The sequence below is a fragment of the Paenibacillus sp. GM1FR genome, assembly GCF_002803315.1.
Lineage (GTDB): Bacteria > Bacillota > Bacilli > Paenibacillales > Paenibacillaceae > Paenibacillus > Paenibacillus amylolyticus.
This window is the reverse complement of sequence record NZ_MKZL01000033.1, coordinates 1-115,343: the sequence shown is the minus strand read 5'-3', so window position 1 is coordinate 115,343 and position 115,343 is coordinate 1. Positions and strand designations below refer to the sequence as shown.

Here is a 115,343-nt window from a genome sequence, read left to right as displayed (position 1 = left end):
TCAACGTGCCCGCTGCTGCATCATATTTGAACGAAGTAATGGAAGAATCCACTTCATTGATAACATAAGCGAATTCACCATTCGGATGGAATGCCAAGTGACGTGGGCCTGCTCCCGGATGTGTTTTGGTTTCACTGTGCAGCACAAGTTCATTTTTGTCTGCATCAATAGAATAGATCGCGATGTTATCTGCGCCGAGATCCTGTACCATCATGTATTTACCATCCGGGCTGAAGAATGCGGAGTGCACATGTGGCTTGTCCTGACGTTCAGGATGCGCACCTTGTCCTTCATGTTTCTTCTCGTCCAAGAGCGCTCCCACTTCACCGTTATCCGTCAAGGCTTGCAGACCTACCAGACCACCGTGGTAGCTGGAGAGAATCAAGTATTTACCGGAAGGGTCACGCTGGATATGACATGGTGGAGCTGAAATGGAATTATTCCGGTTCAGCAACGTTAATTTTCCTGTAGAAGGATCAATGCTCAGAGCTACAGCTTCAGACATTTTATTGCCTTCAGCTGACGCTGTTTCACCAATCGCATACAGTTTGTTTCCTTCAGCATCCACGTTGACAAACGTTGGGTTTTTCACTCCCGCGATGCCGTCAAGCTTGGACAAGCTGCCTGTATCCTCATTCAATTCATATGCATAAATGCCCTCATTTTCCGCTTCGGCGTAAGAGCCGGCAAGTACGAGCAAGCGTTTTGATTCACTCATTACAGTTTCCTCCTCTATGTGTATGTAATCTTGTTGCACCTCTTCTATAATAAATCTGCCATATCAAAATAGCAATCCGCTGTCGCTGCCCATCAGGGAAATCCTTAGTTAAACAAGGCGATTACTACACATCATCATACTGAAATCCATTCATATGAGATGCATCTTCTGCTATGATAAGATAGGTTTTTCATCCAGAAGGGACTGAATTGCATTGCTTCACTCATTTTTACTCACCTTATACCATGTGTTCTTGCCGATATCACTTCCCGTGATCGGAGGTATTCTGTTAAAACGCTTCAAGAATTGGGATACCCGGTCGCTCTCGACCTTTTCCCTTTATATTTTGAGCCCTGCTCTCATCTTCAATACATTGCTGCATGCAGAGATTACCTGGACGGACGTCACCAGCACGTTCTGGTTCTCTATTATTAATCTGATTGCTCTGTGGGCCCTCGCCGAGCTATTAAGCCGGGTTTTCCGTCTGGGTGCAAGCGAAAAAGCGGGTCTCACCCTCGTCTCCACGTTTACAAACTGCGTGAATTACGGGCTCCCGCTTGTACTGCTTGCCTTTGGTCAGCTTGGACTGGACAAGGCTTCGGTCTACGTCATTGGACAGATGATCATTGTTAATACGGTAGGTATCTTTTTTGCCGCGCGATCCGAATTCACGGTGAAAGATGCGATCCTGTCCGTTTTCCGCATGCCATCCATCTATGCTGCTGGCATCGCCATTGTGCTGCGTGCGTCCAATCTGAGCCTGCCTGAAGCGCTGGATGGAGGGATCTCCATGCTGGCTGCGGGTTACTCTCCTATCGTTCTCGCCATTCTGGGAGCACAGATGCTCAGACCCAAAGGTGCAACGGTACCTTGGTTGCCCAATGTACGCCGAGCTTTCTGGACCGGACTTGTAGTCCGTCTCGCAGCTGCGCCAATCCTGTCCTGGCTGATACTGACCGCGCTTCAGGTCGAAGGTACGTTGTTCAGTGTACTGCTGATCCTCGCATCGATGCCGACCGCAGTGAACGCTGTTATTTTGGCTGAACAGTTCAATGCTTCTCCGCAGTTTGTATCCCGCTGCATTCTGTGGACCACCGCTGCATCCATGTTGATGCTGCCCATTATGATTGTGATGGCTTCCTGATTAATACCGGAGGTGATACCGAAGCGATATCCGCTTGTCGGCGTTTCTCCAGCCGGCGTTCATAACGCCGGTTGAGCGCTCTGACGTAGAAGAATTTTACGACAAAGTACGAAATCACACCCAGAATGACACCAAATACGGACATGCCTGCCAGAATATCCAGTCCACCAAGCAACAATTCACTCACGGCCGACCAGTTCCCGCGAAACAGCTCCATGAATGCACTCTCATGTACCGGTCCCTGTCCCATGCTGTGCGCAGGCAAAATCCATGAGCCAATTTGTTTCGCGAGCGGCATCAGGATAATAGGTAAAAACGTAAGTTTCCCGATCACATTACCAACAATGGCTGCTGGCACCGAACCCCCAGACAGTCGCACAATCGGATAAAATACGAGATATATCAGGGAAGCCGTCGAGATCACGATCAGTTCCAGTCCAAACCCTATGGCAAATCCGGTAGATACTTTATGGGCACCTCCGGGAGCACGTAACAATTTGAGAAAATTCAGCTTCATAACACGTGTTAAACGTACCCAGCGGTTAGTCTTGCGCTTCTGTGTGTTCATACCGAATTACTCCTTATTTTACACAAATGACAACTTGAATCGTCTACTCTTCAGTATATCACACCGCGTTAGCACCTGTAGTAACAATGACCGGTTGTGTCTCCATCTGGATATTACCTGCCACCGCTCGGGAGATCATACAGGAGGATTCAGCCTTATGCGCCAGGCGCTCAGCCTTGGTCAGATCCGCTTCCGAAGCATCTTGGCTGAGTACAATCCGGGGTCTATGTACGATCCGTTCGTACGTAAATACGTTATTTGTAACATCTACCGTTGCTTCCGATTCAAGCGTTAATTCATCCGGCGTAATATCCGAACGCTCCAGCATCGCTGCCAGCGTGATCAGGTAACAGGTGGAGGCTGCACCCAGCAGCATCTCGTCCGGGTTAGTTCCCGTACCGGGTCCGCCCATCTCCTGCGGAATCGATATGACCGTTTTTAATCCACCTGCATCGATTGTTCCCTCACTGTTACGCCCACCATTCCATACCGCTTTCAGATGAAAAGGATGTTTCATGACATTCATTCCTTTCTTGTTTACACACGTATACACGTAATATTCTGCTCGATCAATGCGCTAACGTGCTCTTCATCTACACCCTGATCTGTAATCACTTTTCCCACACTGCTCATCTCAGCAACTCTGGTAAACGCCTGTATGTTAAATTTGCTGGAATCTGCAAGTAAAATGACCTCATCCGCAATATGGATCATCTTCTGCTTCACCAAGGCCTGTAATTCATTGGATTCACTGATGCCTTTGGTCAGATGCACTCCTTTGCAAGACAGGAATACTTTATCCACATGATAGGCATCAAGCGAACGTTCGGCCAGCGGTCCTACAAAAGACAGTGACTTCGAAGCCAATTGCCCACCTGTGGCAATCACACGAATCTGCTCCTTGTTACTCAGCTCTGCGGCGACCTTAATCGAGTTGGTTAATACCGTCAGTGGAATGTTCGGCAATCCTGCCGCCATGTACCACGCCGTTGTACTTGCATCCAGGGCGATCCGGTCGCCGAATTCCACCATTTTCACCGCTTCGCTTGCAATTCTGCGCTTCTCTTCTGCATGGGCTACAGCCCGTTCCGGATACGGAATCTCCGACTGTAACTCATCCTTGTATTTTACGCTGACCGCCCCGCCATGGGACCGTCTGAGCCTGCCCGCCTGTTCGAGCTTGTCCAGATCACGACGAATCGTCTCTTCCGTCACCCCGCAGCGCTCACTAAGTTCGGTCACACGCATGCTGCCTTGCGTATCCACCCATTCCACTATTTTCTCATACCGTTCAGCTACGAGCATATTCCTTCACTCCAAACCGTTGATTATCCAGTTGATCCTGTTCATCCATCATACCACAGAGCGATGACAAGGAGAATTTGGACCATGTGCAAAAAGAGGGAGCTTTCGCCCCCTCCATTCCAGTTCTGAAGTGTATCTTATTTATCTTCTGCCATAGGGAACCAGCCCGGTGTGTGGATGATTGCATTCCACAACCCGTCAGGGATAACCAGACGTTCCTGATCGGATTTGGTCAGAATCGTCTCGATATCTTCTTCACGTCCGCTCTCGATTTTCTCAACCCAATCCGGTTCGATAATCAGTTCACGTCCAATGGCTAGCAGAGGTACTCCCGTTTGGAGCGCCTCAGCGGCCTGATCAGCCGTATGAATTGAACCTACGCCGATAACAGGCAATTTGCCGTTCACACGATCCAGGATGAATTCCATTCTAGAACGTGTATCTGCTTCGCCACGTCTTGGCTTGGACCAGAACTCGTTCACAGAGACATGAAGGTAATCCAGATTTTTATCTTTCAGCGCATCCACTAGTAGGTACGTATCTTCCATTGTGAGTCCCGGTGTTTCCGGTTCTTCCGGAGAGAAACGGTAACCAATGATGAACGGCAGTTTGGTATGTTCGGCAACCACTTTCTGAATCTCATCTACTACAGCAAGTGGGAATGTCAGACGTTTCTCTACACTTCCGCCCCAACGATCTTCACGTCGGTTTGAATGCGGGGAGAAGAATTGCTGGATCAGATAACCATTAGCACCGTGAATCTCAACACCATCAAAGCCGGCTTCGATTGCACGACGTGTCGCTTCACCAAAGTCTTTGATAATCGAAGTAATCTCGGCATCCGTCAATTCTCTTGGTTCAGGAGATCCTGGACGCTCACTTGCAACCGCACTAGGAGCAACCACTTGACCCGCAGGTACAGCTTGTTCAGGCGTCAGACGGCCCGCATGGAAAATTTGCAATACAGCTACGGAGCCCTGTTGTTTCATGGTATCAGCCAGTTTTTTCAGACCAGGAATGAAGCGGTCGTCATATACGCCAAATTGAGCCGGGAAACCAATGCCTGTCTCTGTTACATGCCCTACAGCCGTAATTGACATGCCCGCACCACCGGTGCGACGTGCATAATAAGCAAGTTCAGCGTCGGATATCGTACCATCAGCATTCGAGGACATATGAGTCATGGGAGCGAGCACGATACGGTTTTTCAGTGTAATGCCAGTCGGTAGTGAAACTTGTTCAAACATCTGGTTAAACTTTGGATTCATTCGTGGTTCCCTCCTGATTATAAATATCTCTTTTAATAGATATATGAATATATGCGTTCGCTTACTGTAATGATTATAGTTACGTTTCACTGCAATTGCAACTTTTCATTTTCAGAAAGGAAAAAAAGAGCAGAGTGTCTCCAGACTCTCAGCCCTCTTCATTTTCTTCACATCTTCCAAAGGATACTCAGAAACTCCGAACGTAAGCCAGCTTCTGATCCATCTCTTCCACGCATTCGTAACAGTCGTGTTCATCGTTGGCGACCATTGGTGTTACCGGATACAGATTCATCTCTGTACTGTTATACGATTTCAGTAGCGGTAACAACTGAGTCACTCGTGTATTGGCAGGATCAAGCCAGGTGTTGATCTCTTCTTCGGAAAGGATCGCTGGCATTTTACTGCCAAACTCACGTGTAACCATGTTTGCGCCTGTCATAAGCATCGTGCAGGTACGTAGCGGCTCTTTCCGTGTATCTCTCCACACCTCATATAACCCAGCAATACCGAACAGGCCACGATCCGGCATAACAACACGAACCGCATAACTTTTTTTGCCCTCTTGCCGCCAGTAATATAATCCATTGCAGGGAATAACGCAGCGCTTGGTCTCTACCAGTTTGTAATAGGAAGGATTCTCATGCACTGTCATGAGATTTGCGTTAACGGCATCACGCCCCCAGAATGGAATGAACCCCCACCGGAACTCATCCAGTACACGCTCACCATCCTGATGCAAAATAATCGGCGTATGCTGGGTTGGGCTGATATTGTATCGGTTTTTGTAATAATACATCACTCGCTGAATCTTGAAATGATCTCTGACATCGTCCAAATCGGCTGCCAATGAAAAACGGTTGCACATGTTCAAGCACTACCTTTCCCTATGAGAAGTTGAACGTATTGTTTGTAATTTTAGGGAAATTATTCATGAACATTGAACAGGAAATGACTTATTTTGACACCATTAGGGTCGGATCAAGATATATTTCATGTTTTTCACGACAAAAACAACGACCTCGGACTCATTTCAACTCCAATATTACTTGTTACTATAATAGAGAATAAAATACATTTATTGGAGGTTTTAAGTATGAAAAGGAAGTTTTTGATGAGCATCATGTTGTTCTCAGCGATTGCGATGTTTGGCAGTACCATCTATGCGGCAACCTTTCTAACCTACGGTTACCCCAGCACCACCATTCCCATTCGTACGTATAATTACGCCTCCGCATGGCAGACTCCCATGGACACTTCCCTTACCAACTGGAACAATGCAGGTGCCAAAGTTAAATTCACCAAAACAAGTAACTCCCCAAACACCATCACCGCAGGAAACTTCAATAATACAGCATATGGTGTCAACTACGCCTCCGTCTCCGGCAGTCAAGTTGTAAGCTTCCGCATCGAACTCAATGCATCCACGATCACCCCTGACGCAACCAACTTATCCAACTTCATTCAAAGCGTATTTGTCCACGAACTCGGACACTCCATCTGGCTCGGTGACAACCCGACAACAAGCAGTCCTTCCATTATGTCTTACTCCCGTAACCGCAATTCCATGACCCAACCTCAAACTTTTGATATCAATAACGTAAAATCCAAGTACTAATCCGCTACGAACTTATCCCAAAAATCCAAGGAGGATTCCTGTCCATGAACAAAAATCGAGTATTAACGCTGCTTCTCTCTTCCATTTTCATTTTATCTGCTGTTGGATGTTCTTCTGTTACACCTACCGCGTCCCCATCCGCTACACCCATGACCATTATAGCTTCTGAAGATTACCCGAGTTATGCCAGCATTGGCGACCTGTCCGCGAGAGCAAATACCATTGTGAAAGGCAGTGTTGTTGAGACTCGTGTGGAAGCTTTAAACGATATCGTACAAGTTACCGGTGCTGCCAATGAAAACGAGTTAAACCCTGCGTCCGATCCGGGCGGAGAGCCAGCTTCTTTTGACAAAATCTATACGATCCACACGATTCAGGTCGCTGAATCCTATAAAGGCGGTTACACTGCCGGGGAAAAACTTGAAGTGAAGCAACTTGGCGGACAACTAGGCAACACCGAGATTATTAATGATGACAACCTCAAGCTGATTCCTACCAAAGACTATGTTCTCTTCCTGGAAACGTATGAAGACACCCCTGCCAGCCTGCTCAACTCCGTTCAGAGTCTCTACGTGATCAAACCTGCCGCCAAGTCGAACCAGCCGGGTCAGCAACAATCACAGTCAGAAGTCATTGTGAGTGCAAACCCCGAGAATGACCTTACACTCCAGCTGGAGGATCTGCAAGAAATTCAGAACGAACAAAAGAGCGAATAAACTCTTATACGGTAATCACACTGTTATTTCATCTCCGTACAGGCAGCTAATCCCCTCTACTGTTCAGTCCTACATAAGAAAATGAAAACCGTGCTGCTCAGCAAACTGGGCGGCACGGTTTTTTGAAGTTCCTTATTTAGATGGTGTATTAAGTCCAATAATCCATTCAGCCAGATCCTGTGTCTGTTTCAACAAGGCAATAGGGTCACGGAACCAGGATTGTTCTTCCGTCCATATGTACACTTTTCCATTTTTGATAGCAGGCAATGAACCCCAGATCGGATCTGCCTGAAGGTCTTTCAACTGAGACTTGCTGGTCAGCACAATGTAATCTCCAGCGTATTTGGAGAGCAGTTCTATGGAGAATTCATGATAGGCGCCCTGCATCAACTCGGATGGAATGTTCTTTGGTGCTTGCAAACCAAGCAATTCGTAGATGTTACGCCCTCCCCGGCCCGACTGATTGCCAAAAATGAAGACTTGGCGATCATATTCCTGCATAACGGAGAATGTAGCATCAGCTGGAACAACACTCTGCACCTCCTGCTTGATTTTGGCAATCTCCTCATCAAAATCAGCCAGCCACTTCTCTGCTTCCGCTTCTTTGCCAAGGACTTTACCGAAATAGTTCACTTCGTCCTTGAGTGTCGGAAAAGTGATGGATGCGATCGAAACGGTCGGAGCAATCTTGCTATATTTCTCATAAGCCGCCTTGTCCGGATTCAATGTAATAATAAGATCAGGTTCCAGCTCCATCAATTGTTCAACGGAATCCCCTATCGTTTCAAGACCATCCATGTGACCTTCCAGATAAGGACTGTTCATCAGAAATTGGCCTCCACCAATCGGTTTGACACCAAGAGCAAGCACCGTTCCCAGATAATCTATGGCAGCAACTCGCTCGGGATGTGCAGGAATCTCTACCTCACCAAAGGTCGTATTTACCATTTGGGTTTCCACGACTGCCGGTTGTTCGGGTTCAGCCGCAACTTCGGATGTTTCTGCCCCCTGCTGGGCTGTTCCACAAGCACTCAATGTGAGTACAAGCGCAAGCGACATAATCGCTGATTTAAAATGGTTAAACATGTTGATTTCCTCATCTCCCTTATATTGATAATGATTATCATCATCAATTAAAGGATAACGTTCATCCCCTCCTGTTACAATGGATTCATTTGTTGCATTTAATGTACTTTTTGAAACTGATTTCGAGTTTTCCTGCTGCTTCAACCGATATTGCCCCGGTGTGATACCGATCTCTTTTTTGAATATACGATTGAAATAAAACGGATCCATATAACCCACATACGCAGCAATCTCCTGTAATGAAGCTTCTGTGGACGCAAGCAGACTCCTTGCCTCACCCATTCGTAACCGAATCACATATTCTGTCGGTGTACATCCCATCTGTTCCTTGAATTTGCGTGATAAATATTGCGGACTGTAACTCAAGGACTGGGCAAGCAAATCAAGTGAGATGGATTCCCGGTAATGAGCTTTGATATATCGCAAAACCTGATCGGTAAGCGAAGGCTGTTGAAATTCGTTAGACATGCGACTCCGCTGTAACAAGACAAGCTGTACCAGTTGAAAAAAATACACTTTGACCTGAATTTTGCCCACTCGCTCCTGCCCTGACCAACATTCATGTATATTCCGCACAAGCTCACGCAGCTCAAGTGTATGATCCGGCACTGTCGCCCAAGACTCTTCAAACGGATTACGCTGGTTCAACATCATTCGGTACTCCACAAGCACATTGGAGGGCAAGGTTGATTTGTACAAAATCAGATGTACCTCCATAACCCCTGTCGCTTCAAGTGTTAGGCGTCTTCCTTTTCCCCCATGCAGCAACAAGAACTGGTTTGTAGTCCATACCTCTTCATTCAGCCAGACCTGACCCCTGCCTTGAACATACACAAATGCACTGGTAGGTAACACATAATTGCGTATGAACTCGTGTGTTGCGAGTGATATAAGACGCACATCAAGCACGCGAACCTGAACCTGATCCCACAGCTTGATGTCATTCTGAATTCCCATATAAACTCCCTCTCCTAAGCGATCAAACACACACAATACCTTGGCATTGTGACTAAAAACCTACCTATAATTGATAATGATTATCAATTATAACAATGATGGAACCATCTTTGAAGCCTACCTCCGTTTTTTGTTAGATGCCGCAAAATAAAAAACGGTCGAAATCCCTCATAGAGAGATCTCAACCATTCTAAAATTATGGCCTTATTATGTTTTGATAAAGTCAGCTGCCCTTCTCTACTCGACAAAAGACAGTAAATACCCGTATCTTTCTTCCTCCATCTTGTCTAACGGAATAAAACGGATCGATGCACTGTTAATGCAGTAACGTTTGCCACCACGATCTTCGGGACCATCATCGAACACATGCCCGAGGTGGATGTCACCTGCCCGGCTTCGTACCTCCGTGCGTTCCATCCCAAAGCTCGTATCCGTTGTATAGGTAACAACCTCAGGTACAATCGGCTTTGTAAAACTCGGCCACCCGCAACCGGAATCATACTTATCTCGACTGGTGAATAACGGCTCTCCCGTTGCAATATCCACATACAGACCGGGCTCCTCATTATCCCAGTATTCGTTACTGAACGCATGCTCCGTATCATTGTTTACCGTGACCGCATACTGTTCGTCTGTTAATCGTTCCTTTAATTGTTCATCTGTTGGACGTGGATATTGAGCCGGATCAACTCCAATCTCCAGGTCATCCAGGACAGTCATATCAATGTGACAATATCCGCTCGGATTTTTTTCCAAATAATCCTGATGGTACTCCTCCGCCAAATAATAATTCTGCAGAGGCATTACTTCCGTTACGATGGGTTGGTCATATTTTTCTTGCTCTGCCTCTACAGCCTGCCCGATGATTTTGGCATCTTCAGGCAACGTATAATATATTCCAGTCCGATACTGAATGCCACGATCATTGCCCTGCTTATTCAAGCTGGTAGGATCAATAACTCGAAAATAAGATTCAAGCAATTTCTGCAAAGATACTTGCTGCGGATCATATTTTACATGAACAGTCTCCGCAAACCCCTGGTCCCCGCGTATAACATCCTCATAGGTTGGATTCTTTCCTTCACCGTTGGCATAACCGGAAGTCACATCCTGAACCCCTGGAATACGAGCCATATATGCCTCCACACCCCAGAAGCAGCCTCCTGCCAAGTACAGGTTACTCAGGTTTTCCTCAGAGACACTCGATGCCTTGACAGGTTGAGTGGATATCGAAGATGAAGCTGAATGGCTCTCACCCCTGTTTCCACAAGCAGACACAACTATCGCTATAACAAGGAGGCACAGGCCCAGCAGCGTCCTTTTCATGACACTTCCTCCCTTCTCACAAAATCTCTTGTAATGACTCCATGATCTGTTCATTGGATGCATGCCCTGGCTGCGATTTCGTTAAAATACCATCAGAGCCAATATAAAAGGAACTAGGATATGCTCTTACGCCAAATTTCTTGGCCCATACACCTTTCTCATCCAAAAGAACAGTTATGTTATCATACGGCTGTTGGTCAAACCATTCGGTAAACGCTTGGGAGGATTTCTCTCCTTTGTAGTCTGGCGTCACAATCGTAATGACTTGAAAATCATTGTTTTGACCAGCCAGACTGTTCAGGTCTTCCAAACCCGCAAGGCAGATGGAACACCAGGAAGCCCAGTATTTCACATACACTTTCTTGCCTTGAACATCAGAAAGTCCAACCGTGTTTCCTTTCAGATCAAGCAATGAAAATTCAGGAGCCGTCTCGCCCTTGTTCATCATGGTTGACGAACTCATATCGGATGTTGATGCTGGGGCTGATGATGACCCCGTTTGTTTTGATTCAGTTAGCTGTGGTCCACATCCGCTCAAGATCAACAGGACTCCGGCGAATACGATTACAGATACCATCCATTTTCGTGCCATCTTCATACCAAATTCCTCCAATGATTATTGAAACCAGGTCACCAAGTTGTTTAGTCGGTCTGTCATTAACAATAGTCCCATGATAATAAGAATACAGCCGGAAGTTATTTTGATGACACCCATGTACCTGTATAAACGACGTATCCGCTTCATAACATATTCCGAAAAAACGGACAGAATCAGAAAAGGAATCGCTAACCCAAGGGTATACAGGAACATGAGAAACCCGCCATACAGTGGAGACCCTTCTCCTGCGGCGATACCAAGAATGGCCGCCAGCACAGGCCCGATACAAGGCGTCCAGCCAAAACTAAACGTCAGACCCAGCAGGAACGCTCCGACATACCCTCCTCGTCTGGCATGATCGTTTGACAGCTTTCTCTCCCGTTCCAGCCAGGATAGTCGGATCAACCCGGTTTGATAAATCCCAAAAAGCACTACGATGGCTCCGCAGATCGCAATAAACACAGGACTTGAGATCAAATTACCAACGATGCCAGAACCAAAACCGAGTAAAACAAATACCAGGGACAGCCCAAGAACAAATAAAAATGTCCGCAAAACAAGTATGGACCGCAACCGAACCGAATTGGTGTCAGGCTGCTGCTGATTCGTACCGTTGACCATGCTTCCGGATAGATAAGACACATATACCGGGATCAGCGGCAGAATACATGGCGCAAAAAACGATAACAATCCTGCACCAAAAACCCCGAAAAGAAAAACCAAATCACTGGTCAAGTCATTCACCACCTGAATAAATACTACGTTTGATTAACCAAGGTTAACGACTGACGTAGATCGGAAGCGTGAACCAGAAGCAGCTTCCTTCTCCTTTTGTACTCTGAACCCCGATCTCTCCACCATGGAGTTCCACAATCGATTGAGCGATGGCAAGGCCAAGCCCAGCCCCCCCATTACTCTTGCTGCGTGATTTGTCAATTCGATAAAAACGTTCAAATATACGCGAAGTCTCCTCCGCTTCAATGCCTTCCCCTTCATCCGTAACTGAAATTCGTATAAACGGCCCCTTTTCTTCGGCAGCCAGAATGATTTTTCCTTCAACAGGAGAGTATTGAATGGCATTTTGCAGCAAATTGGAAAGGACCCGCTTCATTTGTGCAGGCATCATGACCGCGGCTGGTAATTTATCGGGCAAATCGATTTCAACGTTCAGCGTTTTCTCGGCGAGGTGAAACGAAAAACTCTCCAATGTACTGAGCAGCAACTCATCGACGTGACAAGGCTGAGGGTCAAATACCTCCCCTTGCGCTTCCAGGCTGGATAATTCAAACAAGTCTTGAATAAGCCCTCCCAAACGCTTCGTCTCAAGTCGTATCGTGTTCAGGTAACGTTGAAAGGTTTCTTTATCCTTAATGACATCATCCTCCAACGCTTCGACGAATGACTGAATGGATGCCAAGGGAGTCCGTAAATCATGGGATACATTGGCGATCAACTCTCGTCTCGCGGTTTCTGAGTGATGCAGATGATCAAAGCTTTCCTTCAGCTTGGAACTCATTTCATTAAATTGCTGTGCCAGGAGCTTAAATTCCTGCGTACCGATGAGAGGGACTTCCGTATGGAAATCCCCTTCGGCAATTCGTATTGTCTGCTGTGTAATTCGCGCAATTGATTTCTCTAATGGCTTAGTCAGCAAATATTGAAGAATAAACGAAAGCAAGCCTACCCCTGCCGTTATAGCCGATAACCAATACAATTGTTCGATCGTAAGCAGCATTTTGGAATAACTGATGAACAAACAAATTAATAATACGCCAATGCCCGTGAGACTGGACAACACCAAGTATGTGCGAAGTTTCATGAACTACCACCCGCAAACTTGTAGCCTATGCCCCAAACTGTTTTAATATATTTTGGATCAGAAGGATTCTCTTCGATCTTCTCTCGTAATCTCCGAACATGTACAGTCACCGTTGTTGTATCTCCCTCATAGCTAAAATCCCAAATCTTGCTTAACATCTGGTTACGGGAGAACACCTGACCCGGGTGACTTGCCAGCAAATACAACATCTCAAACTCTGTAACGGTCAATTCAATTACCTTCCCGCTGATATGCACTTCACGCTTGGTAAAATCAATGGTAAGCCCTTCATAATTGATCGTATATTCAGATGTTGTAACAGGTGATGCCTGCGCAATTCGCATTCTCCGCAGGATTGCCTTTACTCGTAAGACGAGTTCTCTCGGACTGAATGGTTTGGTCAGATAATCATCCGCCCCCATCGTCAGTCCCATCAGACGGTCCTGTTCCTCACCCCGGGCCGTCAGCATTACAATGGGCACATCCTCAGTTTGCCGAATCTCGTTGCATACTTCCCAACCATTCTTATGTGGCATCATCAGGTCGAGCACAATCAAGCTTGGCGTTTGGCTCTGCCACAGCTCAATAGCCTCCAAACCGTCCTTGGCCGTCACGACAAGATAACCTTCCCGTTCCAGATACCTGCGACAAACGTCCGTAATATTTGTATCATCATCAGCAACAAGTACACATTCATTCAAACGAACCCACCCCATATTCCAGAAAATACATTTGAGCCAATCATATCATATGGTGATGGCGATGCTTAGCCCTTAAATTACTTCATTCCCATGGCGGGCATCATGTATTGTTTAATTACAGACTCAGCCGCATACGAATTCCCTTCAAGGATGACAGGCATCGATTTCAAGTTAACTTGCATACCGTCTACCATGATTTTTTTCGATCCAATCCACAATTTAATCGTTTTTCCCGCAGGCATCATCGTTTCTTCCATCATTTTGTCATCTTCCATCTTCATGTCGTCTTCCATCTTCATGTCGTCTTCCATCATGGTGTCGTCTTTCATCATCTTGTCGTCCATTTTGCCCATATACATCAGAGTTACAGATCTATCCTTGCTGTCCCACATAATGCTGTAATCATACATTTTCGCCGCCTGTCTCAATTGAACAAGCTCCATGCCATCCTTTTTAATCGTTTTCATATCTGCAGCACTTGCCAATCCAGAAAAGGCCATAGACATCATCAATACCGCTGCTACCATCACTTTTTTGCTCTTATTTGTTTTCATCATTCTTATCACTCTCCATTCGTTTATTACTTACATGGATTACAATAAGCAAGACAGCTTACGATTCTCTAAGCGAAGTATTACGAAACCATTACGATATATAAATGGGGTCAGGTTTCAATAAAAAACGGTTGAAATCTCTCTTCCGAGAGACTCCAACCGTTTCTTCTAGGTCAAACGAATAAAATCAATCATGGATCGAACCTCGATCGGTCCCGGATTTGATATCACATCATTAGACTGCAATCCCTCTCTGGAAGTGAACTGCACCTTCACCGGAATGCCAGGAATCAAGTCGAAGAAGTTATCTGAGAAGACACCCTCCACATCCGAAGATAGCCATACCTGTTTAGCAATCACGTCACTTTCCAGTACCAGATGAACGCCGTTCTCATCCGCTCCTCCGCTTACATTGATGTTTGCAGGCTGCAGAGCAAGGTCTTTGGACGGTACAAAATAGTGTTCCTGTACGATATTCGCAGCACCTTCCTGTTTCAGATCCAGGCGCAGCAGCGTGTTAGCTGTATCATGACCTTCAAGCCATTCGACGTTACGTAATGACAGCACTCGATCACCTGTATTAGGTGCCAAGGTCACGTCATGTGTTTCATCACGATGCACCGTTCCATCGAACCCGAGCAAACGAATCTGTAACTGCCCTTTAACAGGTTGTAATTGATCCGAGATGATATATATATCTGTTGTATCTTCTTTTGTTCCATCTACCGATACCAACACATCGCTGAAGCTGCGTTTCGCATAATATTGCAATGCTTTCCAACGACCAAGGTAGTCCATACCTGCCCATGAAGCCACCGGCCAGCAGTCATTCATTTGCCAGTAAAGTGTGCCCATGCAGAATGGTTTGCGGCGACGGTGCGCTTCAATGGCTGTCTTCATTGCTTCCGCCTGAAGCACCTGGCTCATATACAGGAACGATGGGAAGTCCTTCGATTCATGCATGTACATATCCATGTACTGTTTGATCAGACGATTACCTGCCCCATTCTTTTGATGAGCCAGCATGACTTCCGACTCCAGAGCCAGATCTTCTTCTTCCGCGTAAGTGCGTACTGACTTGTACTCCGGGAAAGACTGGAATCCGTATTCACTCATGAAACGACCCACATGCACGTTGTAGTTCTCGAATGGTTCTACATTGTGCCACACGCCCCAGTAGTGGATATCCCCTTCAGCTGTGGATGGGTGCGCATGCTGCGTCTCATCCCCTGTCAGTGATACCAGTGGTGAGGAAGGCCAGTAATCCACACCTGGCGCATACGCTTCAACGACTTCTGGCAGCAAATCATGGAAGATAGCTTCGTAATCGGCCCAGATGCTTTCACGCTGCTCGGCAGTAAATTCCTTTTTCCAACCCCAGCCACCATTCTCAACATAGTGAGCCCAAGCCGAATCAATCTCGTTATTCCCACACCAGAGTGCAATACTTGGATGGTTGCGCAGACGTTTCACATTATCAATCGCCTCATGTCTCACACTGTTCAGGAACGCTTCATCTCCTGGATACATGCTGCATGCAAACATGAAGTCTTGCCATACCAGGATTCCGTATTCATCACACAGTTCGTAGAACACATCCTGCTCATAGATTCCGCCACCCCACACGCGTAGCATATTCATATTAGACTCGGCTGCGGATACGATCTCATGACGATAACGTTCATGAGTAATTTCAGTGATGAAGCTATCATTTGGAATGTGATTGGCCCCTTTGGCAAAGACCGCAACACCATTTAGTTCAAAGTAAAAGGATGCTCCTGCTTCATCTTTGTCACGTACCAGCCGAATGGAACGAAGCCCCGTCTTCACTGTAGATTCAGCCACAGCTCGCTCACCTTGAAGCACTTCGGTAAGGAAGGTGTACATATGCGGATCACCAAGCCCACGGCTCCACCACAGTTTCGGTTCATCAATGGAGACTGGAATCTCCACAGTCTGAGTTCCGGGTTGTAGTGATACGGATCTTTCCCATCTCTGTCCATCTGCGCCGATACGAATAATCGTATCTAGCGCTTGTGATGTCTCGACTTCCACAACAGCTGTTAATGAAGCTGAGGTAGCGCTTACTTCATTTTGCTGGATATACACATCATTGATTCGTACCTGTGTCCAACCTTCAAGACGTGCTTCACGCCAGATCCCACTGGTTACAAAACGCGGACCCCAGTCCCAACCATAGTGATACGGGGCTTTACGTGCAAAAATACTTACTCTCTTGTCGCCAAGTCCGCCAACATCGGACTGATCATTCGATGCAGGTAATGCATATCCGAGCTTCTCCAGCTTCGGCAGATCTTCCTGAATTGGTGACCGAAAACGTATTCGGAGAATGTTACCGTTTCCCTTCAATACAGACTTTACATCTGCCTTCCATACTCGGAACATATTATCTGCTGATAACACATGCACCTCATTCACATACACATCCGCATATGTATCCAGACCATCAAACACCAGTTCCAGATGTTCCTGCGAGAACAACGCATCGGCAACGTCAAATTCCGTCTGATATTCCCAATCTATCTTATCAATCCACTGTACTTCCTTCTCGTTTGTTCCATAAAAAGGATCTGGAATCTTGCCCAGCTTCAGCAAATCTGTATGCACACAGCCGGGCACCTGAGCCGGCATCCACTCTTGATCTTCGCAAGCCTTGAACGTCCAATTCTGAAAAACATGTGATTGTATTGTGCTCATGACAGCCTCCATTGTTGTTAGAGTTGGTAAATATTATTTTGTTAGGTTTTGTTATTATAAAAACAAATAACTTACAAAACAAAATTAACACGATATGCTTCTTATAGTCAATCTGTTTTGTGATTTAATTTGTTAAATAGTTTCTGCATAACAAAAAGACATGAAGCTCTAACCTCTCCATGTCTTTCACCTCATTTCATTTACATGTATGATCATTGTTAAAATGAGCCCGTCAATTCATATCCCATTACAGTATACTGGCGTTATATTCATCACGAATAATTAATTCCGAATAGATCAGCTTGCGTTCATAAGGTTCATCCAGGTGTTTGATCCGCCACAATAGCTGGTCTACTGCTCTCGTTCCCAGATTCTCTTTGTTAATATGTACCGAAGCAAGAATGGGTTCATCCGTCTGCGTATTGTCAAATCCGGTTACGGCACAACGTTCGGGCACCTGAATGCCTCGACTTTGGAGTGCCTGAATGACAATGACAGCTGTATGGTCATTTGCACACACGATAACTTCAGGGATATCCTCCAGCTCCATTTCAGCAATGGATCTCCGGATCTGATCATACTCTGGTCCCAGCAAGCCGTCTTGCTGTTCCCCCTCCAACTGTTTCTCTTCCAGCACCATACGATATCCAAGCCAGCGTTCTCTAAAACTTGCTGCATCGGGCAGTTGCCCGGCAAACTGGAACCTTCTATACCCTTTACCAACGAGCATGAGAACCAGTTCTTTCATACATTTCATATTGTCCGTAAAAACCGAGTCTGCGTATATGGCAGGGTCTTCATGATCCACCATGACAAGCGGAATACGCAGTCTGTAAATCTCCAGCAATACCGATGTCGAAATGGTGCCCACGGTAATGACTCCGCTGATTGCTTCGGGATTAAGGACCGAGAACATCCGATCTGAAGAGGGTTCTGTCAGTGTTAAAATATCCATCCCCTTCTCATTCAACCTCTCAGAAATGCCATCAAACACAGGCCCCCAGTATAAGGAAGCTCGATTCTGAGAACGAATGTTGGGGAACAAAATCAATATGGTGCCTTGTCGCTCCGCTTCTGGCTTCATCTCCGTTGATATCTGTGTCTCCCCCGGATAACGCTTAGGCTCAGTTCTGAAATACCCGAGCTGCCCCGCTGTTCTGACAATCATCTCGCGTGTATGCTCACTCACACCAGGCTTGCCCGTCAGCGCACGGGAGACTGCGAATTTGGATACCCCCGCAGCATCCGCAATTTGCTGCATCGTTACTCTTTTGGCCATCCTACTCACCCGTTTTTCCTAATTTTCCATTCAGTGTAGCATAAAAAACAAAAATCAACAAAACAAGGTTATGTTATTCTGTTTTTGTTAGGTAGTAGTTTATCTGTTTCACAAGGTGTGCGACATAACCAAAAAAGGCCCTCTCCCCACCTTCCATAGAAGATGACGAAAGGACCCTTTGTCCGCCAATTATACGCCTGGTGCTCCCTGATCGCCGAGTTCCGACTGTAAAACCGGGCGTTTTCTGCGCCAGAAGATAGGCTGTGGAAGTTTGATCTCTGTGATCAGAACACCAACCAACATCAAAGCTGCTCCCGCATACCCTTGCAACGTTAGCGATTCCCCTTGAAAGGTAAATGCAAAGGCTGCTGCAAACAGTGGTTCGAGTGAAAAAATCAGACTTGTTCTTGTGGGAGAGGCATGGCGCTGCGCGAGTGTCTGCAGAATGTACCCCAAGCCGCTACACAAAACACCTAAGCCAAGAATGGCTGCCCAGGATTCAGCCGTATCGGGCATACGTGGCGTTTCCAGCATAAATGTAGCTGCAATTCCCCACATCGCTGCAACACCCAATTGAACTGTCCCCAATGTTAACGGATCATGCTTCGGTGTGAACTTGCCAGCAATCATTATATAGATGGCATACACAAGTGCTGCTAGTATGCAGAGAATATCTCCCGTGTGCAGACTAAGCTGATGCTGAAGCGTCAGCAAGCCAAGCCCGGTAACGGCAACCAGGATACTGAGTGTCAATCGTTTATCCGGCATACGACGATGCTGGATCGTCGTCAGGATCGGTACAAAAATAACGGCCAAACTTATTAGGAATCCCGCTTGGGATGTCGTGGTTCGTTGCACACCATAGGTGATGAATACAAATGCAGCGAATAAAGCTGTCCCCATAATAGCGCCTGCCACAAGTGTTCTGCGATCCATGTTAAACAACCGCCGATGAAAAAGAAGTCCTGCCGCAATAAAGGCAATTCCAAAACGAAATGCGACCAGATTCAATTCTTGCATGGACTCTAGACCCGATTTCATAAACAGATAGGAAGATCCCCATATAACCGTTGCGAGCAGCATCTGTATGTCCGCTCTTCTTGTTGTCTGACCTTGACTAACCTGTACACCATTCATCTTGCTTCAACCTTCATTCTATGTATTCTGATCTGTGTGATCGTGCGTCAAACTAACTCGCCTTGGCAAGTATAAACCATCTCTTTGCATTATTAAAATGAATATTTATAATGGATTATATGAAATAAACTCATGTATTTAAAATGGGAAGGAACGGAACCATTCATGTCACTGATCAAATACGAAATATTGAATACCGTTGTGGAATATGGCAGTCTCACCAAAGCGGCAGAAGCGTTGAACATCACCCAATCCGCAGTCAGCCATGCCATCGCCAGTCTGGAGACAGAATGTGGTTTTTCCCTGCTCCATCGCAGCCGCTCGGGTGTGCGGGTTACCGCTGAAGGGGAACGCATTCTGGGATACACACGTGAGATTCTGCGCTGGACGGAACTGATGAACCAGGAAGTCTCCCTCATTCGCGGCGCTGAGATTGGTACGGTGCGTATTGGTACCTTCGCAAGTGTCTCCACACAATGGTTGCCGGGCATCCTGAAACAATTTCGCCTGCGCCATCCCGGAATTGAGATTAAGCTGTGGGAAGGCGATTATGCTGAGATTGAGGGCTGGCTAGCTGGAGGTGCCATCGATCTCGGATTTCTGTCCCTCGGCGATTCATCACCTTTTGAGACGATCCCATTACAAAAAGACAGGATGATGTGCATCCTGCCTCTGGATCATCCTCTCGCCTCAGAGGAGTCTGTTTCGTTTGATGTTTTACTGGAACAACCCTTTATTCTGCCCAAGTGGGGCGGAGATAACGAGATTGAACGACTGATCCGGCAGCATGCGGCCAAGCTCAATGTCGTATATGAAGTCGCAGAAGATCAAGCCATTATGGCGATGGTCCGTAATGGCCTCGGCATCAGCCTGCTTCCGGAAATGGTTCTTCAAAATCATACCGATTCACTCGCGCTCGTGCCACTCTCTGGAGATCCTTATCGTACAATTGGCATGGCCTGCCCATCTTTGGGCAATCTATCGCCCGCTACGCGGCGTTTCATTGAAGAGGTACAACAGTGGCTGGGCCAGGCAATGTAAATTTGGAGAACTCACCACTTGTATCGTTATGATCGATTTCTCCTATCCGTTACTCACAAATTGGATAACACCAAGAGTCAGCAGCAGTACAGATATAATCGCAATCGTGATGCCAAAACCAATCAGGAAGCGCACGCTAAGTGAGCGTTTGTTCTGATGGCTGCCTCCCAGGTTATCCAGCTTTCGCTCAATTTGATCCAACCTTTCATTTACCTGTTTCAGATCTTGATTGGAGTTCATTCATCCATCTCTCCCTTTTCTGTGTATTCGATCTATTCCCACACCCGATCGAGCTGATCTGCGTAGTAACGGATGGCTCTGTTATAGTCATTGATTCTCTTGTCACTTGATGTGTCCGCAAGTTGCACGAGCAGTCGTTGCATCGCTTCTGCATGTTCACCCAGATTGTAGAGCACCATGGCATAGAAAACTTCAAATTCCCGGTACGCCGGGAATTCTTTCATCCCTTTTTCAAACCAAACCTTTGCCTGCTCATACTGCCCAAGCGTTCGATATGTGCTGCCCAGCCCGAGTATCGCCCCTGCTCTGTCCTCACCAGAAAGACCAAGGCTTAGCGCCTTCTCATAATGCGGGACAGCCTCCCGCTCTAACCCAAGCGAATCATGCGCCCAAGCCAGCTGATACCAGACATTCGCATTCTCGGGTTCTTGGACTGTAATCTCTTGCAAAAGTTCAATCGCTTCCTGCACCTTGCCTTCTTGTCTCCATCGCACGGCCTGTTCCAAATTACTCATGCTGTCACTTCCCATCTTGCATTATAATTTCCACTTATATGATTCAATTGTTTTATTATACCAAAAAAGCACCCTATAGAATATGTTGTAACAACTCAAGGTTGTCCAAACGCTATTCCATAGTGTGCTTTTTCATTCGATGCAGCCAGCTAGCTTAAGCTGAAATCTCTCTGAAAACGATCTGTTCATCGTTTAATTATGACCATACCGTATTCGCTACCATGACAATAAATACAATCATGAGATAGTTCACCGAGATCAGAAAGTTCACTTTTGCCCACTTCTCATCATCCTGTGTCTTCAGTCCGCTAAGTGTATGCACAAACCAGATCAGTCCACCGACCAAAGATACAATCAGAAATACCAGACCTACGTAGTCGTAATAATACAACAGAAATACAGCAGGAAGCAGCAGAAAAACATAAGGAATCATCTGAAACTTGGTGCGTTTCACCCCTTTAACCACTGGCAACAACGGGAAGCCCGCAGCACGATACTCCTCTACCCGGCGAATACCCAATGACCAGAAGTGTGGTGGTTGCCACAAAAATAATAGTGCAAAAAGCAACCAGGCACCTGCATCAATCTCATTGGTTACAGACGTATAACCGATGACAGGCGGCATCGCTCCCGCAATTCCACCCAGCGACGTGCTCCACGTCGAACTGCGTTTCAACCACATCGTGTAAATCACGATGTAAGCGAACCATCCAAGCAGTGCCATCCAGCCTGATAACGGATTCACCAGGAGATACAGTACTGCTAGTCCTACAACACCAAGGATAATGCCATAGCCAAGTACAAACCCTGGCTTCAGATGGTTAATGTAATCCATCCTTTTTTTGGTGCGCTCCATCTTTTGGTCCAATTCACGATCCCAATAATTGTTGATTACACAAGCTGAAGCAATAACCAAGGTTGATCCAATCACGACCATGAGCAGAGATAACCAGTTGATATCCCATTTTGAAGCTACCCAGAATCCTACCGCCACCGCAAACACATTTAACCTTAGAAGTCCGGGCTTAGTTAATGCAATCATGTCTTTAAGCATGAGGCTCCTCCTGAACTATGTAAAAACGCCATTCCAATAATGATACATGTACCTACCATTAATTACAATCGCTTTCATGAATTTGTCATAACCAAAAAGCATCCCTCACGGTTCCAATGAACAGGAGGAATGCTTGAATGATGAATTTCATCTTATTTTATGGGATGTATTGTTGCACAATTTTAGTAACTTTTCCGTCCTGCACCGTCAGATGATACGGGAATACGGACAGATCAAGAATACGGGTATTCTCATACAACGATTCGAACTTGGATAATGTCACAGGTTCATTCCACTGAATGTCTGCGCCCTGCATCGTACCATCCCGATCATACAACTGCATCAACACTTCAGCATTGGCACTAACCTCAACCTGTTCCTGCTCTTTGCTATCATTGACAATATAGTAACCATCTGGAGCACCGTCTATACCAGCTTCCGGATTACGCTGTGCAAAAATCGCATCGGCTTCTTCACCCTGATACCAGCCAATCTTGTCTACTGTCATAAACAATTTGCCGTCTTCTATATGCATACCTTCAACATAGGCTGTAAACATCTCGGAGTTTGCAACTTGAGCTTCTTTCGCAGAAGTTTGTTGAGCGTCCGTACTGCCTTGAGCATTCGCAGGGGTAAGTAAATATGTAGTCAGCACAATCATGCCAAGTAAAGCAACAACTGCACCGATCATTCCTAGTTTCCATTGTTTTGTCGCGTTCTTCATAGGTAACATCTCTCCTTAATATGAACGTTACTATTCCTTAACCGGAAGTCTTGCTTCTCAAACGCTCATGTGAACTATCGATTCCAACGTTCTTTCTTTTCCTATCATACTTCGAACAGGGATTATAAAAGTATCAGCCAGATTAAAAATAGTTACAATGTGCGTCATCACTCCTGTCTGTAGTCTCAGCAAACGGCAATAACCCCTGAAGGCATCGCCATTCAGAGGTTATTTACTAGGGGTTTGTCTTTTAAACTCAGGCAAGTGATACGTTGAAGGATGTCTGTGTCCAAATCATCTTGAAGTCCAAGCTACCTAGTCCTGACGAATGGTCCAGATAACTAAGGAATCGAGGACGTCTTATTTGGTCTTCTGGCGGTCCTTTTATTTTGTAAGGAACATGAGACACGTTATTTGCCAAAATTTCCTGGAAATACGCTATTAACGGCTGTTTATACTAATATAGCGTGTGTCAGATTCCTTAGATTGCTGCGGGGCTTCCAAACCCCTGAATAAGACGTCACAGGTTCGTTAGCGCTCCCTCTATCTGCCCTGCTCCAGACACGTTCAGAGTCACGCTCCAGATTTTGGCAGTTTTTTGGCAGGTTTGAAGACCTGCTCAAAGTATTTCCTATGCTTACGCATAGATGCTAATCTTAATGATTGGGTGTGGAGCTTTGTGCCAAACGAACGAGCATATGAGCCAGCATGTGGCGTTCATCTTCCTTGCCAACATTCCACAGCTCCTGAAGCAGTTTTTCTTCACGATTACGGGGTTCCTCCCGAGCTGCCAGATAATCTGCTACTTTCTCGGCAATTTTGGCCATCTGCTCCTCACTTAGTCCAATCGATTCTCCCATGGCAATTCGCTTACCCAGGTATTCTTTGAATGCATCAAAGTTCTGTAAAATCTGTTCTCTTTCTTCCGGCGCAATCTTCTCAATTGCATTGTCCACCTTGTCAGTTGAAACTTGGCCATCTTTATGGATTACATGATTTTCTTCATTCATTTGAATAACCTCCTGCATAATAGTTGTTTATTGGTTTCAAGCTTTAAACTTAATACTCATTGGTTATCTATAATATAAACGTATTGCTGAAGTTTAATCAGTACGTTCAATTCTGTATATATCTTCTATATATGAGCAAGTACACGTTTCAAAAGAACTACAGCGGTTAATCGTTTACATATACGTAACGGTGTTTGGATATGTTAATGAACACCTTATACAATATCGAACCAGGAGGGATTTCCCATGCGTGATAAAACCAAACATGAGAAGACAAACGATGAACTTGAACCAGGAGTGAATACCGTTATCCATCCAGACAAAAATAATCCCGGGCCAACCGATATGATCGAAGGCGTGGTTGGTGATATCGTGGACAACATTCGCAAAGATTTCTCACATAACTCGAAGAACGAGAAGTCTTCTTCCAAGTCAAAGGATTCATCAGACAAATAAGCGTAATCCTTTTCTCACTAGCAAAAGATAACTCAAAAAGTCCTCCTGCCACATGTATGGCTTGGGAGGACTTTTTTGGTAATGAGCAATGGAATAATCAACCTCGTATTTTAAGGTGAAAATTCAACGTGAATCCTTGTTCATCTGCTGTAACGCCTTATGAATCCAGATCGCGGCAATGGAACCTTCACCCATCGCAACGGTTGCTTGCTCTGCGTGCAGGCCCAGATCCCCTGCAATCCACACATTATTCGCTGCCTGCAAGCTGCGCGGATTAGCTTCTACATGTTTATTATCTGCGATTACAGCTCCCAGCTGCTCCGCCAGTTCATAGTGTACCCGGTTGCCTCCAAATGCGATAAATCCACGCTCCGACTCAAAAATCTGTCCATCTTCGGTCAGAACACCGGTGATATGGCCATCCTCAATCTGTTGTACTTCCTGAACAGCCGCTTCCAGATAACGAACTCCCGCCTCTTTCATGCTGCGATGCAGCTCTGCAGATATGGGAGCCTGCTCATGATTGATATATAACAGATCATTCGTACGCTGAATTAAAATCATCGCCATATTGGCACCTGGTTCACCAGATCCCAATAGTACCGTACGTTGATCCTGAATCTCATAACCATCGCAATCAGGGCAGACATAGACTGTACGGCCCAGCGTAGGGGTTAGTCCCGGAATGTCTGGAACTCTATCCGTGAGCCCCGTTGCCAATAACACGGTTTTGCTCCTATATTCAGATCCGGAAGTACCGAATAATTGAATATGTTCTCCCTGACGTCCCGCTTTAACAATACGGTCTTTCTCAAAAGATACACCGGTCCGCTCTGCCTGCATCCTGCCTCGTTCTCTAAGCTCTTCACCGGATACCCCATCGGGGAAACCGAGGATATTATGATAAGTCCGGCACAACGTCGATCTGCCTTCTCCCGCGTCGATTACCAACACCTGATGAGCTGAATAACGTCCAAGCTGAATGGCTGCCTGAAGCCCTGCGAACCCTCCACCTACAATTATGCAATCAACCTCTCGCATGCTCCTTCTCCTCCTGAACTTCCATTTATCTAATTTAATTAAACAGTTTGTCCTTATATACATTAAACCGTTCAGCCAAGCTTAAACGATTCCTCATATTCCTTATCTTATACCAAAATAAACAGGCCCAAACCATCCGTAGGAATCACGGTGAGTTTGGGCCTATAAGATTTATGATTACTTAGAAGTTATAAGATTCAAATCGCGATGCATTCGAGATGGCGTTCCATACATCCGCTGTTTCGCCGCCCATATACCAGTAAGCCAGTCCAGCAATTTGCCGTTGCTCACTCATTAACACTTTGGCTGATAACGAACGACTGTCCTCTGCCCATATATATCTTGGCTTACCATTACTGTTGTACCCGATAATATATTGAACCAGACTTGCATCCCATCGTCTTACAGATCCCGTAGCATGCGCACGCATTCCCTGGTCTGCCAGTGTAATGTCCCAAGAACTGGTTGCCGGATTCACGGAAGACCAGTCTCGTGTATATAACGGAAGGGCCAAAATTGTTTTGGCACGTACCACCTCGGAGAGCATGGTATCCAAAGCCTTTTCTACCCATGGAAGAGACGCCACTGATCCTGCTTTCGGATCACCGTTCCAGTGTTCCTCGTATCCCATCAGCACCATATAATCTGATACAGCGCCCAGTTTGGCATAATCAAATGCATCCGTCCAATCAGTACCCAGGTCGGGCGAAATGTCCACGGACACCACAGCACCGAGTGCGTGCAACGTAGCCGTCAAAGAGGTCACAAATGCCGTCAGCCCTTCACGATCCGCAGGATCAACATTCTCGAAGTCCACATTAATGCCGTCCAATTTATAGGTTTTGACATAAGCGGCTACCTGTGAAATCACTGCCGCTCGGTTGGCTGAGCTGGATAACATCTGATGGGTAAGTGCCGAATCGGAACGATTCCCAAGTAATGGCCATAGCTGCCTGTCGGTGGCTGATGCCCAGGAGATCAATGCAGGGTCCGCGTGATCTGTTACTTTCATACTGCTGTTCAGGAAAAACCAGCGTGGGACAAGTGTGTTGACCTCAGACTGTTCCACTTGTTTCTTGAATTCAGTTGTAGTGGAGTTATATTGCCAGCCCAGCTGAACGCCAAGTTCATCCCCACGTTGTAACTGCTCAGACCATGTTTTCTTTTGTAAAATGGCATCGAGCATTACGGCTGCTTCTTCTCGCGTTACCTGGTCATGTGGTCGAAACACGCCTCCGCTTCCCCGCATTAGTCCAAGTTGATATACCGTCTGAACATAAGGACGTGCCCAGTCCGAGATATCCGCTGCGTCAAAATACGTTGAAGATAAGAGTGATGTCTCTACGGGTTGTTGTTTTAACATTCGAACAAGAAGGGCAGCCGCTTCTTCGCGCGTAATAGAAGCATTAGGCTGGAACGTTCCCTGACCCTTACCCTCCAGAATAAAAAGATTCGTCATGGCGGCAACATTGCCGTAATACCAAGCATTCATGCTTATATCCTGATAGGGATTAATATTATTTTTAACGGGCTTCAAACCTAGTAATCTCACAGCAAACGTCGCAAATTCTGCACGAGTAACGGCTTTCTTCGGTTCAAACGTAGTCTCTGACGTACCGGCAGCAATGCCTTTTGCCACCAGATGTGTAATGGCATCCTTGGCGTAACTGGTGTGCGTATCCTGAAACTGTTGCTGCACGGTTGCAGCCTGAACAGTAGAGCTGTATCCAGCCACCGATCCAAGTGTTAATAACCCGCATAAAACCATTTTCCATATCCGTTGGTTCGTTATGTCTTTTAATCTATTATTCACATCAAAAAGCCTCGCTTCATTGGATTACGATCAACTATCATCGTATCAAATTGAAGCGAGGCCGTATGTGGTTAAATGTTGGGAAATGCGAAGCTTACTTAAATCAATTTCATAACTCATTAAAATGAATTTATGTAACTAGATATAGACAAATTGAAACGTTTTGATCTATATCTAGCCTTGATTGAAGCAGCTAAAGGTATTATGAAATTGATTTATTTGTGTACTTTTACGCGCTCTTCAATGGGTTGGAATTCTTTCTCACCCGGTGCTGCCGTTGGTTTACCAAATGGCATCTGAGCGATCAATCTCCAGTTCTCAGGAATGCTCCATTCTTGCTTCACTTTCTCGTCAATCAACGGGTTGTAGTGCTGCAAAGATGCACCCAGACCTTCTTGTTCCAGAGCAGTCCAGATTACCAGTTGCAACATACCGTTGGATTGGTTAGCCCAGATTGGGAAGTTATCTGCATAAGCTGCAAAATTTTGTTGAAGCTGTGCGATCGCATTGTTATCTTCGAAGAAGAGAACCGTACCATATCCGTTGCGGAATCCAGTCATTTTTTCTGCTGTGGATTTGAAGGCTTCTTCATTACCTACCACTTCACGCAAAATTTCTTCTGTGTGATTCCACAATTTATCATGTTGTTCACCGAGCAATACAACGGCACGGGATGTTTGTGAGTTAAAGGAAGTTGGTGTATATTTCACCGCTTCTTCTACGATTTCCTGGATTTTAGCATCCGAAATTGTAGATTCCTTGCTGATTCCATAATAAGATCTTCTGTTTTTCAACGCATCAAAAAAAGTTGTCATTCTTATTCGCCTCCCAAAATTTTTTTTCAATTGCCAACATAGTAACTATAATATAGTAACATACATTAGTCAACAAACTAATTTATTTTCACTAAATATACATTCACCGAAAACATTTCCACAAGTTTGCCCAACACAGCAATTGAAATTATCCTTCGCCCGTCTTTTTACGATAATCCGCCCGGTATTTCTCTTCCGTAGACGAGTTACTTTTTGTCTGATCTTTATTCTTCTCTTCCTGAGCTTCCATATTCAGATCTTCCATCGGAATTGGATCTACAGTCTGTTCTTCTTCATGTCGGTCAAGCAGACTTTCGTGCTCTGTCTTATATTGTTCAGGATTGTCACGGGATTGTTCCTGTTGGGTATCGTTGTTATTCTGATCCGGTGTGCGCTGTTTCATTCATATTCGCCTCCTCTGGGTTCATTACCTTTCTTTACCTGTTCTGCGTGTCCTCTAAACACAGTGGGATGCATTCCTCAAACAAAAACCAACAAAAAAAGCCAACCAGACAAGCTGGTTAGCTCAAAGACGACTTCTATGATTGGCGATGCAATTGGGTACGGTACAGATCAGGCGAACATCCCACACTTTGTTTGAACATGCGGCTAAAATGCGAAAGGCGTTTGAAACCGGACAATCGACTTGCTTCTGTCACGGTGATCTCAGGCTGAAACTGAAACAAAAGCTTCGCCTGATTGATACGGCGGTCATACAGGTATTTAAATATCGTCAAACCTGTCATTTCCTTAAACATGCCTGCCAGATATGGCTTGGACAGATGTAATTCCAGTGCCAGATCATCCAGACCAATGTCCTTCATATAATGGGTATCCACATAACGAATAATGTGCTGGACATGCCGCTCCCTCTCCGATGAGGGAAGTTGTTCCTGGACATCACCCTGGCAGATCTCTGCTACAAAATACAACAGATCACACAGTCTGACATTCATTCGCTCTTGCCTGAAATTGCTCTGACTTTGAGACAGACGATGAAAATCATGCAATAGAGCTTCGAATTCAGAGCGGTGATCTCCCTTCAGATTGACCCGACAGTTTCTGAGTTCTTCAAATGGTCTCAGGACCTCAGCCATACGGTCCGGATGCAGGCTGCTGCGAATGGCAGACGGATCAAAATGCAGTGTGCTTCGCTCATAAGCACTGCCTGGCTTCGGATGTGGTCGATGAAGAGTCAAGCCATGCATTAACACCAGATCACCCGGCTCCAGGTTATATACCCGGTCTCCTATGATGTAGGTACATTCTCCATCATGAAAATAATAAATCTCATAATGTGGATGTGAGTGGAATCCATCTGACTTGCCTGGGTTAAATATGCTGGTGGATCGGTAACTATACTCCAGTGAAGCACTAAATTGCATCATGCTCGGCACATTCATGCACCTCCTGTTCGGAAGAGGGAAACGATTTGTATCATGCCCCTGTAGGATATATGAAAGTGAAATTATAGAATCTGTTTAATACTTTCTTGAATCTCGTCGATGGAGTCGATAGGTTCGAAGCGTTTGACCACACGACCCTCTGCATCAATCAGGAATTTCGTGAAATTCCATTTGATTGCATCGCCGTGTAACTATTCCGGTGCCTTCTCAGCCACCATTAATTTCAATAATTTGGCCTGTATATCTGTTTCATCAAAGCCAGCAAAAGGCCCTGATCTTTTCAAAAAGTCGTAGAGCGGGTGCGCCGCTTCTCCATTCACATCCAGTTTGGAGAACATCGGAAATTTCACACCATAGTTAATCTGGCAAAACGATTCCGCTTCCAAACTGCTTCCAGGCTCTTGCTCTGCAAACTGGTTACACGGGAAACCAATAATCTGAAGTCCTTGATCCTTGTACTGGTCATACAGCTTCTGCATGTCATCAAACTGGTGCGTATATTTACATTTACTTGCCGTGTTTACGATGAGCACAGGTTTTCCTTCATATTGATAGAGTGGGAAACGCTCTCCACTGGTTCTGGTTACGGTAAAGTCGTAGATGGTTGGCATAAGTCTAGTGCACCTCGCGTTAGTTATGTAGTCATACAGCATCATATGTCATTGTTAATTATATACGAAGTTTGAACTATTGTATCGGAGAAGATATTGATCGTTCAGATTAGACTCAGAGATATTTGAAATTATATCGATTACTCAACTGCTCTAATACTCATAACATATTTGGTTCTGGGCAGATACTTTATTTCCAGTGTTTTATCTCGATTTTCCCAGGCGATATCCCGAGTATTAATCAATTCCATTTGATTTATTTCGATGGTTTGTTCCCTCCATTTCTTGCCCATGGATCCTATGTAGTTCGGTTTACCTGTTACTGTTTCGTAATCTTGGGAGAGATAAGGACCTATATCCTGAATACCCGACACTATCTTAGGAGCAAAAAGTAATATCAAGCCGATACCAAAAATGATGCAACAGCACTTGAAAGATATTCGTTTTACGATGTTTTTTATCTGCTTCATGCCATGAAACAACCCCATACCAAGTGTAAATACTGCCATGGCTGCTCCAATCAAATTTAAAAAGATCCAACTAGGAAAAAAGGTTAGAAAGAACGAAGAAACACCAACCAATATAAAAACAATAAATATGATTATACTCATCTTCAACAACATCCTCTTCCTTCATTTAAATATGTCCCATGAATCCCGATAAAGAATCGCCTCCAATGGATAAACTCAGATCATGGATTAATTCTCCCTTTCAACAGAAAACCCTTCTGCCGCGAAAATCTCTTCGTTCAGCAAAAGGGTTATTATATGGGATCACAGTGACAGCAGCTTCAGCCCTTCACGGCACTTCCGGCCACGCCCTGGATAATATAATGCTGACCTACCAGGAAAACGATGATCATCGGAATAATGCCTGCCGTGGCAGCGGCCATCATGCCGTTGTAATCTACATTGTTCTCCAGAATAAAGTTCTGCAGTCCGAGCGGCACGGTGTACAAGTCTTTGTCGATTAGGAACACTAGCGCATTTTCATAGTCATTCCAATGCCATGAGAAATCAATAATGGCCAGTGTAGCCAGCGCTGGCTTCGCCAAGGGCAGAATCAGCCTGAAGAATATGCGCAGGTGACCGGCACCGTCGATGAACGCCGCTTCCGAGATCTCTGAAGGCACGGACAGGAAGAATTGCCGCAGCATAAACACCCCAAAGATCGTGAACATTCCGGGCAGGATCAATGCCCAATGCGTATTATATATGCCTACCCATTCAAACATCAGGAACTTCGGTACAAAGAGTACCTGCGGTGGCACCATCATCATCGAGAGATAGATCAGGAACAGTGTCTCCCGCCCTTTGAATTGAATCCGTGCGAAGCCATAGGCTGCAAAAGCCGAGAGAAATACAGCTCCGACCGTACTAATTAGCGATATTTTCAACGAGTTCAGATAATACGTCGCAAAAGTATCCGCTCCGCTCCAGACCTTAATGTGATGCTCCCAGTTCAGGCTGGAGGGTATCCACTGGATGGGATAGGTGAATACGTCCGCAGGAGATTTGAACGACGTGCTGATCATCCAGATAAACGGCATAATCATCAGCAAAGCAAACCCGGACATCAGAAGTGTCAATATGATTTTTCGAATCTGGCTCAAGGACTCCATGCGGACTTTAACTTTAGGTGAATGTGGAGCTGTGGGCTTCGCATTCGCGGCAATTTGTTTCTCCATAACGATCCCTCCCCTCCTTAATAGTGAACCCAACGTTTCTGACCGAGCCACTGCAAAACAGTGAATATCATGATGATGGCAAAGAGTGCCCAGCTTATGGCGGCAGCGTATCCCATCTCGTAATATCGGAAGGCATTCTGGTAGATAAAAAGTGACAGCACGGTTGTACTGTTCCCCGGTCCACCTTGAGTAATTGCCTGGATAATACCAAAGTTTTTGATCGTCATAATCAGCCCCGTAATCAGTAGCAAAAAGGTCGTTGGACTCACAAGCGGCCAGATCACTTGGCGTATCGTCTGCCAAGGACGGGCTCCATCTATCCGTGCAGCCTCAACCAATTCCTCCGGAATTTCCTGCAAAGCGGCCAGATAAATAATCATGTTGTAACCCAACATGAACCAGATCCAGATGATATCAATCGCATACATGGACCATTCGGTTGTTGATAACCATCCGGGTGGATTCGTAATACCGATCCCCCGCAAGAAGCCATTAATAGGCCCCGATGTTGGCTGGAACAGCAGCATCCAGACAAAAGCGATGGCAACGCCGCTGGTGATATAGGGCATGAAATAGAGGGCACGCAGCGTTTTTTGCCAATACACCGACTTGTTCAGCGCCACCGCCACGATAAATGCCAACCCCATCGATACCGGAACCGCTAACAGAAATACAAATGTATTTCGCAGCGCCACGCCAAACAGATCATCATTCAACATCCGGCGGATATTGTCCAGCCCGACGAAATTCGTCTCCGGGCTCATGAATTTGTAATCAGTGAACATGAGATAGAACGAATAGACAGCCGGTATAATAAAAAACAACAGCACGCCAATCATATTGGGCCCAATAAACAGATACCCGAGTCTGCTCTGCCGTTTCATCCAGGATTTATGCATATGCTCCCCCACTCCTTAACATCTGTTCTGGAATTAAGCATAACAAGATGTCCTCTAACATTTAAGGAACATAACCCTGTACCTGATATCACAGATATATGTATTTCGGCAGTGCCTTTCGGGAGGGAAACAACATGGAATTGTTCTATTGTTTATATAGAAAAAACCGCCCCATTGGGACGGCCTTTGGACTCATTGCTTTTGCAACCTATTGATTCTGCTTCAGCCAATCATTATGGCGTTTGACCATGTTCTGTACCGTTACTTCGGCAGTCTGGTTACCGAGGAAGAACTTTTCATACTCCTGTGCACGCAGATCGACCACTTCCTGCGCAATGCTGCGGACAAACGTAGGTGTCTCGTCACCGTACAACACAAATTCCAGAGACTCTTTATCATAAGAATCGGCATAATCGCCAAGCAGATGATCGATCGCAGTCTGTTGATCAACCGCATTGGAGGAAGGCAAACGTCCACCCGCAGCCATCGGCATCATTCCCCCATCGGCGTACCATTTCAGGAACTCCCATGCGGCTTCTTTATTTTTCGACTTGGAATTAATCGCAATAAAGTCACCAAGTCCTCCACTCTTCACCATATCTGCTTCTTGTGCAGCCAGTCTCGGTACAGGGGCAAAGGCAATTTTCCAATCCCGCGGGAATTCGGTCATGTTGTTCGATGTGCGGATCAGCCATTCGCCGATGTTGATCATGGCAGACTCACCGCCAAGGAACATGTTCTCCACCGGCATTTTGGAAGTCAGCTGCTCTCCGAGCGGAGGGGTGGTTGCATCCTCCTTCATCATTCCGTTCAACGTCTCCAGCCATTTAGTGACGAGCGGATCATCTAGGTTGGAAGTGCCGTCTGCCTTAACATAACCGTTCTTCACCAGAACGGAATCGAGCGGGTCTACATAGGAAGCGGTATGTTGCACCAATCCGTACTTGAAGCCAGCTGTCTTCAGTTTGAGTGCATATTCACGGGCTTTATCCCAAGTCCAGGCTGTTGGTACGCTCAGTCCCGCTTGATCAAGCGCTTTCATATTTAAAGCGAAAAAGGCAGCGTTTTTCTTGGTTGGCATCCCGTAATATTTGCCGTCCACTTTCCAGGAAGCCGCATCTTCACCCATTTTCTCATCAATGTTGTAATCGGTGAACTCGCCCAGATCCAGTGCTGTCCCACCCTTGATGCGTTTATCCAGATTTGTGAGGGTATAGTTGACATACAGATCAACGTTCTGCCCGGTGGACAGCGCTGTATCCAGCTTCAGATTGCCATCATCATCATTCACAAACCGCACATATTCCACCTGAATATCAGGATGCTCCGCATTCCAGGTATCCACCACTTCCTGTGGACCATTCTCGGGCGGCACCGCGCCCCACATGGTGAGCTTCACTTTTCCCCCTGCCGCTCCACCTCCGTTATCTCCACCGTTCGTCTCATTTTTACCTACACAGCCGGCAAGCAAGCCCAGCATCAGCGCACCTACGATTAATCCCGTTAATCCTTTTTTGATTCTCATCTGGTCACATGACCTCCCTGAATTGAAGTGTACCTTCCGTTACATCGTAGCAGGGACCTTGCTGGGTTCATAAGATACATATCCATGATTCGGATTGAACAAAAATACGGATTTACTTGTGCTTGCCTGAGCACTCGGTACACATATTCCTTCTACTCATCCTGTGAGTCACGAACGATGGCGATACTGGCTGGGCGTGCAACCGGTCCAACGCTTGAATATTTTAATGAAATAATTATCACTTCCGAACCCTACCCGGTAACCAATCTCCTGTACAGGAAGGTCCGTCTCGCGCAAGTATTCAGCCGCTTTCTCCATCCGTACCCCATGCAAGTAATGAATCAGGGTATGGCCGGTTTTCTTTTTAAACAGAGCACTCACATAATTCTCGCCCATCATCACATATCGTGACATGGATTTGACGGTAATGTCCTGGTCGTAATGCTGCCCGATATACTGAATTATTTTGCTAATCTCCGGATGTTTCACAATCGGCTCACGAACAGGTGTAAATGGAAGATCCGTATCAGACGGGGGCGCAGAAGAGACCGTAAGAGAATCAGGCGAAACAGGCGTTGATGTGAGAACCGGTGTGGAAGGTGGCACTTCATGATGATCTGTCTCTGTCCGGGCTTCAGTTGAAGCTCCCAGTTCTGCACTTACTTTACGGAGTGTATCACGCAGTGAATTCACACTCATGGACAGTTTCAGAATATAATTGGAAGCCCCGTATTCCATTGCACGACGTACATATTCGAACTCCCCCATACAGGTGAGCATGACAAATTTGGTTTTTAACCCGGCCTGACGGGTCTGTTTGAGTAATTCCAGACCATCCATACCTGGCATGACAATATCGGTCAGTACCAGATCCGGTGTATCCTGTATAATCATCGCCAGCGCTTCGGTCCCGTTACCGGATTCTCCGATGACCGTGAAACCCAGCTCTTCCCAAGAAATAATCTCTCGCACCGACTCTCGTACGAATACCTCATCCTCTACAAGTAATACTTTCCACATGCCAGATTCCCCTCTCCAGTCGTAGGGCGTTTCTCAAAACTCGCGAAGTGCATCTTTTACCGCCTTTTCGCCCCATGCTTCGTCACTTTTCCTTGACGTGCCTCGGCACGCCTGCGGAAAACTTCCTTGCTCGGAACGAAAATTCAGCAAAATCTGCTTCCTTCGGAGTTTTCAGACACGCCCTAGTCTGATCGCTTCTGTAAGTAAGGCGTCGACAATAAAAAAGGAATGCTGAACCTCACTAATGTCCCCGGCTTGGTATCAATCACTTCAAGTTCACTTTGGCCTTTGAACAATAATCGCAATCGTTCCTTAAGGTTAGACAGGCCAATCCCCGGACGTGTGCGGGTCATCTGCTGACGCCGGGATTCCTCCATGCCAATTCCGTTGTCGGCCACCTCCAGCATCAGCTTTCCTGTGTCTTGCCTGTAAATGCTGATACGGATCTGACCAAGCTGTTCCAATGGCCCGACACCATGATGAATGGCATTCTCCACCAGTGGCTGCAAGCTCAGCTTGGGCACGAGCGCATATTCCAGTTTATCGTCAAATTCACAAGTCACCTCAAAGCTATCGCGGTAACGAATCCGCTGAATATGAAGGTAGGCTTGAACCAACTCGATCTCATCCTTCAGGTATACCAATTCGACCTGTGAATTCAGGCTTACCTCCAGTAATTTGCCCAAGGAAACACACATCTCGGAGATCTCTTCATTCCCGCTGCGGATCGCACTCCATTTCATTGTATTCAATGTATTCAGGAGAAAGTGCGGATTCATCTGGGCCAGGAGCATATGAAAATGTACCGCTTCCTTCTGGCGTTCCTCCGCCTTGAGTCTGTTGATCATCTGATTGGCATCATCCAGCATCGTATTGAACGTACGGGTCAGTTCCAGCACTTCTCCGCGGCTGCGGCCTTCAGGGATACGGACCTTGAGGTTTTTGCGTACTACCTCCTTCATCTGGTTCTGCAGATGTGATAAAGGCCGAGTGAACGTCGCCGAGATCATAAAGGCCATGAGCACAAATGCTGCTGTGAAGCCAAAAAACGTTAAAAAATAGCGCTGCTTAAGCCCCGATATTTCCGTAAACAACACAGCTAGTGGAATACGATTTACCATGTACCAGTCCAGTGACTCGATGTATACGTAGTTAATCAGCGTATCTGAATCATTATCCGTCAGATAGGCCTCTGCCGGATGAAGTGCAATTTCCCGGGTCACGTCTGGGGAAAGTACCGCTTTTTCGGACGAGCGGGCAATCGTTTCCCCATTGCCAGTAATCAGGAAATACTCCTGATTGCTCTGCGAATCCTTCAGCATAGACTGAAACCAGTACGAATAATCGATGCTGATCCGTGCCATTCCGTACCTTTTGCCGCCACTGTCCTTCATATACGCATAGAGGGACAAGAGATACGGGCTGGAGGATAGCTCCCGCAGGACATGGTTGGTATCCCGGGCATCCCAGCGGTAGAGCAACTCTTCTGATGGATATGAGTTTGAATCAGTGTTGCCCTTGATGAAGGTCATTTCTCCAAGATGCTTGCGAAATTGTTCCCGATAAGGGCCATAGGCCAGAGCCTTTTTGGGCAAATACGAAGTGTAAACGTTATCATGAAAATCTAACAGTGTGAAGTACACGGAAGGATTATATAGAAAAAAGCTGTTGTTGATCATCTTGAACTTCTCTTCCACCAACGACTTATTCTCAAGCGGAGAACTATTGTCTGGAGAAGTCAGGGCGTTTCTTACGGCTGAATCCTGTTCTAGAAAAATCAGGGTTTTGAATGCAATACTCATCTGGTCCTCCAGAGAACCATACATCTGCACCAGTTGCTCGTGGCTCTGTTCGCTGATTTTTTGCTCAACCAGAGATTCGATCTGTCCATAGTTGTAGACATTAAGTACGCTGAATGGTAGCAGAATCAACACCACAAACGCACCAAACAGCCGATACCTGAGCTTATGCGGCAAAAAGGTCTTCCAGTCGGGCTTTGTCATCCCCTCAGCGCTCCCCCTGCAATTATTGAGATCATTATACCATCAGTTCCCCCGCTTCGGCCGGGGCCGGGCTCATTCGCATGGATATGTGATACCAGTTGCCAGGGACGGGATACGGATACACAGATTTGTTCTATTGCATTAAATTAAAAAAACCGGAGATCTGGGATCTCCGGCTAGGCTGGGTATAACGACTTAGCAAATTAGGATATAGGCTCCACTCCCCAGACAAGCTCGCCGTTCCGGTAAAGAGTTACCTTGGTCCAATCGGCAAAAGAGGTCTGCAGCGGGTTAAAGGAATAATCATCCCCTTCGCTGTAATTGGACCAGTCTGCTTTGTGCAACCGGGTATGTATCTCCCCAGAGGTTCCTCCGACCGGGATCACGCCTGCTCCGGTACCGAACTTCAGTTCCAGATAATGGTCCGCTCCAGGAACAGGTGCAGGCAGTTTCACTATGCTGCCGCTGATCTGACTGCCTCCAAGCTGTGCATAATCACAGAAAAAGGATTGTTGTTTCTCCCCGTCCACTGTATACCAGTAACGAATTGTCAGTTCATTCAGGCTAACTGTGGAGGTACCGTTATTGTGAATGACAAACTGCGGTTTCATTTGGTTATCGAGCAGATTTGTATCCCCTGCACGATAGGCTAGAGTCAGATTACCAGCAGGCTCTGGCGGCCCTCCACCCTGGACCTTTGCGGAAGCTTGAACAGAGTTCACACTCTTCCCAACGCTGTTAACCGCATTCACCACATAGTAGTAGGTGGTTCCAGCAGATACCGCCATATCCTTATAGCTTGTTCCCGATACAGCGGCCACAGATGTATACGGTCCGGCTGCTGTCAGCGACCTGTTTACCGTATAGGAGGTCGCACTTGCAGATGCACTCCAGCTTAGATTGATGCTGTTGTCGCTAACCGCAGTGGCGGTCAGATTCTGCGGAGCGGCTGGTACTGCCTCGACCTGGACCGTCTCTAATACGGACCAATAGGCTGGCTTGGACTGGAGTCGCTCGTCGAAAAGCAGCGGCCAGTTGTTGCGGGCGACTGGGAAGGTTCGTAGCCAGGTATTGGCATCATCCTTGCCCCACAAAGTAACATTTTTGACTGTGTCCGTATGCCTCAGGAAGATCTGGAACAGGGACTTGTACAGCGCCGCCTGCTGTGTCTTCAGTTCTTCCGGGAAGATATCGTAAGATTGCGAATCATTGGAATATACACTTACATCAAGCTCAGTAATATGTGTTTCGAGGCCCAGCGCCTTAAATTTGACAATGGAACTCTCAATTTCCGAAAGGGTTGGATAAAAGAGGCTGATGTGTGTTTGATGGCCGACTCCGTCGATAGGCACACCCTTGGCTTGAAGGCGAGTGATCAGATTGTAGAGGGCCTGGCTTTTGGCCGGCTCATGGGTATTGTAGTCATTAATAAACAACTTGGCATCCGGGTCGGCTGCATGGGCGAATTCAAATGCTTTCTCAATATATTCTTCCCCGGCAATCTGGTACCACAGACTGCGCCGCAGGCCATCCGGCTCGGAGGCATCAATGACTTCATTCACAACGTCCCAAGCGTAGATCTGGCCTTGATAACGCTCCATTACCGTCTCAATATGCTGTTGCATCCGTTCATACAGCACCGTTTTGCTCACCAGATTGCCGTTGGCATCGTGGAATACCCAATCCGGAGTTTGTGTATGCCAAACGAGGGTATGCCCGCGTATCTCTTGTCCGTTCGCTGCTGCAAAAGCGACTGCGGCATCCGACCCGCTGAAATTATACATACCCTCTTGCGGCTCGGTACTGTCCCATTTCAGAACATTGCCTGGTGTCAGACTATCAAAATGCTTCGTAAGCAGCTGCTTGTCAGGTTCGGTCAGCAGTTCATTGTTCGTGAAGGCCGTCCCAATTCGAAACTTGCCCGCAAAAGCATCCTGTAGGGAAGGAATGTCTTCTTCGATCACAATGGGTCCGAGATCTGGCAGCTTCTCCAATCGGAAATCATCCACATAAAAAGAAGCTGTGGCACGGTCTGGCACTTCAAAATAAATCGATAACTGATTCGCTGGTTCCAGCATTTTAAACTGTGCAGTAAGCTTGGTCCATCCGCCTGCGGATGCGGTACCGAATGTTAAATTTTCATAATGTGTTGTATCTGGCAGGGTACGCTGTAAAGACATATTGAGGTTTGTGCTGGACGCTCCCGCCGGAAGCTTCACCCAGCCAGTGAACACATACGTCTGTCCCACCTCCAAAAGTTCTGTCACATCCAGCGCTGGCCCATGCCATGTCATAGCACGCCCGCTCACTTCCAGTCCATAATCTCCGGTACGAGCTGCAACGGCGCTTGCATGAAGCATTTCTACTTCACCGCGTCCGCTCCAGCTCTGGACCGTGCCATCTTCAAAATCATGACTCAGAATCAAGGTATTCTCCCCTTCTGCCGCATGAACAGACTGAGCTGCCCAATACGAAGGAACTAACAAAGTTATCATCAAAACAAATTTAAGCGCTTTCAAAAATATCATTTTTCTCACCGCTTCCATTCTCCTTTATCGAATATTAGGATGAATTCCTTATTCCAAAGGCTAAGGCCATATCCACCTCCTTGGTTTTAATTATAAAATCAGAGTCCTCATTCAAACGGATACGGGGGGCATACGTTCGGATAAGGACTCCATATGGTAAATTATAGTATAAATTGTCCATGATCTACAACTGAAATGTACTTCCCCCTCTAATTTCGGTTAGAAATGCAGTATCCGTTGCTTCTGCACTCATTCACACCAGCTCCTCCATAATCTGACAACCCGTAACGAAGGTGTATACCTGGTGCTCCGCTGGCTTCAAAAGTTGTCTTCAAGCTTTCTGCTCACTTCTTTCAGCCTACACCCTGTGTCTCCTGCGATACTCAGATGGACTTATGCCCAACGTTTTGGAGAACACTCTACTCAGATAAAAACCGTTCTCATATCCGCATCGCTCGGCAATTTGGTTAAGGGTCAGGTTGCTGTCAGCCAAGAGGTTCTGCGCTTTTTTCAGACGGACCCGTTTGAGATAGCCTGATGGCGTCTCCTGAAAAGCTTCCCGGAAACGCCTTGTCAACTGCACCGGACTCAAGGCCAGTCGCTGTGCCAATTCCTGAAGGCTGATCTCCTCTTCCGCCCGCTCCTCCAGTAGCGCTGCCGCTTCAGCCATTCGTGCGTCTTCGGTAAATCTCCGCTCCTTTAAGCGATTCTGTCTGCGTTCCACCTGATACAACTGCCACAAATCCATCATAAAATGTGTCTTCCAACGGGCAACTCCCCCCTTATTCTCCTCACTGTCCTGGCGTAAATAAGCGTACGTCGAGGCTAACCGCTTCGTGTCATTAATCAGCGATTTTCCAGCTGGTGGCAGAAACTCCTCCTCCTCCAGGCTACTGCTAAACTGTAAATAGTGAAATGTCAGCGGGGTAATGACTGTCCGCCGAAAAGGAACCGCCGGGGGGCACAGCACCAGATCGCCAAAACTCGCTTCTCCGATCTGACCCCCAATCTCATAATGGAATATTCCCTCTTCGACGGCAAAAGCCACCCAAGTCGTATAGATATCTTCCGTAAGAGCAAATTCCCCTTTTTGCTTCCAGTAGATGTGGTTAAGCAGCTCCATGACTTGACCACCCTTTCTGTGAAATAAAGTATATGTTTGATGATAGTATAGTGTATTTAAAAAGTGAATATATAAATCTAAGATGAAATTATAGATATGTAGTTGGAGTCAAGGTGGATCTAACTTCAGTTAAGGAGGTCACAGATATGAAACAAGAACATGTACAATACGACATCACCGTCATCGGCGGAGGACTTGCTGGTGTATGCGCCGCGATAGCCGCTGCCCGCATGGGGCAGCAGGTGGCGCTGGTGCATAACCGCCCCGTGCTTGGCGGCAATTCCAGCAGCGAGGTTCGGGTCTGGGTGTGCGGTGCCACCGCCCACGGAATTAACCGCTATGCCCGCGAGACGGGTATTATGGGAGAACTATTTGTAGAGAATCAGTATCGTAATCCAGAGGGCAACCCGTATCTCTGGGACTTAATCATTCTGGAAGCCGTTCGAGCTGAATCCAACATCAGCCTGTTCCTGAACACGGATGTACATGAAGTCGAGGCTACTGGCGATGGGGATGAACGAAAGATCACCTCTGTCACTGGCTGGATGATGGGTTCTGAGCGCAAAATCCGATTCGAAAGTCAGATCTATCTGGACTGTACGGGTGATGGATTGGTAGGCTTTCTGGCTGGAGCCAAGTTTGCACTCGGCCGGGAAGCCCGCAGCGAATATGGCGAAGAGTGGGCACCAGAGGTGGCTGATCAGATCACGCTGGGCAGTACACTCCTCTTTTATACCAAGGATGCTGGTGCGCCTGTCCGTTATATTCCGCCTTCTTTTGCCAAGGATATTACACAGACCAGCATTCCGATTCGCCGGGTCATTCGCAGCGGGGATTCCGGTTGTCATTACTGGTGGATTGAATGGGGCGGTGAACATGACACCGTTCATGACAATGAGCAGATCCGTGATGAACTGTGGTCCGTGATCTACGGGATCTGGGACTATATCAAGAACTCCGGCAAGTTTGATGCAGATCATATGACGCTGGAGTGGATTGGTTCGCTGCCTGGCAAAAGGGAGTACCGCCGCTTCACGGGTGACTATGTGCTCACCCAGAACGATATTATCAGCCAGCGGGAGTTCCCGGATGCCGTTGCCTTTGGCGGCTGGTCCATTGACCTGCATCCCCCGCAGGGCATGTACGCCGAAGCGAGTGGCTCGAAGCATATGCATGCCGATGGCGTATATCACGTGCCGTTCCGCTCGCTGTATTCCGCGAATGTGCGGAATATGCTCATGGCCGGGCGCGACATCAGTGCATCACATGTCGCCTTCGGCACAACGCGCGTCATGGCAACATGCGCGGTCATCGGCGAAGCCGCGGGTACGGGCGCGGCGCTCTGCGCGTCCATGGGGGTATCGCCGCGCGAGCTGCACGCGAGGCATTTGGCGGTGCTGCAGCAGACGTTGCTGCGGCAGGACGCTTCCATCATCGGGGTGCGCAGCCACGATGAGCTGGATCTGGCCCGGCGTGCCCAGGTTACAGCCTCCAGCACGCTGACGGGCATCGCTCTTGAGCAGCCTGGCGAGAGGTACCCGCTGGGTACGGATGTTGCCCTGCTGCTGCCTGTGCATCCAGTGCTCAGCGGCCTGGAGCTGCTGCTGGATGCATCCAGCGATACCGCGCTGACGGTAGAGCTGTGGGATACGGGGCGTAAGGAGAACTACGTCCCGCATTCGTTACAAGTTACGGCGACCGTTAACGTGACGGCGGGAACCGCGCAGTGGGTGAAGCTTCCGCTCGAATGGCGACCGGAAGAACCGCAGAATGCTTTTATAATCATCCGCTCCAATAAAGCAGTCTCACTCTACCATTCGACAGAAGCACACAGCGGGGTGCTAATCTTCTTCAAAACAGAAGAAAACCACGTGTCCAAAAATCTGGAGGATCATGCCACGGATCAGCCTGTCGTATTATGGTCCATGCAGGGGTTGGCGCGTCAGCCATTCTGCTGTCGTACCCTCTCTGAGACTTCGGCCTATTCATCGGACAACACGATCAACGGTTATCATCGCCCATACGGTGGGCCGCAACAGTGGATGTCGCAGCCGATGCAGTCTGGCAATCCTGAATGGGTGCAACTGACATGGGAAGAGCCACAAACCTTGGCTGAGTTGCACTTGACGTTTAATGATGATGTAAACGAGGATCTGGTTAATCTACATCACCATCACACAACATTCCGTGTAATGCCTGAGCTGGTGCGTGATTATCACGTGGAGGTACTGACTCCGGCTGGCGAATGGACACAAGTCGCAAGTGTGCAAGAAAATCACAAAAGAAAAGTTATTCATTCCCTGGATGTCCCTGTGTCAGCTCAGGCTCTGAGAATCATAATTGATGCCACAAATGGCAGCAGATATGCCGAATTAATCGAGATTCGAGCTTACTAAACAAAAAGGAGGATACAGGAAACTGTATCCCCCATCCTCCACACAAAGTCCACCTTATTCTAGTCGGCGGTTGGAACCCGCAAGCCCTCAATCAGAATAAACAACGTAAGTGCTTGTCCATAACCCATCGGACTGATCGCTATATCTTTATAAAACTGAGCATCCTGCCCCACAGGTGTACCATAGGACACCTGCTGTACAACGCCGTTATCATCAATTTGTTTCAACACCGCTTCAAGCGCACTCAAGCCATTCTCGCGATAGGATTCATCCAGGTATCCATACCGAATTCCCTTGAGAATGCCGTATCCAATCGCTGCTGTTGCCGAGGTTTCTTTGTAAGAGGTTGGATCATCCAGCACAGTGTGCCACATGCCATCCTCACCTTGAAGCTTGCTCAGTGCTCTGACTTGAGCGGTTGCTGTATCCAACAGATATGCCTTTAGCCCGTCTTCGATCGGAATGATATTCAGGAAATCCATAACTCCCGCCGTATACCATGCATTGCCTCTTCCCCAATGAACAGCACCATAGTTATGATTTTCATTGAAATCCCAGCCATGATAGAACAATCCGGTTTTCTTGTTATATAGATATTTGATATGCACAAGGAACTGTCGTTTGGCTTCTTCCACCATGTCGGGTTTCTTGAAGTATACCCCTGCCTTGGCCAAAAATAGCACCGTCATAAACAGGGTATCAATCAGAATTTGACCATCATTGGCATCTCCCGTGATCATATGTTGAAACGCACCATCTCCGGTTCGCAGCAGTCCATCCATGATCCAACTGCTCCACTCCTCACAGACCTGTTCGTACTCCTTGTTTCCGGTCAGCTCGCATAATGAGATCAAAGTAAGGAGCGGAGCGCAGGTGTTCACATTTTTTTCCGGTAACCCTTCCATCAGCCTTGCATTATACCATGATTCCAGAAATTCTAGCACTTTGGGATCTTTCGTTGCCTCATGGAGCTGAAGCAAGCCATACAGACCGACACCTTGCGGCCATTCCCATAGATGTATGTCGATTAGTCCGATGGGAAACTGTTCATTGATGCTTGTGTTTTTCATAGACTCCATCGCTTGGGATACCTTGCTTATTCTCTCCTGTAGCACCATTTGATTCAGCATGTTGGTTATCACTCCCTTGGTTTCTTACACACGATTCAGCGCTCCATGTCCAGTAACTTCAGTTGTCCCTTCACTCCATAACCTTCGTGTATAATTTCCTCTTCTTTAATAAGAAAAGGCTTGTTCATTCCCCATTGAATTGGACCATATACCGGGTCTGTTAGAGTGAGAGTTAAAGCTTGATTATCGAATTGCGGGCTTGCAGAACGAACTTGGTTGATAAAAGCGTCAAATGACCCGAATTGCTGTTCGCTTCCTGCTCTTATAATCCAGGCGTTACGCAAGCCAGGTGAAATAAGCTCACGTTTTCTTGTCACCCCGCTGCTCTCCATACTCGTCCCGTTGGCCGCATATATAGCTGCATAACCCTTATCCAAACGGGCAAAGTGCCAGTTCTCATGCCTTACCCATTCCGTGAAGGAGTGAGTAGGAAAATAAGCATGTGTCCAGTCAGAATTGTGATCCGCAGGAATATCAAACATCATCAAAGCGATCCCCTCATGCTGAACAACATCGGGCAATATCCCATTCCCAGCCCAGAAGCAAGGTCGACCATCCCCATGCTTGTATATTTCTGCCGGATGATTCACCCAAATCAGCGCCTCAGGTGACAGAGATAAATGCTGGACATGCTCCTGATAACCTGGCTTGCCTGGACGAAAGCGAATGATTGAGGATAAGGAGTATTCCCTGGTCCGACAATGATAGAGCTTGGCATAACCTCCCTTGCCCTGCTGATTGGCGAACACCAACTGCTGATTGTCCCCGAGCAACAGATGCTCCTGATATTCTGCTGGAGGACTGTAATCGGATAAACTCAAGGCAACATTGCTTATTGAATAATTGTTTACATTGCCAACGCCATAAGCGATCCAGCACATTGAAGTGGTTCCTGCTGCATAACCACCCAGCAGTTCCTTCTCATAGCTGCGCCCAAACGTTGTGGACAAGACTCCTTGATGCATCTGAACAGTAATATAATAGAATAACAGGTCCATTGCCTTTTTGGCTTGCTGTCTGAGCTGTTCATTATGGGCAAATTCATAGATATGCAATAGCCCAACCGCATCAATCGGAATGTATGCACTTGAATTCCATTCTGCCAATCCTTCATCCAAAAAGCGCTCAAACCATAATGCAAGCCTCTGCTCTGCTTTTTGACGGTGTACTTCACCGGATTCACCACTGTTGCTGAACATTTCATCCCCAAACAGCTGTCCGGCTAACAGTTCATTGGTATGGAACAACAAGGCATGGTTCTCACTGAAGAACCACATCACATCATCGCCAGGTTCATCTATCCAATATCGATAGCCCAGAATGCTTGCTTTTACCCGATCCCAGAACGATTCACTGAACAGACCGCTATTTCGCTCATCTCTCCAAAGACGGAACAGTCCCACCAGATAGAAGTCACTGCAATCCTTCCGTTGCTCAATCCCTTCCACGCCCTCAAGCAAAATGTTCTCCGCTTCTTGCAGATTGCCTCCTGTTTTCAACATGGCGATGGCCTTATGAATATTGGGACTGCCCTTCTCGGCAATGCATCGCAGAGCCAAGGATTTGCGGGCTTCAATATCCGCAGCTTGCTGAGCTGCCTCATCATAGCTGGTATCATAGGATTGGCAGCCAAACTTCTTGGTTAGTACAATATTTGAAACTGAAATGGCCAGCGTGAAATATACGTAATGATGACCGAGTTGATTCGTATGTGCCAGGACCAGGTCCGTTTCCTTTTCGGCGATGTGTATCGTCTTATTTTCGGTGCCATCAAAAAAATTACCATACTGAATATCAACCTCTCTAACGATGTCCGGCAAGGGAAGCGGCAGCTTGAGCTTAATCTGCTCACCTCTGAAGAGATCCGAAGGAAAATAAGCCTGTTCGAGGGCTTCCTCTGCGGATTTTACAGACTCCGCCAAATGAGGAGCAATAGGCAGGGAAATCACCAATTCTTCGTCTCCCAGGTATTCCACCGCGAAAGCATACATCGTATCCCGCTCAGCCAGATCCTCCCAGCAGGCATAGATCTCATTGATTCCAGCTACAAGTTCAGCTTTAATAACGATTTCCTGCTCCTTGTTACGCGTGAGTGGTGCAAAGTCCGTTACCATTTCCCCATTCACCCACAACGTCAGACTGCCATAGGTCTTAATCCGCAAAGAGGCGGTATGAGCAGTCGGAGAAATGAGTCTTGTCGCCGCGTAACTGCGCAGATGTGTCGGTACAAACCAAAATCCTGATTGCTCCACCCGTGGATTATTCCAAGGTGAATACAGTGCCCAAGGCATTCCGTTCTCTTCTCCAACGAAATCGTCTCCCGGGCTAGGAAACTCGCTCCATTGATCAAAAAATCGGTTCACAGGCTGCGTTCTCCTATGTTCTACAAATTCCTTTCTGCATGGATTCTCATGAATGGCAAAACCGTCGATTAGCCAATCATTAATATCTCCCTCCATCGTTGTTGGAACAAAGGCAACAGGCTTTGTATATATGCCGCTGATCATCCAATGATTAATGACCTGATTGTGACCTAATTTCATAGGTTTATAATTCAAGGTATCCATCCCACTCCGGGTGGTATCTGACATTCAACTCATCCTTTCATTCCTGAAGTAATCATACCGCTGACAAAATACCGCTGGAAAACCATAAAAACAATCAGTACCGGAAGCATCGTGATGACGGACATCGCAAGCAAACTTCCCCAATCCACGTTGTATTCACCAATAAAATTAGAGAGCGCAAGCTGAATCGTATATTTCGATGGATCACTAATCGCAATTAATGGCCATACAAAATCATCCCATCTCCACATGAAGGAGAAGATTGCAAGCACCGCAAGAATCGGCTTCGCTATCGGAAGAATAATGCTCCAGTAAATTTTCCATTCGCCCGCTCCATCCATCCGGGCAGCTTCCAACAGCTCGTCCGGTACGGACAACAAATACTGCCGCATAAGGAACACACCTGTTGGGGTTGCTGCTGGCGGGATAATAATCGCGAGTAGGCTATTATACAACCCCAGTGCACTCAGCACTTTGAATATAGGGATCATAATTACCTCAATCGGAATCATGAGTGTTGAGACAAAAGCAATTAATATGATCGCGCTTCCGCGGAAGCGATATTTCGCCAATGCAAAACCTGCCATGGAGTTAATCAATAACAGTAGCAGCGTTGAGCTTACAGTTACGATCGTACTATTCATAAAATACAAGCCAAAATCGCCTTTACTGAATGCCTCCTTGAAATGCTCGAAGGTGATTGGCTGCGGCCATAACTTGGGAGGGAAGCTGTACAGATCGCTATTCGTTTTTAGAGAAGAAATCACGACCCACAGGACAGGCAGGAGCCACACCACTGCGGCAACACTTAACAGACTGTAGATGAAGATTTTGACCATAGGCTTCATTACCATTACGTAGCCCCTCCTTTCGATAGACGGAATTGCAGAGCCGAGAATCCACCAATAAGGATAAACAGTATCACCGACATGGCACTGGCCAGACCGAGCTCCTGTCTGTTAAAACCAATTTCATAAATATATTGAACAATATAGGTAGTATCTTTGCCCGGACCACCACCTGTAAGCGCAAACATAAGTGGAAATGCTTTGAACGCGTCAATCAGAGTCAGCATAACAACAAGCAAGCTTGTGGGCTTCAAAAGCGGGAGCGTGATATAGCGAAACACCTTTATTCCCGTTGCCCCGTCCAAGCGGGCAGCCTCATAATAATCCGTAGGTATAGCCTGCAAACCCGCGATAAAAATGACCATAAAAAAGCCTGCACGTGACCATACTGTCGCGATGATTACAGCCGTATTTGCCCAAAAGGAAGAGGTTAAAAAGCCGACAGGTTCCACACCAACCACGGTTAACAGATGATTCAAAATGCCAAATGAATCTCCGAAAATCCACTTCCAGGTCAATCCAACGATAATGTAAGAAATCATGGTCGGCCAGTAAAATACGGCCCTGAAGAACCCGCGCATTCTAATCTCGCGCGCAAGCAGCAAAGCAATGCCTAACGCTGCTGCATATATTAGCGGGACAACAATTGCTGCATAAATCCCCGTTCGTCCGATGGTCGACCAAAATTCCCGATCCCCTATAATTTTGATATAATTATCCAGCCCGTTGAATTTCATTGGGTTCAATCCATCATAGACATGGAAGGAATAATAGAGGCCCAATAAAGAGGGAAATACGATAAAAGTTCCAAAGATCAGGAGGTTGGGAAGTATAAACAGATAAGGAGCAATAACGAGCTTCCTGTTCTGTTTTGCCAGCGTATTTTTGTTTAATCGTTGTCCTTCACTCATCTGCTTGCCCCTTCCTTATGCGTTATTCGAAAGGGAGGCTTCACAGGAATCGGTAAGCCCCCGTATACGAATTAACCAAAGCGCTTTACGTTTATTGACTGCCAATAGCCTCGTTAATCAGCTTGGCTGTTCGATCCAATGCCTCCTGCGGAGTTGCCTTATCGGATAAAACCTCAACAATATTATTTTTCAGGTCCGTTGAAATTTTGGATATAATCGTCTGTCTGGACCAGTCATTAGCTGCAAGAGGCGAACTGTTCTTCAGTTCATCCGCGAAAATTTCAAACATTTCCTTGCCGAATTCATAATTCAATACAGAGCTGTCCTTGCGCGGACTCATAAACAATGATTCCTGGTTATATTTTGAATTCACTTCTTTGGACGTTAAGTATTCAATAAATTCTGCCGCCTCCTGCTCATATCCGCTGCCTTTGAATGCCATCAGAAACTTCCCGCCTGGCACTGAAGAACGTTGTGTTCCTTTTGGCATATAGGTGACTCCCCATTCAAAATCGGTGATATCCTTGTAATTGCTGATCATCCAGTTGCCAGCCCAGTGAGTAGCCACCGTCCCGGAACGGAACAGGTTGTTCGGATTTTCCCCTCCGAGCCATACGGATTCGGGCATGATCCCTTCTTGATGAAGCTGCTTGAACTGCTCCATGCTACGGATTCCGGCTTCACTGTTAATCGCTGCTGCAGTGCCATCCTCTGTTAAGATGCTTCCGCCATTCTGATACAAAAGAGTGGACCATCTATGCGGTGTGACATCCCATACCATGCCATAACGTGCTCCGCCTTTGTCCATAACCTCTTTTAACGCAGCTGTGTATTCATCCCACGTCCATACCTGGTCAGGAGAGGTCGGTACTTTGACACCAGCTTTATCAAATAAGGTTTTGTTATAAATAAGCCCATTCGCTGTAACATCCATAGGCGCCGCTACCAGCTTGTCATTAATAACATAATAAGGTTTAAGTGAGTCAATAAATTGATCCTCGAATTGGTCCGCATTGTCCACGTAAGGTGTCAGATCAACCGCCTGATTAGCAAATGATCCGGTATCCGTGACCCGGCTCAGGGCAGGTGGCTTTCCACCGGATAACATTGTTTTTAATTTGGTTTGGATATCCTTGAAGCCAACTTCAATCAGGTTGATTTTAACCTTGGTATTGGTCTGCTCATACTCTTTAATGATTTCCTTGATGACTTCTCCTTCTTTTCCGTCAGAGAACCACAGGAAATCCAGGGTTGTTTGTTTTGGATTAGCATTGGTACCTGAATTTCCGCAAGCAGTCAATACGATGAGTAACATGACCAATACCATGCTAGTGATGAGCTTAAACGTTGTTCTTTTTGTCATATCAACATCTCCTCGGAAGGGTCTAATGAATTTTGGCTTCGTTGAGCAATTCACTTTTACGGAATAACTGTGGTGATACACCCACATATTGTTTAAACGCCCTGCTAAAATATACAGGTGTGTTAAAACCTAACGTCTCAGATATGGACAAAATCGGTGCATCCGTAGACAGCAACAATTTTTTGGCCTCTGCAACTCTTTTCCGTATAACATAGTTGCTTATGGTATATCCCGTTGTCTCTTTGAAAGAATGACAAATGTAGTATTTATTCAAATGGAGTGTTTTGGACAGTTCATCCAATGAAACATTCTCCGTATAGTTCTGGTTTAAATAATGAAGAACCCGGCTTACGCTTGTCTGCTTCTGGGAAGAACATAAGATAGGATTGGCGGATTGCTCACTAGTTGTTTTCCGGTAAATCCGCAGTAGCAATTGGGTAAGACTTAATTTGACCATTGTTTTGTACCCTGTATTTCCTGCCCCCATCTCCTCCTTGATTCCCTTAAATATAGCTGTGATATACTCACGCTCCTCCGGAGGCCAATGCACCAATAACCCATTGGGATGACGGAATATGGACATCAGATTCTCTAACTGACTGACAGCAAGCATGTCCAAAAGCAATAATTCCGTGAAATTGACAAAACTTCGCTTGTACACCATTTCTCTTGAAGGATTGATTCGGTGGGGCACACCGCCTCTGAATATAAACATATCTCCAGGCAGCGGCTTATATATTCGGTCACCGATTAAAAAGGTTGCATCTCCTTGAATAAAATAATGTATCTCATACCCATTATGCGTATGAACAGGCCATTCATCCTGAAAATTATCTGCTTCTGATCGCACATAAACTTCATTTTCCTGCAAAGCAATATTCGTCGGGGTGTGTATGGTTAGCATCAGTAAAGATCTCCCTTCCCAGAATATAAAAAGCAATATAGTTTAATAATTTACAATGATAGCGCTTTACAATGAATTGTATCACAGTTATTTCGATCTAATCTGAACTATATTGCTGTATTGTTGATCACAATTGTTGAAAATGATTAGAATGGAATTCATAGGGATTCGAAGATGGAAACAAAAAAACCGCTGTCCAGCCCGTAGGCTATCACGCGGTCCATTAGCATTACCTTTCAAACCCATTCATCCCAATGGTTTTCAAGAAAAATGACTTCTTTCTCATAGTGGGCCAGATGACCCTCTTCGACCATCTTCATAAAAGCGACATCTCCATCAGCCGCACGATCAGTCAGTGTTTTACACATGAAACGGATACGGGATATGACCCAATCCTTCAAATCTGCTGGAACACTCAGCCCGTACGTTGCCATGAATAAGGCAATCCGTTCTTTTCGAACAGTTCCGTGCGCCTGACTGGTGTATGGCATTACACCTGTTCCATCCACCTCTGGTGAGAAATCTGCGAGTGGAACGGATGTATACAAGACATAGGCGATATCCCACATTCGCGGACCCGGACCCGCCATATCAAAATCAATAATGCCTTGAGGACGGCCATCCTTGTACACCACATTATACGGCGCAAAATCGTTATGACATACAACTTCATCTTCTGTTATGCCTGGATATCTGTTCGTTGAAACTGATGTTGTTGTAAATCCAACGGTCGCATCATGGTAACTTCTCAACAGTTTTGCGACTTCAATCAAAGATTCGTCTGACCACATATACTCTTCTAGATCAGGGTAGTCATTGCCTGGAACGATGCCTTCGAGGTAAGAGAGCGTTTCTCTCCCCTGTTCATCTATTCCCAGAAATCGAGGAGCTTGATCATAACCAACTTTTTCGAGATGTAAAAGCAGTTCAACCACATATGGATTTGGTTTCGTATGCCGTCGAACCGTCTCACCTATTCTGACGACCTGATTCACATTACCTCCCGATAACACTTCCTCCTGTTGGGCCACTTTCATCCCTCCTCAAGCTAAACTTCCTTGCTATACCCATGATTACGATTTTTCTTATAACTCCCGGGGAATCCCGCCACCAATAGTATGAATCCAACAAAAAACATGAAGTATACGAGTAAACCTGTTGGATGCTCGTTCATCTGAGCAAACTGGGGTACGTTCGTCCCTCCTGACGCATATCCTGCTTCTACTATAGCGACAGAGACTCGGATTGAAATTCTCTCCATCGTTGAAATAAACACACTGCCAAGCATGAGGACTACACCCAAAATCTTGTTGATATTATTCATTTCATGCCTCCTTGATTAACCGTCCACTTTTTATGAGGTTATCTACTTAATGTCTTTCGATTCTCTAGTCTATATTCCTGCATGTTATATTCACGGTCCGTTCTATATCATCATATCAAATAGCGGCGTCATCACTGACGCCGCTGTTGACGCTCTCTGTATAAGTTACGTTGCTACCACTTGGTGCAGATCCATACTATTTTCGAAAAAGGCTGACCGTTCAACATAATACAGATCATACATCTGTTCATTCAAATTAATCCGTTGATATACATTTGGATACACATCATTGGCTAACTTCACATAAGGCAGTTTTTGTACTGCTTTTCTGGATCTTATATTCTGCTTGCGTATCTTCATAAATACCGTTTCAATCCCATGTTCCAGAAACAATTCAACAAAAAAGGCTGATTTGGCTTTTTGGCTATACCCATTTCCAAAAAACGGTGAACCAATCCATGTGGCTAAAAAACCAGTTTGATGCTCAATATGATATAGATCAATGGTTCCAATAGGCTGCCCTGTTTCACTCAAAATCGTTCGGGAAATCACTGTCTTTTGCTCTTCTTCGACCATCAATTGTTTGGTCAGGAATAGATATTCTTCATACGATTGGCATGCATAACGAACGTAAGGAGAAACTGCGGGGTCCATCATTAAGCTGTACAGTGAATGGCATTCCTGCAAATCACGTTTTTTTAACATTCTGTCTACCACCTAGTCCTTTTAGTTCGCTATATCAAGCAAATTAAGTATATAAAAGCTATTGTGGGATTTAATGAATTCTGTATGTGGCTTATGTAAAATGCATTGGTAAATGTTGTTCATCTTCATCTCCGGTAGCACAAAAAAACGGCATGTCCCTTTTACAGGAACACGCCGTTTACACGGATACAGCCAGACAGTAATTTATTGCATACCTTGCATGATGGCATTAATGATATTTTGCTGCGTCACGGTTTTGTTTGAACGGTTAAACAATGCGAATCCATGTTGACCGTTATGCCCGTTATCCCAATAAACAGGAACCATTTTGTATTTTTTAGCTTTTGCGGTAACTGCATTTGCGTATGCAGCACGATATACATTGTTGCTGGAATCGTAGGACGTTTTATCAATAGAACCGAACTCACCAATCACTACAGGATAGCCCTGAGTCACAAATTTGTCGTACATGGACTTGAACTGCGATTCAAGATAATCCTCTTGGCCCCAAGTAGACTTCTTGGCAGGATTCGTAGAAGTTGCACCCCACTGTGTGATATTACCGTTTTCCTCACCTGCAAAATCCCACGGAGAGTAATAATGTGCCGAGATCATGATTCTCTTCTGCGAACTAGGAATAGCCGAGGATCTGTAATTATCTGTCGGAAGAGCAAAGCCATAATTACCAACAGTGTAGTCAATATTGGTATTCCAGCCTGGAATCAGCAACCATCTGGCATTGTTGTTACCTCCAGTCTGACGAACCGTATCCACGAAGATTTGATTGTATGCGTTCAGATTGGCGTAATACGCCGAGTTTGGATTGCCATAGTTACCATCAAATACTTCGTTCATGGATTCGAAAATAAGACGGTCATTGTAGTTGCTAAACTTGGTGGCAACCTGCTGCCACACCTTTTTATATTTTTCCTTAATGGCAGTCTGATTGCCACCATTCACGAGCAGCCATCCACCCTGTACGGAATTATACCCATCACCATGAATATTGATGATCACATACAGACCTTCATTGTACGCATAATCCACAACTTGCTGAATTCGATTCAGCCATGCCGCATTGATTGTATAATTGGGAGCGCTTCCAATGTTACTCAAATAGGAAACGGGAATACGAATGGATTTGAAGCCTGCCGCTTTTACCTTTTTGATTAACTCTGGAGTTACCGTAGGATTGCCCCAAGCTGTCTCATTCGGTGTACCGTTCACCGATGCTTCCAGCTGATTGCCGAGATTCCATCCTGCACCCATCTCAGACACGATTTGCGAAGCGTCCGCTGCTGATGCTTTAGCGCTCCATCCCGTAAAGGCTACCGCAGCCACTAATACCAGTGCCAAGCTGCTGATGCCAAATTTCTTCCATTTTTTGAACATAACCATACCTCCGCTTATTCTATTATTTTTAACAAGCAGTGCAGTTAATCTATCCATACAGATTGAATGATTCGAGAATACGTGCCTCCTCTCTCTATCGATCAAACAAATAAATTCTTCGTTCACCACCAACATAATAACACATTTATGGAAAATAAAGCGATATCTTTGTTGTTTTTTGTGACTATTTACTGCAAAATAATCCATCTATCCGTTTAAATGGATTGCTTGGATTTGTTCTCTATCAAAATCAATAATCATAATGTGATCGCGCAAAATATGATCTCCGCAAGATATTGTTGCGCCGTAATCGGCTATACTGTTAAATGTGATATCCACACGATAGACTTCAATCTCATTAAACCAATTCTGATGTACTTTTTCCTGAAGTTCATTCTCATAATAATCTCGAAAGACAGTCTCACAAGTTGAAAACCACTTAATGTAATCTTCTATTTTATGAACAATTGAATCTAACGGTGTATAAGTGGACACATATATTCGAAATTCATTTAAATCCTCATCCTGTATGCAATGTTTAAATAACTGCACAGTATTTTGCAGAGTGTAACACCGGTAACTCTCATCACTCTCTTCTTCAAGCTCAATGAATTCATTTAACAATATGATCTTGCTCCTCTCAATACATATTAAAATAGCTCATTTAACCACTTTACGAATTTTTCTTTCTCTTCAAACTGTGGGTAATGCGCTGACTCGTTGAATACAATGAAGTCTTTGATCGGTGCATCCAATACGTCAAAATAATCACGTGCTGCATTTGCAGTGGTCATATAATCATATTTACCCGTTACAAAATAGGTAGGAATCTCCAGATGATCAACAATATCAGGTAAATTTTGATCAAATGCTTCCCTCAGTAAGATGTCTTGTGAACTGAACATCCCTGAGTAAAAGCGAATCATATCCAGCCCATTGTATTCGGGATTAAAAAGGAATCCTGAAATATAATCTCTATTCTCATGGATGAGCCTGGCTGCACCACCGTACTTTTGCAACAAAATTCTAGGTGTAAGTTCCTTTCCTTGCTCGATCGAGCTGCGAATTAGCTCCAGTTTTTTAACATCATCTTCATTACCAGCTTGTTTCGCTTGCTCGTACGTGTACTCCAAACTTTCCAGTTCGCTCTGAAGTGTATTAGCCATCTGTCCAATGCCTATATAAGCGTGAAACTGAGTAGGTGCTTTAGCCGCAGCTTTCATCCCGATGTATGTACCAAATGAATGACCGATTAATATAACCTTCTCTTGACCTAACTCCTTAGATACATAATCCCTTAACGCTAACAAATCATCTACTAATACATCTGTTGTGAGATTCGAGTAATCTTCAAAAAAGTGATAGGACTTTCCACTCCCACGTTGATCGTAATGCACGACCGTGAAGTGTTGCTCAAGCTCTTTCTGATACTTCCTTACGTATGGAATCTCCGAGCATCCCGGCCCGCCATGCACAAAAATCAGGATAGGGTTAGTCCGATCAACACCCCTGATCATGACTTCATGTCCTGTACCGTTAATTTCGACCTGCTCTAACATGCTGATGCTGTTTTCACCTTTAATTTTGGGTGTCCATGTGGGAAATATCAGAGCTACTATAACCATTAAAATAATACTAAGTATGCTGTATTTGAGTGTTTTACGTATTTTTTTGCGCATGTAATGCTCCTTAAATAATAAGTTTCATTTGTAATTCTACCAACGGTTCCTTTATCGTAACGGATACAACAATTCAACGGGTTCTATCATCAGCTCTTCTTGGAAGATGTAATTGTGATCGGCTCCTACGATACGTATGAATGGTGCCAAGTATCCCAACCGTTGTCATGTGCCCAGCTCCTTTATCATGTGTATATCTTTCGGCTCTTTGTCATAGAGTTCTTGATCAATCTCACTTGCAATCTGACTGCCCTGGCTTCTATAAAAGGATACCGCTGATTTCGTCTCTGTGGAGGAGATATACAGATACTGTGCACCACGTTTCTTAGCCTCTTCACCTAACTCGTTTAGAATACGTTTTCCAACGCCTTGTCTTCTGTACCCGCGTGAGACATACATCAAGTCAACTTGTAATTGATTTCGTTCTTTTCCTCTATATTGATGTGCCAGTACTCCAAATCCGATGAATTGATCGCCAGCAAACGCACCATATGCCATGCCACCTTGTTCTAATTCGTACACATATCGATTTTGAATCTCTTTCAAAAGCATCTCATCCCAGTTTGAGCATTCATGATTTTGTTCAAGTTCAACCAATCGGTTCTCTCTCATTTCATAAATGAGATCAATATGTTCCGAGCGATCTATTTCCTGCAGCTGATTCATATCATCAAGGGTCAACGTTCTATACGTTATCATGGTCATTGCCATCTCTCCTCTCCATGTTATTTCTAAGATCCTATGGCTTTATTGATCGAAGTCTGTATTTATCAAAGACCCTTTTATCGTACAAAATAGTGTATTCCTTGTTCTCTTCAATTAGTTTTGACATATCCATTGGAACGGCTATTGTTCTTTCAAGATTATTAAAATTAATTACAGTCATTTCATTTTCACTAATCTTTTGAACAGTAACTGCTTCAAAAATTGAAGTTCGAAAGGAATTCCATAACAAAATTAAAATCAATAAAAGTAATAGTGACATGATGAGTCCCTTATTCTTATTCACTAGTTCTTTTCATCTCCTTTAGTTTCAAAACAGAGTTCCTCCAACTAAAACTAGCTTATTTTAATTTCAGGTAACTCATTCAAATGATTTATTTCGATAGTGTATTTCTTAAGCTTATGGTTCTCAAGTCCATCCCATCTGTCTGAGAAACGATAAAACATATCTCCGAAGTTCATCCCTTCAGGTAATACATCCACAAGCTTTATTTCATCGATTTCAGACTCCGGTAAGCTCTCCAACAATTTAACCTCAGCATAAGAAACCATACCAAAGCTCCCATTCCATTCATATACACCATAAGGTATTAATTCGAAATGTACTGCCCCTGTCTCTTCATAGAGTTCTCGACTTGCCGTGTGTAAAATGGTTTCCCCTATTTCTTTGTTGCCTCCTGGGATCTCCCAACCTCCTCTTTTCCTATTTTTTATAATGATGAATTTATTATTGTATTTAGCGATCACAACTGCAAATTTGATTAACTCCGGATCAAGTTCATCTAGATCAAACCAGTGGCTCATGTTATCTCTCCCATAAACAACTATTCTTTCAATATATAATTGTTAAACCATTGAAGTGGTAACAAGCTATCATCGGATATAATCGTTGTGAATACCGCAATCAATCCTCGCTTTTGGTTAACAAAGATATATTGCCCTCTGAAATGTTGAGTCTATCATTTTATTTCCAACCTGTAGATCACTTCATCATCTGAATTGGTTCTATTCTCACTAATGAAAGACATACTGTTATACAAATTCTGTGCTATTTCGTTATCACGTTCAACCGTTAATGAAATAACCTTGCATACCGGATGCTGTTTCGTAATGTAATCTAGAATGGCTCTTATAGCGCGCTTTCCCATTCCTTTGCCTTGATAGGATTGATCGATTTGAAAACCACCAATCCAGTAATTATCTGTACTATCTGGCGTATAACTTAGATAAAAGAAACCAAATACCTTCCCATCAATCTCAAGTACGTAAGGATCAAATGCTTCATCCCACGGTTTTATATAGGCGTAAGCGATCCCCTCAATAACAGATGGAACTAATGAGACTTGGTGTTCATACAAAGAGATCTTCAGCGCCTCTTCCCAATTCTCTCGTGTGACTGGTTGTATTCTTATATTCACCACTGCATCTCCTCTTTCGACAATCCTTGTTTGATTCTAAAGTTCTTTTCAATTTCACTTACAACCACTTCCAAATGATGTTCAATCAACTGTATCGCTTGTTTTTTATTCTTCGTGATTGTTGCAGTCTTATGGTTTTTGTTAATTGTACATATAACTTCTTCTATATTATATTGATGGTTCCATTTCACAATCATCTTGCATAAGTTCTTGAATGACTGCTTGTAATTCCACGGTTGCAAACCCATTCTGGACAATACAAACCTTTTTATAATCCGATAATCTCTAATGAAAACATTTGGAGCTAATACAAAAATCAAATCCGCTTCCTGGATGGACGCTATTGTCCAATCTTTGCAATGTACTCCTTCTATGATCCAAGCTTCTGAACTGACAATAGACTGGACTGATTCATCCCTAACATGTTCAGGATATCTCAGATTTTCGGCACTTCTGTCCCAGATGAGATTGTCTAATTCATAGCAAGGAATACCGTATTTATCCGACAATTCTTTGGCTAATGTTGATTTCCCACTACCGCAAGATCCAATAATTCGTATTCTCATACATATTCTTTCTTCAGAAATGCATAGATAACATTATCAACAAAGCGATTTTTCCAATAATAATGTTCTTTCAATATGCCTTCTTCACTGAACCCAATTTTCTCAAGTAACTTCCTTGATCCCGCGTTCTCTGGTTCGACAAATGCTTCAATTCTGTTTAATTCAAGGTTCTTGAATCCATATTCAACGATTTTCTGAGTTACCTCGGTCATGTAACCCTGCCGCCAGAACTCTGGTGCTAACTCATATCCCAACACAGCTTTATGATGTTGTTTCATCCAACCATGAAATCCGCATGTTCCAATAATTCTGTTATCCGATTTCAAAGCAATTCCCCAGCGGATGACCTGACCATTTTCGAATCGTTCAGTCCATCTTTGTATGAGTTCTTCTGCTTGTTTTGTATTCTTAAAACTTTCTACATCGTAGAATCTTGTAACTTCATCTGAAGAAAAAATATGAAATATGTCTTGGGAATCACTCTGTTTAATCTCTCTTAACAGCAGTCCTTTGGTTTCTAGTTCAGGAAATGGAGTCATATTCACTTCACCTCAATCGAGTATACTGCTACATTTTTCCCAATTATATCTACGTTCTTCTCGTGTTTCATGCCATTCTTTTGCGCGACTTTCATAGAACCCACATTGCCATGTTGAATTAAAGATATTAATCTTTTCTGCTTCAAGTGATCCATGCCATATTCTTTCCACGCTTTTGCTTGTTCATATCCGTAACCCATTCCCCAGTATTGCTCTATAACCCAGTAACCAACTTCAAGCTCATCATTGCCTTCAATGATTTGAAGAATCAGTCCAGAGGTTCCAATTAACTTGTTATCCTCTTTATTAAATGCGAGGAACAGCCCTTTATCATCTTTATTCCAGTTGATGAACTTTTCCAGGCTTTGCATGGTTTCTTCCTTGGTCCAGGGTCCTCCATGTCTTATAAATTTCATCATATTTGGCTCACGTGTCATCTCAAAAAGTAAATCAAAATCATTTTTGGTATATTTCCGAAATATAAGTCGTTCTGTCTCCATCTTTCTCTCAACTCCTTCTTCATTCACTTCAAAATCGTTTGTTCGCGCTCTACTGTCGATGTGAAAAACACTTGCCTAATGTCTTCTCGAAATACTTCTTTATACCGATGTCTTCCAATCTGATCAAACCGGGCTTGAACTCGCTTTACGTGTTCTGTATCTGATTTTATCTTTTTCTCAATTTCTTCGTATCGTTCAAGAGTATCGTATTCCCACATCGCAAAAATTTCGCTAGTTTCATCATCGATTGGTGTGTGCCATCTCCCAATAAGTCTTGATCCGTATTTCAATTGGGATGGCAGCAAAATATCATTAAATAGAGCATTAAACTCATCTACAAAAGAAGTCGCAATAATATAGGTTTTTCTCCGATATATCATCATCTGTACCTCCTTATGAGTAATAGAAGCTATACACCTATCTCGTCACGATTCCCGATGTAATTTTCATGTTCGGAGCATAGGTTAACCAAGTTGATAATATCTACTAAATTTTCAATCTTCCGTACACGTTGAACCAAAAACAAAAATTCAAGATAATCATCGTTATAGTAAAGCCACCGCATATTTCTCAGATATTCAATTTGGTCATCCCAATAGTAATCAGACAAGGCAATTCCCCTGCTTCATAAATATGTAATCGTATTCATAAACATTCAAATATCATAGGGAAACGGACTAGAGCGTGTCTTCAAACTCAGGCAAGTAAACAGTGATGGGTGCCAGCTTACCGTCCGAAAATTGCTGAAGTTCAGAGTGACTGATGCTGGCGAATCGCCAGGCGATTTTCTAAGGAACACAGGACATCTTATTCGGCCTTCACGTCCTCTTTTAAAATTGTAAGGAACATGAGACATCTTATTTTCCAAAATAATCTGACAAAAACGCTACAAAAGGCTATTTTTTCTGGTATAGCGTGACTCAGATTCCTTAGATTTCGGAGGGCGTTTCAAATTCCCGAATAAGACGTGTCAGGTTCGTTAGCGTTTAATCCCTAACACTAAACTCAACGCTATACTAATGCATATCAACGTATGCATGGGATGGTCTATCAAACCTTAGCAGTTAATCCCATGTTCCTTTATCACCAAACCGATAGTTTAGTCCTCGTATCATTCTCATCCGTTATATATTCGAGAGATTCAAATCCCTGTCTATTTATATGATTATATAATTCATCGACTTTCTCTAAATCTTTAAAATAAACCGTGACGTAGGTACTATCGATTACAAGAAGAACCATCTGACACTCACTCTCCACATAATCTTCATAGGTGATTACATCTGTTATTTGGCTGCCTTTTGGAAATGCTTTTAAATTCGAAAATATTAAATAATACTCGTTGTTATCAATGATCTTCTGTAATTCTTCTCCATTCATACCCATAATCATATCCGGAAAAAGATCATTTCCTAACGTATCATCAACAACGAAATAGGAATCCTCCTCACCAATAAACCAATCGAAATTAGATACTTCCATTGGTTTTAAAATCTCCCCAAGAAAGCGACCATAGGCATTTGGTATTTCAAAACGTATTCCTCTGTTCATCTGTTCACCCTCTTATCATTTTCAATTCGAAGCACAATAACAGTGCAGTTATTTCACCCGATACTTCTCATTATTTATAATTCCACTTACTATTTCAGGTAATTGTGCTTCTGTAAAATGATTAGTATACAGCTTGTTATCTACTCTCAGATCCGGATGATTTTCAAACTCATCCAGCAGAATTATACTTCTTTCTTTCATTTGATATTCTTCTGCTCTTAGACGGTCTCTACGAATAATGGTTTGACGATCAACCATTAATACAACATAGATTATGCCAACATGATAGTCTGCCAATTCTGTCATTAATCCATCAATGTCTTCCGGAAGGGCCACATAGTCCAGAACAACATCGTATTTATAATCCAATAAGTTTTTCACCAGACTAGATATATTTTTCCAAGTTAAGTCGTTTGTATCCTTATCAAGCCAGGGTTTACCTCGCCCTTTGACCGGAAAGTGACTAACCGTATCTCCAGAAATGTAGGCACTTTTATCTAAAGTCTGAACTAGCAGCTTGGAAGTTGTAGATTTCCCTACTCCAGGGGGTCCAGATATAATATACAGGTTTCTACTCATTTCGTATTCTCCTTACAATATCTTTTGGAAACTTCCAATATCCAGTTTTCTATCGAATTTATATCCAATCTCTTTAAACAGAGCACATTGTTCATAACCATTTCTCTCAAATAAGGATTTACTTCTTGTATTCTCCATGCAAATCGTCGCAATTAACGAATGGAATCCTTGTTCTTTTGCAATCTTCTCAATAAAACGTAGTGCTTGTTTCCCCAAGCCTTTTCCCAAAATATCGGGCTTCAAATATATGGTGACTTCACCACAAATGTCATATGCCTGTTTACTCTTATACTGGGTGATCAGAACATAACCCATCATTTGATTGTTTTCAAGAATTACATAAGTTTTATACCGCGTATCCTTGTTCATCACTGAGGATTTAATCTGATCAATATCTAATTCCTCCGTATGAAACGAAATCGTTGTATTCATTACATAATAGTTATAAATCTCTCTAATTTCAGGGAGGTGCTGTTCGGTTACCTCTTCAAAAGTCACTGTCGTCAATTAGGTTCCATCCTCTTCTGTTCATTTCTTCATCATATGTATGAAATACCGCGTCTAGATTTAATTCACCGTAAATATGAGGATATTCCCTGCCTTCATTATACAGATCTTCCCATATAGCTTCTGACTTTATTTTAGAATCCCATTAATCAACGCGGCTTCCCACTCTTTTCTTAAGAGTACATGTACAATCATCATCCTAAAATCCTCCTTAATCAAAAATGATAATTATTTGGATAGGACCTTCCTCAATATGAGTTCTATGATTTCACTAGTCTCCAGATGATCGGTAATAATGCGAGTTTGAAATTTTTCATCTTTGAAAGCTTCAACACACTTTGGTGCTTGTTGATACTGCCAGCCTCCATACTCATCTCCACGTTTAGCCAAACGATGATAAATCGTCTCTTCTGTAGCCGTAAGGCAAAAATGATGAATGTCCTGATCGATCTCTTTCAACCCGTTATAGATGTAATGAAAGTTTTCCTCTTTATAGATGGTCATGGGGATAATTAAGTGTCTGTTGTATTTCTGCTTTACTTCTTTTGCCGTCTTTACGGTTAAAATTTTCCATAAATCGATATCTTGAAAATCATCCGTACGTTCCCTTTCCTCTCTACAATTCTCCGGAAGAAGTTTTCTCAGCATATATCCTATTTCTTCAGGATCGTAGATCATGCTGTTTGCAAGTAAGGGCTGAAGTGCTTCAGCTGCAGAAGTTTTTCCCGAACCAAACGCTCCGTTAATCATGATAATCATTTGATCCTTTCACTCCCATTCAATGAAATTTTTCAATAGAAACAATTCTTCTCATATACAATTTCATCCATTATAAATGTTTTCCTTCCACTTTTGTGTTACAAAATGGCAAAAAACATGATGAAAACCCATTGGGTCAACCCAACGGGATTTCATTATAGTGCATTATTTTTCAATCAACCTTAGCTTGTTAATGTATTTCCAAGTAATCGATATATATATCCCATGTCCCATCATCGGCTGTTACAACCAACTCAATGACCTGATTTCCCGTCCCATGGCTGATATTATTCAGGGTATAAACCGCTGGAGCGCTTCCGCCAAAGTAAAAGGTTCCCTTCGTCTGTCCGCCAATCTTCAAATCAACTCTAGCCATGTTGGCATTGTTTGAAGCTCCACGAAGCGAGAAATTATGAGTGCTCGTTGCAAAATTCTGAGTGTATTTAACCAAATCATTGTTGGCATAAAGGACCACACCATTGAAAGGAGAACTGATATTGCCGGTGTATTGTCCACCTTTGATCATGTTCTCAGCTTCCACTTTTGTTCCGTTACTCGGGGGATTGGTAGTGCTATTATCGGGTGCGACTGCCCGACCGGTAGTTGATGAGATCATCCCGGAGCAAAGGCCGCGATTCTTCAGATTTTGTGCAATCTGCGGAATGGCCTGAAGTGTCGTCTGGTACTGATCATGCATTAGTATGACGTCACCACTTTTCATCGTATTCACAGCTGCTACAATCTGGGTTGCGCTGGCACCATTCCAGTCTTGGGAATCTACGTTCCACAGTACTTCCTTCAGACCGTTTTGGCTCACAACGGATTTCAAGGTCGCATTTGTCGCACCGTAAGGAGGTCTGAACAGTTTAGGTGAACTTCCGGTAATAGACTGGATCGTCTGTTGTGTCCGAGTAATCTCTGACGACATCTGAGAACTGTTCAATGTAGTCATGTTTGGATGTGTATAGGAATGATTGCCAATCCACATACCAGCTGCTACTTGTGCAGAAACCAGAGATTTATTATTTTGTGCATTTTGTCCAACATTGAACATCGTTGCCCGTAAGCCAGCCTGCTTCAACGCGTTAAGCATGTTTGTTGTATTTCCAGATGGGCCATCATCAAACGTCAGACCTACATAACCATTCGGACAACTTGCATCTGCAGCACGAGCATCAGGCACCCCCGGAATAGAAAACAAGGTACCGAAAAGTGCGAGAGATATTACCGCCTTTGCCAGCTTAACTTTGAACATAAAATTACCTCCTCATAATATATTCACAGCATACTACCTTCTACACTCCCTCTCTTTATCGAACTCTCACCCCTCGAAAAAAGCGCTTTCAAAAGTATGTAATCCGCTACGTCCTTTCTCATAGAGAAGAGCTTTTAGTTCAAGGTGAGTTCAGTATAAACGATAAGTTTATTTAAAGTAAATTGAATTTAATCCAAAATATTCTATTTTTTTCACGAATTCTAGAATCGCCTGTTGTACATCTCCCGTCTAGCACTCTCCTGTGTAAAAATGTCCTCCGGGGGCACCATGCGCTTCGGGAGTGTACGCCCTGCAATAATTTCTTTTGTAGCCTGCATAAGCTGAGGACCAAGCAGCGGGTTACATTCCACCACAGCGTTGATTTTCCCACTCGCCAGAATTTCAAGTGCTTTGCGGGAGCCGTCCACCGAGACAATGATAATGTCCTCTCCCGGCTTCAGCCCAACTTCTTCTATCGCTTGTATAGCGCCAAAAGCCATTTCATCATTATGGGCAAAAAGAACCTGCGGCCGTTTGTCTTCCGGGACCTGAAGGAATTCTTTCATGACTTGTTTCCCATTGTCCTCCGTAAAATCGGCAGGAGCACTTTGTGAGAAGATGATATCTGCTCTGGTTTCGAAAATGCTTCTAAATCCCTCGCCACGCTGGATAGAGGGTGTAGAACCACTCGTGCCTTGCAGTTCGGCAATCCGTATCAAACCCGGATGATTTCGCATCCGATCCTGAATGTACTTCCCAGCCTTCACACCTTCCTCATAAAAGTCCGATCCAATCGTTGTCACAAAAAGTGAAGTGTCTTTGACATCAACTGACCGGTCTACGATAATCACGGGTATACCTGCATCCCTGGCCTCCTGAAGGATAGCATCCCAGCCCGATTCCACGACCGGTGCAATGGCAATCACATCCACCTTTTGCCTGATGAACGACCGAACAGCCTCGAACTGTTTCGTCTGAGACTGTTCTGCATTTTTTATTACAAGGGAGATTCCCGATTCAGCCGCAGCATTCCGAATAGACGTGGAGTTTGCCAAACGCCAGGCACTCTCTCTGCCCAGTTGTGAAAAACCCAAGACAATCGGTTTCGTAGAGGTATCCCTTGCTACTGCTGATTCCATCCATTCCTCAACGGAGGGAAGAGTTTCGAAGTTGTTAGACGAGATGGGAGGAGGAACAGATTCAGACTCAGGGGTTGTGCAGCCGACAAGCAGCAGTAGAATGAACAAACACAACCAGTTCACATGTCTTCTCACTCACGTATTCCCCCATCTCCATGTTACGCTCAGCATTCAGCAATGCAGAGCGCATATTGTTATATCATTGTTTCGGTATCCGTGTTCAATATCATTTAATTCGATCAACTTAATGCAGTGATTTCGAGGATACTCGCCGCCCGCTAAGAAGTCGCTGGAACAAAATAAAAACAAACAGCATCAGGCCAATCACAATCTTGGTCCACCATGAGCTGAGCGTACCTTCGAAGCTAATTATAGTTTGGATAGCCCCCTGGATCAATACACCAATAAAGGTTCCCGCCACATATCCTACACCACCTGTTAACAAGGTGCCTCCTATTACAACAGCGGCAATGGTATCGAGTTCAAGACCCATGGCGTGTAATCCATAACCGGATAACATATAGAAGGTAAAGACAACACCGGCAAGCGCGGAGCACAAACCGCTGAACGTGTACACCAGGATTTTGGTACGTGCAACCGGCAGTCCCATGAGCAACGCGGATTGCTCGCTTCCGCCGATGGCGTAAACGTTGCGCCCAAACCGGGTGTAATGTGCCAGGTAGATCGCGAGCAGTACAATGACCAGAGCAATAATCACATTAATGGAGACAAAGCTGCCCCCTGGCAGGGAAATCTTCGCCTGCGCAACCTGTGTGTAAAATGGATTCGTAATGGTAATGGTATCGAGACTGATGACATAACACAGCCCCCGCGCCAAAAACATGCCTGCCAGTGTCACGATGAAAGGCTGAATTTTAAAATAGTGGATGATCGCCCCCATGACTGTGCCAAACAACGCACCCATGACAAGCACCATAGGTATAACGATCGCAGGCGACCATCCTTGCTTCTCGACCAGACTTGCGCTAATGATGGTCGTTAGCGCAATGACAGATCCTACCGACAGGTCGATTCCTCCCGATACAATCACAAAAGTCATGCCAATTGCCGTGATAATCAGAAATGCGTTATCAATGAGAAGATTAAGCAGTACCTGTGTGGAAAAGAACCCCGTATACCGGAAAGAGCCTATGGCAAACATCACGGCCAGCAAACCGAAGGTGACAAAGACCGGGAGATACTTACGATTAAGAAACATGGCGGTTAACCCCCTGTTCGGCTGGAAACTTCCGTTTTTTCCAACGGATCACCATGGAATTGCGGAATGAATCGGATTGAATCAAACAAACGGCCAGTACAACAAAGGCTTTGACAACCAACGTAACTTCTGGCGGGACTCCAATCATATAGATCGTCGTTGTTAAGGTTTGGATAATGAGTGCTCCAACGACGGTACCCATTAGATAGAAACGACCACCATTGAGCGAGGTACCCCCGATGACTACAGCAAGAATGGCATCAAGTTCATACCACAGACCTGCGTTATTGCCATCCGCACTGGATACATTCGAGCTGAGAATAAGCCCGGCAATGCCGGCACACAGACCACAGAAGACATATACCGTAAGAATAACCGTTTTTGAACGAATACCTGCCAGTTGGCTCGCGTTTGCGTTACTTCCAACCGATTCGATAAACAGTCCCAGTGCCGTTTTTCTCGTCAACAATGAGGCAACTAGCAGCACAGTTAATACGATGAAGATGGAAAAAGGCAATGCTGCAAGCGAACCTGCCCCGATATAGGCGTAATTCGCGTTGGATACAGTAATAATCTGTCCACTCGTAATCAATTGCGCAATCCCACGTCCAGCTACCATCAGAATAAGCGTTGCAATAATGGGCTGGATTCGGGCAACCGAAACCAGCGCCCCGTTCCATATGCCCAAGATCAGTGAGAGACCTATAGATAATCCAAGTGCACCCAACACAAGCCAGAGCGAACTCTGATCCACTCCTCTGCTGATGCTCATACAAGCCACGGCACCGGAGATCGCTACAATGGAGCCCACGGACAAATCGATACCTCCGGTCGCAATCACCAGTGTCATACCGATCGATACCAGAATTAAGGGCGCTCCAAAATTGAGAATATCAATCAAGCTGCCATACAGATTCCCTTCACGCATGACGAGGGAGAAGAAATCCGGAGAGTACAGCAAATTAAAGATTAAAAGTAAACCAAGCATACATAACGGCCAAAACAAATGATGTTTACGCATCTTGCCCGCCATCTCTTTAACCTCCTGCCATTGCTTTCATGATTTGCTGTTGATGGATCTGATCCCCGCTAAGTTCTTGCACTTTTTTGCGGTCCCGGATTACGGCAATCCGGTGGCTGACACGAATCACTTCTTCCAGCTCGGACGAAATGAACAGCACGGCCATGCCCTGCTTCGACAGAGAGAGCACCAACTTCTGTATCTCAGTCTTTGCACCGATATCAATTCCACGCGTAGGTTCATCAAGAATCAACAGATCGGGGTTCATCAGCAGCCACCGTGCAAGCAACACCTTTTGCTGATTACCGCCGCTCAGATTTTTAATTAAATGCTCCGGGTTTTTCGGATGGATATTTAACAGGTTGATGTACTTTTCGGCGATCTCATCCTGTTTCTTGCGTGAGATGGGTTTGGACCAGCCTCGTGTCGCTTGTAAAGCCAGAATAATGTTCTCCCGAATAGTCAAATCATCGATTATGCCTTCGGTTTTACGGTTCTCGGAGCAAAAAGCAATATTCTGATCAATTGCATGACGCGGCGACTTGACCGTACTTCCTGTATCTACTACGAGCAGCTTGCCTACATCTGAACGATCTGCACCAAAGAAAAGGCGAGCGATCTCGGTACGACCAGACCCCAATAACCCAGCCAAGCCCACGACTTCTCCTTTGCGAATGTCCAGATCAAATGGCTCAATTGCTCCTTTGCGTCCAAGTGCCTTAGCGGTAATTAACAGTTCTCCCGACTCCGCCTGGGCAGCATCCGCTTCCTTCGGAAGCTCCTCAAGCACCTCGAGTTCCTTGCCGATCATCTTGAGAACCAGTTCCATGCGTGGAAGTTCTGCGGCTATGTACTCTCCTTCCAATTCCCCGTTACGGAGCACCGTTAGACGATCCGACATTTCGTATACCTGATCAAGAAAATGAGTAACAAAAAGAATTGCGAGACCTTCACTCTTTAATTTGTGCATAATACGAAACAGTTGCTGAACCTCGTTTTTGTCCAGACTGGATGTGGGTTCATCCAATATGAGCACTTTTGCCGAGATGCTGAGTGCTCTTGCAATTGCAATCAGTTGTTGCATCGCGACCGAATAGGTCTGTAAAGGGGCCTTAACGTCGATGGACAGATGTAATCTATCTCGCAGAAGGTTCTCCGCATCTTTGTTCATTTGCTTCCAATTGATTTTGCCAAATCGCATCGGCTCCCGACCGATGAAAATATTCTCTGCAACCGTTAAGTTTGGACAGAGATTGACCTCTTGGTAAACGGTACTGATTCCCGCCTTTTGCGCTTCAAGCGGACCGGAGATCGAAAGATCCCGGTTATCCATGGTTACCGTTCCTTCGTCAATGGAATAAACGCCGGTCAGAACTTTAATAAGCGTCGACTTCCCCGCTCCGTTCTCACCCATCAAGGCATGAATCTCGCCCGGAAACAAGCGAAAGCTGACGCTGGATAGCGCTTTAACCCCGGGAAATTGTTTGGTGATGCCTGTCATTTGCAAAATGGGTGCTTGCTCGGCCATATAACCCTCTCCTTTGTTATGGAAAAAAGTCATTTAGCGACAGCCTGGTCGAAAAATGACTTTTCGGTGTTATACGAATCTGCTTTTAATATTCACGTGATGGCAATGCTTCTTTGGCTTGCTCCGATGTGAAGGTCGTCTCATCCGTAACGATTCGGGGTTCGATATCTTTCCCGTCCACTACCGATTGAACCGCTTCCATTAATTGAGGTCCTAACAACGGATTACATTCAACGATAAAGTTGATTTTGCCATCAGCAGCAGCCTGCATACCATCCTTCACGGCATCCACAGAGATAATGGTAATATCTACGCCTGGTTTCAATCCTGCCGCTTCAATGGCCTGGATTGCCCCAAGTGCCATATCGTCATTATGTGCATAGAGAACATCTATTTTTTTATGTGCTTTGAGGAAAGCTTGCATGACTTCTTTGCCTTTGGCACGTGTAAAGTCACCCGATTGTGAAGCAATCACTTTAAGCTTCGAATTGGAAGCAATCAATTCCATAAAGCCCTCTTGACGGTCATTCGCTGGTGCGGAGCCTGTTGTACCCTGCAGCTCAACAATGTTGATTTCGTCTTGTGTGTCTTTGTATTGGTCACTAAGCCACTGACCTGCTTTGCGTCCTTCTTCTACAAAGTCGGAACCAATAAAGGTTTTGTAGAGGGTTTTATCCGGCGAATCCACAGCACGGTCCGTCAAAATCACGGGAATTCCTGCATCCTTCGCTTCCTTCAATACGGTATCCCAACCGGATTCTACAACAGGGGAAAAAGCAATCACCGTCACCTTCTGTTGTATGAAGGATCGCAAAGCTTTAATTTGATTTTCCTGCTTCTGCTGCGCATCGGAGAATTTCAAATCATAACCCGCCTCTTTGGCTGAATCCTGAATCGACTTGGTATTCGCCGAACGCCAGCCACTCTCCGCACCAACCTGCGAAAAACCAAGCGTAATTGTTTTGGCGCTGGCAGGTGTACTGCCATTCCCACTCGTTGAAGTTTCATTATCGGAGCCTGCTCCTCCATTGGTACTGCTACATGCCGTGCTGACCAGCATCACCATAGCCAATGTTATGGCAAGTCCCCACTTTTTTTTGGTTCGCATGTTGTGATCCTCCCTTTTTTCGTTTCACCTTGTGGTGTGACCACATTATAGAACGCTTTCATTCCGAGCTTATATGGAGTCTCATACTTTATTTATGTAATAATTTAGTAATTTCAAAAAATGGAGTTTAAAAAGTGTAATTTCTTTGTTTAATTGTGTAGTATTTAGCGATTCTCTTACATATTAGAAAATCATGTTATACTAATGATACATTTTTGATCCCTTCAGATGGAGTGGAATACGTTGAAACTCATTCAATGGATTGCTTCAAGCCTCAGGCTTAAATTACTCAGCATGTTTATCATCCTCAGTTCAGTACCACTGATCGTGGTTGGATTGATTTCTTACCACAAATCCTATACTGTCGTATCCAATCATAACAAGGCCTCGACACAGCTGGTTGCCGACCAGCTTGCCAGGAACATTGACATCTTGTTTGAGGATACGGAACGGCTGCTCGAACTGGGCAAGAACCCGCAAGTGCTTCAATACTTGTATTCTCAATCGGAGTCCTACCCAGAAGCCAAAGCCATCCTTCAGACATACAATCTTTATCGGGAAACCTACAAGTATGACAAGGTACTTAATATCTCATTCGTGAATTTTTATGGAAAAGGCATAAGTGAACGAAAAGGCGTGTTCAAGCTGGAACGAAATCCGCTGCGTAACCCGTACTTCAAGTATCTGATACAGTATCCGGATGCCATTCTGCGCATCCCTCATTCTGCAGCCTATGCGGAATATAACAGGCTGGATGGGTTTGCTTACCCTAAACAGAATGCGCTTTCAATTATAACCACGGTCAAAGAGCGAATTACGCATGAGGTCATCGGGTTCATAGTGATTGATTTGAATGATTCATTCATTGATGATTTTTTGACGAATACCCCCATTAAGGATTCCGGTTTTTTCTATATTAGTGATCAATACGGAAATACACTCTTCAGGCCGGATGTCACCCCGGTATCCATAACCATGATGGATCAGATCCGATCGGTCCCTTTACATCTACAGCACGACAGCTTTATCCTGTCTGCAGGATCCAAGCCCCAGTTTGTTGTATACAGCACCTCAAAACAGACCGGATGGAAAATGATCGGGGTAGCTCCTTATCAGGAAATCATTGCAGAGGCCAATAGCATTCGCCAATTGATCATCATTACGGTTTTGTTAAGTGCTTTCTTTGCGATATCGTTATATTTTTTCCTGAATAATCGACTGATTCTTCCCATCCGGATTCTGATGAACAAGATGCGTAAAGCTGCAAACGGTTACTTGGAAGCCAAAGTCACACCACACGGCTCGGACGAAATTGCTGATCTGGGCAAAAGCTTCAATGTGATGCTGGATAAGCTCAAAATGCTAATCGAAAAGAGCATTCGAGAGAATGAACAGGTGAAAATAGCTGAACTACGTACGCTGCAAGCTCAGATCAACCCTCATTTCCTCTATAACACGTTGGAATCCATCCTATGGATGGCTGAAGCAGAGAAAAAAGAAAATGTAATCAAACTTGTGCAAGCCCTCTCGAAGTTCTTTCGTTTGAGTCTGAACAAAGGATTCGACTGGGTATCCATTCAAACCGAGCTTGAACATGCGCGGAGTTACTTGGTTATTCAACAGATGAGGTACCACGATATTCTCACCTACGAGATCAGCGTTGATCGTGAGCTTCAGGATTATCCCATTTTGAAAATGACGCTGCAGCCCCTAATTGAAAACGCGCTCTACCATGGGATCAAGAACAAACGCGGTCAAGGGCTGATATCCATTCACGGATATGTAGAGGACAATAGCATCATTCTCACCGTACAAGACAACGGAATCGGCATGTCTGCGGATCGATTGGCACAATTACGTGAAGAGCTGGAGAAGCCGGCCGGTTCCCGTTCACCCCAAGATGACGAGCAGGAAGGCGGATTTGGTCTGCTCAATGTACATCACCGGATTCGACTCTATTTTGGACCAGCTTATGGCGTTGAAATGGAAAGTACCTATATGGAAGGCAGCACATTTATGATTCGTATCCCCAAAAGCAAGGAGGTTAACCGTTGAAAAAGGTGATGATTGTGGATGACGAAATTGGAATTCGGGAGAATATACGGAGCTGCATCGATTGGGAAAAGGAAGGTTTTCACTATTGCGGGGATGCACCCGACGGCGAGCTTGCGTTACCTTTAATTCATGAATGGGCTCCGGATATTCTAATTACGGATATCAAAATGCCATTTATGAACGGATTGGAACTGACCTCCATCGTTCGCACTCAACAACCTGATATCAAAATCATTATCATGAGCGGTCATGATGAATTCAGCTATGCCCAGGAGGCTATCCGACTTGGTGTGACCGAGTACTGTCTAAAGCCCATTAGTGCAGCAGAGCTAATCCAAATGCTTCATAAGGTCAGCAAACAAATGGATGAAGAACATCAACGCATGACAAACCGGACGATCACCAAAGAAAAACTGCTGGCCGATCTGTGCGGAGGACTCATCGGTACAACCGATGCGATTGAATCAGCCAAACTACTCTCACTTCCACTCTCGGCCCGGTATTATACAATTGTCATTATCGACTTTCGATTAACAGATGACTCCCGGGACCCGGAATCCCTGATGAAGAAGCTGCTTCCCATACTGGAGGAAACTCGTGATCCCCACGTCGAACTTCTTCCTTATATTCGAAGCCGGACCGAGTTGGTGCTTCTGCTCAAGTATCACTCCGATGACAGCATATCCGTATATCTGGAGCAGCTTCGCGGGCGGGTTCGTATGGAACTTGAGCATACGTTCAAATGTAATATTATTCTGGGCATTGGCAGTCAACAGGAGCGGCTGCAAGGAATTCATGTCTCGTATCTGGAAGCGGAGGAGGATAAATATATTAATCGACTCACCCTTCAGAACAGAGCTTCTCTACATGACATTAACCTGGATGAGCAAACGACTCTTTTTCTCGACAGGAATTCGTTTCTTGAATTTCTCAAAATCGGCAGCCCCAATCTGCGTGACCATTTTGTGCAAGAGTTTGCCGCTCCATTACAGTCCTTCGACTGGAAGTCCTCCTCATATGGCTTCTATCTGTTGAATGATCTTACGCTGGAGTCGTTTCGGCTCGCGAATCAGTTTTTCCGCATGAGTGACCATTCGGATGAGAACATTACTTCCCTGCAACAGACGATTCGGAAGATTACGTGCTGGGAGGATTGTACCCAATATCTGTGTTCCCTGCTTAACCTGTTATGGCAGAGAAGAGCAGCGTGCTCTGGAAAATACAGTGATGTCATTGATCAGGTGAAAGCCTATGTATCCCGTGAATACAATAACGAACAGGTCTCGTTGAAGATGATTTCTGCACACGTCAGAATCAGTCCAAGTCATCTAAGCAAGATTTTTAGTCAAGAAACTGGTCAAACGATAACGGAGTATCTAACCCAGATTCGAATCGGCAAAGCCAAGGAGCTGCTGAAAACAACCAACAACAAAACCTTTGAGATTGCTTACAAAGTTGGTTACAACGATTCTCACTATTTTTCTAATATATTCAAGAAAACAACCGGTTTTACGCCAAGAGAATACCGCACTCAAGGAACCGAGGAATCGCAGGCCAGACCATCAGATATGAGAAAAGAGTCAATGTATGAATAAAGCCAGATTTGCACTTTTACTTACACTAATCCTTCTGTTCCCGATGATCATTTCATCCGGTTCGGCACACATTCGCCCACAGCAGATGGATGCAACACTTCCTGCGACTCCACCTGTAGACAAAACTGCAGCGAGCAAAACTTTCGGTATTATCTATCCAATGACGTATCCAACCTATGAGATGATCACGAAGGATGCAACGGAGTATGCAGGGAAACACAATATCACGTTAATTGTAAACGCACCTGATGAAGCCAATACCGAACAACAGATCCGTATCATGGAGAATATGATCAAACAGCATGTGGACGGGATCGCTATATCTCCTGTGGATGCTGCTGCACTTGCACCCGTTATTGATGCAGCCCAAGCTGCGGGTATTCCTGTCATTACATTTGAGTCAGATGTCCCATCCAGTCATCGAATCGCTTATGTGGGCGCCGATAACTATCGCACTGGCCAGCAGTTCGCGATGACGACTACAAGACTTCTGCATAATCAAGGCATGATTCTTGTCGAGAATGGTTTGGAGGAGATGCAAGGTTTGCAACAGCGGCTTAATGGATTCATTGATTATATCCGCAGTGAAACAGACATCGAAATCTTGGAAGTTCGTTATCATCAAGGGAATGAAGATCAAGCCATGTCCGATATGGAGAACATGATTCAGGCTCACCCTCACTTCAATGCCATTATCGGGCTCGATTTTGTTTCTGTCTCTGCCTCTACCCTGATCTGGAAAGCAAAAGGCCTTAACCGGCATTTAATCGCGTTCGGTGATAGCCCGACTAGTGAAAACGGGTTGCTCAACGGTCAATTGTCTGCCGTTATTTCACAGAATGAAGGAGTCTGGGGTGCCAAAATGATGGAGACCCTGTTACTCGCTAGCGATGGTGTGCCTGTGAAGGAATTTATTGATACGGGGATCATTGAAATAAATCAGAAAGAAAGCAATTAAGGGGATGTCCGCCTGTCATTCTGATGACAGGCGGACATCCCCTTTTAATTTTCGTACACGTAGTTATTTCTACCCTTTACGGTTTAGCTTCATAATGATCCGATCCAGGATGAACCCCACTCCGCCCCAAAACATCAAATGGAACAAGTATATTAACGGCCTGAACAATGAGTTCGTCTCTGGATTTGTATTTATCTTGGTCAACCAGTCATTCAGCAACGGATTTATAGGATTCGTTAGGTAAATCAGAATATTCTTATCATCATTTCCTGATAGATTAATGAAACATACGGTTAGCGAGAAAATAACAAACCAAAAAGTCAGCTTTTTCAGTATGCTCAGCATGACGAGTGGGAGAACCTCCTCTCAAGTATGATGATCGCTTTTGATAAGCTATTTTTTCCATTCATTTTCTAATATGCTCATTTCGATTAGATTCCAGAATGTATCTTCATATCTTCTCGCATCACGAATAAGTCCCTCTTGTACAAAGCCCGCTTTTTCATAACATCGGATGGCTGAGACATTAAAATCAAATACGCCCAGACTGATCCGGTGCAACTTCTCCTCTTCAAATCCAATTCGAAGTGCCTCATCGATCATTTGCTTCCCATAACCTTTACCCTGATACGGCTCGCCAAGTAGCACCTTACCGATACGCCCTGAACGATTATATCGATCGATACCGCCAAGAGCAATATGACCCACAATCTCCTGAGTTGATTCATCCATCACTTTATAAATGAACTTATTTGAAGTGTTCTTATCATTGGCACCCTGCAAATAATCCGATAGTTGCTCTCTGGAAAGTGGATATTGGAACTGAGGGCCGGCCCACTGGAGCAAAAATGCTTCATCCCCACTCCATTCGATCAGTTGATCAAAATCTTCCGGTTCAAAGTATTGGAATGTAATCATGTATATCCGCCCTTTCTTTTTTATGTCATATCATAACCTATTTCAGTTCTCTTGTGTCGTCATAATTATGAGTTTCATCAAACGCTCTGTTTCTTATATTCATTTCATGAATGTAGTTTCTGACAACATTCATTGTACTAATTAAACAGATAACTCCACCCAAAATGCATATCGCGCCTATCCAATAATTCAGTACAAAATTCACTTGATAATCACTCGGAGTATAGCTGCCAGCTGCTGCTGACTGGAATGCTGCATACCCTAGCTTAGGAATCACCTCTTCAATCATTTTCGAGATTGTAATAATCACAATTCCCAGCATGATAAAGAGTAATGAGAAAATAATGTGTATATGCTTCAAAGACAAGCTACCTCCTTTACAATCCAAATCGCGTGTGTTTTGGCACTACTTGCATCTTAGAAGCCGAACGACTTCGCCATCAATCAGCCCTTCACTTACGCTGTGAAAACCAAATGATTCATACAGATTTCCGGCGATACCATTTTCCGGCCTGTGTCCAATCATGATGCGTTTGCAATTCAGCGATTCTTTCATTAGATCAATCAACTTCCTAAGCGCTTCTCTTCCATAACCTCTGCCCTGATATTTTGTATCTATCATTAGAGCAAGAAGCCAGTAGTTATCCTCATGATCGGGCTTATCTGAGTACACAGCAAAACCAACCAGATCCGAATCATAATAGATGGCCATGGGTCGAAAATCGGTCACGACCTTGGATTCAGCAATCCAATATACAACTGGCGCGGGAAAACTTTTTCTCTGCTCTTCAGTTACATCCAGTTGGGTGCAAGCATACCAATTATCCACCGACACACGTTTTAAATGAATCATAGTTTGAAATTCCTCCTCGTGAAATTACACAGAGGAATCCCTCGGAACCCCTTCTTGGGTCCTCTGCGCTAGACAAAAACACCTCTGGCAACTTTATTTCTTCTACCCAGATTCGTATTGTTTCTCATATCACATCACTCCTTTCATGTTGTTGTGCAGGCCTCTTGCGACTTAAATCACCTCATGCTAAACCTTTGATCTCTAATAGTTCAGGAGTATGTTTTACAAGGTCAGCTATTACATAAGAAGCATTAACTGCTAATGCATCTTTAACTGCCTCAGTCCCTCTTGTCTTCCAGATCGAATATATCCATTTGGAAAAACCATATGCATTCATGTGGTGACCACGTTCCTGTATATGCATAAACAATTTCACACTTTCCTCATACTTTTCGATATCCGTTAAAATACATGCCAAATTGTTTAACGCAATGTTGATATCTCTCTGCGAATTTCTGGAGACATTAATATCCTCCCAGCTGCCGACCACTTCATCTTTTCTTGAAATAGGCATTGCTCCATCATTGATTTCATCAATCCAGTCCATCGTTTCGTTTACAAGAGCTTCAACTCCCGCAAAATCGCCGGCATGATGCATATAGGCCAGACGCTGTTTGTTATATGTAATCCGGGCAAAAAGAATATTGGACCATGTCTCATCTTCTTGTATAAGCTGGTTCATATTTTCAAGCACACTGTCCATTTCACTGTATCTCTCCAAAACCCAAAGCGAACCACCCAAAGCCCGATGACTCTCGAACCGAACACCTCGGTTGGTATCCAACTTCGGGGCATGATCACAAGCATACTGGTACCAATCCATCCAATGATCAAAGTAGTTCCCCAGAGATAATGACAACGCTTGTGTCGAATCCGAAACGATCCAGTGTAACTGCTCCGGGGCGAGGTTTTTTCTCCCCCATTCGAAGAATTCCCGGTGATTGGCATAAAGCGGTTCCGGCTCTCTTAACAAGGCATAACCATCTGAAATATTCCAGTAGACCCAGCCTCGTTCATGGACAGACAATTTCCTGGATTGTTCGAAGTTTTTCAGTAACTCAATCATACCCTGATGATCCCCTCGAACTACTAATTCCTGAAAAGATTGAACGATATTCATCCCCATCCTCCGTCCCTAATTAGTTTCAACCCAGCTATGTCAATGGCTTCGTGCCGCAAGCTGTAATGAAATTCATCATGGCATAGGCTTCCGGCGAATGATTTATCGCTTCAGAAGCTTGTTGCAGCTGAGCAAATTCCTCCGAACTGATCACACCTTTTTCAGCAAAATGTACAAAACGATTAAGATTAAACTGGTGCTTAAACCCTTCTATGCCTAACAGATCACTATGTTGAAGGACAGAATCAATGTCAACATCGATGTATCCGCTCTCAGAAAGGAGACGCGGCAGACTTCTGCCAATTAAACGATTACCGCCGTGTTGTGCTACATAGTTCGAAATTTTCATTAATACCGTATGCAAAGCAGGAACATCAGGATTCACTGCTCCAAAAACGCCGTCATCCACATCAATAATGGCAAGACGGCCGCCAGGCTTCAGTACACGATATATCTCTTGTGCAGCTTCGTCAGGATTGTTCAAGTGAAGAAAGATAAGTCTTGCCACGACAAAATCAAAAGAATCATCAGGCAGATCCATCTGGTAGATGGAAGACTCTACAAATTGCAATCGCTTGGAAGGAAAATTTTTCAGCCGTTCTTTGGCTTGTGCTTGCAGTGAACGATCAATCTCAAGCGAGGTAAGCTCGCTGTCCGGCAGACTGCTCAATAGTTGCTCTGTAATGTAACCTGGTCCGCTTCCGACCTCCAATACACGCATTCCATTTTTCAAACCATACCACTCTAGATTTCGAAATTCTTTGGACCACCCCATTACCGCCTGCATCTTTAACCTCTCTAATTCCTCTTGTAAACTTAACACTGCCGTTTGGATACTGTATGTTGAACGCGGATCACTCATATATTCCCTCCTGTTCTTCTGTGGAAAAATAAAAACATATATCCTTAGACCTTTTTCTTCCCTAGAAAAAGGGCAACCTTATGATTCAATTGTTCCCCTGCTTGAGCATCTGTAGAAACGGCTTCACGAACATGCAATTTTGTCATAGATAACTTGTCTCCTTATGGTTTGGATCATGACGTAATTGATCTATTTATAGCTCAAATTTTATATAACTCTTCTGGATTAACGAAAATTCCCCTATCTTTCTATTCTTGATTTTAACATGAACAACCTTCTATATCTCAGAAGCAATAAGGATATATCGGATATATTGACAGCACACTGTCAATTAATTAAGATAAACATATGAAATACAACCAAAATATAGAAGATCCACTAAGCAAGTTTTCCCTTCACATCTTTCACATTCATGGATTATTGATGCGTTCGGGGGATATCGTTACACGTTCACTCCATCAGAGCAGTGCCCGATGGCAGGTATTGGGTCGCATTGGACATGGTACACCGACAGTAGCCAAAATCGCCCGTGATATGGGGCTAGCCCGCCAAAGTGTACAGCGCATTGCAGATGTATTAACCGATGAAGGGCTCACTATGTACAAAGACCATCCGACAGACCGACGAACCAAGTTACTTGAATTAACGGGGAAAGGAGAAGAAGTGCTGGAAGCGATCTATACACAGTACGATGAATGGAACCAGTATATTATGGCTCACCTTGATCCGAAGCAATTATTAGATATAACGAATGCTCTCGGCCAAGTCGGGCAAATTTTAGAAAAGGAAATTACACAGTTTAGCGATAAGGTGAATGAGTAGAGAAGCTTAATCTAATCCAAAACAATGATTGGGGTGTTCTTATGAAAAGTATCTTCATTAAAACGCATGCTGTGGAAATCGTAGAGCGTATTGATAGACTCAGTGCAAATTCCAAGCCTGAATGGGGAAACATGCAGGTCCCTCAAATGCTGGCTCACTGCTCGGCATTTCAAGACATTCCCATGGGGAATGCTTTTCCACCTAGAGGATTGCTAGGAAGGCTCGTTGGAAGGTTCGCCAAACCGATGTTTTATAACGAAAAGCCATTACCGCATAATATGTCGACCATCCCAACAATTATTATAGAAGACAACAGAGAGTTTATCGTAGAGAAAGAGAAACTGAAACAAAAGATTACAACTTTCCAAAGTCTTGGTCCAAGAAAATGCTCCTCTCACCCCCATCCTTTTTTCGGAAGATTAACACCTGAGCAATGGGGTATAGGCATCTATAAACATTTAGATCATCATCTAAAGCAATTTGGAGTGTGATTCGTAAAACGAACGTTTTTTTTGGAAATTATGGATTATACTTGTTATTCATTGATGAACTTCCCTAGCAATGACTCAACTTCATTAACCCAATCTCCTTCTTCGTCAGCCAGTAAAGTCCTCCAACCAAGTAGCTTAGCAGAATGTAAATTTTTCTCTTGATCATCTATAAATAGAACCTCTTCTCCAGCTGCCAGGAGGGTTTTGACCCGTTGGTATATCTCAATCTCAGGTTTGCATAAACCCACTTGATTAGAGATGGTTACACTTTTGGTAAATGAGCTTAAACAGCTCAGATTCGGCTCAATCCATTCCTTACAATGATTGCTGAGTAGATGGATATCTGCGAACTCACTCCATCGCTCAAGGTATTGAGCGGCTGGTAAGGGAACAATTGAATTGTATAAGATGTCCTTCGCTCGGCTTATTGATAATTCGGGATACATCTCCTTCAACGATTGCCAGAACTCTTCTTCCCTCATCATTCCTGTCCAGAGCTTTCGTTTGATTCCTGCAAAATGTACTTTCAAAGATTCTGCCGATAGGTTGGTTTCCTCACTCATATCTTTCCAGCACGTCAACGACATATTACTTAACAAAACCCCTGCGATATCTAAAACGATCTGTGGTCTGCCTTTCATTTTATCGACCCCCGAGTTCAACTAATACGACGTATAACAGGCCTTAAGTCACTTAAAAGCGTCATGCGGAAGGACAGCATGCACACCCTTAACGCCATTCACAATTTGGGTGATACGCAGGTCAATTACCGCGCTTCCAAGTGCAATCGCTTCCACTCGATCTAGTCCGTACAACTCACCCATCAGATCGAGCATCCCGTCTAATGCTTGAACCGTAGCCTCATTCAGATCTTCATGAAAACCGAAGGTAATCCAGCCGGATGGCGTATGTGCACGAGGATTGGTCAAAATCATATCATCAATCACATTAAGCGTGACATCCACCACTTCCATCGGACATTCAATGGCCTGACTGACAGCTGACTTCACCGTCCCCCTGCCGTGCATGACCATCACCAATCGCGAGATAACCCCCGTCTACGGGGATAGGTAAATATAATTTACTTCCCTGCACCAGTTCCTTGCAGTCGATGTTCCCTCCACAATAGCGAGGCGGCCAAGTCGTATGAATTCCTCCCGATTCTGGCGGCATGCCCACTACACCCATAAACGGCGAGAGAGATACAGTGAAGGACTTTCCTTTTATTTCACAGCTTCCACTCATCGTTCGGCGATCAAGTGTCCAGTTCAGCGACAGTTCTTCAACCTCTGTTAGATGTAACTTCTGGTTCTGCCAGTTCGGATATCCGCCGGCGGAAGTAAACCCGTAACTCCCGGGTACGATCTCATTAAAAACAATCTCCAACGTCTGTCCTTGCTTCGCCTCATCGATATAGATCGGACCGATTAAGGCATGACCTCCATCTTTTTCACCTTGACGATCAATAGGTTTCATGCGTTCCACATAACTCACACCTGTTCCCCAGCCCGCATCCAGCGTCTGAAAACGAATAGAGTCACCAGATTTCACGCTCAAAATGGGAGTTACCTCATTGGTAAATGAACCAATCAGATTTTCCTGAGTTAATTCAATCGTATGAATGGTCATCATAACCTCCACAGTTTCGGAATTCAGCTTTTTGCTTAATTATCACGGTATCGAGTATCTTTATTTGCAATAACGATCCGCTTCCATGATCATATGAACTTCTCATCCTTTCTAATAAATAACTGTTCAAGCTCTTCTCTCGTCACTGGATGTAAAATAATATCTTGTGAATTTATCATTCGTTCTACCAGATTAGAATCTTTCACTTTACGTCCCCATTTTCTTGAAAAAGACCTCCAATCACATACCATTTCTATCAAATATTTCGTAGGCATGGGCAGAGCTTCTTTTGTATTCCTATTTACAATCCAATACTCCCAATGATGTTTGTTATGATTTTGGTGATGTAGCCATGCATTCTTCCATCTTAGATGGGTGTCTTCATCCTTCTGTTCTGAATAAAAATGAATTGCATAGGGAATAAATTCTTGCGGAAAGAACTTGGATATATCATGAATTAAACCTTGCACATACAGACCTTCTTGCCAACATTCGATCAGCACGTTCAATTTATGCTCAACAACATATAGAAAATACCTCCAGTATGCGGAACGAATGGTCACCATCCCCCATAACGTTGTGTTTAGAACAGCGCTGCAATAATCTTCTCTGCACATTCTTCCGGTGTGTTCATACTTGTATCAATCGAATACCTATAGTTGATGTTTTGGGCCATGATTTGATACTGCTCATCCGATTGCTCTTCTCTTCGATCCCCACGTTCGATCTTCCGCTGACGACAGATATCGAGAGGACAGTGTAGTTCTACAATATCCAGTGGATACCCTTCAAAAATCTGTTTGACTTGTTCATAATGCGGCGCGAGCTCCGGTCTTTCCACAAGTATGCCATCGATCAGAACATGCTTTCCATGGTCTGAAAATACTTTTGCCGTATGATACATCATTACAATCGCTTCACTCAGATACTTCCAGTAATCCGTCTGAAGATGTTTATCACCAATCGTATTTTCAAATAAATCATTAGCCACAACATAGAAAAACGGATCATCGTATGATTGCATCGCCTCTACAATTGAAGTTTTACCAGAGCTGGTTACACCGTTCAAAAATATAATTTTGCCTTTTTCCATGATGTTCATCTTCCTTTGCTTAAGTATAATTTTATAAATGTAATACAGCGTGTTCTACGTGTGTTTCATTGATTTTTTGAGCAGCATGATTTGGCCAATATGATAGGCATTATGAATACATAGATTTGATACAACTCCCCACCATGGCGCGTTGAAATAGGAAGGGATCTCACGGGTCAATTTATGTTCTTCGCTGTCTTCTAGTGCCCTGTTCCAATCACCAAAGACGGTTTTCAGTCTATGTAATGTCTTGCCCCACTCCACTTCATTCAGGTTAGACGTATCTATGTCGAATGTATCCTCATTATTCACTGAATTCTGCCCGTTGACCTGTTCGGCAATATATCTCTCAAGCCACTTCTCATTCCAGAAAATAAGATGATTGACGATCGCCCAAATGGAATGCTCTCCCTTATTCTTTACAAAAGCGGCCTCCGCCGCATTGAGGTCTGTCAAAATATCATGAAGCGGAATAAACCAGCTCTTGTCATGATAACAGGCGTTTAATTGGTCTATGAGAATAGCTTTGTAACTCATCGCTGCACCTCACTCAGATTAATATAAAATTTATCCGTTCATTGACTTCGCGATCTTCATCACAAGATCTTCTGACATGTTTCCGCCAATGATCTCGTATTGCAGCGCCTTCCCATGCACGTCCTCTTCGATCCATATCAATTGGGAAGTTTCGTTATTGAAAATATAAAATGCTTCGACGCCACGTATGGCTACCTGTTTAACCTTAGTACCATCATGATCAGGCAATGCGATCCGGCTCTTTGTTGTCCCGAAAATATTAAGTTTATAACCACCGTATTCTTTATATGTGATGCTGATGCCCACAACCTTCTTATTGGGCTTCAGGTCTCTTATCACTACATTTCTGCCTGACCTGTTACTTTCTTCAATCATTTCATCGATTTCTTGCGGAGTTAAATTATCAAATCCATAAAACACATGAATGGCATCTATATCAGAATCAATCGGAAATTTCGGCTGCCATGGAGAGTAATGCCGTTGCAATAGCTCCAGACCATCTTCCCATGGAATGGCTGCATAATTGGTCTGTTGCGTGAATTGATTCTCTATAACATCTGCGGTGTAAATCGCCTTCCCGTCACCAGGCTTTAAGTCAATGACTATCCGGTCAATCGCATGATCATTGCGTAAGGATTCAATTTGAATTTTTCCAAGCACATCTCCGCTTTTGTTTTTGATATCCATTGGTCTTTCACTCCTTTGTTTTCAAAAATACCTTTCTGAACTTCATGCTATAGAAAGCTGAGACCTACAGAAGATAAAACGATCATGAGGACTCCAAATATGCAAATCGTCGGCAAGATATCCTCGTAACCATAACTTGTCGTTTATTCGTCTGAGATAAAAACCTTTTGGAAATTCATTATCCTCCGTAAGGGCTGCAGATGCTATCGTAATGGAGCCGGACGGAGCTTTCTTACCCTCTGAAATATTGGTAGAACATATCTCAGGCTGATCCAAACATTGCATTCTTAGATAAGGTCCTAACTCAACCGGACAACATTCTAGCCCAAGATCATTTGCTCTTCGAAAGAGCTGAAAAGTCGTAGCACCATCCGAAAATCCAAGTTGTCTGACGGTCAACTCAACCGTTTGCAAGCTTTGCTTTGTACCGGAAACTACAAATCTCTCATCATTTAACAACTGTTCTCCATATTTATTTAATAAAATAGAGTGTTGGTCCAGTTTCTGAATAAGCTCTGGCTTTGTTAAACCGCCAACGTCAACTATTCTAATTTCAACTGCGCAATCAGGGTATACTTTTTCGTCTTCAATCAACATTTGTATCTCCCTAATCTAGTTTTCTTATAATTGACTTTATATTTAAAACGCAGTCACTCATCTAGTTCTGAATCCGTTTACATACAAATGCTCAGTAAATGATAGCAGCAAACCAAGGCTCCTCAGAAATTCAATTCACAATCACGGTGTTCCCACACATCAAACAAGTTACCGTCCAGATCTTCTAACACAAAAAACTTCCCATACTGTCCCTCATCACTAACAGCCCCTACTTTCACATTCTCTGATGTTAAGTAGTCATGTAAAGAACCAATGTCATCAGTGAAAAATGTAATGACCCATCTCTTTTTCTGATGCACTTCAAATGTCGCTCGTGTTTCATTGTCGCTTTGAATCAAGTCCAAAATTGGGCGATCACCCCGAAATAAACTCAAATATCCTTCGCGTTGGTGGCGAATGTTAAATCCAAAATGCTTTACAAACCAGGCAGCTGACACTTCCAAATCTTTCACTGGAATTACATTATATGCTATGCCTAGAATTCTTCCTTTCCCCATTATGTTACCTCCACACTTGAAATGTATAAAACCCTACCACCCTTGCGATGTTATACAAGATTTAATTTGAGCAATATGATGCTGCCCGTGCCATACAAATCTTTGAATCGCGATATCCAATGTAATTGCACCTAACACTTCTGTTCGGAGTGTTCGTCTAAACTGATCGGGATGTAAACCATACAACAGAGTGAGAAATCGCTTGTGCAGTATCTCCATCAGCAAAATTGAATCTTCGATGGGCGTATTCCTGTAATCAAGTAATGATGCCCATAAATCCTCTCGATATGAGCTTGCCATCGGTTCCTCTTCAGTTAACGCTCTCTTAAATCTGATATAAGCGTTCATGTCATTGTCCGCAAGGTGGTGCACAATCTGTGTAATCGTCCAACCGCCATCACGATAAGGAATACAAAGTTGATCATCATTGAGATGTTGTGTAATCTCTCTTAAGGTTTTCGTAATTCCGGGAATTTGACGAATGATGTGGATTCGGTCCTCATTAGAGAATTTAAGACTTGGCTCAAAGTGTCCTATCGGAAAGCGTACATTTTCTTCCAAGGTTGACCACCTCTCCATTTCTCTACTATAGAACCAAATCATATCGAATATAACCCACAATGTTCCATTTGCGAAGTGTAAAAGCAAAAAAAGAAGCAACCTGTATTCTCGGGCTGCTCCTTATATTACACTACTCTCATATCTGTATTTTGATTAGAAAACTAGCGCAATTAAACCTGAGTTACGAAGGTACAAACATATAAAAAGCGCCCCTATCTTGGGTCGAATGGTGTTTGTCTAGAACATCGCCAACCAAGGTAGGAGCGGCTTTAAGGTGGAGTCTACCATAATGAGTGACCTTATTCTGAAAATTCAATCAAAAAAGGATGGCTTTTCTCATCTAATGCATTATGAATTCTTTCATAGAAATTCCCCCATGTTATCATTTGCCCAGCTTCTTCTAAAGTAAAGTAGCCCACTTCTTCACTTTCATCACTGGTAGTTAAAGCTCCACCAATCGGTTTTCCAGTAAATATATTGTTGCATACACCGCGCGTTATGTTCTGATACAAACCACAAAATTTTATTAATTCAATATCAATCCCTGTTTCCTCTTTCACTTCTCTGACTGCTGCCTGCCTAATAGTCTCTCCTTCTTCAACACAACCTTGAGGCATTTCCCAACCTCTTCGTCCTTTCATGAGTAAAATCTCATTATGTTCATTGAGAACGATTACACTAGCAGAAACGATAAATTTCATTCTAATTCCTCCTATGCTGCTTTAAATAACCACTCTTCCTCGAATGGAATAGCTAAATCCCTAGAACTGAAACATAATCTTGAGTTGTTAATTGCTTTTTAATCCATACAACAAACTCTATGATTAATTCACGAAGTCTCTGAACACTATTGAGAAAATCTTGTTGAAACTCAACTTTAGAACTGCCAAAGAAGAAATACACATGTTCATTTATTAATTCAATTGTTACTTTTTCATCAAGGAGATTAGCAAACGTTTTCAAATCCTCAAGGATCACCTCCCACGTTTTCCGATGTATTTCGTTAAATGCATAATGATCATATCCAGAAAATATATTTTCTATTGATTTCTCTACAAAGCCGAATACTTCCTCATCAAAGTAAATTGAGTCCTCATTCCAACATTGCCCAAGGTACTTCCCGGGTAAAACTTCAATATAACCAGTTCCTTCAAGTTCTTCCCTATCTCTTATTATCTTCATCGTTCACCCTCATTAAATAGTTTCGTCGATTTCACATACTTTTCTGTATATAAGACCCAGCGTAGGCTGGGTGTACTGCTTATTGGGCCCAAGGATCAATGTCCACCGTTTAATTGTTATATTACCTCCTGGTCCTCTACCAAAACTTCTGCTGACAGAGGGACGTATATCCCGATGTGTAAATACGGAGTTATGTGATTTCACTGCCTTCATTGAGTAAACTTATCATTTGCCTGTTGGTTTTTTATGATTATCACTTTGTCTTTATAAGGGGACAAGAAACTACAGATTTCTTTCCGATTTGTACTATTAAATTTATGATTCCAAATAAGCATTTCAATTAGTCCTCTTAATGTTTGCTTGTATATAGATCTTTCTGCGCCTATTCTTTGTTTAACAAATCTCATGATAATTCTAAAATGTCGAATCAATACATTAGTGTCTAGGTAATAAATTACATCTGCTCTTGAAAAGCTATCAGAAAGCCATTTATAATATACTCCCTCTACAATCCAACTATCATTATCAATTATTTTATGTAGTAATTTATCTCTCACGTCTGGAGAATTCTTTCCTGAAAACTCCACTTTACTGCTCCACATGACTGTATCTAGTTCGTGAATTTTTATATTTAACTTTTCTGACAAAACTTGACCAAGGTATGTTTTTCCGCTACCAGTTGAACCTATAATATGAATTCTTAAAGGTCTAGACATAATTAGCTTCTCCTCTTTAATTTATTGCAGTGATTTCTAATCACCTTCCTTTTTTTATGCAGTTCAACAAACTCTCGGAGGTGTCTGCCAAAATATTAACTTCGAAATCCATTTAGCAGACCAAGGCTCCGTTAGGAGCCGTTGCTTTATGTCATACGACGGAATCTCAATTTTGGTTAACAGCAGATGTTATCATCCCATCATTGATCTGCTATATGCTCCAATAGATCTCCAGGCTGGCATCCCAATGCCGTACATAATTTATCAATTACTTCTAAAGATACATACTCATTCGTATTGAGTTTTGCCATCGTTGCCGATGAGATCCCCGTGATTTTTAATAAATCCTGCTTCTTAATCTCCCTGTCAATCAATAATTTTTGAAATGGTTTATAACTTATCATCTGGTATCCCTTCATATCCGAATTGAAGCTTTATATAGGACCTTCTCAAAAACAAATTCATCTAATCAATTCTCATCTGATCGGAATCTTTACTTCAATGCTATACCATATCTGAAATAAACATGGCTTTAGTTCCTTCTTCTGGCTTAAATCCAAATATTCCATAGAATTTTTCTGCACTATCATAGGATATAAGTACTTTTGTTTTGACATTAGAATATCGACTAAGCATTTGTTCCATCATTCTCTTTCCAATTCCTAATGATTGATATTCTTTGTGTACTAACATGTAATGAAAATATACTGTCATCACGCCGTCAGACAATGCATTTATTAAACCAACTAATTTGTTATCATCCCATGCAGTAATAACCGTATGCGAGTTGTTTATTGCTTGTCTAAGATCTTCTGGGAAATCTCCTGATTTCCAGTCCACCGAGTGAAACAGTTCTTGAATTGCGTGTGTATCAATGTCTTTTATTTCTTTGAAAATGATTGTCATAATATTGCTCCTATGCTTGTTGTTTTGATTGGGAGTATTGGATAACGTTTCTGTATTCTTGAACCCAAAGGGGGGGCTGCTGAAATTCCTTCTCAAAATCTATCCACAGACCAAGGCTCCGGACCTTCACTATTTATTTTTCTCCTGGTACGTATTCGATCAAATCAGATAATTTACAATTAAATGTATCGCATAGCTTGAATAAGGTTTCCAGCTTTGTTGTTTCTATATTTGTTTCCCTATAGAGTTTATTGATCGAATTCCGGCTTAAGCCCGATTTTGCCATCAATTCTGTTATATCATCTATTCGATGTTCTGCCATGAGTTCTCGTATATTACACTTGATTATGTTCATCTTTTCCCCTCCGTAATTCTATCTTATCTTTCATATTAGCAATCATCAACAGAAAGCGAAGTTTTAACTCTACAAAGTCAAATATTCACCTTGCAATTAACTCTAAGAGGTCATATAATAACTTTATAGAGTTAATTAAAGGAGGAACTAAATATGATTAATACTGTAGAATCATTAACAGAACCACTGATAAGAATACGTTTAGATTTGCTCTATACTAAGCTTCTGGAGTGTCATAGAGAGTACACTCAGCTTTCTGCTGAGACAGATGAATATTTTAAAACACTTCGTGATGCTTTGCCCGATCAACTTCAACATACAGTTTTTCTTTACGAAGACGCACAAATCTCACTCCAATCCATCCTAGAAAGAAGTATCTACATACAAGGTTTCAAAGATGCCCTACAACTATTTAGTGAATTGCAGAATTCTAGTATATAGAGGGTTATATGACCCTCTTTTTCTAATTTCTTGTACTAAATTCTTGTATATATTTTTTTCTATCTTGTGCATAGTGTTCAGTGTAGTTAGTTCCTTTAAAACTTTCTATTACACTTCTCCAAAATGTCCTTGCCGGAAGATTGCTCTCCATTTGCGAAATCTTCCAATTCGCTTTGTACATCTTAAATGCTTCTATTGCTGACTTTGATTCCCCTTAGATAGCTCTTATCTTAAGTAAAATTAAAGTGTCGTATGGATTCATTTCATCGAAACTTCGCAGGCGACCAAGGCGTGGTATCCCCGCAGCTTGAATACATTGTTATGTGCCGTTACTGCTTCGAGGCATCACCTAAAAACCTTTGATCCAGATTCCAACTTTATTTTTTACTTTGGTATAAAAACTCAACTTCACCATCTAGCAAATATCGATATTCAAATAATTGCATTGTTCTTTCCCTAATTCTCTCCCGTATAACCGTGCCTAGGCTTACCGAACCTTTTGATCCAAGGTAACCATTATTAATAAATGCCTTCTCTACAAATTTTGTTTCCTTTAAGTGATATTGTAACCATTCTTTCTGCGATTCGATTAGTGCTTCTCTTGGTTCTCTATCCAACTTAGAACAAAGCTTTTTATATATTTGATTCAACTCTTTATCCCAAATCTCTGTATATTTGCTTTCCAACGCCCCCCATCCCATTGTTGTAATAATCTCTTTTGAATTTTGAGCCTCATTAAATTCCACTTCATAATCATGATCTATAGGATTTCGAAGCATTTCATCATAAAATTCTCCTTTCAATTCATAGTTCCCAATGCTCATGGATAACACTTCATTGTTAGAAGCATCTGATCGACCTTCAGTTATTTCTTTCGGTTCTGTTCCATTGCCTGTACTCACTTCATCAGGAGGCAGTTCAGAATTCATTTTTGATTTAGTTTCGCTGTTCAAGGTAGTCGGTAGACTACTATCTTGACAAGATGAAAACATTATCGTAATAAAAAATAATAAGAGTATCTTACTTTTCATAAGTTTTCTCCTTAAATATTATCTTTAATATTTACAGGTAATGGCGCATAACGCTCTCCGCATTCACGAACCCGAGAGGCTTAAGGTTGCCGCAGCGATAAAACGAAGTAATCGCCTTGCTGGGTCGAAGACTTAGCCTCGCAGGTGTTATCGCTGGATAAGCTTCCTCGAAATGCCTCTAACGGACCGAGGGAGCGACAGCGACCGAAGCGTTGAATGTGTTGTTATATGCTTCCCGGGCTTCCTGAGTCATCTCTCAGTTCTTTAAGTTCATGTTTTAATTTTTCTATCTCTTCATCTTTACTAGCTATTATAACGCTAAATTTATCATCGATATTTTTCAATCTATTTTCTACGTCTTCAAAGACCTCTAGTACGTTATCTATTTCTTGGTCTGATTTTAGTCCGATTAGGAAAACAACAATACCTAAACCTAAAAGAACAATTGCATCATTTAATTTCAAAATTAATTCCTGTTCCCAACCAAGTGTGAGATGAGGCAATGCTACTATAGAAAATGCAGTTAAGAATAGTAGAGAGAGTTTTAAAAATCTAAGAATCTTCCCTTTCCAACTATAGTATTTTTCTTTTTCCCTTTTTAATTGCTCAAAATGGTGAGTTGTTAAATCAAATAATATGAAAAAGAAGCCAGCAATAGAGAAACTAAAAGTAAATACCGGATTTAAAATTACAAAATCAGTTAATCTCCAATAGCCTAAGAACATAAAACATAAACCTATAAATTTTGTTATTGCGTTTGTATTGAACAACTAAACCTCTCCTCGGGGTGTAAATTCTTGCCTGATTGTATATAACGTTGTTGTATGTAATTTATCGTCTTTAAGTATATTTTGTTTTATTCGATTCCAAATTCTGATCTCTTCAGTTCCTATTCCCTCGGAAAGATAATCATCAAATGAAGATATTATAACTATCATCAGCATAAATTTCTCTTTGTTGTTAAATTTATTATTTTCATAATATGTAATAAATTCATTTACTTTCGAAGAATCAGCCAACGTATATTCCCAGTCCTGTGAAAACGGAGTAAGTGGCGGTAAATGTAATTTCTTTATAATACTTCAATTAATTCTTTATCAGCAAACTTAGGACTAGTCTCCCCCATTTGTCCGCACCTCTTATTTATTTCTTATTACAGCAATTTCATCTAACGTTTTGTATTGACGACGTCCTGGCCCCTTAGAGTCGCTACTTATAGTTGTGAGGCTTGCCGAACACCTAATGAAGTAACGTCCCGACGGACTTAGGGGCTGATAGGGTCACTCGCTTCTCAGAGTGACCCCGAGCGTCAATATGGTGTCAGTTGAAGGAATTTCTGGAAGCAGCCATTGTATTTAGAGCGTTCTCAAAATAGCGATATACTTCCTCTGCAATTCTCAGAAACTCTTCAACAAGTACATTGCTACTATCCAAGTAACAAGCATATAGATACTCAACTAAAGCGGAGTTAATCTCACAATAGTTTAATATGGCGTTCTTCATCTTAATGATTTCGTCTTCCCATACCCCTGTATCTTCTAAAACCAAAGAATATAATGCACGAATTAATCTCTTAGAGTAACCTTTAATATATCTAGTTTTCATTGAGTGATCACTAACATTAGAAAGTGAACGATGTACACGATCTACTTCCTCCTTGGTATCTGTATTTAAGTCTAAAATGAATTCAGGAGAAATTATGATCGGGGGTACTTTTTCACCAATGTCCTCCCCATGTATGCAAACACAAATAATCTTAATCCAAAAACCCCAATCATTCGGTCTACTTAATACATCATCAATCGAGCAAATGATCGTATCTATCTTAGTGACAAATGAATATTCTTCCAAAAGCCTGTCTTTAATCATTGACAATCTTTCGTAATCAATATCTTCGGGATTTGCACATACAATAGTAAAGTCTGCATCTGACTTAAAAGGTTGAGCCGTTCCTTTGGGAATCGAGCCACACATATAAATGCTATGAATCTTATCTTTGAATTCGTTAAGAATATGATCCACATACTTATCAACCAAATCCTTATATTCACTTTGTATGGTAATTTTATTTATAACTTTTTCTAATATCATATAGACCCCTCCTAAAATAAGAACTTCTTTCGGCTAACGTTGTTGTATTCCTGACGTTCAAGCAGCTTACCGTAGGGAACGAGTCAATAGACTTAGCTGATTGAATGTGTCGCCTTAATCAACTTCTCCGATATCCTTCTTGGCGACCGAGGAGCAAGTGCGACGGTGTATGAATGTACTGTTAGATAAAGTAACCTTGAGTTACCCACAAAATCTTTCTAGACTTACAGCAACACCGTTTTCATCATTATTAACGGTTATTTCATCAGCGATTTCCTTCAATTCCCTAATCGCATTTCCCATAGCAATAGAATATCCCGCCATCTTAAAGAGGCCTACATCATTATGATCATCACCAAATACAATAACGGAATCCAATTCTACATTATATAATTCACAGAGTTTAGTAATTGCCATTTCCTTAGATGCCAGAAGAGGCATGATTTGTACTAACTTATTATTATCCGTAATTAGTATATTCACTCTACCCTCGAATTTTTCAAACAATCCAGAATTGTGATTATTGCCAGTCAGAAGTATCTTCGTAGCATCATATTGCTTTAATTCTTTTAAGGGTTTTACTATGGGGTTTGATTGTGTGTTCATTGAGCTAATATAATCAAGCTCTCTTAAACTAAACCACTCATCCTTCACTTCCATAGTCAGCTCAATTTGAGGGTCATACTTCAAACAGTAATCAAGAATTTCTGTAGTTACATTAGTAGGGATGGATTCATTAATTTCTATCTTGGTTTCCTTACATATCACTTGAGCTCCGTTGTAATATACAAAAGCCCCGATATCTACTAATCCTTGTGGAAGCAACCAATTAACCGCCCTGGGCGGTCGAGCTGTTGCAAATATTATTCTCATTCCTTTCTGATAACAAGATAAGACCGCATCTACGTTTCTTTTAGATACTTCTTTTTTTGAATTTAATAATGTTCCGTCCAAGTCAAGAACTACCGTTGAATACTTCAATGAATCAACTCCCGATATAAACTTCTTCGTTATTTTATCTACCGTTGTTGTATTCACGAACCCGAGAGACTTAAAGGAGCGACTGGGTCGAAGACTTATCCTCACAGGAGTTGTCTGCTGGATACCAGTTCCTCGATCCCCCACTGGCAGACCAAGAGGCGTAACTCCGTAGCGTGAATACGGTGTTGGCAGATTTCAGGGGCTTCTTCGAGCTACTTTCAATGAATTTACGACTTTCAATGTGCTTGATTAATTAAGATCGAGATATATTCTTCATCTTTAAGCCTTGTCACCTTACAGTTCTCATTGCATTCAAATTCTACTATTCTCTCTTCAATTGTTTTATTAGTACTATCTTTAAATATGTCCTCTCGATCATAGTGAGGAAAAATAAGCTTGTCGGTTACACCTAATGCCTTAAAATCCGTTAAATTCATTGTGTTCATCTGTGGAGTAAAGAAATCGACAATGTTAATATTCGGCCCCAGTAATAACGTTCCTGCACTTACTCCAACTATAATTACATTCTGTGCGGCCAGTGTTTTGATAATTTCATCAGCACCACTTTTCTTAGCGTAATACAATAATGTAAATGGATTTCCACCATTGATATATATAACATCTCTATGTAAGAGAATTTGCGGGTCATCAAATTCAATATCTATAAAATTGATTTGTTGAAATCCCATATCCTTAAACTCTTGCATTGCTCTTTGTGCATATCTATTAGTTTCTTTTCTAGGGGATGCTGTTGTAATAATTGAGACTTTTAATTGAGAAATATCTCCATCAATAAACTTCAGAAATTGATTTTTAATATCTTCAGTATAAAAACCACAAGAGGTTAGTAACAAGCTACTCATTGAAATCCCCGTCCTTAACTAATAGTTTATCTAATCTTTATAATTTATTTAGGCTTTCTCTTGATTTCCTATAACGTTCCTGTATTCACGAACCTCAAAGGGGTTGTCTGCCGAAATTGCCTCATCGGAACCCTTCCAGCAGACCAAGGCTCCAACGGAGCCACAGCTTGAATATTTTGTTAAGTGAAGTTTCCTCTTCTCGAAAAACTATCAATTTCTTTACAATCGATTTTCTAAGTCATTTATTGTATTTAACCATATTGGGTATTCTTCTGATTCTTCCCATAGCTCTTTTAGTTCTGAATCTTTCTTAATTTTCTTAACTGCTCGTTTAGCTTTTGAAATGAGTTTTTTTCCTTTACCTTTATGTCTATTGATCCAGTCATATAGATCCTCTGTATTACTTTGATTATTCAAAATTTCTTTCCCAGGATTACCTTGTAATGCTACAAGGATCTCAATTGCGCCTAAAGCATTGGAAGCTAAATCTGACTCAATATAATCTTCTTCTAATACTTCTTCAATCGTCTCTTCAATTAAATCGATGTCATCAGAATCAAGTAAATCTGCCTTCCAATCTAATACATCATCGTTCTCGAAAATTCCAGTTCCCCATGCTCCCATCAATTAACCTCCAAAAAGTGTCATTATGTTTTAAAGCTCTTAGGGACATAACGTTCCTGTATTCATGAACCCCGAAGGGGGTGTCTGCTTAAATTCCTCTCCGAAATCCTTGCAGACCAAGGCTCCGTGAGGAGCCGCTACTTGAATATGATGATGTTATAGGATGTCAGCGTCTTCTTCGAAAATACTTACACAAATATTCCACTTCCCATGATGTTAAATATATTTTTTCAATTCAAGTAAATCATCAATAATATAATCTGCTTGTTTAAGCTCCCATTCTTGGGCAAAGTCAAATCGACAACCAAAAGCCTTCAATCCATTGTTTTTTGCTGCATTGATATCAGAGATCCTGTCGCCAACTACAGCAGCATTGTTGATGTGATATTTCATAAGGATAGATCTGACTAAGTCATCCTTATTCTGAGTCTCTATTTGTTGGATGCTAAAGGTTTCTGTCACCCAATTATTTAACTTGTAACAGTTAACGATAGCATTGAGGTACTCGATTAGTCCATTACTTGCAATAAAAATTAAGCAACCTTCCTGTTTTAAAAAATCAAAAACTTCTTTGACATACGGATAAAGCGCACCTTTGCCATAATTAATATTTGCAATTAACTTCTCCAAGAAGATTTCGTCTACAATTCGTCTGATTTCATTTGAATGGTTCGGCAATAACGTTTCCCAAACTACTGGTAGAGGAACTCCCATAATTTCACGATATTTTTGAGTTGGAGTTTCACTCGACCATTCATTACGAGACCTCAAGACAGAAAACGTTTCTTCTAACGATAACTCTAAGATTTTGTTTGTTTGAAATAGTGTACCATCCATATCGAAAATAACCGCTTCCAGCATGATTTCACTCCTATTCAGAGTTTGAATAATTTATTTTGTATTTTTATACGCTGATTTACTATAACGTTACTGTATCCACGACACCCCACCGACTTAAGTCACGTTAGGGGCGAACGCGATGCGGTTAGTCGGTGCGGATGTGTCCGCCCGCCTGATTCCACTTTCCTGCCAATTCCCTCTGGGCTGACCCTGGGAGCGTCAGGCCCCAAAGCTTGGATGTGATGTTATCTGACGTAAACCTCTACTGTGAATTAGCTATAATCTTCTTCGTTAAGTTAAACTCATGGCGGCATTCATAGTAATAACTTTTGTATTTATATCCCCCTGCTTTAAATACAGGCTTATGTTGATACCACACTACAATTAGCGTTCCTTCAAAAAGGATTCTACGAAGGATATAAACTATTCTGTTAAAGAAAACGTTTCTATTTTGAGCAAATTTATGAAGTGTTTCAGATTGAAACTGAACATGTTTCTCCTCATCACTTAAAATCTGATTACATAAATCGATTAATACTTCTGACTTTGTAGATTTTTGCAAAGCTTTATAGTACAACTTAGCAATGATCTCAGCGGTTAATAGAACAATGACTGATTGTTCTAGACTCGCATATAGACGTAATCTTCTAAATACATTGTCCACCCAATGTCTACGAAGGAGTGGGATTCCCTGTACCTTCATAAATCTGCCTAGATCTCTAGCGTGTCTCTGTTCTTCTTTAATGAATTCTATAAGTGCTTCATAGTAATCCTGATCTTGTGTCTGATGTACATATTCTTGCGCACGTTTAATTAGATGTTTACCTTCAGAGTTTTCTCCTAATTGAAACTGTTGAATTGACTTAATAATTATTTCTCTTTCATTAGTTGTTAATTTATAGTTGTCATCCCAATGAATATATTTGAGGTTTTGATTATTTCTTCGATAATATTGAACCCATTTCGAGAAAGTGATATTCATTATTTACTCCTAAAATGTAATAGTTTTATGTCAAATAACGTTGCGCATTTCTGACGTCCAAACGGCTTAAGGATCGGAGGTCCGGGTGGCTCTGCCACTTAGCCGGCTGGATGTGTCGCCTGATTCCAATTTCCTGTCATTCCTCTTTGGGCAGACCGAGGAGCGTCAGCGACGAAGCAAAATGCATTGTTATACGCTACCTCTTCTTCTTCGATTCCACATCCTCATAGACACTTGTGTGTTTCATGTATTTAATATGTCTTTACGTGTTTTATCTTTTGGTTCTATCTTTTGCTCCTATCAAATCCGTTTCCGCATAGGAAAGATCCCCTCATTTACTCTCGTACGCCTTCAGCAGTATCAACTTTGGTTTGTGTAGTAACTTCATCCAATGAACGCTAGCCTTATAAGAGGCTCGTGTTCCTCGGACCGGAGATTTGCCGATGGCTTCATTCAGATTCCTGCTCACGTTGGACACCCCTGCCTTAAGCTGTGGCTTACTTCTAACCTCACCATTCGGGACTTAATCCTTGATATAGAATACATGCTGAACGCGCAATCAAAATTTAAGAGGATTGTTGTCCTCCCTTTAATTCGCAATAGACAAATATGTATTAATGACATGCACAATACCAAAAAGTACTGTTGGTATAATAGCCAGATAATTTTGAAGCCAAATCTCAGCTAATATAAAATATACTACCGGGAGAACGGCCATCCCCAAAAAAATAATCGAGTTTGCGTTGCCTGTAAAATACAATATCCATAGCCCATAATAAAAAATCAACATTATTGCCATACCAATTATATACGGACATCGCATTTCAGATGCTTGTTTTCTTACAACAAATATCAGAAGAAAGAAAAATATCGCCTGACTTCCGTGCTCCAAAACATCTAAAATCAAATGGCTATTTGCATTTTTTCCTGATATATCTGACGCAGGAGTTAAAAAATAAAATATATTTGGTATCATTGGCAATAAAAAGATGATCAGACCCTTCCATGAAAAACCAAAATGATAATTCATTTGATCCTCTCTTTCGCAAATAGAAATATTCTTTAGTTTGCACTTTATTATGAATCCGCTTCTCTGGTATTCCTCTTGATGACCAAGGAGCATAACTATCGATGTGGAAATTTATTGTTATATGGTACACCTTCTAATATTCCGTTCATCCTGGTTTTCAACTGCTACGTTGTAAATGTATTCTTTCACCTATATTTATTATTTGTTATTAATTGGTTGCATGGTTTAACATTCTTAAGGGGTTGCGTATAACGTTCCTGTATTCACGACCCGACGTATGTCGGGTGTTCGGCGAATGCCGGGCCAAGGACGAATGTCCGCAGTGTGAATATAATGTTATAGGATGTCATCTGCTTCTTCGAATCACTTATTTCTCTTATACCATTCCCTTTATATCAACTATATTTTTCTTTTAATATTTCTATATATTTGAGTGGGATTTCTGTGATTTTCAAAATGTCTGATACTTCAAATCCCAGTTTTAAAGCGCTTCTTGCAGTCTTCAAATTATGCTTTACTTTAATCATCCGATCTTTAAGTAATACGTCTCCAAAATCCAGGTAATCATCAGCGATCTCACCGTTCAAAAAGAACTCTATATCATAAGTGCCTATTTGCTCTTCTATGTAAAAGATATTAATCGAGCAAAATACCACGGCTTCTGTTGTATTAAAACTATATTTTAGGTATATGGCACGCTCTTCAAGACTTATAAATTCATCATATAACTTTCCTATAAAAGTATCATGATAATCGCTTTTGTTCTCGTCACGCCACTTCCTATAGGTTTTCCAGTAATGTTCTTTCGTGCGTTTCATCGCACTATGCTTACTGTCCCATTCAAGTAGAATGTCTTTATTCACTCAATCACTTCTCCTCAAAAAATATGTTAAATAAAACAAGTTCTCTTTGTGTGTTTGCTGATTTCCTATAACGTTCACTGTATTCACGACCCGACGTATGTCGGGTATCCGGTGAATGCCGGATCAAGGGCGTATGCCCGCAGCGTGAATATGATGTTAGATGATGGATAAGTCTTCGTTGAGTTGCTCTCCAAATGTTCAATAGGCTCTTTTATGATTGACACAAAAGTATTTAATCCCAGTCCAAATATGCTTGTATTTCTAATTCTTCGTCCTTACAGTCAGGACACTTTAGAAAATTCTCTTCTATTTCATCTAGCAAAGGCTTTTTAGGCATTTGCATATGACAACATGGACACTCAAAGTTATTTGTATAAGAATAATCTTTTGATGTTATATGCAGAAATGTACGATTTAATAAGTATCCACATTGTTGACAAACATAAAGCCCGTCATAACATTCAAAACTTGTATCTTCTTCATTCATATATTTTAAGATTTGTTGCCGCCCTTCTTCTTGTTGATACCATTCCAAAATACTTTTCAAATCTAAGTAGTTAAAACCAATTCCTAAAGAAACATTTTGATTGTAAGAGCACTGTTTGCAATTTATTGTATAAGCCACTCCCATATAAATAACCTCTCTCTTAAGAATGGATTTTACTTATCTTTCAACTAACGTTCCTGTATTCACGACCTCGGCGAATGCCGAGGTGTCTGGCTGCCTTTACTCCCTTGAAATCCTTCATGTCAGACCAAGAGCGAATGCTCACAGCGTGAATATTATGTTAGGTGATGTCTGGCTCTTCAGTGGCACACCTAAGGGTTCTTAATGTCATTCTTGTTTCATACTTACAAATAGATCCCTAAGTGCATTTGGCACTAATTTCACGCTTAAATTGTTTAGTAATTTATATTTGATAATTAAAGCATGAAATTTTGAACCTTCATCTGTAAGTGAGTTATAAAACAACAAAAGTAATTCATCAGTTGAAAGTTGTGCTCGGATGATTCTTATATATTTTTTTCTTTCCTCAAATTCACTGTTATTGTCGTTTTCAAGTTCAGCACTTTCATCTATCAACTTAATAATGTGATATAGATTTCTGAAATAATGACCTAACTCACCTTGATTCTCTTGATAAATATTATTATATTTTTGTTTCAACGACCTCAGATCCAACGTATCTGACCATTCATATGAAACTAACGGCCGTGCAATATTAGATATGTATGCTCTACCCCGTATTATTTTGGATGTATACTGAGTTTCTGTATAGCTTTTACTATATGATTCTATCTCAGTATGTTCAATACTATTAACAATACTGTGATGTAATGAGACCATTTGAAAGAAAGTATTTTCAAACCGCTGTCTCGTTAACGTTTTGTTTTGTTCTTTAAACTCTTTCCTTGTTAAATTCATTTCTTCACGTGTTGCTTGAAGTTCTTCCTTTTGAGCAAGAAAGGCTGCTAATAAAATGATAAAACTAGCAAGAGTAATAATTGGCGTCGATGTTCCACCAATCCAATCACCAACAGGACCAAATTCCTTATATGTTTCATATCCATCTTTGTCTTTAAAGACCCAGCCAATTAAAATAGGATTAATGAATCCCCAAACACCAATAATAGAAGCTACGATTATGAGAAGCTGATAAAGTTTATATTTTCTCTTTTCTTCCATGCTTAAGTCTCCTTAATTTTTTTAATCTTTGTCAGATTTCCTATAACATCATCTCTACGAACTTCGTAAATACCTCTCTTTTCAAACAATATCCGAACTACATATAATATAACCCAGATTAATCCATATGCGAAGTCACGAACATACTCAAAAAAAGCAGCCCCAGTGCGAACTACTCCATTCGTTAGACATAACTAACCTGTTGGATGCAGTTTAACATTTGGGCTGCTCTTTCTTCACTCAACAATAGAAGAATTACGGACAATCTTTAGTGATCAACCTTTGCTCTCCTTCACCTAAAACATTTACTTGGCTCCGCTACTCCACACCACGCGCTCGCTCATCGCTTTATGTTGTGCAATCAGACAGAGTTCTGCCGCTTTGAATGCATGTTCCTGTGTCATAGCGGTCTCGGTCCGGTCCAGACAATCGCGAATGAGTTGACCAAAGAAAGGATAACCAACCTTGCCTTTTACATTGTAGCGGTACTCCCCTTCATGATTGACCAGGTACACCTGATCCCCCTGAGGTTCCCTTGCGATGTCGATATACTTCCGCAGCTCAATATAACCGTCCGTTCCCAGAATAACTGTACGCCCATCGCCCCATGTGCCCAGACCATCCGGTGTGAACCAGTCCACTCGGAAGTAACCGGACGCTCCGTTGTCACCAATCAGAGAAGCTTCACCGAAGTCTTCCAGTTCCGGGAACTGTGGGTGATTGAAGTTATGCACACGACTGAACCCTACCTCAGCGTCCGTACATGATGCAAACGTCAGGAATTGTTCGATCTGGTGACTCCCGATATCACATAGAATGCCGCCATACTGCTCATGCTTGAAGAACCAGTCGGGTCTTCCTCCGGCATTTAAGCGATGTGGGCCTGTACCCATAACTTGCACTACTTTGCCGATTGCCCCTTGTTCAATGAGCTGTCCGGCATAAATCGCACTTTCCACATGCAGCCGTTCACTGTAATACACCATGTACTTCTTGCCCGTTCGCTTCACTTCTTCTCGTGCAAGGTTTAATTGCTCCAGCGTGGTGAACGGGGCTTTGTCTGTAAAATAATCCTTGCCCGCGGCCAGAACCCTCATGCCAAGCGGCGCACGATCTGAAGGGATCGCTGCACTTGCCACCAACAACACCTCATCGTCTGCAAGCACCTCCGCTTCAGATCCAGCGACTTGAGCCTGTGGGAACTGCTTCCGAAATGCCTCTACCTTCGCCGGGTCCGGATCATACACCCACTTGAGGGTAGCACCAGCCTCCAACAATGCCCCAACCATGCCGTAGATGTGTCCGTGATCCAGCGCAACAGCAGCAATCGTGAACTCACCCGGACCACATACGACCTCTTTTGTAACACTTTTTGGTGCATAAAACATTCCGTCTTTAGCCATGTCATCCCATCCTTATTATAAAATGTTGATTACAATGAACTCGTCTTACATAACAAATCGTCTTCATTTAAACGTCTGACTCAAATCAGCAGGTTGACTGCCACTGAATGCCTTGTCTTTCTTCGTCGTTGATCCAGCAATGCGTTCCTGCAGATGCTCATAGAACAGATCCTCATCGATCGGCAGATCCACCCAGTTATCCGTCCAGGTGGACAGCAACATAGCGTTCGATAACGTCAATCCGTGTATACCATCCTCACCGGGAGCAATAAGTGGTACGCCTGTACGAATCGCATCAACCCAGTTACGAATCAGACCCGGGTGCCCCGTTTCCACACCTGTAATCGGGATTTCACATTTCCAGCATTCTGGCTGTCCAAAACCTCCGGTAAACCGCTGATTGAATTCAGGCTCAGATTCCCGAAGTCGCCAGAACGTAAGTTTTCCATCTTCGATCACGATTTTACCCCGGTCTCCGTTGACCTCGAATCGATTGGTACCCGGTGCTTCGCCAGTAGTCGTTACGAAGACACCTGTTGCTCCATTTTCATACTCCACATAAGCCGTTACATCATCTTCCACTTCAATGTTCCGATACTTGCCAAACGAACAGAAAGCACGCATTCGTACCGGCATCATGCCGACGGTCCACTGCCACAGATCCAGTTGATGCGGGTCCTGGTTAATCAGCACACCGCCACCTTCACCTGCCCAGGTTGCCCGCCAGCCGCCGGAATCATAATAACTCTGGGATCGATACCAGTTCGTAATAATCCAGTTGGTACGCCGTACCTCGCCCAGTTCCCCTGAAGCAATCAAGTCTCTCAGCTTAATGTATAGTGGATTGGTCCGCTGGTTGTACATCATGGAAAAGACTTTGCCACTGGCTGCGGCCGCTTCATTCATCTTGCGTACCTGTTTCGTATATACACCGGCCGGCTTCTCGATCATGACATGCAAGCCATGCTGGAAAGCCTGAATGGCCTGTTCCGGATGATCATAGTGCGGCGTTGCAATAATGACCGCATCAATCGTACCCGAAGCTATCATCTGCTCTGCATCCTGCCAATAGGTGACCGTTGCCGGAAGGTGACTGGATACCCAGCTCTCCATCTCTCTTCTTACATCACATACGGCGACCAGCTCTGCACCGGGTACTTCTCCAGCCACCAACGTTCTGGCATGTGCTGCTCCCATGTTTCCTATACCAATCACCGCTACTCGTACGATACTCATGACTGCTCCTCCTCGTCCACACGACGCTCAATTTCGGCGAAAACGTCTGCAAAATGCTGTAACATCGCCTTGGATTCCAAGGCACCACTAAAGTCCTCTATTCCGTAATATCCGTCATACCCAACGGCACGAAGATCCCGCACCATCTGTACCCAATCCACCATGCCTTCAGTCAGCGGTGTCCAGTGACATTTCCAGGCCGTATTCAGAGCCACTCCGCTGCTCTTCTCAGCCACCTTAGCCTTTTGCGAATCTTTCCCTTCTGCTTCAAACCACCCGGCATTTTTTACATGTACATGAGCCAGATAAGGGCCCAGCAACTCAAGTCCCATTCGATGATTCTCATATCCTTCATGCACCATATTGCCTGGATCGTACAATACACCCACATGCTGCGGGTCGAGCGATTGCACAAGCCGATAGGCCAGCGATGCCGTCGGTGCAATCGTCTGGTGATGTGTCTCTACAATCGCCTTGATGTTGTACTGTTTGGCCAAATCCTGTACTTCGCTCAGGTAATCAACGGCTTTACGATACAACTCAGGATAACTGGTCTTGCGATCATATCCAGGGACACCAACACGCATCATAGATGCTCCTAAACCAGCCGCAGCCTGAAACGCCTGTTCGGTGGCAGACAGATCATCACAGTTCAGATACGGTACAAGTGCAATGGATTTTCTACCTTGCCCTAACGCTGCTTCACGAAAAACAGGAACCTGTTCCTCCCAGCGACTCGGATCTACCGAGCATCGATTATTTCTCCAGTAAGAAGGCTCTTCAGATATAGCATCTTCAGGTATTCCACGGAATCTCCACTCAATTCCATCAATCCCCGCTGCAGCCGCAGCCGATGCCAATTCTTCTGCATTCAGATCAGGGGTAGCCACGGTGAATACAGACAGTTTCATCATGATCCATCTCCTTATGTAAACGTATTCATTTTGTGTCGTAAAGGCATTGTATCACTCCACTGAACGTCACCATAGGGGAAAACGCCAACAGATGAATGACAGATAACGAACAGAGCACATTCCCCATTCAGAGATAACTTCTAAGAGAATGATGTGATCAAAAATCAAAAAAGACATCCCTGGAACAGATTTTAAATCTGCTCAAAGATGCCTTGTACAATAATCATATATATAAGATGAAATTTAAGGAAAAGGTTCCCTATCAGTTATCAAGTCGCCACTTCAGTAGCTGGTTCTGGTTCTTGTACTCGTCCAACTTGCAACCAGCGCATATCTATCTAATCCCGATCAAAGAATACGTGTTCAGCCTGTATTTTCCCCTGATCTATTGTCATGATGCCAAATGAGTATTGCTTCTGAAAACGTTTATCCGTAGGCGACCCCGGATTAAATACCAGCGTGTTATCGACGGTATGCATCACTGGGATGTGTGAGTGTCCGTAGATCACAGCATCCACATGCTGGCCTGCAAAGGTATGAATTGCATTCTGCTCCGTACCCTTTGATCCCAGATGACCGTGCACAAGCCCCAGACGAAGTCCTTCCACTTCAACAATACGGGAATACCCCAGTTTTTCCGCGATTTCGGACGGGTCTGTATTACCCGCTACCCCTTCAACAGGTGCATACTCGCTAAGCAATGGGTATACGCTCCAATCCGACCAGTCACCGGCATGAAGAATGAGATTGGCACTCGGCAGTACATCAAGGAGCCTAACCGGTAATTTCTGTGATTTACGTGAACAATGCGTGTCAGAGATGACTACAATTTTCATATAACACCCCACCTTTCCTTTACCTCTGATTACAATCTACTCTGTCTGTGATGGAACAGCTTGCATCTGAGTACAGGAACGTTCCATATCTTCGAGTGTAATGGATGCAAAGAACTGCTCCACCTTCGCCTCGGCAACCTGATACAGATTAGTCAGCAAGCTGTCTATATGCAAGCCCACTTCACAATCCGGGTTACAATTGCCGTGAATCGGGAACAATGGACCTTCGTCCTTGGCAGCCTGATAGATCATGGCTAATGTGATTTCACTTGATGGCTTCGCTAAGTAGAAGCCTCTTGTTCCAGGAGAGGAGTTCACCAATCCCGCCTTTTTCAGCCCGCCCAGAATACGTCTGACGACGACAGGGTTGGTATTCACGCTACCTGCAATATGTGCAGACGTGATTCGTTCAGGCGCGCTGAGTGACAATAACAACAAACAATGCACACTGACCGAAAAATGAGTACTCATGATTAACCACCTTTATTTAATATAATCCAGGACATGCTGACCTTATTCAGAGAACAGATCCTTTTCGGGACGTGCTCTGATCTTGAGCTGTCGCACACTGTATTCCAGTTGTTTCACAATATCATCCAGTTGTTTGCGATCAATCTTGGTCGGATCTTCCACCGGTTTTGCGGACGACTTAAGATCGCGGATCGTTAACTGCTGTTCTTGCCATTTGTCCATCAGATCTGCAATATTGGCATAGAAACGTTCGTAATCTTTGATGACTAGGTCAAGATAAGCATCTACCTCATCCGGATCATAACCACGAAGTTTATAATTAAATTGTTTTTCATGTATCGATAACGCATCTAGCTGCACACCCAATTGTTTGAACAATTGTCTTTGTTTATCCAATCTTCGTTTCATATGTTCATCCATATTGACAACCTCCATTATAAGCCAAGCCGTAGTTCTATTTCCTGGGAAGAACACACGGCAATTTCTCTCTCTATTTTTTATAACACATAATCCGTCAGATATAAAACGATACAGCCCTATTCCTCATGAAAATGATTGCTTTTCATCCAATTCGGGTAAAGACTCACTACACCCCACAACGGGAAAGGAGCATGTCCTTATGAGTACATTAACTAAAGATCAACATCAAATACTGAAAAACGCCCTTTTGGAGCAACGTGAAAACTTACAGCGTCATTTTGAATCCAGCATGGAAGACGGTGCTCCAGTCGAGTCGCTGAAAGATTCAACCGGTGAGCTGTCCTCCTATGATAATCATCCGGCAGATGCCGGTACGGAAACATTTGAACGTAGCCGTGATCTGGCGATCGACGATACATTAACAGACGAATTCAATCAAGTGAATGACGCATTGGAACGTATGGAGCAAGGTACATATGGAACCTGTGTAACGTGCGGCGAAGATATTCCCTTCGAACGACTGGAGGCCATCCCTTATACCGCTTACTGTATTGACGACACGCCTAATCGGGAGATCAGCAACGATCGCCCCGTTGAAGAAGAAGTGATGACCCTGCCTCCGAGTGGTGCTGGAGAAGGAAGACAGCAACGGGCTGGCAAGTTCGATAACGCAGATGCCTGGGAAGCGGTCGAAGAATATGGTACATCCAACTCCCCCGCAACCGCAGCCAAACGTGATGTGAAGGGCTACGATGAGAACATGTAACTTTGTTATGAACTGAAATGGTAAGCGTCAAAATTGATTGATTCCATAGACTGCTCCACCATTAGCCTTCCTTATCACGCATTAAAAAGCCGCCATTGGGCGGCTTTTTCTAGTTTTCTCCATAGCAGTCTCTCACGTTTGCGGTTACTTGCTTCCATCAATAAGGCTGAACCCATGTATTCCATCCGTTTATTCTTCCGACTCACTACCAGATGATGCAGATTCCTGCCGCTTAGACACAGATCGAGACGTTTTCGGAGTTGCTTTACCCTTACTGGACGTAGCTTTCTTTTTCTCTTTTGCATTTGTCTTAGAAGCAGGTATTTTCACTATAGGTTTAGAGAGAGCAGAGAATAACTGAAAGACCTCATGTTCCCCTTGTCGATTCTCTTTTGTAGTATAGGGTTCACAGAGTTTTATGATGTTTTTATACAACTGCTCTACTTCCTCACGGGTTGCATACAGCGTGATGTCCGAGAGAAACATCCGATCTTCGTTTTCCGCCTGATGCATGAATCGCTGACGACTCTGTTCGAACATTTCATTTAATAATTTGAGCGTCTCGGACCGAAACACCTGTTTCAATGGTGAGTTTTCCTTGTCTTCATCTTCATGACGGAGATGGATCTCTCCGGTGAATGGTTCATAATATTTTGCGATAATCCCATTAATCTCACGCGTGGAAACGATGGTCAGCAGACCAATTTTCTCCAGCTTTTTTACATGATAGTGAACTTTGGCTGGCACCTCACCCATCTGGTCGGCGATCTCTTTAACAGTGGATGGTCTGCCCTGCTTGTTAAACATATTCATAATCTGTATCCGATACGGATCGGAGTAGATTTTAATTTCTTCAATTGTTGAAAGAACCTTGTGCGCCATCCCTGTATCCTCATTTCCGGGGTACCTGTTGTCCATCGATATCTCTATTATAACGTTGCGTCAGGACTTCGGTCAAAACGAGCGAGAAATGACTTGATACAGAAAATTGGCTAATGATCACTTCTGAATATCTTCACAGGGCACTTCGAAAACTTTTGCTAAACAACAGCATACCTGCTGACATGGCAAGCATAATACCAAAAACGATAAACAGAACGGGCATGGTCATCCAATCTGCAAGTGCTCCCGAAGCCAGACTCCCAAGGGGTGCAACACTCAAGACGAGCATACTCTGAAGGGCATACACTCTACCCAGCATCTCCGAAGGGGTAACTTCCATAAGATAGGTGGCCAGCGGTGTTGTAGCCAGCGGAATCCCCATACCCATCAGTAGACAAAAGGCCGCTGCAACAGGCAGTTGGAAGGAAGTCATGTAAGCGGGTAGTGCCGTCATCGCATAACTGAGACCCAACATGACAATACCGCTGATGACCAGCACACTTTTACGATAATTCGCTCCCCTTTGTGTCAACCATACTCCACTGAGCAACATACCTCCCACCATCAGCCCACTAAGCAGACTTAATCCCCCAGCGCCAGCATGCAGCGTTTCAATGACATAGGGTGTACGAAGAACATTAAACGGCATCAGGCAGAAATTAACGAAAGCAAACAGGATGGAGACAATTAACAGTAAGGCATGTTTACGAAGAAAATGAAAAGCTTCCGCCATTTCGGAGAATATACTACTTTTGTCGGATGAAAGAGAATTCATTTTAGTTAATGTTTTATCTTCATTGTTAGCAGATGTTGATACTTCAGGGTAGCCTACTCGGCTCATAATTAAAGCACTTAGCGCAAACAACCCCGCATCAATCAAGATCGTCCAGGCAATCCCTATTGTAGCAATAAGGGCACCCGCCACTGCAAGTCCTGCGAGTTCGGCCACTCTGGTTGCGGAAGAGGACATGGCATTACCCGAAAGCAGCATTGATGGGGGAAGCAATCGGGGGACACTGGACACTTCTGCAGGACTAGTGAAGCATTCCAGCAAAGAATTCAGAATTGTAATGACAAACAGATGCCAGACTTCAAGTTGGCCCAATCCAAACAGCAGAGCTGTAATACCCACCAACAACCCGCGACCGGTATTCGTAATCACAATCACTTTTTTGGGAGACATGCGATCAACCAAAGCCCCGGCGAACAGACCCAGAAGGATATTGGGCAAAAAATTCACCGCCAGCAACGTACCCATCAACACTTTCGAACCGGTTAGAATGTAAACCATCCAACTGTAGGCAATCGAGTCAATCGAATCACCAAATCTGGATACAACTTTACTAAGCATAAATTGCATGTACGGTCTGATTCGTATTAACTCACCCATACCTTGCTTGCCAACTGCTGTGTTATCGCTCATCCCTTTTCACTCCTCAACGTTAAAATATTTTTCATGTTAATTTTATTTTAACGTAAGTTATGCAGAAATCAATATCTCCGTGAAAATAATTTTAACGATAAGTAAGTAAAGTTATAGCTCGCTATTTCTTCAGAGAATTCGTAATCAACACAGGGACTTTTGGGACAACCTTTTTGAACAACCTCCTATAACACAAAAAAACAGACCACATGTGGTCTGCTCAGCTGGACGGATTATATTTGAACTGCCTTTATTTGCTGCCTACTTCTCAACTCGCAATTGAAATCCAGACTGTTCAGCCTGTACCTCGAACATCAAATCACGTACCCGGCCTGCTTCATTCCCCAGTCGTTCTTCGCTGATTTGGTAGTTGGTCCATTTTAACTCTAGTGGAAGTTCAATCGTACCCGTGAGGCAATCCCACAGAGCGTCGAGATTACCGCCATAAAAATCCGGCAGTTTCAGCTTATCCTTTAATTGTTGATGAAGTTCAGTGCTACTAGCAAAGTCTTCTCCATCCAGAATCACGGTATTCATGGCTGCTCCTTCCTCTATTTCAAACGTGTAAATGATGCATAGTGATCTGTCGTTTTGTAGATGAGTCCATCATTGGAGTACACAATTCGATCCGAATTACGGAAGCCGGAAGTATAGTTAATATCCGCTTCGCGCCATGTACGTCCGCTGGCCGAAGGCAGGAGCCCCTCCCGATTGCCAAATGTATCCCCACCGATGCTTTTGCCAGGAGCAACTACAGCCAAGTTTCCTTTTGACGCTACCCAGCCAAGTCCTGTTGCCTGTGATTTGGTAATAAAGTTACATGGCAACGTTCCATTTGCACTCAAATAATTTGCTACACCTGTAAACGTATTGATGATGGTACATGTTGCAGCAGATGCCTTCTGCTGTGCGACTGGAGTGAACTGTGAACCTGTGAGGAAAACAAACGTTAACAACAATGCCAGTAATGCAGTGGATATCAACTTTTTCATCAATCCGGCCTCCCGATCCTTCAAAGTAGATGAACGTTGTCACGATATGCGTTCTGCAAGCTGTAACGGTCTAGTTGTATGTTCTGCTAGATTATAGTAAACAAGTCATCTCATGACTATTTATATCACATCATTTTGGTAGAAATATCAAATAAAGACGTTTAATTTGTAAAATATTATAATTGTAACATTTTAAGACAGAAAAAAGACTCTCATCCCTGAAGATGGAGTCTGCATTTACTACTATGTTTAAACTGACCTGACCTAATCTAATCGATCAATTGCACACGTTGACGAGTTCGAGCCGATTCCAGGCACGCATCAATAACGCGCATGTTTTGAATGGTATTTTCCGGACTGAAAGGTAAGGCCTCTCCTTCAAGCACAGCCGTTGCAAACGTCTCCACCTGAAGCACATAGGAATTCGACACGGATACACGTTCCTCACGGCTGACCGAATCGGTGTGCACAATAATCTGAGGTGGAATATCACTGTTCTCCCAGCCAAATACTTTTGGCAGTTCAATCCGCCCTTCCGTCCCGAGAATCTCCATCTCCGCTCGACCTGAAGCCCACATGCCACAGTCAAAAGTTAAAGCTACCGAATTCGGAAATTCTACCAGTCCAGACGCCATCATATCCACGCCATCATGCTCGTCCGAGAATAGAGCGTGAACTGTCACCGCTTCCGGTTCCTGTCCCAGATACATCCGGGCCGCCGAGATCGGATACACGCCAAGATCGAATAATGATCCGCCGCCCATCTCTCTTTTGAACCTAACATTTTCCTTGTCATCAGCGGTATTACAGGTAAAGTTACCATGGATGGCTCTGACGATGCCAATCTCTCCACTAGCTATAATCTCTTGCACACGTCTGTGCTTGGGATGATATCGATACATAATTGCTTCTGCAAAAAGAACACCTTGCTGGTGACATACCTCGATCATTTCTGACGATTCATCTGCATTCAGGGCAGCCGGTTTCTCACACAACACGTGTTTGCCAGCCTGTGCCGCTTTGATGGTCCATTCTTTGTGCATATGGTTAGGCAAAGGAATATAGACGGCTTCAATGTCCGGATCAGCGATGAGCTCTTCATAACTGCCATACGATCTGGCAATGCCGAGTTCTTCGGCAAGGGTTTCCGCCTTTTCTTTGCTACGGCTGGCAATCGCCAACACCTCACCACGTTCAGACTGCTGGATCGCCGGAATGACTGCATTTTTGGCAATGGTTGACGTACCTAGTACACCCCACTGTAACTGTCTGTTCATGCTCATCTTCCTTTCGTACCGTAATTGTCCTCTTCTGCTTTGTGTAACATGCCGAGACAACGATCCAGATCCGTTTTGACCTGTTTCTTGTATAACTCAGCTTTTTCCGCACCATCATCCGTAAAATGATATAAAACGATTTCCTGAAAATCGACCTTTGGATCATTACCTTTAAGTTTCTTCGTGCGATAAAATACACCCTGTTGTACCAATTCATGTAATGCCCGATATACCTCGCTCTGGGGTGGTACATAACCGTAGTCTTTGAATTCCTGCTTCATCGCCTCCAGCATCTCGTAACCATACCCCCTGTGCTGTTCAACCATCGTAATCAGATACAGCTTGATAAATGCCCGCTGTGCAATCATAAAAGCCACGTTCATTCCCCTCCTGTCAGAACCTATTTATCTAGTATTATAAAACTTATGTTCGGGTTCTGCCATCTTTCTCCGCTTGGTCTGCCTTTTATCCATCTTCAAAGAAGGTGAGAAAGAAATCGTGTGAATACGCGTTAACCTGGGGGAAGCACGGAAAAAGGTTTACTTTTGTGAATTTTTCATGTAATGAAATTTTAATTTATATTCAAAAGAATCAATTTCATAATACCTTTAGCTGCTTCAATCAAGGCTGGATATCGATCGAAACGGTTCAATTTGTCTATATCCAGTTACAGAAATCCATTTTTAGTGAGTTATGAAATTGATTCAAAAGTTGTTTATTTCAGGGCTCAGGGTGTCGTGAGATCGAATTTTAATGACAAGAAAGTCTGTGCAAAAGCTGTAATACCTGTGCTCCTGTATCTTGTGTCCGTATACTCTACTCCCTTATACTCCTGTACAGCTGTGATGATCTATTATGAATTTTTCATATGTTGATGTTTTCATTTATTGCGGACAGATTTCGGTACGGCTCCCACTATCCATTTGCCCCAGCTTACACGCGAGATAAGCCATGTCACTACACAGGATAATGTAAGAGCCAACAAGCAGGTGATGATCATTCGGACGACAGGGTTCCAACCCATAGCAACGTAAAACAACTCATCCGGAATGTAGCTATACCGCAGCATCAACATATGCATCAGATAACCGCCATACGATACACCACCAATCCAACCCAGCAATCGTGTAGCCCTGAGGTTATGCAGTTTTCCGGCCAACTGGTACATGACCATAATGGAAGCGATCAGAAAGAGTGCCATATCAGGGCGGATCAAGCTGACCGTGTAGAACGTAATTTTGATTCCTTCCGGCTTCTGAAACTCTAGCATTAATAAATAAGTAAACCGCAGACCCAGAACAATAAACACTGTCCAGTATATCCAGCGCAATCGATGAATCCATTCATTCCAGTACTGGACGGATAACCCCGCTGCTGCACCAAGTACAAAATAAATAAAGAAATAAAGGAAATTACGGTCTGCATACGTTGTAAAAGCATCTGTCAGCACCGGGATATTCACCCGTTCCATGAACTTGGCGATGTTTCTTAATTGATCCGCAAGTACAAGATACACCACACCAGAAATCAATAATGCGATCAAGCGCCCCTTGGCCTCATATCGGTTATATACATAACGAATGGCTCGCAAAAAGAGCGGAAATAACAGATAAAACTGAATCAACATAATGATGTACCAAAAGTGTGAAGTCGTTTTGCCCGTAAGCAACTTCAGGCCTAGGTCTGGGATGTCATTCCATCCAAATCCGGTCCAACCTCGCGGTGCAAGTGTAAAATAAATGAGTGACCAGATCAGGTAAGGCACGATCACGTCGTTTACTCTTTTTCTCATAAACTTGCCGTAATTCAGCTTGTCTCCCGTGTTATAGAAGAGCACCATACCTGTTATGAATATGAATAAAGGAACTGCAAATTTGGAGAGCATCAGCAGTATGGCCAGTAACACGCCATCCTCCAGTCTCGTTTCCGGGACCAATGAGTAATGTGCGATGGAATGCTGGAGAACCACCGCTCCAAAGGCAATTCCCCTTAAGCTCTCTATTTCTGTAATTCGTTCTTTGCGAGGCATATATTCAGCCATCCTTTCTTGGTTTTGCGATAAAAACAAAGTACAATGAAGCCGTATATTTATTGAACGGAGTTGATTCACATTTCTTTAACAGACAAAGACGTAACCACTACCGATTCCAAGTATGTCCAGCAACATCTGGCTAACGAGCGAACTTTTCTGGCCTGGGTGCGCACGGGTATTGCCATGGCGGGCATAGGCTTTCTTGCTGCCGGATTTGGTTTCAATTCGTCGGCGTATGATCAACTTGCACATATTGCGGCGATTATTACGGGTATCACTTCTCTGATTGGCGGCATATCCATCATTGTGTATTCGGCAGCAGCGTATCATCGGAAGCGTACACAAATCAATGAACAGACGTTTCAGGCATCGACCGGATTAATCCGGTTTCTTACCATGATGCTACTGGTGATTGGACTCGCTTTGGCTGTACTGTTATATGTATTGTTATTCCCTGCTTGACTTGGTAAAAACACCATCCGACATTATTGACACCCACCCATATGCAACACAGGGACAAAAGCCGGCTTCCCTTAAGGAAACCGGCTAATGACCATCTGGTGGATCATATATGTCATTCCATTTTACAGATAATAAGTCATTGGGTTTTATTTCATATTGATTAAATTCGCGGCAAGATTACAGGAATGTATTGTTACCGAATCGCGCTGCCTTGTTTTGAGCTTCCAATCTGCGTTCTTCCATATCCAGATCCGGACGTTCGGCTGGCACATCTCCGCGATGAGCTGCTTCAGCTCTGTCTCGGTTAAGCTGGCTGTTGCCACTGAACACATCATACACATCGGAGTCCCGATCCGTAGAATCTACGAGCAGCAGGATTTTACCATTCTGTACATACTCCTCATACTGTTTAGCGTCCTCTTCCGGAATACCAAGACCCACAAGTCCACCCACCAATCCGCCAGCTCCCGCACCTACAGCTGCACCGGTAAATGCTGCTGCGATAGGGCCTGCCGCCAGAATCGGTCCTATGCCGGGTATGGCTAGTGCACCGATACCTGCGAGCAGACCGGCTACGCCACCAAGGACACCACCTGTTGCGGCACCCGCAGCCACGCCTTCAGGGGCTTTGGTACCTGTCTCTTCCCGAATGGCCTTCAGTTCATCCCGATCCTGTGTAACAACGGAGATTTCGTCTGAAGTGAATCCTTGTGCTTTCAAACCCTCGATAGCCTGCGATGCTTCACGTTCTGTATTAAACACACCTACGATTTTCTTCTGCATAGTGAATCCCTCCTCATATTATTGAGTGGTTCGCTATGTTATTACCCGCCTAAGTTTCTTTTAAACGTTTGCAAGTCAATATACTATGTGTTGATAGTAAAAAATTGCTGAAGTTCATTCCTTATTAATCCTCATCAGGGTGTGCCTTCAAACTCAGGTATGTGATACGTTATTAGGCATGTTCTACGTTGAAGCACGTCGGCGTCCAGAACATCTTGAAGTTTAGGCTGGCTGATCCTGGCGGATTGTCCAGACGATTTCTAAGGAACCGAGGACGTCTTATTTAGCCTTCGGGTCCTCATACTAGTTTGTAAAGAACATGAGACACGTTATTTACCAAAATCACCTGACAAACCCGTTGTAAGCGGCTGGTTATTCAGATATAACGTGTTTCAGATTCCTTAGATTATTACGGGCGCTTCAAATCGCCGAATAAGACGTCACAGGTTCGTTGCTATGAACGTTTTTGTCAAGTCCATCACAAAAAGCTGCTTTTCCCCGAAGCCCTAAGCGCGGGAGTCCATATGCGAGCGACGGTTGGCAAGCTGCTATCCGTGGGTTGGTTACCACATGGTATGCCTTCGTCAAGGAGAGCTTTTACAAGCTAGCCACGCACGTTCAGCCCATTAAAAGCCTAGTGCAAACGAACCTCGTACATTCTCTCCTGAACCTTCCATGAACTCCCGGGCCTAAGGCTCCGGAGTTTCCCCCTTTTTCCTTTTAAACCATCCGTCTCTTCAAGATGAATAACAGATTACTGAGCGTTCGGTAGCTCCAACGTTCGGGCGACCGCCCAAATGAACCCGGTCAGTTCCCTGGCCACCGCGGTGACCGCGACATTTTTGTGTTTGTTTAATCCATAAACTAAACGGCGGAATTTTCGGTGCAGCCGTTCCTGGGCTTTCCA

The 115,343-nt window shown here is 43.6% G+C and carries 126 protein-coding genes (1 of these 126 running past the window's edge); 14 read left to right on the top strand and 112 right to left on the bottom strand.

Annotation, left to right across the window (positions count from 1 at the left end; genetic code table 11):
• On the bottom strand, nucleotides 1-718 hold the 5' portion of the coding sequence (locus PAEAM_RS20720) for a lactonase family protein (RefSeq protein WP_076327805.1). It extends 365 nt beyond the left edge of the window; the window shows 718 of its 1,083 coding nt (coding positions 1-718); it begins with the start codon at nucleotides 716-718; the stop codon falls past the left edge of the window.
• A gap of 214 nt (nucleotides 719-932) precedes the next feature.
• Here PAEAM_RS20720 and PAEAM_RS20715 point away from each other — a divergent pair, with 214 nt between their 5' ends.
• The gene (locus PAEAM_RS20715; RefSeq protein WP_100528805.1) at nucleotides 933-1,862 is read left to right on the top strand and encodes an AEC family transporter; all 930 of its coding nucleotides are present in this window, start codon (nucleotides 933-935) and stop codon (nucleotides 1,860-1,862) included.
• On the opposite strand, the gene PAEAM_RS20710 is transcribed toward PAEAM_RS20715, so the two are convergent.
• From PAEAM_RS20710 to PAEAM_RS20690, 5 genes are all read right to left on the bottom strand, one after another.
• Nucleotides 1,840-2,430 carry a DUF2062 domain-containing protein gene (locus PAEAM_RS20710; protein ID WP_074094725.1) on the bottom strand — a complete coding sequence of 197 codons (591 nt, stop codon included), beginning with the start codon at nucleotides 2,428-2,430 and terminating at the stop codon, nucleotides 1,840-1,842. The two genes, PAEAM_RS20715 and PAEAM_RS20710, sit on opposite strands and share 23 nt — an antisense overlap.
• 58 nt (nucleotides 2,431-2,488) lie before the next feature.
• Nucleotides 2,489-2,947 (bottom strand): OsmC family protein, encoded by a 459-nt coding sequence (locus PAEAM_RS20705; protein WP_100528804.1) that lies wholly within the window; start codon nucleotides 2,945-2,947, stop codon nucleotides 2,489-2,491.
• Between the two features lie 20 nt (nucleotides 2,948-2,967).
• Nucleotides 2,968-3,735 (bottom strand): DeoR/GlpR family DNA-binding transcription regulator, encoded by a 768-nt coding sequence (locus tag PAEAM_RS20700; protein WP_100528803.1) that lies wholly within the window; start codon nucleotides 3,733-3,735, stop codon nucleotides 2,968-2,970.
• Nucleotides 3,736-3,872: 137 nt separating this feature from the next.
• Nucleotides 3,873-5,003 carry an NADH-dependent flavin oxidoreductase gene (locus tag PAEAM_RS20695; protein ID WP_076327800.1) on the bottom strand — a complete coding sequence of 377 codons (1,131 nt, stop codon included), beginning with the start codon at nucleotides 5,001-5,003 and terminating at the stop codon, nucleotides 3,873-3,875.
• Between the two features lie 187 nt (nucleotides 5,004-5,190).
• Nucleotides 5,191-5,868: an SOS response-associated peptidase gene (locus tag PAEAM_RS20690; RefSeq protein WP_036608866.1), complete on the bottom strand. Its 678-nt coding sequence runs from the start codon at nucleotides 5,866-5,868 to the stop codon at nucleotides 5,191-5,193.
• 228 nt (nucleotides 5,869-6,096) lie between these two features.
• Here PAEAM_RS20690 and PAEAM_RS20685 point away from each other — a divergent pair, with 228 nt between their 5' ends.
• Nucleotides 6,097-6,618, top strand: a complete 522-nt coding sequence (locus PAEAM_RS20685) for a zinc metalloprotease (protein ID WP_100528802.1) — start codon at nucleotides 6,097-6,099, stop codon at nucleotides 6,616-6,618.
• A gap of 44 nt (nucleotides 6,619-6,662) precedes the next feature.
• A complete protein-coding gene (locus tag PAEAM_RS20680; RefSeq protein ID WP_100528801.1) occupies nucleotides 6,663-7,334 on the top strand; it encodes a hypothetical protein in 672 nt (223 codons plus the stop codon).
• Nucleotides 7,335-7,466: 132 nt separating this feature from the next.
• On the opposite strand, the gene PAEAM_RS20675 is transcribed toward PAEAM_RS20680, so the two are convergent.
• From PAEAM_RS20675 to PAEAM_RS20630, 10 genes are all read right to left on the bottom strand, one after another.
• Nucleotides 7,467-9,377 (bottom strand): AraC family transcriptional regulator, encoded by a 1,911-nt coding sequence (locus PAEAM_RS20675; protein WP_100528800.1) that lies wholly within the window; start codon nucleotides 9,375-9,377, stop codon nucleotides 7,467-7,469.
• A gap of 237 nt (nucleotides 9,378-9,614) precedes the next feature.
• Nucleotides 9,615-10,703, bottom strand: a complete 1,089-nt coding sequence (msrB, locus tag PAEAM_RS20670; RefSeq protein WP_100528799.1) for a peptide-methionine (R)-S-oxide reductase MsrB — start codon at nucleotides 10,701-10,703, stop codon at nucleotides 9,615-9,617.
• 16 nt (nucleotides 10,704-10,719) lie between these two features.
• Complete coding sequence (locus tag PAEAM_RS20665) at nucleotides 10,720-11,301, bottom strand: redoxin family protein (protein WP_100528798.1); 582 nt, start codon at nucleotides 11,299-11,301, stop codon at nucleotides 10,720-10,722.
• A gap of 18 nt (nucleotides 11,302-11,319) precedes the next feature.
• Nucleotides 11,320-12,045: a cytochrome c biogenesis CcdA family protein gene (locus PAEAM_RS20660; protein WP_243391420.1), complete on the bottom strand. Its 726-nt coding sequence runs from the start codon at nucleotides 12,043-12,045 to the stop codon at nucleotides 11,320-11,322.
• Between the two features lie 34 nt (nucleotides 12,046-12,079).
• Nucleotides 12,080-13,120: a sensor histidine kinase gene (locus tag PAEAM_RS20655; RefSeq protein WP_036670551.1), complete on the bottom strand. Its 1,041-nt coding sequence runs from the start codon at nucleotides 13,118-13,120 to the stop codon at nucleotides 12,080-12,082.
• Nucleotides 13,117-13,821: a response regulator transcription factor gene (locus tag PAEAM_RS20650; RefSeq protein WP_100528796.1), complete on the bottom strand. Its 705-nt coding sequence runs from the start codon at nucleotides 13,819-13,821 to the stop codon at nucleotides 13,117-13,119. The genes PAEAM_RS20655 and PAEAM_RS20650 overlap by 4 nt, the downstream gene beginning before the upstream one ends.
• A 77-nt stretch (nucleotides 13,822-13,898) precedes the next feature.
• Nucleotides 13,899-14,378: a stalk domain-containing protein gene (locus PAEAM_RS20645; RefSeq protein ID WP_100528795.1), complete on the bottom strand. Its 480-nt coding sequence runs from the start codon at nucleotides 14,376-14,378 to the stop codon at nucleotides 13,899-13,901.
• Nucleotides 14,379-14,543: 165 nt separating this feature from the next.
• Nucleotides 14,544-17,093 carry a beta-mannosidase gene (locus tag PAEAM_RS20640; RefSeq protein ID WP_100528794.1) on the bottom strand — a complete coding sequence of 850 codons (2,550 nt, stop codon included), beginning with the start codon at nucleotides 17,091-17,093 and terminating at the stop codon, nucleotides 14,544-14,546.
• Between the two features lie 247 nt (nucleotides 17,094-17,340).
• The gene (locus tag PAEAM_RS20635) at nucleotides 17,341-18,354 is read right to left on the bottom strand and encodes a LacI family DNA-binding transcriptional regulator (protein ID WP_243391419.1); all 1,014 of its coding nucleotides are present in this window, start codon (nucleotides 18,352-18,354) and stop codon (nucleotides 17,341-17,343) included.
• 207 nt (nucleotides 18,355-18,561) lie between these two features.
• Nucleotides 18,562-19,509, bottom strand: a complete 948-nt coding sequence (locus PAEAM_RS20630; protein WP_100528792.1) for a DMT family transporter — start codon at nucleotides 19,507-19,509, stop codon at nucleotides 18,562-18,564.
• 165 nt (nucleotides 19,510-19,674) lie between these two features.
• Here PAEAM_RS20630 and PAEAM_RS20625 point away from each other — a divergent pair, with 165 nt between their 5' ends.
• Nucleotides 19,675-20,550, top strand: a complete 876-nt coding sequence (locus tag PAEAM_RS20625) for a LysR family transcriptional regulator (protein WP_100528990.1) — start codon at nucleotides 19,675-19,677, stop codon at nucleotides 20,548-20,550.
• Between the two features lie 42 nt (nucleotides 20,551-20,592).
• Here the strand turns inward: PAEAM_RS20625 and PAEAM_RS20620 are convergent, their stop codons facing one another.
• From PAEAM_RS20620 to PAEAM_RS20600, 5 genes are all read right to left on the bottom strand, one after another.
• Nucleotides 20,593-20,790, bottom strand: a complete 198-nt coding sequence (locus tag PAEAM_RS20620; protein WP_100528791.1) for a hypothetical protein — start codon at nucleotides 20,788-20,790, stop codon at nucleotides 20,593-20,595.
• A gap of 32 nt (nucleotides 20,791-20,822) precedes the next feature.
• Entirely contained in the window at nucleotides 20,823-21,305 is a 483-nt protein-coding gene (locus tag PAEAM_RS20615) for a tetratricopeptide repeat protein (protein WP_100528790.1), read from the bottom strand.
• 196 nt (nucleotides 21,306-21,501) lie between these two features.
• Nucleotides 21,502-22,359 carry a heme o synthase gene (gene cyoE, locus PAEAM_RS20610; RefSeq protein WP_100528789.1) on the bottom strand — a complete coding sequence of 286 codons (858 nt, stop codon included), beginning with the start codon at nucleotides 22,357-22,359 and terminating at the stop codon, nucleotides 21,502-21,504.
• A gap of 157 nt (nucleotides 22,360-22,516) precedes the next feature.
• The gene (locus tag PAEAM_RS20605) at nucleotides 22,517-23,083 is read right to left on the bottom strand and encodes a hypothetical protein (protein ID WP_017688959.1); all 567 of its coding nucleotides are present in this window, start codon (nucleotides 23,081-23,083) and stop codon (nucleotides 22,517-22,519) included.
• 656 nt (nucleotides 23,084-23,739) lie between these two features.
• On the bottom strand, nucleotides 23,740-24,093 hold the full coding sequence (locus tag PAEAM_RS20600) for a DUF3243 domain-containing protein (protein WP_036609024.1): 354 nt from the start codon (nucleotides 24,091-24,093) through the stop codon (nucleotides 23,740-23,742).
• 246 nt (nucleotides 24,094-24,339) lie between these two features.
• Here PAEAM_RS20600 and PAEAM_RS20595 point away from each other — a divergent pair, with 246 nt between their 5' ends.
• The gene (locus PAEAM_RS20595) at nucleotides 24,340-24,549 is read left to right on the top strand and encodes a hypothetical protein (protein ID WP_100528788.1); all 210 of its coding nucleotides are present in this window, start codon (nucleotides 24,340-24,342) and stop codon (nucleotides 24,547-24,549) included.
• Nucleotides 24,550-24,672: 123 nt separating this feature from the next.
• On the opposite strand, the gene PAEAM_RS20590 is transcribed toward PAEAM_RS20595, so the two are convergent.
• From PAEAM_RS20590 to PAEAM_RS20525, 14 genes are all read right to left on the bottom strand, one after another.
• On the bottom strand, nucleotides 24,673-25,590 hold the full coding sequence (locus tag PAEAM_RS20590; RefSeq protein WP_100528787.1) for an NAD(P)/FAD-dependent oxidoreductase: 918 nt from the start codon (nucleotides 25,588-25,590) through the stop codon (nucleotides 24,673-24,675).
• Nucleotides 25,591-25,771: 181 nt separating this feature from the next.
• Complete coding sequence (locus PAEAM_RS20585) at nucleotides 25,772-27,403, bottom strand: S-layer homology domain-containing protein (protein WP_243391418.1); 1,632 nt, start codon at nucleotides 27,401-27,403, stop codon at nucleotides 25,772-25,774.
• A gap of 215 nt (nucleotides 27,404-27,618) precedes the next feature.
• Nucleotides 27,619-28,218, bottom strand: a complete 600-nt coding sequence (locus PAEAM_RS20580; RefSeq protein WP_100528785.1) for a nitroreductase family protein — start codon at nucleotides 28,216-28,218, stop codon at nucleotides 27,619-27,621.
• Nucleotides 28,219-28,366: 148 nt separating this feature from the next.
• Complete coding sequence (locus PAEAM_RS20575; RefSeq protein WP_036609033.1) at nucleotides 28,367-28,621, bottom strand: hypothetical protein; 255 nt, start codon at nucleotides 28,619-28,621, stop codon at nucleotides 28,367-28,369.
• Nucleotides 28,622-28,757: 136 nt separating this feature from the next.
• Entirely contained in the window at nucleotides 28,758-29,621 is an 864-nt protein-coding gene (locus tag PAEAM_RS20570; protein WP_243391417.1) for an AraC family transcriptional regulator, read from the bottom strand.
• Nucleotides 29,622-29,815: 194 nt separating this feature from the next.
• Nucleotides 29,816-30,235 (bottom strand): glutathione peroxidase, encoded by a 420-nt coding sequence (locus PAEAM_RS20565; RefSeq protein WP_481856120.1) that lies wholly within the window; start codon nucleotides 30,233-30,235, stop codon nucleotides 29,816-29,818.
• Between the two features lie 140 nt (nucleotides 30,236-30,375).
• Nucleotides 30,376-30,846 (bottom strand): hypothetical protein, encoded by a 471-nt coding sequence (locus PAEAM_RS20560; protein ID WP_076318600.1) that lies wholly within the window; start codon nucleotides 30,844-30,846, stop codon nucleotides 30,376-30,378.
• A 179-nt stretch (nucleotides 30,847-31,025) separates the two neighbouring features.
• Complete coding sequence (locus PAEAM_RS20555) at nucleotides 31,026-31,922, bottom strand: carbohydrate ABC transporter permease (RefSeq protein ID WP_373865012.1); 897 nt, start codon at nucleotides 31,920-31,922, stop codon at nucleotides 31,026-31,028.
• Nucleotides 31,923-31,939: 17 nt separating this feature from the next.
• A complete protein-coding gene (locus PAEAM_RS20550) occupies nucleotides 31,940-32,821 on the bottom strand; it encodes a carbohydrate ABC transporter permease (RefSeq protein WP_036670532.1) in 882 nt (293 codons plus the stop codon).
• Between the two features lie 208 nt (nucleotides 32,822-33,029).
• Nucleotides 33,030-34,346 carry an ABC transporter substrate-binding protein gene (locus PAEAM_RS20545; RefSeq protein WP_100528783.1) on the bottom strand — a complete coding sequence of 439 codons (1,317 nt, stop codon included), beginning with the start codon at nucleotides 34,344-34,346 and terminating at the stop codon, nucleotides 33,030-33,032.
• Between the two features lie 168 nt (nucleotides 34,347-34,514).
• Complete coding sequence (locus tag PAEAM_RS20540) at nucleotides 34,515-35,366, bottom strand: response regulator transcription factor (RefSeq protein ID WP_076318599.1); 852 nt, start codon at nucleotides 35,364-35,366, stop codon at nucleotides 34,515-34,517.
• A 182-nt stretch (nucleotides 35,367-35,548) separates the two neighbouring features.
• Nucleotides 35,549-37,369, bottom strand: coding sequence for a cache domain-containing sensor histidine kinase (locus PAEAM_RS20535; protein ID WP_100528782.1), 1,821 nt, complete (start codon nucleotides 37,367-37,369; stop codon nucleotides 35,549-35,551).
• 203 nt (nucleotides 37,370-37,572) lie between these two features.
• The gene (locus PAEAM_RS20530; RefSeq protein WP_243391430.1) at nucleotides 37,573-39,897 is read right to left on the bottom strand and encodes an endo-1,4-beta-xylanase; all 2,325 of its coding nucleotides are present in this window, start codon (nucleotides 39,895-39,897) and stop codon (nucleotides 37,573-37,575) included.
• A gap of 358 nt (nucleotides 39,898-40,255) precedes the next feature.
• Complete coding sequence (locus PAEAM_RS20525) at nucleotides 40,256-41,020, bottom strand: helix-turn-helix domain-containing protein (RefSeq protein WP_100528781.1); 765 nt, start codon at nucleotides 41,018-41,020, stop codon at nucleotides 40,256-40,258.
• 146 nt (nucleotides 41,021-41,166) lie between these two features.
• Here PAEAM_RS20525 and PAEAM_RS20520 point away from each other — a divergent pair, with 146 nt between their 5' ends.
• Nucleotides 41,167-43,416 (top strand): FAD-dependent oxidoreductase, encoded by a 2,250-nt coding sequence (locus PAEAM_RS20520; protein ID WP_100528780.1) that lies wholly within the window; start codon nucleotides 41,167-41,169, stop codon nucleotides 43,414-43,416.
• A gap of 59 nt (nucleotides 43,417-43,475) precedes the next feature.
• Here PAEAM_RS20520 and bglB read toward each other — a convergent pair whose 3' ends face one another.
• From bglB to PAEAM_RS20365, 30 genes are all read right to left on the bottom strand, one after another.
• Complete coding sequence (bglB, locus tag PAEAM_RS20515) at nucleotides 43,476-44,546, bottom strand: beta-galactosidase BglB (RefSeq protein WP_100528779.1); 1,071 nt, start codon at nucleotides 44,544-44,546, stop codon at nucleotides 43,476-43,478.
• Nucleotides 44,547-44,581: 35 nt separating this feature from the next.
• Nucleotides 44,582-47,089 (bottom strand): hypothetical protein, encoded by a 2,508-nt coding sequence (locus PAEAM_RS20510; RefSeq protein ID WP_243391416.1) that lies wholly within the window; start codon nucleotides 47,087-47,089, stop codon nucleotides 44,582-44,584.
• 53 nt (nucleotides 47,090-47,142) lie between these two features.
• A complete protein-coding gene (locus PAEAM_RS20505; protein WP_036609056.1) occupies nucleotides 47,143-47,967 on the bottom strand; it encodes a carbohydrate ABC transporter permease in 825 nt (274 codons plus the stop codon).
• Entirely contained in the window at nucleotides 47,967-48,872 is a 906-nt protein-coding gene (locus PAEAM_RS20500; protein ID WP_074094691.1) for a carbohydrate ABC transporter permease, read from the bottom strand. Before PAEAM_RS20500 ends, PAEAM_RS20505 begins: the two co-directional genes overlap by 1 nt.
• A 91-nt stretch (nucleotides 48,873-48,963) precedes the next feature.
• Nucleotides 48,964-50,235, bottom strand: coding sequence for an ABC transporter substrate-binding protein (locus tag PAEAM_RS20495; protein WP_074094690.1), 1,272 nt, complete (start codon nucleotides 50,233-50,235; stop codon nucleotides 48,964-48,966).
• A gap of 22 nt (nucleotides 50,236-50,257) precedes the next feature.
• Nucleotides 50,258-51,139, bottom strand: a complete 882-nt coding sequence (locus PAEAM_RS20490; RefSeq protein WP_036609061.1) for an AraC family transcriptional regulator — start codon at nucleotides 51,137-51,139, stop codon at nucleotides 50,258-50,260.
• Between the two features lie 236 nt (nucleotides 51,140-51,375).
• Entirely contained in the window at nucleotides 51,376-52,176 is an 801-nt protein-coding gene (locus PAEAM_RS20485) for a phosphotransferase (protein ID WP_347707895.1), read from the bottom strand.
• A gap of 11 nt (nucleotides 52,177-52,187) precedes the next feature.
• The gene (locus PAEAM_RS20480; RefSeq protein WP_036670517.1) at nucleotides 52,188-52,463 is read right to left on the bottom strand and encodes a hypothetical protein; all 276 of its coding nucleotides are present in this window, start codon (nucleotides 52,461-52,463) and stop codon (nucleotides 52,188-52,190) included.
• 165 nt (nucleotides 52,464-52,628) lie between these two features.
• Nucleotides 52,629-53,168 carry a GNAT family N-acetyltransferase gene (locus PAEAM_RS20475; protein WP_100528776.1) on the bottom strand — a complete coding sequence of 180 codons (540 nt, stop codon included), beginning with the start codon at nucleotides 53,166-53,168 and terminating at the stop codon, nucleotides 52,629-52,631.
• A gap of 204 nt (nucleotides 53,169-53,372) precedes the next feature.
• Nucleotides 53,373-54,560 carry a glycoside hydrolase family 5 protein gene (locus PAEAM_RS20470; protein WP_100528775.1) on the bottom strand — a complete coding sequence of 396 codons (1,188 nt, stop codon included), beginning with the start codon at nucleotides 54,558-54,560 and terminating at the stop codon, nucleotides 53,373-53,375.
• Between the two features lie 207 nt (nucleotides 54,561-54,767).
• On the bottom strand, nucleotides 54,768-55,184 hold the full coding sequence (locus tag PAEAM_RS20465; protein WP_100528774.1) for a hypothetical protein: 417 nt from the start codon (nucleotides 55,182-55,184) through the stop codon (nucleotides 54,768-54,770).
• A 26-nt stretch (nucleotides 55,185-55,210) separates the two neighbouring features.
• A complete protein-coding gene (locus tag PAEAM_RS20460) occupies nucleotides 55,211-56,239 on the bottom strand; it encodes an alpha/beta fold hydrolase (protein ID WP_100528773.1) in 1,029 nt (342 codons plus the stop codon).
• Nucleotides 56,240-56,404: 165 nt separating this feature from the next.
• Nucleotides 56,405-56,944 (bottom strand): GNAT family N-acetyltransferase, encoded by a 540-nt coding sequence (locus PAEAM_RS20455; protein ID WP_347707894.1) that lies wholly within the window; start codon nucleotides 56,942-56,944, stop codon nucleotides 56,405-56,407.
• 354 nt (nucleotides 56,945-57,298) lie between these two features.
• On the bottom strand, nucleotides 57,299-57,766 hold the full coding sequence (locus PAEAM_RS20445) for an NUDIX domain-containing protein (RefSeq protein ID WP_084650137.1): 468 nt from the start codon (nucleotides 57,764-57,766) through the stop codon (nucleotides 57,299-57,301).
• 155 nt (nucleotides 57,767-57,921) lie between these two features.
• The gene (locus PAEAM_RS20440) at nucleotides 57,922-58,380 is read right to left on the bottom strand and encodes a GNAT family N-acetyltransferase (RefSeq protein WP_100528772.1); all 459 of its coding nucleotides are present in this window, start codon (nucleotides 58,378-58,380) and stop codon (nucleotides 57,922-57,924) included.
• Nucleotides 58,377-58,946 (bottom strand): P-loop NTPase family protein, encoded by a 570-nt coding sequence (locus PAEAM_RS20435; protein WP_100528771.1) that lies wholly within the window; start codon nucleotides 58,944-58,946, stop codon nucleotides 58,377-58,379. The genes PAEAM_RS20440 and PAEAM_RS20435 overlap by 4 nt, the downstream gene beginning before the upstream one ends.
• The gene (locus PAEAM_RS20430) at nucleotides 58,943-59,485 is read right to left on the bottom strand and encodes a GNAT family N-acetyltransferase (RefSeq protein ID WP_100528770.1); all 543 of its coding nucleotides are present in this window, start codon (nucleotides 59,483-59,485) and stop codon (nucleotides 58,943-58,945) included. Before PAEAM_RS20430 ends, PAEAM_RS20435 begins: the two co-directional genes overlap by 4 nt.
• Before the next feature lie 2 nt (nucleotides 59,486-59,487).
• Nucleotides 59,488-59,985 (bottom strand): GNAT family N-acetyltransferase, encoded by a 498-nt coding sequence (locus PAEAM_RS20425; protein ID WP_100528769.1) that lies wholly within the window; start codon nucleotides 59,983-59,985, stop codon nucleotides 59,488-59,490.
• Nucleotides 59,986-60,008: 23 nt separating this feature from the next.
• Complete coding sequence (locus tag PAEAM_RS20420; protein WP_100528768.1) at nucleotides 60,009-60,365, bottom strand: NIPSNAP family protein; 357 nt, start codon at nucleotides 60,363-60,365, stop codon at nucleotides 60,009-60,011.
• A gap of 703 nt (nucleotides 60,366-61,068) precedes the next feature.
• Nucleotides 61,069-61,536: a DUF2691 family protein gene (locus PAEAM_RS20410; protein ID WP_100528767.1), complete on the bottom strand. Its 468-nt coding sequence runs from the start codon at nucleotides 61,534-61,536 to the stop codon at nucleotides 61,069-61,071.
• 48 nt (nucleotides 61,537-61,584) lie between these two features.
• Nucleotides 61,585-62,115, bottom strand: a complete 531-nt coding sequence (locus PAEAM_RS20405) for a P-loop nucleotide/nucleoside kinase family protein (RefSeq protein ID WP_100528766.1) — start codon at nucleotides 62,113-62,115, stop codon at nucleotides 61,585-61,587.
• A gap of 12 nt (nucleotides 62,116-62,127) precedes the next feature.
• Nucleotides 62,128-62,613 (bottom strand): GNAT family N-acetyltransferase, encoded by a 486-nt coding sequence (locus PAEAM_RS20400; protein ID WP_243391414.1) that lies wholly within the window; start codon nucleotides 62,611-62,613, stop codon nucleotides 62,128-62,130.
• Nucleotides 62,603-62,755, bottom strand: a complete 153-nt coding sequence (locus PAEAM_RS32640) for a DUF952 domain-containing protein (protein WP_353957571.1) — start codon at nucleotides 62,753-62,755, stop codon at nucleotides 62,603-62,605. Before PAEAM_RS32640 ends, PAEAM_RS20400 begins: the two co-directional genes overlap by 11 nt.
• Nucleotides 62,756-62,850: 95 nt before the next feature.
• Nucleotides 62,851-63,381: an AAA family ATPase gene (locus PAEAM_RS20395; protein WP_100528764.1), complete on the bottom strand. Its 531-nt coding sequence runs from the start codon at nucleotides 63,379-63,381 to the stop codon at nucleotides 62,851-62,853.
• Between the two features lie 190 nt (nucleotides 63,382-63,571).
• The gene (locus PAEAM_RS20390; RefSeq protein WP_100528763.1) at nucleotides 63,572-64,636 is read right to left on the bottom strand and encodes a polysaccharide deacetylase family protein; all 1,065 of its coding nucleotides are present in this window, start codon (nucleotides 64,634-64,636) and stop codon (nucleotides 63,572-63,574) included.
• Nucleotides 64,637-64,857: 221 nt separating this feature from the next.
• Nucleotides 64,858-65,910, bottom strand: a complete 1,053-nt coding sequence (locus tag PAEAM_RS20385) for an ABC transporter substrate-binding protein (protein ID WP_100528762.1) — start codon at nucleotides 65,908-65,910, stop codon at nucleotides 64,858-64,860.
• 109 nt (nucleotides 65,911-66,019) lie between these two features.
• Complete coding sequence (yjfF, locus tag PAEAM_RS20380) at nucleotides 66,020-66,994, bottom strand: galactofuranose ABC transporter, permease protein YjfF (RefSeq protein ID WP_017689006.1); 975 nt, start codon at nucleotides 66,992-66,994, stop codon at nucleotides 66,020-66,022.
• Entirely contained in the window at nucleotides 66,984-68,027 is a 1,044-nt protein-coding gene (locus PAEAM_RS20375) for an ABC transporter permease (RefSeq protein WP_083657362.1), read from the bottom strand. Before PAEAM_RS20375 ends, yjfF begins: the two co-directional genes overlap by 11 nt.
• Before the next feature lie 4 nt (nucleotides 68,028-68,031).
• Nucleotides 68,032-69,543, bottom strand: a complete 1,512-nt coding sequence (locus PAEAM_RS20370) for a sugar ABC transporter ATP-binding protein (protein ID WP_100528761.1) — start codon at nucleotides 69,541-69,543, stop codon at nucleotides 68,032-68,034.
• Between the two features lie 85 nt (nucleotides 69,544-69,628).
• Nucleotides 69,629-70,651: an ABC transporter substrate-binding protein gene (locus PAEAM_RS20365; RefSeq protein WP_100528760.1), complete on the bottom strand. Its 1,023-nt coding sequence runs from the start codon at nucleotides 70,649-70,651 to the stop codon at nucleotides 69,629-69,631.
• A gap of 243 nt (nucleotides 70,652-70,894) precedes the next feature.
• On the opposite strand from PAEAM_RS20365, the gene PAEAM_RS20360 reads away from it, so the two are divergent.
• Genes PAEAM_RS20360 through PAEAM_RS20350 form a run of 3 tightly spaced genes read left to right on the top strand, consistent with a single transcriptional unit; the run spans nucleotide 70,895 to nucleotide 75,259 of the window.
• Entirely contained in the window at nucleotides 70,895-72,706 is a 1,812-nt protein-coding gene (locus PAEAM_RS20360) for a cache domain-containing sensor histidine kinase (RefSeq protein ID WP_100528759.1), read from the top strand.
• A gap of 5 nt (nucleotides 72,707-72,711) precedes the next feature.
• Complete coding sequence (locus PAEAM_RS20355) at nucleotides 72,712-74,301, top strand: response regulator (protein WP_243391429.1); 1,590 nt, start codon at nucleotides 72,712-72,714, stop codon at nucleotides 74,299-74,301.
• Nucleotides 74,294-75,259, top strand: a complete 966-nt coding sequence (locus PAEAM_RS20350; RefSeq protein ID WP_100528757.1) for a sugar ABC transporter substrate-binding protein — start codon at nucleotides 74,294-74,296, stop codon at nucleotides 75,257-75,259. Before PAEAM_RS20355 ends, PAEAM_RS20350 begins: the two co-directional genes overlap by 8 nt.
• Nucleotides 75,260-75,652: 393 nt before the next feature.
• On the opposite strand, the gene PAEAM_RS20340 is transcribed toward PAEAM_RS20350, so the two are convergent.
• From PAEAM_RS20340 to PAEAM_RS20320, 5 genes are all read right to left on the bottom strand, one after another.
• Entirely contained in the window at nucleotides 75,653-76,177 is a 525-nt protein-coding gene (locus tag PAEAM_RS20340) for a GNAT family N-acetyltransferase (protein WP_100528756.1), read from the bottom strand.
• Between the two features lie 37 nt (nucleotides 76,178-76,214).
• On the bottom strand, nucleotides 76,215-76,538 hold the full coding sequence (locus PAEAM_RS20335) for a hypothetical protein (RefSeq protein WP_100528755.1): 324 nt from the start codon (nucleotides 76,536-76,538) through the stop codon (nucleotides 76,215-76,217).
• Nucleotides 76,539-76,583: 45 nt separating this feature from the next.
• On the bottom strand, nucleotides 76,584-77,030 hold the full coding sequence (locus PAEAM_RS20330; protein WP_100528754.1) for a GNAT family N-acetyltransferase: 447 nt from the start codon (nucleotides 77,028-77,030) through the stop codon (nucleotides 76,584-76,586).
• A 181-nt stretch (nucleotides 77,031-77,211) separates the two neighbouring features.
• A complete protein-coding gene (locus PAEAM_RS20325; protein WP_100528753.1) occupies nucleotides 77,212-78,150 on the bottom strand; it encodes a hypothetical protein in 939 nt (312 codons plus the stop codon).
• 34 nt (nucleotides 78,151-78,184) lie between these two features.
• Nucleotides 78,185-79,012 (bottom strand): methyltransferase domain-containing protein, encoded by an 828-nt coding sequence (locus tag PAEAM_RS20320; protein WP_100528752.1) that lies wholly within the window; start codon nucleotides 79,010-79,012, stop codon nucleotides 78,185-78,187.
• 348 nt (nucleotides 79,013-79,360) lie between these two features.
• On the opposite strand from PAEAM_RS20320, the gene PAEAM_RS20315 reads away from it, so the two are divergent.
• Together PAEAM_RS20315 and PAEAM_RS20310 are read left to right on the top strand one after the other, a co-directional pair.
• Nucleotides 79,361-79,834: a MarR family winged helix-turn-helix transcriptional regulator gene (locus PAEAM_RS20315; RefSeq protein ID WP_047842571.1), complete on the top strand. Its 474-nt coding sequence runs from the start codon at nucleotides 79,361-79,363 to the stop codon at nucleotides 79,832-79,834.
• 41 nt (nucleotides 79,835-79,875) lie between these two features.
• Entirely contained in the window at nucleotides 79,876-80,325 is a 450-nt protein-coding gene (locus PAEAM_RS20310) for a DUF1569 domain-containing protein (RefSeq protein WP_047842570.1), read from the top strand.
• Between the two features lie 44 nt (nucleotides 80,326-80,369).
• On the opposite strand, the gene PAEAM_RS20305 is transcribed toward PAEAM_RS20310, so the two are convergent.
• From PAEAM_RS20305 to PAEAM_RS20235, 16 genes are all read right to left on the bottom strand, one after another.
• Complete coding sequence (locus tag PAEAM_RS20305) at nucleotides 80,370-80,966, bottom strand: HAD-IA family hydrolase (RefSeq protein WP_100528751.1); 597 nt, start codon at nucleotides 80,964-80,966, stop codon at nucleotides 80,370-80,372.
• A gap of 48 nt (nucleotides 80,967-81,014) precedes the next feature.
• Nucleotides 81,015-81,335 carry a hypothetical protein gene (locus PAEAM_RS32635; protein WP_321163447.1) on the bottom strand — a complete coding sequence of 107 codons (321 nt, stop codon included), beginning with the start codon at nucleotides 81,333-81,335 and terminating at the stop codon, nucleotides 81,015-81,017.
• Nucleotides 81,307-81,957 (bottom strand): acetamidase/formamidase family protein, encoded by a 651-nt coding sequence (locus PAEAM_RS20300; RefSeq protein WP_321163446.1) that lies wholly within the window; start codon nucleotides 81,955-81,957, stop codon nucleotides 81,307-81,309. The genes PAEAM_RS32635 and PAEAM_RS20300 overlap by 29 nt, the downstream gene beginning before the upstream one ends.
• Before the next feature lie 86 nt (nucleotides 81,958-82,043).
• Nucleotides 82,044-82,520, bottom strand: coding sequence for a DUF5662 family protein (locus tag PAEAM_RS20295; protein WP_047842568.1), 477 nt, complete (start codon nucleotides 82,518-82,520; stop codon nucleotides 82,044-82,046).
• A 17-nt stretch (nucleotides 82,521-82,537) separates the two neighbouring features.
• Complete coding sequence (locus tag PAEAM_RS20290; RefSeq protein ID WP_100528750.1) at nucleotides 82,538-83,047, bottom strand: phosphotransferase-like protein; 510 nt, start codon at nucleotides 83,045-83,047, stop codon at nucleotides 82,538-82,540.
• Between the two features lie 54 nt (nucleotides 83,048-83,101).
• Nucleotides 83,102-83,584, bottom strand: a complete 483-nt coding sequence (locus PAEAM_RS20285; RefSeq protein WP_100528749.1) for a DinB family protein — start codon at nucleotides 83,582-83,584, stop codon at nucleotides 83,102-83,104.
• A gap of 30 nt (nucleotides 83,585-83,614) precedes the next feature.
• Nucleotides 83,615-84,271 carry a DUF4367 domain-containing protein gene (locus PAEAM_RS20280; RefSeq protein ID WP_100528748.1) on the bottom strand — a complete coding sequence of 219 codons (657 nt, stop codon included), beginning with the start codon at nucleotides 84,269-84,271 and terminating at the stop codon, nucleotides 83,615-83,617.
• Between the two features lie 42 nt (nucleotides 84,272-84,313).
• Nucleotides 84,314-84,868 (bottom strand): helicase, encoded by a 555-nt coding sequence (locus tag PAEAM_RS20275; RefSeq protein WP_100528747.1) that lies wholly within the window; start codon nucleotides 84,866-84,868, stop codon nucleotides 84,314-84,316.
• A 122-nt stretch (nucleotides 84,869-84,990) separates the two neighbouring features.
• Nucleotides 84,991-85,386 (bottom strand): VOC family protein, encoded by a 396-nt coding sequence (locus tag PAEAM_RS20270; protein ID WP_100528746.1) that lies wholly within the window; start codon nucleotides 85,384-85,386, stop codon nucleotides 84,991-84,993.
• A gap of 33 nt (nucleotides 85,387-85,419) precedes the next feature.
• The gene (locus tag PAEAM_RS20265) at nucleotides 85,420-85,947 is read right to left on the bottom strand and encodes a YfiT family bacillithiol transferase (RefSeq protein ID WP_243391413.1); all 528 of its coding nucleotides are present in this window, start codon (nucleotides 85,945-85,947) and stop codon (nucleotides 85,420-85,422) included.
• A 299-nt stretch (nucleotides 85,948-86,246) separates the two neighbouring features.
• Entirely contained in the window at nucleotides 86,247-86,648 is a 402-nt protein-coding gene (locus PAEAM_RS20260; RefSeq protein WP_047842564.1) for an NUDIX hydrolase, read from the bottom strand.
• Nucleotides 86,649-86,700: 52 nt separating this feature from the next.
• The gene (locus tag PAEAM_RS20255; protein ID WP_047842563.1) at nucleotides 86,701-87,129 is read right to left on the bottom strand and encodes a hypothetical protein; all 429 of its coding nucleotides are present in this window, start codon (nucleotides 87,127-87,129) and stop codon (nucleotides 86,701-86,703) included.
• 209 nt (nucleotides 87,130-87,338) lie between these two features.
• Nucleotides 87,339-87,845 carry a P-loop NTPase family protein gene (locus PAEAM_RS20250; protein WP_100528745.1) on the bottom strand — a complete coding sequence of 169 codons (507 nt, stop codon included), beginning with the start codon at nucleotides 87,843-87,845 and terminating at the stop codon, nucleotides 87,339-87,341.
• A 200-nt stretch (nucleotides 87,846-88,045) separates the two neighbouring features.
• On the bottom strand, nucleotides 88,046-88,249 hold the full coding sequence (locus tag PAEAM_RS20245) for a helix-turn-helix domain-containing protein (RefSeq protein ID WP_036670472.1): 204 nt from the start codon (nucleotides 88,247-88,249) through the stop codon (nucleotides 88,046-88,048).
• A gap of 100 nt (nucleotides 88,250-88,349) precedes the next feature.
• A complete protein-coding gene (locus PAEAM_RS20240; protein ID WP_047842561.1) occupies nucleotides 88,350-88,751 on the bottom strand; it encodes a GNAT family N-acetyltransferase in 402 nt (133 codons plus the stop codon).
• A 133-nt stretch (nucleotides 88,752-88,884) separates the two neighbouring features.
• Nucleotides 88,885-89,106, bottom strand: coding sequence for a helix-turn-helix domain-containing protein (locus PAEAM_RS20235; RefSeq protein ID WP_179086413.1), 222 nt, complete (start codon nucleotides 89,104-89,106; stop codon nucleotides 88,885-88,887).
• A gap of 153 nt (nucleotides 89,107-89,259) precedes the next feature.
• Between PAEAM_RS20235 and PAEAM_RS20230 the strand changes: the two genes are divergently transcribed.
• A complete protein-coding gene (locus PAEAM_RS20230) occupies nucleotides 89,260-89,547 on the top strand; it encodes a hypothetical protein (protein ID WP_036609138.1) in 288 nt (95 codons plus the stop codon).
• Between the two features lie 377 nt (nucleotides 89,548-89,924).
• Here PAEAM_RS20230 and PAEAM_RS20220 read toward each other — a convergent pair whose 3' ends face one another.
• The 18 genes from PAEAM_RS20220 to PAEAM_RS20130 all read right to left on the bottom strand — a co-directional run bounded on the left by PAEAM_RS20220 (nucleotide 89,925) and on the right by PAEAM_RS20130 (nucleotide 105,819).
• A complete protein-coding gene (locus PAEAM_RS20220; protein WP_100528744.1) occupies nucleotides 89,925-90,578 on the bottom strand; it encodes a lysozyme inhibitor LprI family protein in 654 nt (217 codons plus the stop codon).
• A gap of 224 nt (nucleotides 90,579-90,802) precedes the next feature.
• Entirely contained in the window at nucleotides 90,803-91,348 is a 546-nt protein-coding gene (locus PAEAM_RS20215; RefSeq protein ID WP_100528743.1) for a hypothetical protein, read from the bottom strand.
• 550 nt (nucleotides 91,349-91,898) lie between these two features.
• Nucleotides 91,899-92,669, bottom strand: a complete 771-nt coding sequence (locus tag PAEAM_RS20205; RefSeq protein ID WP_100528742.1) for a nucleotidyltransferase domain-containing protein — start codon at nucleotides 92,667-92,669, stop codon at nucleotides 91,899-91,901.
• 201 nt (nucleotides 92,670-92,870) lie between these two features.
• On the bottom strand, nucleotides 92,871-93,707 hold the full coding sequence (locus PAEAM_RS20200; RefSeq protein ID WP_165789993.1) for a Cof-type HAD-IIB family hydrolase: 837 nt from the start codon (nucleotides 93,705-93,707) through the stop codon (nucleotides 92,871-92,873).
• 179 nt (nucleotides 93,708-93,886) lie between these two features.
• Nucleotides 93,887-94,513 (bottom strand): Type 1 glutamine amidotransferase-like domain-containing protein, encoded by a 627-nt coding sequence (locus PAEAM_RS20195; protein ID WP_100528740.1) that lies wholly within the window; start codon nucleotides 94,511-94,513, stop codon nucleotides 93,887-93,889.
• A gap of 219 nt (nucleotides 94,514-94,732) precedes the next feature.
• A complete protein-coding gene (locus PAEAM_RS20190; RefSeq protein WP_076318565.1) occupies nucleotides 94,733-95,137 on the bottom strand; it encodes a DUF4259 domain-containing protein in 405 nt (134 codons plus the stop codon).
• A 216-nt stretch (nucleotides 95,138-95,353) separates the two neighbouring features.
• On the bottom strand, nucleotides 95,354-95,998 hold the full coding sequence (locus PAEAM_RS20185) for an HAD hydrolase-like protein (RefSeq protein WP_100528739.1): 645 nt from the start codon (nucleotides 95,996-95,998) through the stop codon (nucleotides 95,354-95,356).
• Between the two features lie 241 nt (nucleotides 95,999-96,239).
• Nucleotides 96,240-96,959: a ferritin-like domain-containing protein gene (locus PAEAM_RS20180; protein WP_100528738.1), complete on the bottom strand. Its 720-nt coding sequence runs from the start codon at nucleotides 96,957-96,959 to the stop codon at nucleotides 96,240-96,242.
• A gap of 589 nt (nucleotides 96,960-97,548) precedes the next feature.
• Nucleotides 97,549-97,989 carry a hypothetical protein gene (locus PAEAM_RS20175; protein WP_076318728.1) on the bottom strand — a complete coding sequence of 147 codons (441 nt, stop codon included), beginning with the start codon at nucleotides 97,987-97,989 and terminating at the stop codon, nucleotides 97,549-97,551.
• 395 nt (nucleotides 97,990-98,384) lie between these two features.
• Nucleotides 98,385-98,852, bottom strand: a complete 468-nt coding sequence (locus tag PAEAM_RS20170) for a hypothetical protein (protein ID WP_100528737.1) — start codon at nucleotides 98,850-98,852, stop codon at nucleotides 98,385-98,387.
• A gap of 232 nt (nucleotides 98,853-99,084) precedes the next feature.
• The gene (locus PAEAM_RS20165; protein ID WP_076318560.1) at nucleotides 99,085-99,483 is read right to left on the bottom strand and encodes a hypothetical protein; all 399 of its coding nucleotides are present in this window, start codon (nucleotides 99,481-99,483) and stop codon (nucleotides 99,085-99,087) included.
• Between the two features lie 204 nt (nucleotides 99,484-99,687).
• On the bottom strand, nucleotides 99,688-100,539 hold the full coding sequence (locus tag PAEAM_RS20160) for a putative phage abortive infection protein (protein WP_100528736.1): 852 nt from the start codon (nucleotides 100,537-100,539) through the stop codon (nucleotides 99,688-99,690).
• A gap of 305 nt (nucleotides 100,540-100,844) precedes the next feature.
• The gene (locus PAEAM_RS20155) at nucleotides 100,845-101,942 is read right to left on the bottom strand and encodes a Gfo/Idh/MocA family protein (RefSeq protein ID WP_036670455.1); all 1,098 of its coding nucleotides are present in this window, start codon (nucleotides 101,940-101,942) and stop codon (nucleotides 100,845-100,847) included.
• A gap of 63 nt (nucleotides 101,943-102,005) precedes the next feature.
• Entirely contained in the window at nucleotides 102,006-103,178 is a 1,173-nt protein-coding gene (locus tag PAEAM_RS20150) for a Gfo/Idh/MocA family protein (RefSeq protein WP_100528735.1), read from the bottom strand.
• Complete coding sequence (locus PAEAM_RS20145) at nucleotides 103,175-104,089, bottom strand: sugar phosphate isomerase/epimerase family protein (protein WP_100528985.1); 915 nt, start codon at nucleotides 104,087-104,089, stop codon at nucleotides 103,175-103,177. The genes PAEAM_RS20150 and PAEAM_RS20145 overlap by 4 nt, the downstream gene beginning before the upstream one ends.
• A gap of 341 nt (nucleotides 104,090-104,430) precedes the next feature.
• The gene (locus PAEAM_RS20140) at nucleotides 104,431-104,928 is read right to left on the bottom strand and encodes a metallophosphoesterase family protein (protein ID WP_100528734.1); all 498 of its coding nucleotides are present in this window, start codon (nucleotides 104,926-104,928) and stop codon (nucleotides 104,431-104,433) included.
• A 36-nt stretch (nucleotides 104,929-104,964) separates the two neighbouring features.
• Nucleotides 104,965-105,399 (bottom strand): Rrf2 family transcriptional regulator, encoded by a 435-nt coding sequence (locus PAEAM_RS20135; protein WP_017689053.1) that lies wholly within the window; start codon nucleotides 105,397-105,399, stop codon nucleotides 104,965-104,967.
• A gap of 42 nt (nucleotides 105,400-105,441) precedes the next feature.
• A complete protein-coding gene (locus PAEAM_RS20130) occupies nucleotides 105,442-105,819 on the bottom strand; it encodes a DivIVA domain-containing protein (protein ID WP_017689054.1) in 378 nt (125 codons plus the stop codon).
• A gap of 199 nt (nucleotides 105,820-106,018) precedes the next feature.
• Here PAEAM_RS20130 and PAEAM_RS20125 point away from each other — a divergent pair, with 199 nt between their 5' ends.
• On the top strand, nucleotides 106,019-106,585 hold the full coding sequence (locus tag PAEAM_RS20125; RefSeq protein WP_047842547.1) for a TraR/DksA C4-type zinc finger protein: 567 nt from the start codon (nucleotides 106,019-106,021) through the stop codon (nucleotides 106,583-106,585).
• Between the two features lie 189 nt (nucleotides 106,586-106,774).
• On the opposite strand, the gene PAEAM_RS20120 is transcribed toward PAEAM_RS20125, so the two are convergent.
• The 7 genes from PAEAM_RS20120 to PAEAM_RS20090 form a co-directional block, all read right to left on the bottom strand.
• Nucleotides 106,775-107,467 (bottom strand): ArsR/SmtB family transcription factor, encoded by a 693-nt coding sequence (locus tag PAEAM_RS20120; protein WP_100528733.1) that lies wholly within the window; start codon nucleotides 107,465-107,467, stop codon nucleotides 106,775-106,777.
• 133 nt (nucleotides 107,468-107,600) lie between these two features.
• Nucleotides 107,601-108,890 carry an MFS transporter gene (locus PAEAM_RS20115; RefSeq protein WP_100528732.1) on the bottom strand — a complete coding sequence of 430 codons (1,290 nt, stop codon included), beginning with the start codon at nucleotides 108,888-108,890 and terminating at the stop codon, nucleotides 107,601-107,603.
• A 261-nt stretch (nucleotides 108,891-109,151) separates the two neighbouring features.
• Complete coding sequence (locus tag PAEAM_RS20110) at nucleotides 109,152-109,427, bottom strand: barstar family protein (protein ID WP_100528731.1); 276 nt, start codon at nucleotides 109,425-109,427, stop codon at nucleotides 109,152-109,154.
• Between the two features lie 14 nt (nucleotides 109,428-109,441).
• Nucleotides 109,442-109,882, bottom strand: coding sequence for a ribonuclease (locus PAEAM_RS20105; protein WP_036609184.1), 441 nt, complete (start codon nucleotides 109,880-109,882; stop codon nucleotides 109,442-109,444).
• A gap of 269 nt (nucleotides 109,883-110,151) precedes the next feature.
• Nucleotides 110,152-111,159: a Gfo/Idh/MocA family protein gene (locus PAEAM_RS20100; protein ID WP_100528730.1), complete on the bottom strand. Its 1,008-nt coding sequence runs from the start codon at nucleotides 111,157-111,159 to the stop codon at nucleotides 110,152-110,154.
• Between the two features lie 2 nt (nucleotides 111,160-111,161).
• Nucleotides 111,162-111,536, bottom strand: coding sequence for a replication termination protein (locus PAEAM_RS20095; protein ID WP_036609188.1), 375 nt, complete (start codon nucleotides 111,534-111,536; stop codon nucleotides 111,162-111,164).
• A 503-nt stretch (nucleotides 111,537-112,039) separates the two neighbouring features.
• The gene (locus PAEAM_RS20090; RefSeq protein WP_165789992.1) at nucleotides 112,040-113,188 is read right to left on the bottom strand and encodes an acyltransferase; all 1,149 of its coding nucleotides are present in this window, start codon (nucleotides 113,186-113,188) and stop codon (nucleotides 112,040-112,042) included.
• A 72-nt stretch (nucleotides 113,189-113,260) separates the two neighbouring features.
• Here PAEAM_RS20090 and PAEAM_RS20085 point away from each other — a divergent pair, with 72 nt between their 5' ends.
• Nucleotides 113,261-113,653, top strand: a complete 393-nt coding sequence (locus tag PAEAM_RS20085) for a YidH family protein (protein WP_243391412.1) — start codon at nucleotides 113,261-113,263, stop codon at nucleotides 113,651-113,653.
• Nucleotides 113,654-113,830: 177 nt separating this feature from the next.
• On the opposite strand, the gene PAEAM_RS20080 is transcribed toward PAEAM_RS20085, so the two are convergent.
• Nucleotides 113,831-114,436 (bottom strand): general stress protein, encoded by a 606-nt coding sequence (locus PAEAM_RS20080; RefSeq protein ID WP_017689064.1) that lies wholly within the window; start codon nucleotides 114,434-114,436, stop codon nucleotides 113,831-113,833.
• Nucleotides 114,437-115,343 lie beyond the last annotated feature (907 nt).

Bases quoted from the DNA above. Each gene is read 5' to 3' on its own strand.
- PAEAM_RS20505 (WP_036609056.1), bottom strand. From the start codon at position 47,967: ATGGTAATGAAGCCTATGGTCAAAATCTTCATCTACAGTCTGTTAAGT.
- PAEAM_RS20255 (WP_047842563.1), bottom strand. From the start codon at position 87,129: ATGAAGATAATAAGAGATAGGGAAGAACTTGAAGGAACTGGTTATATT.
- PAEAM_RS20580 (WP_100528785.1), bottom strand. From the start codon at position 28,218: ATGACAACTTTTTTTGATGCGTTGAAAAACAGAAGATCTTATTATGGA.
- PAEAM_RS20675 (WP_100528800.1), bottom strand. From the start codon at position 9,377: ATGGGAATTCAGAATGACATCAAGCTGTGGGATCAGGTTCAGGTTCGC.
- PAEAM_RS20365 (WP_100528760.1), bottom strand. From the start codon at position 70,651: ATGCGAACCAAAAAAAAGTGGGGACTTGCCATAACATTGGCTATGGTG.
- PAEAM_RS20395 (WP_100528764.1), bottom strand. From the start codon at position 63,381: ATGATTATCATGATTAACGGAGCGTTTGGTTCGGGAAAAACTTCTGCA.
- PAEAM_RS20320 (WP_100528752.1), bottom strand. From the start codon at position 79,012: ATGAGTGATCCGCGTTCAACATACAGTATCCAAACGGCAGTGTTAAGT.
- PAEAM_RS20530 (WP_243391430.1), bottom strand. From the start codon at position 39,897: ATGATATTTTTGAAAGCGCTTAAATTTGTTTTGATGATAACTTTGTTA.
- PAEAM_RS20590 (WP_100528787.1), bottom strand. From the start codon at position 25,590: ATGCGAGAGGTTGATTGCATAATTGTAGGTGGAGGGTTCGCAGGGCTT.
- PAEAM_RS20160 (WP_100528736.1), bottom strand. From the start codon at position 100,539: ATGGAAGAAAAGAGAAAATATAAACTTTATCAGCTTCTCATAATCGTA.
- PAEAM_RS20685 (WP_100528802.1), top strand. From the start codon at position 6,097: ATGAAAAGGAAGTTTTTGATGAGCATCATGTTGTTCTCAGCGATTGCG.
- PAEAM_RS20390 (WP_100528763.1), bottom strand. From the start codon at position 64,636: ATGTTCAAAGTTAAGCTGGCAAAGGCGGTAATATCTCTCGCACTTTTC.
- PAEAM_RS20615 (WP_100528790.1), bottom strand. From the start codon at position 21,305: ATGAGTAATTTGGAACAGGCCGTGCGATGGAGACAAGAAGGCAAGGTG.
- PAEAM_RS20150 (WP_100528735.1), bottom strand. From the start codon at position 103,178: ATGAGTATCGTACGAGTAGCGGTGATTGGTATAGGAAACATGGGAGCA.
- PAEAM_RS20520 (WP_100528780.1), top strand. From the start codon at position 41,167: ATGAAACAAGAACATGTACAATACGACATCACCGTCATCGGCGGAGGA.
- PAEAM_RS20710 (WP_074094725.1), bottom strand. From the start codon at position 2,430: ATGAACACACAGAAGCGCAAGACTAACCGCTGGGTACGTTTAACACGT.
- PAEAM_RS20635 (WP_243391419.1), bottom strand. From the start codon at position 18,354: ATGCAGCAAATTGCGGATGCTGCGGGGGTATCCAAATTCGCAGTCTCC.
- PAEAM_RS20270 (WP_100528746.1), bottom strand. From the start codon at position 85,386: ATGGGGAAAGGAAGAATTCTAGGCATAGCATATAATGTAATTCCAGTG.
- PAEAM_RS20290 (WP_100528750.1), bottom strand. From the start codon at position 83,047: ATGGAAAAAGGCAAAATTATATTTTTGAACGGTGTAACCAGCTCTGGT.
- PAEAM_RS20340 (WP_100528756.1), bottom strand. From the start codon at position 76,177: ATGATTACATTCCAATACTTTGAACCGGAAGATTTTGATCAACTGATC.
- PAEAM_RS20310 (WP_047842570.1), top strand. From the start codon at position 79,876: ATGAAAAGTATCTTCATTAAAACGCATGCTGTGGAAATCGTAGAGCGT.
- PAEAM_RS20300 (WP_321163446.1), bottom strand. From the start codon at position 81,957: ATGATGACCATTCATACGATTGAATTAACTCAGGAAAATCTGATTGGT.
- PAEAM_RS20555 (WP_373865012.1), bottom strand. From the start codon at position 31,922: ATGGAGAAACAAATTGCCGCGAATGCGAAGCCCACAGCTCCACATTCA.
- PAEAM_RS20630 (WP_100528792.1), bottom strand. From the start codon at position 19,509: ATGAATGGTGTACAGGTTAGTCAAGGTCAGACAACAAGAAGAGCGGAC.
- PAEAM_RS20120 (WP_100528733.1), bottom strand. From the start codon at position 107,467: ATGGCGCACAAGGTTCTTTCAACAATTGAAGAAATTAAAATCTACTCC.
- bglB (WP_100528779.1), bottom strand. From the start codon at position 44,546: ATGCTGAATCAAATGGTGCTACAGGAGAGAATAAGCAAGGTATCCCAA.
- PAEAM_RS20185 (WP_100528739.1), bottom strand. From the start codon at position 95,998: ATGCTGGAAGCGGTTATTTTCGATATGGATGGTACACTATTTCAAACA.
- PAEAM_RS20575 (WP_036609033.1), bottom strand. From the start codon at position 28,621: ATGAAACAGCGCACACCGGATCAGAATAACAACGATACCCAACAGGAA.
- PAEAM_RS20490 (WP_036609061.1), bottom strand. From the start codon at position 51,139: ATGCTAACCATACACACCCCGACGAATATTGCTTTGCAGGAAAATGAA.
- PAEAM_RS20645 (WP_100528795.1), bottom strand. From the start codon at position 14,378: ATGATGAAAACAAATAAGAGCAAAAAAGTGATGGTAGCAGCGGTATTG.
- PAEAM_RS20705 (WP_100528804.1), bottom strand. From the start codon at position 2,947: ATGAAACATCCTTTTCATCTGAAAGCGGTATGGAATGGTGGGCGTAAC.
- PAEAM_RS20100 (WP_100528730.1), bottom strand. From the start codon at position 111,159: ATGAACAGACAGTTACAGTGGGGTGTACTAGGTACGTCAACCATTGCC.
- PAEAM_RS20495 (WP_074094690.1), bottom strand. From the start codon at position 50,235: ATGACAAAAAGAACAACGTTTAAGCTCATCACTAGCATGGTATTGGTC.
- PAEAM_RS20425 (WP_100528769.1), bottom strand. From the start codon at position 59,985: ATGGAGACAGAACGACTTATATTTCGGAAATATACCAAAAATGATTTT.
- PAEAM_RS20305 (WP_100528751.1), bottom strand. From the start codon at position 80,966: ATGAAAGGCAGACCACAGATCGTTTTAGATATCGCAGGGGTTTTGTTA.
- PAEAM_RS20110 (WP_100528731.1), bottom strand. From the start codon at position 109,427: ATGAATACCGTGATTCTGGATGGAGAAGACTTTGCTAGTAGCACTGAA.
- PAEAM_RS20105 (WP_036609184.1), bottom strand. From the start codon at position 109,882: ATGAAAAAGTTGATATCCACTGCATTACTGGCATTGTTGTTAACGTTT.
- PAEAM_RS20410 (WP_100528767.1), bottom strand. From the start codon at position 61,536: ATGAACAGAGGAATACGTTTTGAAATACCAAATGCCTATGGTCGCTTT.
- PAEAM_RS20090 (WP_165789992.1), bottom strand. From the start codon at position 113,188: ATGCCTCGCAAAGAACGAATTACAGAAATAGAGAGCTTAAGGGGAATT.
- PAEAM_RS20525 (WP_100528781.1), bottom strand. From the start codon at position 41,020: ATGGAGCTGCTTAACCACATCTACTGGAAGCAAAAAGGGGAATTTGCT.
- PAEAM_RS20550 (WP_036670532.1), bottom strand. From the start codon at position 32,821: ATGCATAAATCCTGGATGAAACGGCAGAGCAGACTCGGGTATCTGTTT.
- PAEAM_RS20370 (WP_100528761.1), bottom strand. From the start codon at position 69,543: ATGGCCGAGCAAGCACCCATTTTGCAAATGACAGGCATCACCAAACAA.
- PAEAM_RS20165 (WP_076318560.1), bottom strand. From the start codon at position 99,483: ATGGGAGTGGCTTATACAATAAATTGCAAACAGTGCTCTTACAATCAA.
- PAEAM_RS20690 (WP_036608866.1), bottom strand. From the start codon at position 5,868: ATGTGCAACCGTTTTTCATTGGCAGCCGATTTGGACGATGTCAGAGAT.
- PAEAM_RS20125 (WP_047842547.1), top strand. From the start codon at position 106,019: ATGAGTACATTAACTAAAGATCAACATCAAATACTGAAAAACGCCCTT.
- PAEAM_RS20500 (WP_074094691.1), bottom strand. From the start codon at position 48,872: ATGAGTGAAGGACAACGATTAAACAAAAATACGCTGGCAAAACAGAAC.
- PAEAM_RS20080 (WP_017689064.1), bottom strand. From the start codon at position 114,436: ATGCAGAAGAAAATCGTAGGTGTGTTTAATACAGAACGTGAAGCATCG.
- PAEAM_RS20245 (WP_036670472.1), bottom strand. From the start codon at position 88,249: ATGATAAGTTATAAACCATTTCAAAAATTATTGATTGACAGGGAGATT.
- PAEAM_RS20605 (WP_017688959.1), bottom strand. From the start codon at position 23,083: ATGAAGAACGCGACAAAACAATGGAAACTAGGAATGATCGGTGCAGTT.
- PAEAM_RS20235 (WP_179086413.1), bottom strand. From the start codon at position 89,106: ATGAACATAATCAAGTGTAATATACGAGAACTCATGGCAGAACATCGA.
- PAEAM_RS20700 (WP_100528803.1), bottom strand. From the start codon at position 3,735: ATGCTCGTAGCTGAACGGTATGAGAAAATAGTGGAATGGGTGGATACG.
- PAEAM_RS20260 (WP_047842564.1), bottom strand. From the start codon at position 86,648: ATGAAATTTATCGTTTCTGCTAGTGTAATCGTTCTCAATGAACATAAT.
- PAEAM_RS20175 (WP_076318728.1), bottom strand. From the start codon at position 97,989: ATGAATTATCATTTTGGTTTTTCATGGAAGGGTCTGATCATCTTTTTA.
- PAEAM_RS20280 (WP_100528748.1), bottom strand. From the start codon at position 84,271: ATGGATATCAAAAACAAAAGCGGAGATGTGCTTGGAAAAATTCAAATT.
- PAEAM_RS20680 (WP_100528801.1), top strand. From the start codon at position 6,663: ATGAACAAAAATCGAGTATTAACGCTGCTTCTCTCTTCCATTTTCATT.
- PAEAM_RS20625 (WP_100528990.1), top strand. From the start codon at position 19,675: ATGTCACTGATCAAATACGAAATATTGAATACCGTTGTGGAATATGGC.
- yjfF (WP_017689006.1), bottom strand. From the start codon at position 66,994: ATGTTTCTTAATCGTAAGTATCTCCCGGTCTTTGTCACCTTCGGTTTG.
- PAEAM_RS20445 (WP_084650137.1), bottom strand. From the start codon at position 57,766: ATGAGCCACTGGTTTGATCTAGATGAACTTGATCCGGAGTTAATCAAA.
- PAEAM_RS20665 (WP_100528798.1), bottom strand. From the start codon at position 11,301: ATGAAGATGGCACGAAAATGGATGGTATCTGTAATCGTATTCGCCGGA.
- PAEAM_RS20460 (WP_100528773.1), bottom strand. From the start codon at position 56,239: ATGCGCAAAAAAATACGTAAAACACTCAAATACAGCATACTTAGTATT.
- PAEAM_RS20545 (WP_100528783.1), bottom strand. From the start codon at position 34,346: ATGAGAATCAAAAAAGGATTAACGGGATTAATCGTAGGTGCGCTGATG.
- PAEAM_RS20315 (WP_047842571.1), top strand. From the start codon at position 79,361: ATGAAATACAACCAAAATATAGAAGATCCACTAAGCAAGTTTTCCCTT.
- PAEAM_RS20285 (WP_100528749.1), bottom strand. From the start codon at position 83,584: ATGAGTTACAAAGCTATTCTCATAGACCAATTAAACGCCTGTTATCAT.
- PAEAM_RS20405 (WP_100528766.1), bottom strand. From the start codon at position 62,115: ATGAGTAGAAACCTGTATATTATATCTGGACCCCCTGGAGTAGGGAAA.
- PAEAM_RS20435 (WP_100528771.1), bottom strand. From the start codon at position 58,946: ATGAGAATACGAATTATTGGATCTTGCGGTAGTGGGAAATCAACATTA.
- PAEAM_RS20480 (WP_036670517.1), bottom strand. From the start codon at position 52,463: ATGAATAATATCAACAAGATTTTGGGTGTAGTCCTCATGCTTGGCAGT.
- PAEAM_RS20140 (WP_100528734.1), bottom strand. From the start codon at position 104,928: ATGAAAATTGTAGTCATCTCTGACACGCATTGTTCACGTAAATCACAG.
- PAEAM_RS20565 (WP_481856120.1), bottom strand. From the start codon at position 30,235: ATGCCAACCATCTACGACTTTACCGTAACCAGAACCAGTGGAGAGCGT.
- PAEAM_RS20180 (WP_100528738.1), bottom strand. From the start codon at position 96,959: ATGAATATCACTTTCTCGAAATGGGTTCAATATTATCGAAGAAATAAT.
- PAEAM_RS20560 (WP_076318600.1), bottom strand. From the start codon at position 30,846: ATGAGTATAATCATATTTATTGTTTTTATATTGGTTGGTGTTTCTTCG.
- PAEAM_RS20145 (WP_100528985.1), bottom strand. From the start codon at position 104,089: ATGAAACTGTCTGTATTCACCGTGGCTACCCCTGATCTGAATGCAGAA.
- PAEAM_RS20350 (WP_100528757.1), top strand. From the start codon at position 74,294: ATGAATAAAGCCAGATTTGCACTTTTACTTACACTAATCCTTCTGTTC.
- PAEAM_RS20475 (WP_100528776.1), bottom strand. From the start codon at position 53,168: ATGTTAAAAAAACGTGATTTGCAGGAATGCCATTCACTGTACAGCTTA.
- PAEAM_RS20155 (WP_036670455.1), bottom strand. From the start codon at position 101,942: ATGGCTAAAGACGGAATGTTTTATGCACCAAAAAGTGTTACAAAAGAG.
- PAEAM_RS20570 (WP_243391417.1), bottom strand. From the start codon at position 29,621: ATGAATGTGCCGAGCATGATGCAATTTAGTGCTTCACTGGAGTATAGT.
- PAEAM_RS20620 (WP_100528791.1), bottom strand. From the start codon at position 20,790: ATGAACTCCAATCAAGATCTGAAACAGGTAAATGAAAGGTTGGATCAA.
- PAEAM_RS20230 (WP_036609138.1), top strand. From the start codon at position 89,260: ATGATTAATACTGTAGAATCATTAACAGAACCACTGATAAGAATACGT.
- PAEAM_RS20135 (WP_017689053.1), bottom strand. From the start codon at position 105,399: ATGAGTACTCATTTTTCGGTCAGTGTGCATTGTTTGTTGTTATTGTCA.
- PAEAM_RS20115 (WP_100528732.1), bottom strand. From the start codon at position 108,890: ATGAGCGATAACACAGCAGTTGGCAAGCAAGGTATGGGTGAGTTAATA.
- PAEAM_RS20295 (WP_047842568.1), bottom strand. From the start codon at position 82,520: ATGGTGACCATTCGTTCCGCATACTGGAGGTATTTTCTATATGTTGTT.
- PAEAM_RS20510 (WP_243391416.1), bottom strand. From the start codon at position 47,089: ATGAAATTAGGTCACAATCAGGTCATTAATCATTGGATGATCAGCGGC.
- PAEAM_RS20190 (WP_076318565.1), bottom strand. From the start codon at position 95,137: ATGGGAGCATGGGGAACTGGAATTTTCGAGAACGATGATGTATTAGAT.
- PAEAM_RS20205 (WP_100528742.1), bottom strand. From the start codon at position 92,669: ATGATATTAGAAAAAGTTATAAATAAAATTACCATACAAAGTGAATAT.
- PAEAM_RS20240 (WP_047842561.1), bottom strand. From the start codon at position 88,751: ATGACAATCATTTTCAAAGAAATAAAAGACATTGATACACACGCAATT.
- PAEAM_RS20595 (WP_100528788.1), top strand. From the start codon at position 24,340: ATGCGTGATAAAACCAAACATGAGAAGACAAACGATGAACTTGAACCA.
- PAEAM_RS20655 (WP_036670551.1), bottom strand. From the start codon at position 13,120: ATGAAACTTCGCACATACTTGGTGTTGTCCAGTCTCACGGGCATTGGC.
- PAEAM_RS20330 (WP_100528754.1), bottom strand. From the start codon at position 77,030: ATGATTCATTTAAAACGTGTGTCGGTGGATAATTGGTATGCTTGCACC.
- PAEAM_RS20540 (WP_076318599.1), bottom strand. From the start codon at position 35,366: ATGTGGAAAGTATTACTTGTAGAGGATGAGGTATTCGTACGAGAGTCG.
- PAEAM_RS20600 (WP_036609024.1), bottom strand. From the start codon at position 24,093: ATGAATGAAGAAAATCATGTAATCCATAAAGATGGCCAAGTTTCAACT.
- PAEAM_RS20420 (WP_100528768.1), bottom strand. From the start codon at position 60,365: ATGATATATCGGAGAAAAACCTATATTATTGCGACTTCTTTTGTAGAT.
- PAEAM_RS20470 (WP_100528775.1), bottom strand. From the start codon at position 54,560: ATGTTCAAAAAATGGAAGAAATTTGGCATCAGCAGCTTGGCACTGGTA.
- msrB (WP_100528799.1), bottom strand. From the start codon at position 10,703: ATGAAAAGGACGCTGCTGGGCCTGTGCCTCCTTGTTATAGCGATAGTT.
- PAEAM_RS20640 (WP_100528794.1), bottom strand. From the start codon at position 17,093: ATGAGCACAATACAATCACATGTTTTTCAGAATTGGACGTTCAAGGCT.
- PAEAM_RS20485 (WP_347707895.1), bottom strand. From the start codon at position 52,176: ATGAAAGTGGCCCAACAGGAGGAAGTGTTATCGGGAGGTAATGTGAAT.
- PAEAM_RS20375 (WP_083657362.1), bottom strand. From the start codon at position 68,027: ATGGCGGGCAAGATGCGTAAACATCATTTGTTTTGGCCGTTATGTATG.
- PAEAM_RS20455 (WP_347707894.1), bottom strand. From the start codon at position 56,944: ATGACCATGATAACGTATAGAACGTTGACCCTTGATGATATGAATCAG.
- PAEAM_RS20430 (WP_100528770.1), bottom strand. From the start codon at position 59,485: ATGACTCCATTTCCTGAACTAGAAACCAAAGGACTGCTGTTAAGAGAG.
- PAEAM_RS20220 (WP_100528744.1), bottom strand. From the start codon at position 90,578: ATGAAAAGTAAGATACTCTTATTATTTTTTATTACGATAATGTTTTCA.
- PAEAM_RS20325 (WP_100528753.1), bottom strand. From the start codon at position 78,150: ATGAATATCGTTCAATCTTTTCAGGAATTAGTAGTTCGAGGGGATCAT.
- PAEAM_RS20535 (WP_100528782.1), bottom strand. From the start codon at position 37,369: ATGACAAAGCCCGACTGGAAGACCTTTTTGCCGCATAAGCTCAGGTAT.
- PAEAM_RS20130 (WP_017689054.1), bottom strand. From the start codon at position 105,819: ATGGATGAACATATGAAACGAAGATTGGATAAACAAAGACAATTGTTC.
- PAEAM_RS20250 (WP_100528745.1), bottom strand. From the start codon at position 87,845: ATGTCTAGACCTTTAAGAATTCATATTATAGGTTCAACTGGTAGCGGA.
- PAEAM_RS20195 (WP_100528740.1), bottom strand. From the start codon at position 94,513: ATGAGTAGCTTGTTACTAACCTCTTGTGGTTTTTATACTGAAGATATT.
- PAEAM_RS20275 (WP_100528747.1), bottom strand. From the start codon at position 84,868: ATGTTGATTGAAGACGAAAAAGTATACCCTGATTGCGCAGTTGAAATT.
- cyoE (WP_100528789.1), bottom strand. From the start codon at position 22,359: ATGCTTAAAGACATGATTGCATTAACTAAGCCCGGACTTCTAAGGTTA.
- PAEAM_RS20695 (WP_076327800.1), bottom strand. From the start codon at position 5,003: ATGAATCCAAAGTTTAACCAGATGTTTGAACAAGTTTCACTACCGACT.